The following is a 115343-nucleotide window of genomic DNA, read 5'->3' on the forward strand; positions in this document are numbered from 1 at the left end:
GCCCGCGACCGCGACGACCATCCGGTCGGGGGTGTAGCGGCGCTGATGGAAGGAACGCAGCTGGCTCGCGCGCATCCCCTCGATGGATTCCACCGAGCCGATGATCGGCCGGCCGATCGGGTGATCACCGAACAGCGCGGTGAGGAAAGCGTCCCCGACGAGATCCTCCGGATCGTCGTCGCGCATCGCGATCTCCTCCAGCACGACCTGCCGTTCCACATCGACATCGGCCGCCCGGCACAGGCCGTTGAGCACCACATCGGTGACCAGGTCCACCGCCAGCGGCAGATCCTCGTCCACCACATGGGCGTAGTAGCAGGTCTGCTCCTTGGCGGTGAACGCGTTGAGTTCGCCGCCCACGGCGTCCATGGCCTCGGCGATATCCAGCGCCGAACGGCTCGGCGTGGCCTTGAACAGCAGATGTTCCAGGAAATGCGCGGCACCGGCGACGGTCGGGCCCTCGTCGCGCGAGCCGACCCCCACCCAGACGCCGATGGACGCCGACCGTACGCCGGGTACATGCTCGGTCACCACGCGCAGACCACCGGGCAGGACGGTACGTCGTACTCCGTGGTCGATATCGACCGTTTCGCCGATCCGCCACGCCGATGACGAGCCCCCCTGCCCACTCGGGCGCAGGGGGGCCGTCGATTTCTGCTCCGTCACACGACCAGTACTACTCGGTCGCCGTCGCGTCCGCATCGGCGGGCGCCTCGTCGGCGGTCTCGTCGACGGGGACCAGCGAGATCTTGCCGCGATTGTCGATATCGGCGATCTCCACGCGCAGCTTGTCGCCGACGTTCACCACGTCCTCGACCTTGGCCACGCGTTTGCCGTTGCCCAGCTTCGAGATGTGCACCAGACCGTCACGACCCGGCAGCAGCGAAACGAACGCACCGAAGGCGGTGGTCTTGACCACGGTGCCGAGGAACCGCTCGCCGACCTTGGGCAGCTGCGGATTGGCGATCGCGTTGATCGCGTCGATCGCCGCCTGCGCCGACGGGCCGTCGGTGGCGCCGACGAACACGGTGCCGTCGTCCTCGATGGAGATATTGGCGCCGGTGTCCTCGGTGATCTGGTTGATCATCTTGCCCTTGGGCCCGATCACCTCGCCGATCTTGTCGACCGGGATCTTGATGGCGGTGACCCGCGGGGCGTAGGGACTCATCTCGTCCGGGGTGGCGATGGCCTCGGCCATCACGTCCAGGATGGTGGTGCGAGCGTCGTGCGCCTGGCTCAGCGCACCGGCCAGCACCTGCGAGGGGATCCCGTCCAGCTTCGTGTCGAGCTGCAGGGCGGTGACGAAGCCCGGGGTGCCGGCGACCTTGAAGTCCATATCGCCGAAGGCGTCCTCGGCGCCGAGGATATCGGTCAGCGCCACATAGCGGACCTCCTGCGCACCGGACTCGTTGGTGACGGTGTCCGACACCAGGCCCATGGCGATACCCGCGACCGGCGCCTTCAGCGGCACACCGGCGTTGAGCAGCGACAGGGTCGAGGCGCAGACCGAACCCATCGAGGTCGAACCGTTGGAGCCCAGCGCCTCCGACACCTGCCGGATTGCGTACGGGAACTCCTCCTGGCTGGGCAGCACCGGGATCAGCGCCCGCTCGGCCAGCGCGCCGTGGCCGATCTCGCGGCGCTTGGGCGAACCGACACGACCGGTCTCACCGGTCGAATACGGCAGGAAGTTGTAGTGGTGCATATAGCGCTTGGAGGTTTCCGGGCCGAGTGAATCGACCTGCTGCGCCATCTTGACCATATCGAGGGTGGTCACACCCATGATCTGGGTTTCGCCGCGCTCGAACAGCGCCGAACCGTGTGCCCGTGGCACCACGGCGACCTCGGCCGACAGCGCCCGGATATCGGCCAGACCGCGGCCGTCGATCCGGAAGCCGTCGGTGAGGATGCGCTGCCGGACCAGCTTCTTGGTGACCGAGCGGAACGCGGCCCCCAGCTCCTTCTCCCGGCCCTCGAACGCTTCGCCGAGACGGGACAGCACCTCGAGTTTGATCTCGTCGATCTTCTCGTCGCGCTCCTGCTTGCCGGCAATGCTCAGCGCCTCCGACAGCGGCGCCTTCGCCGCCTCCTCGACGGCGGCGTACGCGTCGTCGGCGTAGGGCGGGAACAGCGGGAATTCCTCGGTGGGCTTGGCCGCGAGCTCGGCCAGGTCCTGCTGCGCCCGGCACAGCCGCGCGATAAACGGCTTGGCGGCCTCGAGCCCCCCGGCGACCACGGCCTCGGTCGGCGCCTGCGCGCCACCGTCGATCAGCGCGATCACATTGTCGGTGGCCTCGGCCTCGACCATCATGATCGCCACATCACCGGTCTCGGTGACCCGGCCGGCCACGACCATATCGAAAACAGCCTTCTCCAGCTGCTCGACGGTCGGGAAGGCGACCCACTGGCCACCCTCGGCGGTACCTACCGCCGGATCGTTGATCAGGGCGACCCGCACGCCGCCGACCGGACCGGAGAACGGCAGGCCCGAGATCTGGGTGGACGCCGACGCCGCGTTGATGGCGACCACGTCGTAGAGATCCTTGGGATCGAGGCTCAGCACGGTCACCACGACCTGGATCTCGTTGCGCAGGCCGTCGACGAACGACGGGCGCAGCGGCCGGTCGATCAGCCGGCAGGTGAGGATCGCGTCGGTGGAGGGACGGCCCTCACGGCGGAAGAACGAACCGGGGATGCGGCCCGCCGCGTACATCCGCTCCTCGACATCGACGGTCAGCGGGAAGAAGTCGAACTGGTCCTTGGGATACTTACCGGCGGTGGTCGCCGACAGCAGCATGGTCTCGTCGTCCAGGTAGGCGACGACCGATCCGGCGGCTTGTTTCGCGAGCCGACCCGTCTCGAAGCGAACCGTACGGGTGCCGAACGCGCCGTTGTCGATCAGCGCGACGGATTCGAAAACACCCGGTTCGACCTCGATGGCCGAGCTCTTCGAGCGTTCAATCGTTTCTGGCATTTCTCTGTTCTCAACCTCTCGTCTCGCCGGATACGGCGCCCGGTGGCGCGATCCGGCTATGTCAGCCGTACCAGGTTCGAACGCGGCGCGTCGGCGGAACCGCGGTGACCGTCGGGGTCAGCGGTGGCCGTATTCGTGCTGCGGCGCGTACACCCGGCCGGGCTCCCCTTGGAGCCGGCGACGCGGAGGCGGTCATCGATCGAAGCTCTCCGGCGCATCTATGTCCGGGCCGAAAAGCCACTACCGAAGACCGACGCCACGAGCGCGGGTGTGCACGGCTGGTTCTGTCGTTCCGTGTCCGGGAACCCCCGATACACGAAAATGCCGACGAGGCGATTGTATGCGCCCCGTCGGCATACGTACCGCCCGGCTCATGGAACCGGGCGTGTTCAGGATCGATCAGCGCCGCAGGCCGAGGCGTTCGATCAGGCTGCGGTAGCGGTTGATGTCATTGCTGGCCAGGTACTTCGACAGCCGCTTACGCCGACCGATCAGCGCCATCAGCCCGTGGCGGGTGTGGTGATCGTGCTTGTGCACCTTCAGGTGCTCGGTGATATCGGAGATACGCTTGGTCAGCAGCGCGATCTGGGCCTCCGGCGAACCGGTGTCCGTCTCGTGCAGACCGTACTCCGCGAGAATGGTCTTCTTCTGCTCGGTGGTCAGCGCCATGGGGCATCCACTCCTGTTTCTCAGTTCCGCGCACAAGGGCCCGGTGACCGCAGCACTCGATATTCGCCGACGGCGCATATCGTGACGATCCGGCCGGATATCCGGGTTGGGCGCCGCCGCGGACCGCAGCAGACCCGACGGGCCACCCTACCCGAGACGTCACCGCCCGCCCGCACCGGGCCGGAATCAGCTTTCGGAGCCGAGGATCTTGCGGGTCGCGGCCACATCCCGGCCCATGACCGCGACCAGTTCGTCGACCGAGTCGAATTTCCGCATCCCGCGTAGATGGTCCACGAAATCCACGGCCACGTGCTGCCCGTAAAGATCGGCCTCACGGTCCAGAACATAGGCCTCGACCGTCCGGGCGCGGCCGGAGAAGGTGGGATTGGTACCGACCGAGATCGCGGCCATCACGGGCTCGCCGGGAGTCACCGTGCCGATACTCGGCCCCGGGCCCAGCACGGTGAACCATCCCGCGTAGACCCCGTCGGCCGGGATGGCGGCGTGCATGGGGGGTGCGATATTGGCCGTGGGGAAACCCAGCGTGCGGCCGCGGCCGTCGCCGCGCACCACCACACCCTCGACCCGGTGCGGGCGGCCCAGCGCGTCGGCGGCGGCGGCCATATCGCCGGCGTCGACACAGGCGCGGATGTAGGTAGAGGAGAAGGTGACGGCATGCTCGCCCAGCAGGGTCACGCCGTCGACCTCGAAACCGAACCGGCCGCCGAGTTCGCGCATCGTGTCCACGGTGCCCGCGGCCTTCTTACCGAAGGTGAAATTGTCGCCGACCACCACTTCGCTCACGTGCAACCGCTCCACCAGCAGGTCGTGCACGTACTCGCCCGGGGTGAGCTTCATGAAGTCGTGGGTGAAGGGCATGACACAGAAGACGTCGACGCCCAACTCCTCGGCGAGTTCGGCGCGCCGGGTGAGCGTGGTGAGCTGCGCGGGATGGGAGCCGGGCCGGATCACCTCCATGGGGTGCGGGTCGAAAGTCATCAGTACCGCCGGGACACCACGCGCGGCAGCGGACTTCACCGCCCGGCTGATCAACTGCGCGTGTCCGCGATGAACACCGTCGAACACGCCGATCGTGAGAACGCACCGCCCCCAGTCCGCGGGTACGTCGTCGAGACTTCGCCACCTCTGCACAGACGCCAAGCCTACGCAAACATGCGGCCGTACCGTATTCGGGTGCGACCGGTGTTCGACTGCGCAACGCCCGGGCGAACACCGGGTTTCCCGGAGACGGCGCAATATGTGTATCGCCCCGGGAATGCTTAAGCTCGTGATTGTGCCCGGAAAACGAGATATCGCCACCCGACGGGACCTCGCCGACGCCGGGGAATCGGCCGCTCCGGGACTGTCGTCGGTGGCCCAGGACTATCTGAAAGTCATCTGGACCGCCCAGGAGTGGTCGCAGGAGCGAGTGAGTACCAAACTGCTCGCCGAGCGGATCGGCGTCTCCGCCTCCACGGTGTCGGAGGCCGTGCGCAAATTATCGGACCAGGGCCTGGTCGAACACGCCCGCTACGGCTCCATCACCCTGACCGAGGACGGCCGCCGGGCCGCCATCGATATGGTGCGCCGGCACCGCCTGATCGAAACCTTCTTGGTGAGCGAGCTGGGTTACGGCTGGGACGAGGTGCATGACGAGGCGGAGATCCTCGAGCACGCGGTCTCGGACCTACTGATGGCCCGGATCGACGCGAAACTCGGGTTCCCCGACCGGGACCCGCACGGCGATCCGATCCCGTCGGTCGACGGGGCGGTGCCCACGCCGCCCGCGCGCCGGTTGAGCGATTTCGAGGCCGGTGAGTCGGGCCGGGTGGCCCGTATCTCCGATTCCGATCCGGAGATGCTGCGGTATTTCGATTCGGTGGGTATCGCCCTGGACACGGCGATCGTCGTGGTGGAACGGCGCGATTTCGCGGGCACCATCGCGGTGCGGATCGGGCGCGAGGATTCCTTGACCGATCTGGGCAGTATCGCCGCCGAGGCCATCTGGCTGCGGGAGTGAGCCCGAACTCGCCACGAACGCGTCGGACCGCCGGGCCACACGGCTAGCGGGTCGCCGCGCGACACCCCGGCCGATCGGATACGCGGCGGACGCGCATCTCGCGAACCATTGCCGCGGGCAGTCCTATCGTGATATTCATATTGTCAACAATCCGACAATTTCCGAGTGGCTTCCACTCGGCCTCGCACACCCGTCGGTCCGGCGCGCCGCACCGACTGTCCCGGGAGGCGGAACACCATGGCCGAACTTTCCCCGATCCTGAAACAGGCCACACCGGTCACCGTCGATCACGGCGCCGGCTGCTATCTCTACGACGTCGACGGCCGCCGATTCCTCGACTTCACCGCCGGTATCGGCGTCACCAGCACCGGCCACTGCCATCCCCGGGTCGTCGCGGCGGCCCAGGAGCAGGTCGGCAAGCTGATCCACGGCCAGTACACCACCGTGATGCACCGGCCGATGCTGGACCTGACCGAACGCCTGGGCACCGTGCTGCCCACGGGACTCGACTCGGTGTTCTACGCCAATTCCGGCAGCGAAGCCGTCGAAGCGGCGCTGCGGCTGGCCCGCCAGGCCACCGGCCGGCCCAATGTAATCGTCTTCCACGGTGGTTTCCACGGCCGGACCGTCGCCGCCGCCACCATGACCACCTCCGGCACGCGCTTCTCTGCCGGTTTCAGCCCGCTGATGCCGGGCGTGCACGTGGCGCCCTTCCCCACCGCCTTCCGATACGGCTGGACCGAGGCCGAGGCCACCGCCTTCGCGCTGCGCGAACTCGATTACATATTCGCCACCCTCACCTCCCCCGCGGAAACCGCCGCGTTCATCGTGGAGCCCGTGCTCGGTGAGGGCGGCTATATTCCCGGCAATCGCGAGTTCTTCCAGGGTCTGCGCGAACGCGCCGACCGCTACGGCATCCTGCTGATCTTCGACGAGATCCAGACCGGATTCGGCCGCACCGGAAAGTTCTTCGGCCATCAGCACTTCGACGTCCGCCCCGATGTGATCACCATGGCGAAGGGGCTGGCCAGCGGCTTCCCCATCTCCGGTATCGCCGCTTCGGCAGAGCTCATGGGCAAGGCCTGGCCCGGATCACAGGGTGGCACCTACGGTGGAAACGCCGTCGCCTGCGCGGCCGCCCTGGCCACCCTGGAGGTGATCGAATCGGAAGGGCTGGTCGAGAACGCGGCGGTCCGCGGCGAACAACTGCTCGCCGGGGTGCGCGCGGCCGAGACCAAGGCCGTAGGCGACGTCCGTGGCCTCGGCCTGCTGGTGGGCTCGGAGTTCACCACTCCCGACGGAGCCCCGGACCGGGAAACCGCCACCGCGGCCCAGCAATCGGCCGCCGCCAAAGGCCTGTTGCTACTGACCTGCGGCGCCCATATGAACGTGGTGCGGATGATCCCCCCGCTCATCGTGTCCGAAGCCCAGATCGCCGACGCCTTGACCATCTGGTCCGAGGTCCTCACCGAACTGGGCGGCTGACCGCACGAAATCTCCGGCAACGTCGCCGCCCTCACCCGACGCCCAGGACGGATCCATGGCCCGCTACCTCACGATCACGCTCACCAAGACCGGACTCACCTGCCGTGCCCGTTTGCTCGACGACGAGGCGCCGCGCACCTGCGCCGCGGTGTGGGAGGCCCTTCCCCAGGAAGGGGACGCTTTCCACGCCAAATACGCGCGCAACGAGCTGTACACACTGGTGCCCCGGATTCCCGGTGCCCCGCACCGGGAGAACCCGACGGTCACCCCGATCCCGGGTGATGTCTGCCTGTTCGATTTCGAACCCTGGGAGATCGGCAATCCCGCCTACGGGTACGAACCGGGGTCGGCCGCCCACCACGAGCAGGGCGCCACCGATCTCGCGCTGTTCTACGGCCGCAACAACCTGCTCATCAACGGCGACCTGGGTTGGGTGCCCGGTAATGTCTTCGCCACCATCGAGGAGGGCCTGCCGGAACTGGCCGCCGCCTGCAACACGCTGTGGCTGCACGGCGTATCCGGCGAAACGCTCGCCTTCGCCCGGGCCTGAGAACAGCACACACGGTCGGCGCAAGTGGGCCGACCCGCGACAGCGAAACGCGAGCCGGCTCACGACGGCGGAGACGCGGTCCGGTCCCTATGAGGTGGGTACACGACACCAGCACGCGATAGCCGAGATGCGGGCCTGCTCGTGAAGGTGATGTGTTTTTGGCGGCGCCTTCGGCGCCGCCGGGGTTGAGGCCCCCTTGGTCTCGCACTACTCGACACATGCGGTTGCGTCGGCATTCGACGGCCTGGCGGATGCCGACCCGACCGCCCGGGTGACGCTGGCGTCTGACCGCCTTCACGTAGAGAATTACCCGCTCGGCGCCGAGTCTTACGAGGCCCTGAAAGGGGCGAGGCCCGTCCCGCCCCTTGGCCGAAAGCGCTCAATGGTCGCCCTCTATGGACGGCCCGCCGCGCATCGCATGCGGCGCAGCCGCGAGTCTCGAGACCTGAACGGTGGGACCGAAGGGGCCTCGGCCCCGGGCGCCGAAGGCGCGCCGATAAACACAGCTCAGCGTCCGGCCAGCACGGCCTCCGCGTACCGCCCGATCGCCAACACCAGGTCATCGGAGTGCCGGGGCCCCACGATCTGCAACCCCACCGGCAGGCCGTTACTCGTCCGCCCGGCCGGAATGCTGAGTGCGGGCTGCTGGGTCAGATTGAACGGATAGGTGTAGGGCGTCCAATCCGGCCAGTCCGACATATCGCTGCCGGGCGGTACATCGTGGCCCGCTTCGAACGCCGTGATCGGGACCGTCGGAGTGAGCAGGATGTCGTAGGCGGTGTGGAACGTCCCCATGGTGATCGCCACCTGGGCGGCGACCGCGCGGGCGTCGAGATAATCGGTCGCGGTGAGGGTTTCACCGTGTTCCCAGACCCGCCGCAGGCCGGGGTCGGCCTTCTCGCGCGCGCCCGCCGGGAAGTTCGCCAGCATGGCCGCGGCGCCCGCCGCCCACATCACATCGAAGGCCTCACGAGGATCGGCGAAGCCCGGGTCGGCAGCCGAGACGCGCAACCCGGCGGCCGCGAGCGCCTCCACGGCCCCGGACACGATCGCCTCGACCTCCGGATCGGGCCGCACATACCCCAGCGTCGGCGAATAGGCGGCGGTCACGCCGCGGACATCGCGCTGGATCTGCCCGCGGAAGGTGGTCAGCGTGGGCGCGAGCGCGGTGGGGTCGCGCGGGTCCGCGAGGGCGAGAATATCGAGCAGCAGTGCCGCGTCCTCGACCGTGCGCGTCAGCGGTCCGCCGTGGGCCAGCGGGCCGAACGGGCTGGCCGGGTACAGCGGGATGCGGCCGTGGGTGGGTTTGAATCCGACGATGCCGCAGAAGGCGGCCGGGATCCGCACGCTGCCGCCACCGTCGGTGCCGACCGAGACCGGGCCCATGCCGGCCGCGACCGCCGCGGCGCTGCCGCCGGAGGACCCTCCCGCAGTGCGGGTGGGGTCGACGGGGTTGCGGGTGATTCCGGTGAGCGGGCTGTCTGTCACGCCCTTCCAGGCGATCTCGGGGGTGGTCGTCTTACCGACGATCACCATGCCGTCCTCCCGCACCCGGGCGGCGACGGGACTGTCCACCGGCCACGGCCCCTCCGGGCCGATACTGAGGGAGCCGCGCCGGGTGGGCCAGCCCTCGGTGAGGAAGATGTCCTTGATCGAGATCGGTACCCCGTCGAGCAGGCCGCGGACGTGCCCGGACTGCCAGCGGGCCTCGGAATCCTTGGCCTGCACCAGCGCCCGGTCGGGGTCGACGAGGCAGTAGGCGTTGATATCGGTATCGCGGGCGGAGATAGCGGCCAGCACGGCCTCGGTCGCTTCGACCGGGGACAGGGTCCCGGCGGCATAGGCCGAGACCAGTTCCACCGCGGTCATCTCGACAGGGTCGGTCGGTCGCGGGGTCTCGGGTCGGCTCATCTGGGCCCTCCTTCAGCCGGGCACGTACCCGAGCGTTTTGTCGACGACATTGTCCAGCGGACGGCCGGCCGACCAGCGGTCGAAATTGGCGGCGAACGCGGAGACCATCTCGGCACGCCAGCCGATGAAATCACCGGAATTATGCGGCGTGATGCGCGCGGTGGGCAGGGTCCACAGTGGATGGCCGGACGGTAGCGGTTCCGGGTCCACCACGTCCAGTGCGGCGCCGGCTATTGCTCCCGACCGCAGGGCGGCGACGAGATCGTCGGTCACCACGAGTTCACCGCGGCCAACATTGACGAAGCGGGCGTGGGGTTTCATGGCACCGAACGCACGGGCGTCGAACATATGCCGGGTGCGGTCGGTGAGCGGGGCGATGGCGATCACGTAGTCGGCGCAGGGAAGTTCGGCGTACAGGTCGGTGCTCACGACACCGAAATCCGGGTCGTCGTGGCGGGCCCGGCGGCCCACGGCCCGCACCCGCATCCCCGCGGCACGCAGCAGTCCGGCGACGGCTCGGCCGATCGCCCCGGTGCCGACGACGAGCGCGGTGGCGCCCGCGATACGCTCGGATTCGCGGTGCCGCCAGACCTGTTGCTGTTGCAGCCGGTTGGAGCCGGTGAGGTCCTTGGCGAAATCGAGGATCTGCCCGAGGACGTATTCGGCGATGGCGGTGTCGAAAACGCCCCGGGTGTTGGTAACGACGACGTCGCTGTCGCACAGTTCGGGGAAGAGCACGGTATCGACACCGGTCGCGGCGATATGCACCCACTGCAGCCGGTCGGCCGCCGGCCAGGCGTCGGGTAGCGCACGCGTCTGGAAGTCGTAGACGAAGAGCACCCGCGCACCGGGCAGCGCGTCCGCCAATCCGGCAGAGTCGGTGTACCGCACCGTGGCCCGCGCACTCACCGGCGCCATCAGGGCCGGATCGGGCGGACGGCCACTGTGCACAACGGTGACAATCGGTCCCGATTCCATATTGACACGGTATGGTCACATCGTATGATTGTCAACAATCCGATCGTTCTCGGAGGTCTTCCCGGCTGAGTGCGAGAGGGGCCGCAGTGGAGTTCGATTTTCCCGATATGGAGGGCCCGGTCGCGCAGCGGGGCATCGGTGTGATCGCGCCGTTCGACCTGGCGCTCGAACGCGAACTCTGGCGCTGGGCACCGCTGGAGGTCAGCCTGCACCTGGCGCGGACACCGTACGAACCGGTACCGGTCTCACTGGCCATGGCCGAACTGGTTTCCGACGCGGTGCACCTTACCGCCGCGACACGTAATGTGCTGCACGTCGAACCCGAGGTCGTCGCCTATCTGTGCACCTCGGGTAGTTTCATCAAGGGCATCGACTACGAACGCTCGCTGCGCGACACCATCTGCCGCGCCGGGGCCGCGAACGCCGTCACCACCTCCGGCGCGCTGCTCGAGGCCATCCGCCATCTCGGTATCGGCCGGATATCGATCATGACCCCCTACGACGAACTGCTCACCGGCAAACTGCGCGATTTCCTCGACGAGGCCGGTTGCACGGTGGTCCGTTCCGAACATCTGGGCCTGGGCGGCGGTATCTGGAAGGTCAACTACCGCACCATCGCCGAACGGATCATCGGCGCCGACGACCCGCGGGCCGAGGCCATTTTCGTCAGCTGCACCAACCTGCCCACCTACGACATCATCGAGCCGCTGGAAAAGGCCCTGGGCAAGCCGATTCTCACCGCCAACCAGCTCACCATGTGGGCCTGCCTCGGCCGGATGAAACTTCCCATGATGGGTCCCGGCCGCTGGCTGCTGGAGGTGTTCTGAGATATGCCGTCCCCCGAGACGACCCGATTCAGGAACGGAGAGCCCATGACGGCACCCACGATCGGTTTCATCTACCCCGACCACGCCGCCGAGGACGACTACCCGCGCGCGGAAACGCTGCTCGGAGTGCGCCTGCCGGTGGCCCATATCTACGGCACCGATCTGCACGCGATTCCCGAACTGCTGGATTTGGGCAGTCCGGACAAACTGCGGCACGGGGCGGAGCAGCTCGCCGCACTGCAACCCGACGCGGTCGTCTGGGCCTGCACCTCCGGCAGTTTCGTCTTCGGCCCGGGCGGGGCCCGCGAACAGGTCCGGGGCCTGGCGGACGCCGCGGGCGTCCCCGCCTCCAGCACCAGTTTCGCGTTCGTCTCGGCGGCCCGGGCGCTCGGTGTGCGCCGGGTGGCGGTGGCGGCGAGCTATCCCGACGAGGTCGCCCGGCTGTTCGCCGAGTTCCTGGCCGACGCCGGGATCACCGTCGTCGCGTTCCGGAGCGCGGGTATCGACACCGCGGCCGAGGTCGGCACCCTCACCACCGAGCAGGTACTCGAACTCGCTGTCGCAGGCGACCACCCCGACGCACAGGCGCTACTGATCCCCGATACCGCCATGCACACCCTCGAGGTACTGCCGCGGCTGGAAGAAGCGCTGGGCAAACCGGTGCTCACCGCGAACCAGGTCACCATCTGGGAGGGATTGCGGCTCGTCGGCGCAAGCCCGATATCGTCCTCGTTGGGCGCATTGTTCGCGGAAGGGTCTGTTCATGGCGGTGATTGATTTCGAACCGGTGGATCAGCGGTCCACCGCCGAGGTGATCGCGGACAAACTGCGCGAGGCGATTGTGCGCGGCAGCCTGGAATCTGGCGCCCAGCTGGGCGAAGCCGATCTGGCCGCACAGTTCGGGGTCTCCCGGGGGCCGGTCCGGGAAGCCATGCAGCGCCTGGTGTCGGAGGGATTGCTGCACAGTATCCGCAATCGTGGCATCTTCGTCATCGAGCTGACCCTCGCCGATGTCGTCGATATCTACCGCGCGCGCACCGCCATCGAGGGCGGAGCGCTCACCCTGATCCTCGACGGCCGCCGAGAGATCGCCTACGAGGCACTGGCTCCCAGCGTGCAGGCCATGCTCGACCGGGCCGGGGCCGGGGACGCCGCGGGCGTCTCCGACGCGGACCGGCAGTTCCACGAGGCGCTGGTGGCGGCCGCCGGGAGCCCGCGGCTGGTGCGGGCGGCGCGCACGCTGCTGATCGAGACCCGGATGTGCCTGGGCGCCCTGCAGACCACCTACCCGGACCTGGGCGTCCAGGCCCAGGAGCATGTGACATTGCGCGAGGCGATCGGAGCCGCCGCGGCGCCCCGGGTACACCGGCTGCTGCGGGACCATATGGACGACGCGGTCCAGCGGTTACGCGGCCGGTACGCCGCCGAGCCGATCCCCGGCTGACTCCGAACGATCAGTCGATCAGGCCCCGCGGGCGTACCACCAGCACCGGCGAGGCACGATTGCCCTTCTCCTGGAGCAACGCGATCACCTTCTCGTCCGCGGTGCGGGCGGCGTAAACGCCCGCTGTTCCGTCCGGCTCCAGCCAGCGTCCGTCGCGCAGTTTCTCCGCCTCGGCGGCGTCGATCGTGCGCTGCGGGAAGCACAGGGCCACCGCGGCATCGATACTCAGACCGGGCGCCGGATCCGCGGCCAGTTCCTCCAGCGTGCGCGCGTGCTCCAGGGTGAATGGGCCGACCCGGGTCCGCCGCAACGCGGTCAGATGGCCGCCCACCCCGAGCGCCGCACCCAGATCGCGGGCCAGCGCGCGCACATAGGTGCCCGACGAGCAATCGACCACCACATCCAGATCGACCAGGCCCTCGTTCGGAAGGTCGCGACGCGCCAGCACCTCGAAGCGGGAGACGGTGACCGGACGCGCCGCGAGTTTCACCTCTTCGCCGGCCCGGTGCCGGGCGTAGGCACGCTCCCCACCGACCTTGATCGCGCTCACGGTGGCGGGCACCTGCTGGATCTCACCGGTGAGTGTGGCCACCCCCCGCGCGATCCCGGCGTCGTCGATACCGTCGGCCGCCGTGGTGGTGAGCACCTCACCCTCCGCGTCGTCGGTGGTGGTGGAGCGGCCCAGGCGGATGGTCGCGGTGTAGCTCTTCGTGGTGAGGGTGAGCAGTCCCAGCAGTTTGGTGGCACGTTCCACCCCGAGCACCAGCACCCCGGTGGCCATGGGATCGAGCGTCCCCGCGTGCCCGACCTTCTTGGTGCGCAGCAGTTTCCGCGCTTTCGCCACGATATCGTGGCTGGTCGGCCCCTCCGGCTTGTCGACGATCAGCAGCCCGCCCAGCAGATCCGCCATCAGCTGTGCGCGATCGCGGTGACGATGAAACCGCCGGTGATCCGCCAACGCCCGTCGAACGAGGTCAGCGGTAATCCGCCGTCATCGGTCTGCCCGGGCACCAGCAGCTGGGACCGGAAGGTCCCCGAACCGGTGCTCTCGGTGGCCTCGTCCACGGTGAAGGTGATGTGCGCGTCCTCGAAACCGAGCCAGCGGGTGGTGAGCGGGAACCACGCCTTGTAGGTGGCCTCTTTGGCGCAGAACAGCAGACGGTCGAGATACAGCGCGCAATCGCTGGTGCGCAGCCATTCCCGTTCGGCGGGCAGGCTCACCGAATCGAGCACTCCCTCGGGGAGGGCGTCGTGTGGTTCGGCGTCGATCCCGATCGACCGGTAGCGCATCCTGTGGGCCAGCGCCGCCCCGCGGAAACCGTCGCAATGTGTGAGGCTGCCCACGATCCCACGCGGCCATACCGGTGCGCCCCGCTCCCCCTTGCCGATCGCGACCGCCGGTTCGCCGAGCTGCGCCAGGGCCTGGCGGGCGCAGTGCCGCGCACCGATGAAGTCACGTCGCCGCTTGTCCACCGATTTCGCGATGAGGTGTTCCTCGGCGGGATGCGGTGTCAGATCCTCCGGATAGTCGAACAACTCGGCGGAGGCGACATCGGCGGGCAGGATTGTCTCGATCATCGTCGCCGAGCCTACTGGGTGCGCGCTCGGGGACGCCGGGCACACCGCCCACCGCCCACCGCCCACCCAGGGCGCTACCGGGAACCGCGAGGTACGGCCGGCCACCTCAGTCGAACCCCCGCCGCCGTTGCGCCTTGGCCCGCATCTCCGCCGCGGCAGCCGCCATCTCGGGGGTCACCCGGAAATGGCCGCCCCATTCGTTCAGGTCGCCGGGGGCGTACTTCGGATCGGGCAGGATCTGGCGCAGCAGATTGTCGGGCTTACCGCGTTTCTGCCATTCCCGCGGATAACCGAGCGACACCTCCTCGAACCGGACCCCGTCGTGGAAGGTGGTGCGCGGGATGTGCAGATGCCCGTAGACGGCGCAGAGCACGTTGTAGCGGATGTGCCAGTCGGCGGTCTGCTCGGTCCCGCACCACAGCGCGAACTCGGGGTACCAGAGCATATCCGTGGGCTCGCGCAGCAGCGGGAAATGGTTGATCAGGACCAGCGGGGTGCCCTCGGGCAGATTGTCGAGCTTGCGCCGGGTCGCGCGCAGCCGGGCCTCGCACCAGGCGTCGCGGGTGAGGTAGGGGTCCGGCGACAGCAGGAATTCATCGGTGGCCACGACATTGCGTTCTCGGGCGATGGCCAGCCCCTCGGCCTTGGTGCGGGCGCCGTCCGGCCGGAACGAGTAGTCGTAGAGCAGGAACAGCGGGGCGATGGTCACGGCGCCGCCATGGGCCTCGGCGCCCGCCCCGGTCCACACCGGGAAGGGGTCCTCGGGGGTGAGCACATCCAGGTCCCGGCACATCGAGACCAGGTAGTCGTAGCGGGCCACCCCGTGCATCTGCACCGGATCCTTGGCGGTGGTCCACAGTTCGTGGTTGCCGGGCACCCATATCACGGTGGCGAACCGCTCCCGCAGCAGCTTCAACGCCCAGCGGATATCGTCGCTGCGTTCGGCGACATCACCGGCGACGATCAGCCAGTCCTCCGGGGAATCGGGACGGATGTCCTCGACCACCGGCTTGTTGCCCTGGTGACCGACATGGATATCGCTCACCGCCATCAACTTGGGTATCACCACACCCACCTTCGCATATCACATGCTTCACCCGGCACCTCTGTACCCGGCCACCCGCTCACGACGGGATTTCGGCACCGACCCGGATCCAACGCCCCGAGAGCGCCCGTGCGCTCACCGCCGCCAGCCGCAACAGCATGAACGCGATCAGGCCGCACCAGATTCCGCCGATCCCCCAATCGAAGGCCAGCGACAGCCAGATCGCCGGCAGAAAACCGATCAGGGCCGCCCCCAGTGTGGTAGTGCGCAGATAAGCGGCGTCCCCCGCGCCCAGCAGCACCCCGTCCAGTGCGAACACCACACCGGCCACCGGGATCATCGCCACGAAGTACCACCACACGACACCGGTCCGGTCCAGCACCGATGCGTCGGTGGTGAACAGCGGTGGGATCAGTGCCGCGCCCGCCGCGAAGGCCACGGCCAGGCCCAGCGCGAACACCTCCGACCACCCGGTCACCCGGCGGGCCACCGCCCGCGCGCCCGCCGCGTTCCGGGCGCCCAGCGCCGACCCCACCAGCGTCTGCGCCGCGATGGCCAGGGAATCCAGGGTGAGGGCCAGGAAGTTCCACAGTTGCAATACCAGCTGATGCGCCGCCACCGACGCCGCCCCGAACCGGGACGCGACGGCGGCGGCCGAGACGAAACACGCCTGGAAGGCGAGACTGCGCACGATCAGGTCACGGCCCAGCACCAGCTGGGCCCGCATCACCGGCAGCCGCGGGCCGAGCGGCACCCGGGCCCGGGCCAGCGCACCCAGGAACAGCCCGGCCGTCACCGCCTGACCCACCACATTCGCCACCGCGGAACCGGGCAGGCCCAGCCGCGGCAACCCGGCGAGGCCGTGCACGAGCAGCGGGCACAGCACCCCCGACAAGCCCAGCCCGACCACCACGTAGGCGAGTGGGCGCCGGGTCTGCTGCACCCCCCGCATCCACCCGTTCCCGGCCATGGAAAGCAGGATCAACGGCACCCCGAACAGGGCGATCCGCAACCAGGCCAGTGCCTCGGCCGCGATCTCCGCGTCCCCCGCGACGGCCCCGGCGATCGGCACCCCGGCCACCTGCACCACCAGGACTATCACCAGTCCGATACCGACGGCCAGCCAGCTCGCCTGCACCCCCTCCTCAACCGCTCCCGGCTCGTCCCCCGCCCCGTGCCGCCGCGCCGAGCGGGCGGTCGTCCCGTAGGCGAGGAAGGTCAGCTGCGAACTGACCTGGGCGAGGAGCAGGCCACCGACGGCCAGTCCGGCGAGCGCCAGTGCCCCCAGCCGGCCCACCACCGCGAGGTCGAACAGCAGGTAGATCGGTTCGGCCACCAGCACACCCAGGGTCGGCAGCGCCAAGCCCAGGATCCGCCGGGGACCGGCCTCCACCGCCGGGGCCGGTGGCCCGGTCGGCTCCGTGTACATCGTCGGCTTCCTGTCCGTACTCGCCCGGCGGCTCCGGGTCGCGCCGCGGGGCGCCTCCTCAACTGTCTCGAGCGGCTCGCCGCTAGCCCAGCGCGGTACGCAACTGCGCCAGGATCTCCGCGGGCTCACCGTAGGTCGTGTACCCGGCCGCGTAACGATGGCCGCCGCCGCCCAGACCCGCGGCCACGGCCGCGACATCGGCGCCGTCGCCGACCCCGGGACCGCTGTCCTTGGACCGCAGCGATACCGTCCAGCGACGTCGTTCATCGGTCGGCCGGGCCTCCTTGAACACTGCCGCGATCCCGGCCTCCGCGGTCGCACGCACGATATCGACCACGCTCTCGGCCTCTTCCTGGCGCACCTCCGCGAGATCGGTGGCCAGTACGAAGGCCGCGACCAGCCCGGTTCCGCCGTGCGCCGCGCGATCGAGCCGCGCCGAGCCGAGCACCGTCGACAACATCCGCAACCAGGCGAAGGGGTGGGTGTCCATCAGGGTGCGGGTGATGGCGGCGCCGTCGATACCGGTGGCCAGCAACCGTTCGGCCAGCGCGTGGGTTCCGGGGGTCACCCAGCGGAAGGACCCGCTGTCGGTGGCCAGTCCGGCGAACAGGCAGTGCGCGATGCCGGCGTCGATCCGCTCCCCCCACGCGTCCAACAGTGCTGTGATGACACTGGCGGTGGACACGGCGTCCGGATCGATCAGGTTGATCTCCCCGAACCGGGTATTGGACCGGTGATGGTCGATCACCAGCGTGCGCGACGCCCCGGACAGCCGGTCGGCGAGGGTGCCGAGCCGGCCCGCGCTGCCGCAGTCCACCGTGACCAGCAGATCCACCTCGGCCGGCACCTCGGCGGGCGGCACCAGGAACCGCATCCCCGGCAGGGTACGCAGTCCGGCCGCCGGTTCGGACGGTTCGGCGAACGACACCCGTACCGGCACACCGCGCCGGTCCAGTACCGCGGCCAGCGCCAAACCGCTGCCGAGGGTGTCGGCATCGGGCTGGATATGGCACAGAACGGTCACCGAACGTGCGCTGTCCAGTGCCCCGACGGCCGCGGTGAAATCGACAGCGGCACCGGTTGTGGTCATAGCGGCCGCGACTCAGTCGTCTTCGCGGGGCGTTTTGTACGGGTCCGCGTCGCCTGCCGGGGTGGCCTCGGCGGCCACCCGCGCGACCTCGTCGTCGGCGGCTCGCGCCCGCGCCAGCAGATTCTCCATCTGGCGCGCCGCGTCCGGCACGGTATCGAGCACGAAGCTGAGCGTGGGAGTGAACTTCACCCCGGTGCCCGCGCCCACCTTCGACCGCAGCACCCCCTTGGCCTTCTCCAGGCCGGCGGCCGCGGCGTCGTAGTCGGGCTCGGCGTCGACGGTTTCACCCATCACCGTGTAGAAGATCGTCGCATCGTGCAGATCGCCGGTCACCCGCGCATCGGTGACGGTGACGAAACGCAGCCGCGGATCCTTGATTTCGTATTCGATTGCCGTGGCCACGATCGCGGAGATCCGCTTGGCGAGCCGGCGTGCCCTGGCTTGATCCACCATGGCCGCTCCTTTCCCTGTTCAGCGACGGTGGGACGGTCCGCGCGAGAACTCGCCGCACGGACCGCGGCCACCGCTGATTTCACTCGCGGCCGGTCAGTCCTCGGGTCCGAAGACACGCCGGCGTACTGCCAGCAACTGTAACTCCGGACGTGCCGCGACATGCCGTTCGCACCGATCCAGCACGGCCGTCAGATGGTCCATTCCGGCCGACACCATCGCCACCCCGAGCAGGGTGCGGCGGTATCGGTCGTGTTCCCCCGCTTCGGCGGTGCTCACCCCGAAGCGCTGGAGTTCGGCCAATATCGGCCGGACCACCGAACGCTTCTCCTTCAACGAGTGCACATCACCCAGCAGGATGTCGAATTCGAGTGCACCGAGGTACACGCAACCTCCCGGTTATGGCGGCTTCCCGGCACGGCGGTACCGCACCGGGCCGGTGCACCGCTGTGCCGATATCGATGACCGGACCGGGCGGTGGAATTCCGCCCGGTCCGTATCAACTCAGTCGCGCGGCTTCTCGCGCAACTCGTAGGCCTCGATGATGTCGCCTTCCTTGATATCGGAGTAGGTCAGCGTCATACCGCATTCGAAGCCCTCGCGGACCTCGGTGGCATCGTCCTTCTCCCGGCGCAACGAGTTGATCGTCGTGGATTCGGCGACCACCACGTTGTCGCGCAGCAGCCGGGCCTTGGCATTGCGCTTGACGCTGCCCGAGGTGACCATGCAACCGGCGATGAGACCGATCTTGGACGACCGGAAGATCGCCCGGATCTCGGCGCGGCCCAGTTCCACCTCTTCGTAGATCGGCTTGAGCATGCCCTTGAGCGCGCTCTCGATCTCGTCGATGGCCTGGTAGATCACCGAGTAGTACCGGATGTCCACGCCTTCGCGGTTGGCCAGCTCGGTGGCCTTGCCCTCGGCCCGGACATTGAACCCGATGATGATCGCGTTCGATGCCGAGGCCAGGTTGACGTTGGTCTCGGTGACACCACCGACACCACGGTCGATAACCCGCAGACGCACCTCGTCGTCGACCTGGATCCCGAGCAGGGCCTCTTCCAGCGCCTCGACGGTACCGGAGTTGTCGCCCTTGAGGATGAGGTTGAGCTCGCTGGTCTCCTTCAGCGCGGCATCCAGATCTTCCAGGCTGATGCGCTTGCGGCTGCGCGCGGCCAGCGCGTTGCGCTTACGCGCGTTGCGCCGGTCGGCGATCTGGCGGGCGATCCGGTCCTCATCCACCACCAGCAGGTTGTCACCGGCGCCGGGCACCGAGGTGAAGCCGACCACCTGCACCGGCCGCGACGGCAGGGCCGCCTCGACATCGGCGCCGTGTTCGTCGACCATCCGGCGAACGCGGCCGTAGGCGTCGCCGGCGACGATGGAATCGCCGACCCGCAGCGTGCCGCGCTGGATGAGCACCGTGGCCACCGGGCCGCGACCGCGGTCCAGGTGCGCTTCGATGGCCACACCCTGGGCGTCCTGTTCCGGGTTCGCCCGCAGGTCGAGCGCGGCGTCCGCGGTGAGCAGCACGGCCTCCAGCAGGGCGTCGATATTGGTGCCCTGTTTGGCGGAGATATCGACGAACATGGTCTCGCCGCCGTACTCCTCGGCCACCAGGCCGTATTCGGTCAGCTGCTGCCGGATCTTCTCCGGGTTCGCGCCTTCCTTGTCGATCTTGTTGACCGCCACCACGATCGGCACGTCGGCCGCCTGCGCGTGGTTGATCGCCTCCACCGTCTGCGGCATGACACCGTCGTCGGCGGCGACCACCAGGATCGCGATATCGGTGGCCTTCGCACCGCGGGCACGCATGGCGGTGAACGCCTCGTGACCCGGGGTGTCGATGAAGGTGATGAGCCGGTCGTCGTCGCCCAGATGGGTGAGCACCTGGTAGGCGCCGATGTGCTGGGTGATACCGCCGGCCTCGCCCTCGCGGACGTTGGCCTTACGGATGGTGTCCAGCAGTCGGGTCTTACCGTGATCGACGTGGCCCATGACGGTGACCACGGGCGGACGCTGCTCGAGGTCCTCTTCGCCGCCCTCGTCCTCACCGTAGGTCAGGTCGAACGATTCCAGCAGTTCGCGGTCCTCGTCCTCGGGGCTGACCACGTGCACGACATAGTTCATCTCGCCGCCGAGCAGCTCGAGGGTCTCGTCGTTGACCGACTGCGTCGCGGTGACCATTTCGCCCAGGTTGAACAGGGCCTGGACCAAGGCGGCCGGGTTCGCGTCGATCTTCTCCGCGAAATCGGACAGTGACGCGCCACGAGCGAGGCGGATCACCTCACCGTTGCCACGGGGCAACCGCACGCCGCCGACCGACGGGGCCTGCATCGAATCATATTCCTGGCGCTTCTGCCGCTTCGACTTGCGACCACGCCGGGGCGCACCGCCGGGACGGCCGAACGCACCGGCCGCACCACCGCGGCCACCGGGGCCGCCCGGACGGCCACCGCCGCCACCGGGACGACCGCGGAAACCGCCACCACCGGCGGGAGCACCGGTACCGGCGGGGGCACCGCCGCCACCACGGTAGCCACCACCACCGCCACCGGGACGGCCGCCGCCACCGGGGCCGCCACCGGGACGACCCGGGCGACCACCCGCGGCCGGACCCGGACGGGCCGAACGCTGGGGCATCGCACCGGGAGTCGGGCGCGGGGGCATGGAGTTGGGGCTCGGACGCGGCCCACCGGGACGGGGACCGCCCTGAGCGGCCGCGGGACGGGCACCACCGGGGCCGGGACGCGGGGCGTTCTGGCCGGGACGGGGACCGCCCTGCGCCGGACCGGGACGCGGGCCGCCCTGGCCCGGGGTCGGGCGGGGGCCCGGCTGCGGACGTGGGGTCGGACGCTCACGCTCGGGAGCCGACGAGAACGGGTTGTTGCCGACGCGCGGGGTCTTGGGGCCGGGTTTCGGGCCCGGACGCACCGGGCTCTGACCAGGGGCGGCGGGACGCGGCTGACCGGGACGCGGGGCGTTGCCCGCCGCCGGGCGGGCGCCGGGGGTGGCCGGTCCGGCCGCGGGAGCTTGGGCCTGCGGGCGCTCGGGCTCCCGGGGCGGCGGCCCCGGTTTCACCGCGGGGCCGGGACGCGGGCCCGCGGGTTTCGGGGCGCTACCGGCGGCCGGAGCCACGGAGGACTCGGCGGTCGGCGCGGTGTCGGCCGGGCTCGAAGCCGCGGGGGTCCGCGGTCCGGGACGGGGGCCGGGCGCCGCGGGTTTCGCCGCACCCGAGGGGCCGGGGCGCGCTGTGGTCTTGGATCCGTTGGATCCGGATTTCGCCGGGGCGGTTTTCGCCGCGAACGATTCGCGCAATCGGCGCGCGACGGGTGCCTCCACCGTCGACGACGCAGACTTCACGAACTCGCCCTGCTCCTTGAGCTTCGCGAGTAGTTCTTTACTCGTGACACCGAGTTCTTTTGCCAACTCGTGCACGCGGGCCTTGCCTGCCACTGCTCTCCTCACTGAGAGGTCGAGCAGTGCCGCCCGCCTGCTGGCGGGGACCCGCACGACCTCGGGTTAACTCCGATGGACGTTCATCGTTGGTACTTCACGGTGTGCTCATGAGTGCTCGTGCCTGTTCTCGAGGTGTTGCTCAACGGCTGAGATATCCAGATGTCCGGACACTCGTAGTGCTCTGCCGATCGCTCGGCGCCGAACCGCAGTGCTCAGACAAGCCGAAAAGGGGTGCAGCCACGCACCCCGCCCGGAAAGTCTGCGCTGTGGATCGGGAACGATCGTCACAGTGTCCGTACCGTCGCCGGTCGAACATCCGCACACCACGATCCTCAGCAGTTCGGGGGCCGGTTCGCGTTTCCGGCAACCGACACACGTTCGCACCGGAGCCACCGGGCGCCGGAGCGCCGCCGACTCGTCGCCGCGTTCGCGGTCGGTAACCGAAGACTCGGACCGAACCTCGTACCACTCTACCGCCGACCGCTGCGTGCCCTCCAACCCCGCCCCCGATGACGTCGCGCGGACCGAGTCGGTCCGGCGTGTTCGCTGGTCGCGGGGGGTCGGCCGCGCGGACGCCGATTCGGGGTGGGCCGTCACCGGCGATGCGCCTCCGTTCGCACCGCGCCGCCGGCGTCCGGGGCCGCGTCGCTGCGGATATCGATCCGCCAGCCGGTGAGCCGGGCCGCGAGACGGGCGTTCTGCCCCTCCTTGCCGATGGCCAGCGAGAGCTGGAAATCCGGGACGATCACCCGGGCGGCTCGCGCATCCGGATCCACAACTGTGACGGAAACCACCTTCGACGGCGACAGCGCATTGCCGACGAAGGTCGCCGGATCGTCGGCGTAATCGATGATGTCGATCTTCTCGCCGGCCAGTTCGCTCATCACATTGCGCACCCGCTGCCCCATCGGACCGATACAGGCGCCCTTGGCGTTCACTCCGGAGACCGTGGAGCGCACCGCGATCTTGGACCGGTGCCCCGCTTCCCGGGCCACCGCCACGATCTCCACCGACCCGTCCGCGATCTCGGGCACCTCCAGCGCGAACAGCCGCCGGACCAGATTGGGATGGGTCCGCGACAGCGTGATCTGCGGACCACGCGGGCCCCGCGACACCCCCACCACATAGCACTTGATCCGGTCACCGTGCTCGTAGTTCTCCCCGGGCACCTGCTCGGCGGACGGGATCAGCCCCTCGGCCCCGTGCAACTCACTGCCGATCCGCACCACCACCGTGCCGCGGGCATTGGCGCGCGCGTCGCGCTGCACCACGCCGCCGACGATATCGCCCTCGTGGGTCGAGAACTCGCCGAAGGATTTCTCGTTCTCGGCGTCCCGCAACCGCTGCAGCACGACCTGGCGCGCGGTGGTGGCGGCGATCCGGCCGAAACCCTCCGGGGTGTCGTCCCATTCGGAGATCACATTGCCGTCGGCGTCGAGTTCGGTGGCGAGCACTCGCACGACCCCGGTGCGCTGATTGATCTCTACCCGGGCGTCGGGTTGATGGCCCTCGGTGTGCTTGTAGGCGGTGAGCAGCGCGGATTCGATCGCGGAGATCACGGTTTCGATCGATATCCCCTTATCCGCCACGATGGCGCGCAGGGCTTCGATTTCGATGTTCATTCCATGGTCCCTTCGGTCGAATCGGACGCGGCGACAGCAGTTCCGGTGAGTTCCGCGGCGTCCACTCCCGCGGGTGGGCGGCCGGCGGCGACGCCCCCGGCGAGTTCGAGTTCGCGCGCGTTCGGTGGGGAGAATTCCACTTCCACCACGGCGCGTGCGATATCGGCCAGACCGACGCTCACCAGGCGTGGTCCGGGTCTACCACTCAGTACCAGCGCGATCCGGTCATCCTCGAGGACACCGATCCGGGCGGTGAAGCGCGTCGGCAGGCCGGGCTCCGGCGGTGCGACGCCCGGCTTCAAGGTGATCTCGGCCTTCCGGCCGCGAGCCCGGCGCCAGTGCCGGGGGGCGGTGAGCGGGCGTTCGATCCCCGGGGTCGTCACCTCGAGCAGGTACCGGGCGGCCTCGAATTCGTCGTCCGCGTCGTCCAGGCAAGCCGACACCCGCGCGCTGAGTTCGGCGATGCTATCCAGGTCGGCGCTGCGGTCACTGTCCACGATAACCCGTACCCGGGTCTGTCCCGCCGCGGTCGAAACCTCGACACCCTCGAGATCGAATCCTCGACCGGCGACGAGTCCGGCGACGAGCCGGCTCACCCTCTCCTCGGTCGGCATGGGCATATGGGCAGCTCCTGGTTCAGTTGTCACGCGGACGGAAATGTTCTGTGCCGGTGATCCAGCGTAACGCGCCCAGGGAAGGGAAAGGACCAGCGGTCTGCGGTAAGTCCACCCGGTGGTGCCCACAGTCGGGTGACTCCTCCGGTCTGGCACGATGGTCCGGTGACCGAGCGCGTTACCGACCGGCCCGCGGCCGGGCCTCCCCGCGGCCCCTTCCCCGACCGGCCGGGCCACGCCCGCCGGATGAATCGCCGTACCGCGCTACGGGTCGCGGGCGGCGGCACGGTCGGGCTGTTCGCCGCCGGCGCCCTGGTCGCCTGCGCGGAGGATCCGATCACCGAGCCGGATGTCCTGGTCGCTCAGGAATTCTCGGCCCGCAGCGATGCCGCGGCGGCCACCGCCGCCATCGCAATCGAACCGCAACGCACGGACGCGCTCACCGTTATCGCCACGGAACGCACCGCGCACGCCACGGCGCTGCGCACCGAGATCGATCGGGCGATCGGTATCTACGGCGACGGCACGACCCCCGCCGTGCGCACGCCGGCGCCCACCACCACCCCGGCCCCGGAGACGCCGCCGAGTATCGCCGCGCTGCGCGATCGGCTGACGTCCTCGCAGCGGGCCGCGGCCGATCTCGCCGTCACCCAGTCCGGCTACCGGGCGGGCCTGCTCGCCTCGATCAGCGCCGCCTGCGCGGTTCAGGTGGGGGTGCTGCTGGTATGAGCGGTACCGAACAGCAGGCGTTGCGGGATGCCCTCGACGCCGAGTACGCGGCCGTCTACGCCTACGGCGTGATCGCCGCCCATACGAGCCCGGAGTTGCGGCGCACGGTCAACGAGCACACCGCCGCGCATCGCGCCCGCCGCGACGGCACGGTCGATCTCCTCATCGCTGACGGGGCCGCCGCGCCGCCTCCCGAGCCCGCTTACACCGTGCCCGTCGAGGTCACCGACCCGGCGTCGGCCGCCCGGCTGGCCGTCGTGGTGGAAACCGATACCGCCGTGGCCTGGCGCGCGGTGATCGAGCACGCCGGTACCGAGCTCATCCGGCGCACCGGTCTGGACGCGCTCACCGAATCGGCCGGGCGGCGTGCCATCTGGCAGGCGGCGGCCGGTATCACGCCGGCGACCACCGCGTTCCCCGGGCAGCGCTGATCCGGTACCGGATCAGGGCGGTGCCCATTCCGTGCGGTTGGTCGAGTGCGGCCGATCGGGCCGGGGCCGGGGGAAGACCGTGCCTTCCTGGCTACCCCGGCCACGCGACCAGGGCGCACTGCCCCGCGGTGGGCGTTCCTGCGGGGTGAGCGAGCCCAGCCCGCCCGGCATGCCGGGGAGGTAGGGCATCGACGAGCCCGTCCCCGAGTTCCACGGCGTGGATCCGGGCGGATGACCGGATGCCTGTTCCGCTCCCGTGGGCGTCCACGGCGTGTGCCCGGCCGCCGCGGCGATCGGGTCGCCCGGCGGCACCGCGGCGTCGGTCCGGGGCGGGTCGTCAGCGGTGGGGACCGGTACCGCCGATTGCTGTCCCGCGGCCGGGGGTGGGCCCGCGACCTGCGGGCCGGGGGTGGGCTCGGGTGGCTCCGGGGTCGCGGGGGTGCCCGGGGCCGGGTGCGCCTCGGCCGGCGCATGCGGTGCCGGGTCCGGCGCATGCGGTGCCGGATCCGGGGGCGGCCGGTCGCCGCCCACCCCTCCACCGATCGCCGCGGGTGCCGTGGAGTCCGGGGATACACCGGCCGCGAGCCGGTCGGCGGATCCCGGGTAGTGATCGGCCGTACGGGTCTCGGTGGGCTCCGCGGCCGGGAGGGGGCGCTCCGCGGAGGGCGTGAGTTCCGTGGAGCCCGGCGCGGCCGCGGCGGCGATATCGGCCGGCCCCACGTGCTGCGCGGCCGCCGCGTCGGCCTCCATCAGCAGGGCGATGGTCTGCGCACCCCCGGCCGCGTCCCGCACGCCGCGGCGCATCACCTCGCCGGCGGACCCCCCGACCGCCCCGAGCCTGGTGGTCAGTTCGCCGGTGACGGAGTCCACGGATGCACCGTCCTCGATCATCGCCACCGCCTCGTTTCACCCTCGGGCCCGGTTGTCACGACCGCGGCCGCTCTACTGTGTACGAAACCGCGGTCGCCGACGACCGATCGACTCGGCCGCTCGACCGTGGCCCGGACGCCACGCGACATCCGACACGTAACCACCGTCACTCACGGCCACTACCACCGGGGGTGGGAAGACATGCTCGGCAAGCGGATTCGGCCACCGGAAGAACCGGCCCCCGGACCGCCGGCGCGGCGGCACCTCGCTACGAATACGACGCGACCCCGACCGGGCCGGTGCCCAGGCACACCACCGATCCGGGGGTCCCGTTCCGGATGATCAGTGCCGAACCACTGCCGACGATCCGCACGTAGACGGTATTCAGACCCGCCCGTACCGGCGCCTGCACCCGGTCGCCACGTTCGAGACCTACGGTGAGAGTCGCGTCGCGGTCGGCGAAATAGTTGAGTTGGGCGGTCCACTCGTGCGCGATCATGGGGCCGTCGAGCGGGACCCGGACCGAGAGATCCCCGCCGATCCGGTAACCACAGCCCGGTTCCGGGCCGGGCGGGATCCCGCGGTTCCACCAGACCCGGGCGTCGGCGAAGGCGCCGGAGTCGGTGATCATTCGCAGGCGGTCGGTGGCCGCGGCGAAAGCGCCGGGCGGGGCGATCGACGAGAGCACTCGGCCCGCCTCGTTCTCGGGATAGGCCGTCGGATTGAGCACGGTCCAGGGCACCTCCTGGGCGAGCAGCGGCGCTCCGTCCCATCGGGCGAACTCAGACTTCACCGTGGTCACATAGGCTTTCGTCGGCCCCTCGGACCAGCTGCGGGTAAAAGTGTAGGTGGACCAGAGACTGCTCAGCGCGAAGACGGTCACCACGACGGCCGCCGGGACGCGTCCGCGCCACCGACTGCCGCGCCTGTCGCCCGCCGGGCCTTCCCGCGCGGCGCCGCCCCTCGCACGGCCATGATCGAAAGCCCGCAGGATCAGCGCGCCCGCGGCGGTGAGAACCACCGCGGCATCGGCCAGATAGCGCAGCGACATCATGAGTTCGTCGACGGTGTTGGGTCCCGCCCGCATCAGGACCACCGGTATCTGCACCGCGGGTACATAGACCGCCGCCGCCACCCATACCGGCCAGACCACGCGCCGCGCCCGGACCGTCAGCAGTATTCCGGCGGCCAACAGCGCCCACGCCGTCCAGACCGCCCAGCCGGGAGCGACCGCCCACGGCGCCGACGGCACCCACCGTTCCCAGCCCCACGGCCCGCCCAGCAGCGCGGTCACCACCGCGGCCCAGGTCGCGCGGGGCAGCATATGGGCCAGGTCGGCGGAGCCGCCCTGGCCGCCCGAGACCCCGGCCGCCGCCAGGTAGACCACCGCCCAGAGCGCGAGCACTGCCGCGGCCCCGCCCCACAGCCCCGCACCGCGGCGCAGCACCTCCGGCACGGCCGGGCCGCGCCCGTCGACGTAGCGCCGCAGCAGGACCACGACGAACGCCACGAACGGCACCACGACCGCTTTCTCGAAGAACAGCAACCCCACCGTCGTGACCAGGACTCCGGAGACCGCGTACCGGCGGCGGCCGGTACGGTCCAGCAGCACCGCGTCGCCCACCACCCAGGCGAGCGCGAATTGCAGGGGTAGCGCGTTCAGCGCCGCCGACCACCAGGCGAAGGCGGGAAGGGTCAGCGGGGAGAACAGATAGAACGCCAGGGGGATCAGCAGTGCCCGGCGCCGCCCGAGTAAGACCAGCAGCATGCGCAGCACCGCGAGCGAGGCCGCCAGCTGGCCGGCCAGCAACATGACCGCGGTCGCCCCCCAGTTCAGCGGCGCGACGGCGGTGACCAGCCAGGACACCGCGAAGGCCAGCGGCATGAAATGACCGTCGTGGTCGTGCAGCAGCAACTCACCGGACAGCAGCGGCAGCGTCCCGGCCCGGCCGGCCAGGATCAGATCGTCCCAGTAGAAATAGCCGTGCGCGGTCACCCACGCCCGGACCGCGAGTTGTGCGGCGATGAGCCCGGCCGCCACCCACAGCACGGTGACGCCGGGGGCACGCAACCGGTTTCCGAGCGCGGCCCGCGCGTGCGCCGGGAATATCGCCGGGCTCCGGATAGACGTGCGCTCCGGGGTGAGTGCCGGAGCGGTTCCCATGTCGACCCACCCTACAAGCGACCCGGCCGGAGCACCGTGTGATCGGTGCTCCGGCCGGGTCGGCGTCGGCTTTCCCCGGATTGGACCTACTCGTCGGCCTCGCCGTCCGGCTCGGTGTCCAGGCCGAGGTCGTACTCGCTCAGATCCACGGCATCGGTGCGTTCGTCCCCGATATCCAGCAGTTGCGCGACGGCGTCGGAATCACCGTGCGCGGCCCGTTCGCGCAATTCGGTCAGGTTCGGCTCGCGATGGCCGGACCGTTCGGGCTCATACATACAGCGCACCTTCCCTGGAGGTTCGGCGCCGAGCCAACAGCTCGTACGCTCCGGCATCCGAGCTTAGGTGGGTTGCCGGATCGTCGCCGAATCCGCAGGAAGATCCTTGCGGTCAGCCGTGGTCCGCGAGACTCGGGCCGGTGTACAACGGCAGGTCACCAGCGGTTCGGATACCCGGTTCGGCGGCCACCACGGCGAGTATGGCGTTGACCACCCGGCCCACTCCGCCCAAGATCACCGCGTAATTGTGATCACCGTGCCGGCCGGACGGACAGATGTCCACCGCGTAGGAGGGTTCGCCGGTGATCTCCACCCGGTAGGAGCCGCCGGGCTGCGCGGGTCGCGCCGGTCCGGTCGCATATCATCGCTCAGCCGGGTGATGTGCTCGACCACGATGGCGAGGCGGCCGGCCACACGGCCGGTCATCTCGAACCGCAGCGCGGCCTGCGTGCCCGCGGGCACCTCACCCACCGGCCGCACCCATGGATCACACTCCGTACGCGGCCAGGAACGTGCGCACCGCGGCGTCGACCGCTCGGTCCAGTTCGCGCTCGGACGGCGACTCGTCGCCGAACCGGTGGCGCGACCGAAGCGAGGCAGTGAGCAACGCGGCCCAATGCGCCGCCGCGATGTCGGGTTCGCCGATCCGCAGCGCGCCCGCGACGGCGAACCGAGCGAGTCGGTCGGCCAATGCCCGGCCGACGTGATCGCTCACGCCGTCGGCGATATCGAGCAGGTCGGGGAACTGCCCGGCTTCGGCACACAGGAGACGGCGTAGCGCCCGGGATTCCGCAGAGCAGTAGCACCGGAGAAGTGCGCCGCCAATGTCGCGCAGCGTTGCCGCGAGATCCGGCCCCGGTTCCGTCAGCCGGTCGAGCACGGCCAGGTTCGCGGCCAGCGCGGCCTCCGACAGCGATCGCACCGCTGCGCGGAAGACCTGCTCCTTATCACCGAAATGGCTGTACACCGTCGCTTTGGCGACTCCCGCTTCGGCGGCGATCCGGTCCATCCGAGTGTGCGCGTAGCCGGTCCGGCCGAACACCACGAAGGCGGCGTCGAGTATCGCCTGCTGTTTGTCGATGCGACCGCGGGCGGGAACGGTAACCGAGTCCATGCGAGAACAACCGTGTCATCGACCATGTGCGCAGCGCTTATCCGGCGATCGATATCCTCACCCTCGGGGCGCGGTATTACCGATCATCGCGTGCGCTGACCGCCGACGGCTTCGAGGCGTCGTTCGCCCTGTTCTACCTCAGCCGCTACCTCCTCACCCACGGCCTGGCCGAGACACTCGGCCGGCCCACCACGCCGATCGTGCTGGACCTTTCCGGCCCGGGTGGCGACCTCGCCCGGATCAACTGGGACGACCTCCAGTTCGCCCGCGGCTACGCCCCGGACGCGGTCATGCACCAATGCGGCAAACTCAGCGATCTGCTCGCGGTTACCTTCGTGCGCGAGCACGCGAACAGTGGCGTTCGCTATCTACTCCTACACCCGGGGCTGACCGCGACCGGATTCACCGGGTCCTATTCCGCCGAGGATGCGGCGACAGTGGCCGATATGTGCCGACGCGGGCAACCCACCGGAGCCGCTGTCGCTCGCATCATGCACCACCTCGACCACCCGCCGGTGACGCCCCTGTCCGCCTTTAGGCAGGACACCCCGGTCGACACGACGGGTACCGCATTCGATATCGCGGCGGCCGAGCGGCTCGCCACTCATACGAGAGAACTACTGACCGGCGCCGGGCCGGGTCCACAGGCCTGAACCTCCCGGCCCCCCGGTTCCGGACGGGAGGCCGGGGTCCACCCCACCACTGCGCGCCCTTCGGCAGCACGACCGCGACGGCGGACGCCACGCTCCGGCACTCCGTGCCGGATGCCGTGGCCGGCATGTACCCCGACGGCGAAATCTCGGGCGAATCGCACCAACACCCGTATCGTGCGCGACATATCGACCTCCACTACACAGATCTGTAAAGTTCGGCGTCCTCTACGATAGGTACACTGACCTGTGAAGGCAAGGAGGTGGGTATGACCGGCACTGTGGGCAGGGAGGAACTGACCCCGGGCGCCCGGCGAATTCTGGACACCGCCGGCGAGCTCTTCTACTCGCGCGGTATCCATGCCGTCGGTGTCGATACCATCGCCGCCGAATCCGGCGTCACCAAACGCACGCTGTACGACCGTTTCGGATCCAAGGACGGCTTGCTCGTCACCTACCTCGAAGATCGGGACCGGCGCTGGCGGGCTCGCATCGATACCCACCTCGCGGCGGAGACCGATTCGATACGGCGACTACTGGCGCCCTTCGACGTCCTCCCGGAATGGCTGCCGACCAACAGCAGAGGGTGCGGGTTCATCAATGCTTTCGCCGAACTACCCGATCCCGATCACCCGGGGCGGCAGGTGATCGTCGAGGAGAAGACCTGGCTACGCGATCTCTTCCGGGAACTGGCCGCGGCGGCCGGGGCCGCGGATCCGGATCTGCTCGCCGTACAGCTGCTCAGCCTGCACGAGGGCGCCATCATCAGCTTCTCCATCACCGGCGAGCAGACCGCCGCGACCGCGACGCGCGCCGCCGCGCTCCAGCTCGCCGAGCAGGCCACCCGTCGGCACCGCTGACGAGCCGCGCGGCGAGCGGAGCGACCGCTAGCCGCGAACCCGGGCGAGCACCGCCTCGACCGCGGATTCGGCGGGCACGTCCTGGGCCTCGCCGGTGAACCGGTCACGCAGCTCGACCTTGCCCTCGGCCCAGCCCCGGCCGATCACCAACACGTAGGGCATACCGAGCAGTTCGGCATCCTTGAACTTCACCCCGGGCGAGGCGGTGCGATCGTCGAAGAGCACGTCGAGACCCTGCGCATGCAGCGCCGCCACCACTTCTTCGGCACCGGCCCGGGCGGCCTCGTCCTTGTTGGCGATCACCACGTGCACGTCGTACGGCGCGACCTCCGACGGCCAGCGCAGTCCCTTGTCGTCGTGCTGCTGTTCGGCGATGACCGCGACCATGCGCGAGACACCGATCCCGTAGGACCCCATCACGAGCCGCACCGGTTTACCGTTCTCCCCCAGCACATCGACCTCGAAGGCGTCGGTGTACTTGTAGCCGAGCTGGAAGATGTGGCCGATCTCGATACCGCGCGCCGCGACCAGCGGGCCACGGCCGTCGGGCGATATATCCCCGTCGCGCACCTGCGCGGCCTCGATGGTGCCGTCCGGGGTGAAATCGCGGCCGGACACCAGGCCGACGATATGCTTGCCGGGCTCGTCGGCACCGGTGATCCAGGAGGTTCCGGTGACCACCCGCGGATCGACCAGGTAGCGGATACCGTTGGCCTGCAATCCCTTCGGGCCGATATAGCCCTTCACCAGGAAGGGGTTGGCGGCGAAATCGGCGTCGGTGAGCAGTTCCACCTCGGCCGGTTCGACCGAGGCGCCGAGACGTTTGTCGTCGACCTCGCGGTCGCCGGGTACGCCGATACCGACGATCTCGGTCTTCCCGTCGGGATGCCGCAGTTTCACCATGACGTTCTTCAGCGTGTCCGCGGCGGTCACCGGGCGGCCGAAGCGCTCGGCGATGCCCGCACCGTTCGCCCAGTCCACCAGGGTCGCGATGGTGGGGGTGTCGGGGGTGTCGTGGACCTGCGCCGCGGGCTGCCCTTCGAGGGGCAGCGGGTCGGGCGCCGGGGTGACCACGGCCTCCACATTCGCGGCGTACCCGGACTCCCGGCACACCACGTAGGTGTCCTCACCGACCGGGCTGTCGGCCAGGAACTCCTCGGAGGCACTGCCGCCCATGGCGCCGGAGGTCGCGGCGACGATCACGTACTGCACGCCGAGCCGGTCGAAGATGCGCTGGTAGGCCTCGCGGTGCGCGGTATAGCTGGCCTTCAGCCCGTCCTCGTCCAGGTCGAAGGAATAGGAGTCCTTCATGATGAACTCGCGGCCGCGCAGGATGCCGGCCCGGGGCCGTTCCTCGTCGCGGTACTTGGCCTGGATCTGGTACAGGGTGACCGGCAGGTCCTTGTAGGAGTTGTACTCGCCCTTGACGGTGAGAGTGAACAGCTCCTCGTGGGTGGGACCGAGCAGATAGTCGGCGCCCTTGCGGTCCTGGAGCCGGAACAGGGCGTCACCGTATTCGGTCCAGCGGTTGGTGGCCTCGTAGGGGTCGCGCGGCAGCAGCGCCGGTAGCGAGATCTCCTGCGCGCCGATGGCGTTCATCTCCTCGCGCACCACCTCCTCCACCTTGTGCAGCACCCGCAGGCCCAGCGGCAGCCACGAGTACACACCCGGCGCGATCCGGCGCACATAGCCGGCGCGCACCAGCAGCTTGTGGCTGGGCACCTCGGCGTCGGCGGGGTCGTCGCGCAACGTACGGAGGAACAGTCGGGAGAGGCGGGTGATCACGGTTGCCCAGCGTAGCCCCTGTGCGTCCGCCGGCCACATTCGATTACCGGTGGTGGGCGCCGTGCGCTCGGGACGGCCGCCGGACCCCGGATCCGTCCCGTCGGGGCCGGCGGGCGGGCGCGGCGGCGACCGGTACCGTAACCGGTCGTGCTGGTGCTGCTCCCCCCTTCCGAAACCAAATCCGACGGCGGTTCCGGCGGCCCGCTGGAGCTGTCGGCGCTGGCCTTCGACTCGCTCACCGAGGTCCGTGCGCAGCTGATCAGCGACCTGGTCGCACTGGCCGGCGACCCGGATGCCGCCCGGGCTGCCCTGGGACTCGGTAAGAACTCCGAGGCCGAGCTGGCCCGCAATGCCGCGGTGCGCACCTCCCCCACCCGGCCCGCGCTGGAACGCTATACCGGCGTTCTGTACGACGCGCTGGACGCGAGTTCCTTCACCCGCGCCCAGCGCGTGAAAGCACTCGCCCGGATCGCGGTCGGCTCGGCGCTTTTCGGCGCGGTCCGCGCCGGTGATCCCATCCCCGCGTACCGGCTGTCGGGCGGCTCGAAACTGCCGGGCCGGCCGACCCTGGCGGCGGTCTGGCGTGATCACCTGGGCCCGGCCCTGCGCGACGCGGCGGGCGACGAACTCGTGGTGGACCTGCGATCGGGCACCTACCAGCAGCTCGGCCGGGTACCGGGCGCGGTCACCGCGACGGTGCTCACCGAGCACGCGGACGGTTCACGCACGGTGGTCAGCCACTTCAACAAGCACCACAAGGGACTGCTGGCCCGGGCCCTGGTACTCACCCGCGCCGAACCCGGGGATATCCGCGCGATCGCCCGGGTCGCGAACAAGGCCGGACTGCGCACCGAGGTCGACTCGGCTACCGAGCTGGTCGTCCTCACCTGATCCAGGGCCCGCGACCTCCGCCGGGCGGCTGCGGACTGTGCTCCACCGGCCCGTAGGCTCGAGCCTTGTGCCGAACACGTCAGCCGATACCGACAACCTGTCCGCCGGGGACTCGAACTACCTGGTGGGGCTCGATCTGAACGGACGCCGGGTCGTCGTCGTGGGCGGAGGCAGCGTGGCACAGCGCCGGTTGGGCCTGCTCATCGCGGCCGGCGCCGCCGTCGAGGTGATCACCCGGGAGGCCACCCCCGCGGTCGAGGCGATGGCCACCGCGGGCCAGATCACCCTCACCCTGCGCGATTACGCCGACGGTGATCTCGACGGCGCCTGGTACGCCATCGCTTGCACCGACGCACCCGAGACCAATGCCGCCGTCGTCGCCGAGGCCACCAAGCGCCGGATCTTCTGCGTCCGCGCCGATCACGCGCAATCCGGGACGGCGGTCACCCCGGCGACCGCCCGCTACGACGGAATGACCCTGGGCGTGCTGGCCGGCGGTCGGCATCGGCGCTCGGCCGCGGTCCGCACGGCGCTACTGGAAGCGCTGCAATCGGGTGTGGTGACCGATGACGAGACCCCCATGACGCCCGGTGTCGCCCTGGTCGGTGGTGGGCCCGGCGACCCGGATCTGATCACCGTGCGCGGCCGCCGGCTGCTGGCCCGGGCCGATCTGGTGGTGGCCGACCGGCTGGCCCCGCCGGAGCTACTGGCCGAGCTGGGGCCCGATGTCGAGGTGGTGGACGCCGCCAAGATCCCGTACGGACGCGCGATGGCGCAGGACGCGATCAATCAGGCGCTGGTGGATGGTGCCCGGGCGGGCAAATTCGTGGTCCGGCTCAAGGGCGGCGACCCCTACGTATTCGGGCGCGGCTACGAGGAACTCGAGGCCTGTGTCGACGCCGGGGTGCCGGTGACGGTGGTGCCGGGAGTCACCAGCCCGATCTCGGTTCCGGCGGCCGCGGGGATTCCGGTCACCCATCGCGGGGTGACCCATGAGTTCGTGGTGGTCAGTGGCCATATCCCGCCGGACCACCCGGATTCGCTGGTCGACTGGCCGGCGCTGGCCCGGCTGCGCGGCACCCTGGTCCTGATGATGGCGGTGGAGCGGATCGAACAGTTCGCGGCGGTCCTGCGCGCGGGTGGCCGCCCCGCCGAGACCCCGGCCACGGTGATCCAGGAGGGCACCCTGCGTGGTCAGCGGGTGCTGCGGACCACACTCGCCGATGTCGCCGAACGCGTCCGCGCCGAAGGGATCCGGCCGCCCGCGATCATTGTGATCGGGCCCACGGCCGGGTTCAGCGCCGTGCCGGTAGCGGCCGGCGACAGTCCGTTACAGTGACCCACTGTGCTCGATAACCCCCCAGCTATCAAATATCCGGTGACGAAACGAGCGTTCGGCCTCGCCATTCTCGTGCTCAGCGGGTTACAGCTGATGGTGGTGCTGGACGGCACCGTGGTGATCCTGGCCCTGCCGCGGTTGCAGGAGGAGATGGGCCTGTCCAGTTCGGGCAGCGCGTGGACCATTACCGCCTACGGGCTGCCGTTCGCCGGCCTCATGCTGCTCGGCGGCCGGATCGGCGACTCGTTCGGCCGCCGGCGCATGTTCGTCCTCGGTGTGGGCCTGTTCACGCTGGCCTCCATGCTGTGCGGGCTGGCGCAGGGTGAGCAGATGCTCGTCGCCGCGCGCGCCTTCCAGGGCACCGGTGCCGCGCTCGCCGCGCCCACCGCGTTCGCGCTGGTCGCCAGTACCTTCGCCCCGGGCAAGGTCCGCAACCAGGCCTTCGCCATCTTCGGCTCGATGGTGGCGCTGGGTTCGGTCGGCGGACTGGTGATCGGCGGGGCGCTCACCGAGGCCAGCTGGCGATGGATCTTCCTGATCAATGTGCCGATCGGTGTGCTCATCGTGATCGGTGCGCTGGTCGCGCTCCGCGATACCCACCATCAGCGGCTCACGCTGGACGTGCGCGGCGCGTTCCTCGGCACCCTGGCGTGTGCCCTGATCGTCTGGGGCGCCACCGAGGGGCCGGAACTCGGCTGGGGTGACCCGCTGGTCTACGGCACGCTGATCGCGGGTGCGGTGCTGCTGCCGGTTTTCGTCTTCGCGGAACGTCACGTGGACAACCCCCTGCTGCCGTGGACCCTGTTCGACAGCCGCGACCGCGTTGCCACCTTCGTGGTGATCCTGCTCGCCAGCGGCGTACTGGGCGCCACCACCTATTTCGCCGGCCTGTTCGTGCAGAACGTGGTGGGTTACAGCCCGCTGGTCGCCGGGATCTCGTTCATCCCGTTCACCGTCGGCGTCGGCCTCGGCAGCGCGGTGGCCACCCGGTTGGCGCTGCACGTCGCGCCCCGGTGGTTGCTGGTCGGCGCGGCGGTGGTGCTCATGGCCGGCCTCGGCTACGGCTCGACGCTGGACGCCGACGTCGGCTACTGGTCCACCCTGCTGCCGCTGTTCTCGGTGATCGGTTTCGGCATCGGTATCGCCATGGTGCTCATCCCGCTGTGTGTGCTGGTCGGGGTGCCGCCGGACGAGATCGGCCCGCTTTCGGCGATCGGGCAGATGTTCCTGAACCTGGGGACCCCCATCGCCATCGGCGTGCTCACCCCGCTGGCCGCCTCCCGGACCCTGTCCGAGGGCGGGACCATCAAGAAACCGGCCGAGATGTCGGCCGCCGAGATCACCGCGCTCGGTGACGGTTACACGCTGGCCCTGTTGGTGGCCGCCATCGGCGGGCTGCTGGTGGGCCTGATCGCGCTGACCCTGCGCTACACCGCGGAAGAGGTCGCCCGGGCCCAGCACGCCCAGGACGAGGCCCAGTCGGCCTGAGCCCGGCGACCACCGGTCACCGCGTCACAACCGCCCGGTGATCTTGGTCGGGGTGATCCGCACCGCCACCCGCGGGCCGTCGTCCACCGAGGCCGGATTGAACTCGGCGTACGGCTTTCCGGTGTACTTGATCGACATCCGGTCACCGACCAGCATGTCGGGGTCCGGGGTGAGGGTGGCGGTACCGCGGATCTCCGCGTAGACGTACGGGTTGTCCGGCGGCGCGATCAGCACCGAGATACGCGGATCGCGGGCCAGGTTCTTGCCCTGGACGCGGTCGGTCGTCGTGGAGTAGAGCAACTCGTCCCCGTCCCGGTCGATCCAGGTGACGGTCAGATGCGGATGCCCGTCGCGGCCGACGGTGGCCACGGTGACGAACAGTTTGGCATCGTCGATGTACTTCTTGACGGTGTCGGGCAACGAGATAGCGCTCATGCACACGAGCAACCCGCTCCGGTGGATGTTTATTCCGGCCCACCCCGGCGGATCCGCTCCCAGCTCCGCCGACAGGCTGCCGAGTTCGGCCTGTGTGGCCAACTCCGGCAACGCGGCCGGGCCGTGGTCGGCGTGGCGGTCGTGGGTCCGCTCGGGCATCCGGCTCATCGGCTCCGCGCCCACCTCGCGTGGTCACGCCGGCGCAGCGTCACCCTCATCGTGGTCCTCCCACCCGGCGGAGCGACTCACCCCGGACATCGAAGGAATTATGGTCGGCCGGCCGCGCCCGGGGAGCGATTCGCGACAGCCACCCGATGATCCGCCGAATCGACACCGCCCGAGACTGAAACACGTTACAGTCTCCCGCACGCGAGCGACCCGGTGCCGTATCGGACCGGGCAGTCGCCGCGTCGAGGCCGGATGGCGTCAGGAGGACGACGATGCCCGACGATGTGAACCCCACCGAACATATGCGGCTCACCACCAGCGAACGCGATCTGGACACGCTGGCGGGTCAACTCTCCGCGTGGTTACAGGACCGGGTCGGCGCCGACGAACCACCGGTCATCAGTGATCTGCAACGGCCGCTGTCCGGGGGCCTGTCCAGCGCCTCGGTACTGTTCGACGCGCACTGGAAGGCCGGCGGCCGCACCGAGGGGGGCGCCTTCGTCGCGCGGATGATCCCAGAGGAGGGCGCATTCCCGGTTTTCGAGAAATACGATCTGGAACTGCAGTACCGGGTCATCACCGAAATCGCCGCCGCCACCGAGGTCCCGGTACCGCGGTTGCGCTGGCTGGAAACCGGTAGCGCGGCCTGCGGTGCGCCGTTCTTCGTGATGGACCGGGTCCCGGGCCGTATCCCGGGCGACAATCCGCCCTACGTGTTCGCGGGCTGGCTCTACGACGCGACCACCGCCGAGCGGGCCGAACTCACCCGCAACACCCTCGACGTCCTGGCCCGGATCCACGCGTTGCCCGAACCGGCGCAACGATTCCCCGAACTCGACGGGCCGGGTACGGCGCTACGCCGCCATATCGAAGCGGACCGGGCCTGGTACCACTGGGCGCTGGCCGGCGACGGCTACGAGATCCCGCTCATCGAGCGCGCTTTCGACTGGCTGGACCAGAACTTTCCCGACGATCCCGGGCCGGATGTGTTGAGCTGGGGTGATGCCCGGCCCGGCAATATCATCTACGAGGGATTCACCCCGGTCGCCGTATTGGACTGGGAGATGGCCACACTGGGTCCGCGCGAACTCGATCTGGCCTGGATGATCTTCCTGCACCGCTTCTTCCAGGACATCGCCACCGGATTCGGCTTCCCCGGCCTCCCCGATTTCCTGCGCCGCGACGAGGTCGTCGCGCACTACGAGAAGGTCAGCGGCCACACCGTTACGAATCTGGACTTCTACCTCACCTATGCCGCGCTGCGGCACGCGATCGTCATGGCCCGGATCAAACGCCGGATGATCCATATGGGCGAGGACACCTCCCCGGTGGAGCGCGACGACTACATCATGCACCGCGCCACCCTGGAAGCCCTGCTCGACGGCACCTACGGATGGGACTGAGATGAGCGAACCCACCGCCCACACCCCGGCCACCGCCCCGGGGCCCCTGGACGAGTACCCGATCCACCAGACACCGCTGCCCATCGCCCGGGCCGCGACCAGCGACCGGAACTTCTACGATCGCAGCTATTTCAACGCGCACAACCGCGACGGCGCGATCATGCTGGTGACCGGATTCGGGGTGTATCCGAACCTCGGTGTCGCCGACGCCTACGCGGCGGTACGCCGCGGCGACGAGATCACCTCCGTGCGGTTCTCCGACGCGCGCAGCGACCGGAGTCTAAATATGGCGGTCGGCGGTTACCGGATCGAAGTGGTCGAACCGCTGCGCCGCATCCGGGTGGTGTGCGAACACGAGGACCTGGGCCTCGACCTCACCTGGACCGGCGCCTTCCCCGCCGTTCAGGAGCAACCGCACATCATGCTTGCCGGTAACCGTCCGACCCTCGACGCCTCCCGCTTCGCCCAGGTCGGCTCGTGGGCGGGCACGCTGGCGATCGGCGGCGAGGACATCACCGTGGCCCCGGCGATCTGGACCGGTACCAGGGACCGCTCCTGGGGTATCCGGCCCGTCGGCGAGGCCGAACCGCCGGGCCGGGCTGCCACCGAGGGCACCGGCGGGTTCTGGTGGCTGTACGTGCCGCTGCGATTCGATGATTTCGCGGTGGTGGTGATCATCCAGGAGAATCCCGACGGCTACCGGACGCTCAACGACGCGGTCCGGGTGTTCCCGGACGGATCGGTGGAACAGCTGGGCTGGCCGCGGATCACCATCGACTACCGATCCGGGACCCGCCATCCCGAGAGCGCGAGCCTGGAATTGCGGACTCCCGACGGAAAACCGCTGACCATCGACATCCGCACCGTCACCGGGATACCGCTGCACATCGGCTGCGGTTACGGCGGCGACCCGGACTGGCAGCACGGACAGTGGAAGGGCCGCGACTGGTCGTGGGCCAACAGCTACGACCTCACCGATCCGGCGATCGCCGGGCGGATCCCGTGGGGCGTCACCGATCACATCGCGCACGCCCGCTGCGGGGACGCCGAAGGCTGGGGACTGTTCGAACACGCCAGCGTAGGCCGGCACGACCCCACCGGTTTCGCGGATCTGCTGTCGGTGGCGCCTTGAAGAGTGTTGTCGCTGCCGCCGAAGCGGTGGTGTGTCGGAATCGGAATGCTCGGCTGCTTCGACTGTTCGATGGAGTCCGGGCTGTCCGATCCCGACATCACGACTCGATCGGCCTCCTCGGTACCGCCCACACCCATGGACATCGTCAACGCGCCGGCAACAGTTATCGCCGCACCGCAGATCGCAACACATGCCGGCCACCCGATCCCGGCGACCGCCGCTGTTCCGAAGCCTGTCCCGAGACTGCCGCCGATGAAGTACACCAACATGTAGGCGCCGTTGAACTGCGCCGGCGCGGCCGGGTTTATCGCCAAGATCGTGGTTTGATTCGCCACTTGTGCGGCAAAGAGGCCGGCATCGAACAGCGCGAGAGCAACGAGTGTTACCGCGACGTCGGACAGTCCGTACGCGAGGATCACGCACGATCCGCCGGCTACGGCCAACCCGACCCGCCCACCGGGCCGCATGCCAGCGCCACGCCCATGGCGGCAACGGTTACCCCGAGCGATGCCACCTCGGCGACGGCCGGCTGAAGCGGGTAGATCGTCGCTGTTCCCAGCGCCGCGGCGATGGACATGAAGGTCACCGTCGCGTTACCGATGGTGTCCTCGTGAGTGGAGGCGAATGTGGTCACGGTTCGACGGTAAGAACCCTCGCCCGGCGCGCGCTGGCAGAAATCGGCCTTCCTCGTCGCCGGATGCGATCTTTCGGCCGCTGTCAACCGTGCGCGGCGGCCGCAGCGACCACCACGCCTCCGACCACCTGTCGCGGCACGAGCACAGGCCCGGTACCGGCCAGCAGCGCCGCGGCCTCGGCTACACCGGGAATTCCCAAGGCGGCGGCCACCCGCTCCGACGGGTTCGGCACCGGCACCCGCGCCAACCGTTCGACGGAGTAGCCGTACAGTGGCACGCCCAGCATGGCGGCGGCATCACGGGGGCCCGGCTCGCCGGCCCGGCGATCCAGGGTCGCCAGGCAGGCTATCCGCTGGCCGGGAAACACTTCCGCCAACACCGCGAGAATCCGCTCGGCCGACAGATCCGGGCGCAGGCCGAGGCCGACCGCGAGCTCTCCACGGTAGGGTTCGGCACCGGCCGCGGACCGCCGGTCTCCGCCGGTCACCGTGCGCGCATGGCGGGGCGGGTGTGCTGATGGGCACGCGCGGCGGCGACGAACCGGCGCACCGCGCCCGGATTTCCGGCGGGGTGGGTGTGCAGGTAGGACGCGTGTACCCGGTCCACGAGCGCACCCTCACGGACCTGCTTCCCGGCGGTACGCCATCCCCAGGCGGGCGGGGCATCGCCGGATGCCACCAGCCGGGTCCGATGGAATTCGTGCCCGTGTACCCGCTCACCGGTCCGCCAGAGCACGGAGTCGGCCAGCGCCACCGCCTCTCGGTAGCCCAGGGTGAGGCGGGGCCCGAACTCGGCGACCGCGTCGATCAGGCCCGCCATCGAATGACCGTCCAAGGATCGGGTGAGGTACAGCAGTCCGGCGCATTCGGCGTGGATGGGCAGCCCCGCCCGGGCCCGCTCCGCCACCGCGGCGCGCAGTCCGGTATTGGCCGCCAACGTCCCCGCGTGCTCTTCCGGGAATCCGCCCGGCAGCACCAGCCCCGCGGCCTCGGCCGGCAGGGTGTCGTGCAGCGGATCGATGACGACGACCCGGGCGCCCGCGGCGGTGAGCAGTTCCCGGTGTTCGGCGTAGCCGAAGGTGAAAGCGGGTCCCCCGGCTACCGCGATCACCGGATCCGGCCCGGCCGGTACCACTACGCCGTCCGCGACCTCCCGGACCGCGTCCCAGCTCGGCCCGGACTCCGGCGCGACGGCCAGCGCCGCGACCGCGGCGAGATCGATATGGCGTGCGGCCAGGTCGGTCATCGCGTCCACCGCGCGCATCGCCGCGAGACCGTGTTCCACCGCCGGGATCAGGCCCAGATGCCGGGACGGGACCTCGAGTTCGGCCAGCCGGGGCAGCGCGCCGAGGACCGGCAGGCCCACCCGGTCGCAGGCCGAGCGCAACACCTGTTCGTGCCGCGCGCTACCGACCCGGTTGAGCACCACTCCGCCCAGCCGTACACCCGAGTCGAAGGTGGCGAACCCGTGCAACAGCGCGGCCAGGCTCTGGCTGTGACCGCGCGCGTCCACGACCAGGACCACCGGTAGACCGAGCAGGCTCGCCACCTGGGCGGTGGAGCCTTCCGCGACGGGATCGGCGGCCTGTTCGTCGATCCGTCCGTCGAACAGGCCCATCACCCCCTCCACCACCGCGATATCGCAGTCGCGGGCACCGTGGCGGTAGAGCGGGGCGATCCGGTCGGACCCCACCAGCACCGGGTCGAGATTGCGACCGGGGCGGCCGGCGGCGAGGCCGTGATAACCGGGGTCGATGTAGTCCGGCCCCACCTTGAAGGGGGCCACCCGGCGGCCCACGCGGCGCAGCGCGCCGATGAGCCCGGTCGCGACAGTGGTCTTCCCGCTGCCGGAAGCCGGGGCGGCGAGCACGATCCCCGGGGCGGCACTCATCACGCGACGGTCCCGGTCGAGCGGCAGGCGACGCGCCGAACCCCGATACCCCGGGGCCGGCTCACCATTCGATACCCCGTTGCCCCTTGCGGCCCGCGTCCATAGGGTGGCGCACCTTGGTCATCTCGGTCACCAGGTCCGCCGCCTCCACCAGTTCCGGCGGCGCGTCCCGGCCGGTGATGACGACATGCTGGTTACCCGGACGCTCGCGCAGGGTCTCCACGACCTCGGCCACATCCACCCACCCCCATTTCAACGGGTAGGTGAATTCGTCGAGCACATAGAACCGGTGCTCTTCGGTACGCAGCCGTCGTGCGATCTCCTGCCAGCCGGCCAGCGCCGCGGCCGCGTGATCGGTTTCGGTGCCCTGTTTACGAGTCCACGACCAGCCCTCGCCCATCTTGTGCCATTGCACCGGCCCGCCCACCCCGGTCTCGTCGTGCAGCCGGCCGAGTTCGCGGAACGCCGCTTCCTCGCCGACCTTCCACTTGGCGCTCTTGACGAACTGGAACACGGCCACATCGAAACCCTGGTTCCACGCGCGCAACGCCATCCCGAAGGCCGCGGTGGACTTTCCCTTGCCCGGACCGGTGTGCACGGCGAGCACCGGCTGATTGCGACGCTGCCGGGTGGTCAGTCCGTCTTCGGGTACGTGCTCGGGCACCCCTTTGGGCATGGGAACTCCTGATCTGATTCGGGTTTCGTGCTCGTCCGGTGCGACCCGGTCCTACGCGGCGCGCGCGCCGCCCCAGGCGCCCGCGCGGACCACCTCGGCCACCGAGGCGCCGGTCAGTTCGGTGAGCCGGACGGCCGTACCGCCCAGCGCGGACGCCAGTTCGGCGGCCAGACCCAGCCGGACCATGCCGCGTTCGCAGTCGACAACAACGGAGGTGACATTGTCGCGAGCGAGCTGTGCGGCCGCCGCGCGGGCCCGCGGCACCGGATCGGTGCCGCCGGTGGCACGGCCGTCCGTGAGCAGCACCAGCATGGGCCGGCGCTGCGGGTCGCGGACGCGTTCCCGGTAGACCACCTCACGCGCGGTGCGCAACCCCGCGGCGAGCGGAGTCTTCCCGCCGGTTCGCAACCCGGCCAGGCGGCGGACGGCGATATCGATCGAGGAGGTGGGCGGCAGCACCAGTTCTGCCTCGCTGCCGCGCACCGAGATCACCGCGACCTTGTCGCGCCGCTGATAGGCGTCGCGCAACAGGGTCACCACTGCGCCGGTCACCGCCGACAGCCGGTCGCGGGCGGCCATGGAACCGGAGGTGTCGACCACGAAGAGCACCAGATTGCCCTCACGCCCTTCGCGGTATGCCCCGCGCAGATCACCGGGCGCGAGCACCAGGGGCCCGGTGCGCCGGCCGCGCGCCCGCTGATGCGGTGCCGCGGCCCGCAGCGTGCCGAGCAGATGTAGGCCGCCGGTGGGCTCGGGTGTGGTGTTCACCACCCGGCCCTGCCGGGTCTGCGCCCGGGACCGCCGGCCCGGCGCGCCCTCGCCCACACCCGGCACCTCCCACCGCGGCGGCCGGGCCGGCGCCGCGACCGGCGCCCCCACCTGTCCGGTCCCGCCGGCGCCACCAGGGTCGCCGGAGTTCTCGCCCGGCTCGGTGTCCGCGCCGGGTGCCTCGGCGCCGCCACCGGGACCGTCCGGGTCGTCGTCGGGATCGACGGGGCCCCGCGACCCCGGCGCCTCGTCGTCGGCCGGTGCGGGCTGCTGGTCACCGGCCTGTTCGGCCGCATCGCGCATGGCGTCGTCGAGCTGTTCGGGGGTGATGCCGGGTTCGTCGAACGGGTCGCGCCGCCGCCGGTGCGGCAACGCGAGTTCGGCGGCGACGCGGACATCGTCGGCGGTGACACTGTCGCGCCCGCACCAGGCGGCATGGGCGGCGGCGGTGCGGGCCACCACCAGATCCGCCCGCATACCGTCGACGTCGAAGGAGGCGCAGACCGCGGCGATACGCCGCAGTTCCACATCGTCGAGCGCGACCTCGGCCAGCCGGTCGCGGGCGATGAGGACGCGGTCGGCGATCACGCCGTCCGCGGCGGCGTAGGCGGCCGCGAAGCCGTTCGGATCGGCCTCGTAATCGAGACGGCGCCGGACCACGGCCATCCGGACGTCCACGTCCCGGGAGGCGGTCACATCCACGGTCAGGCCGAATCGGTCGAGCAGCTGCGGGCGCAGCTCACCCTCCTCCGGGTTCATGGTGCCGACCAGGACGAACCGGGCCGGATGGGAATGCGAGACGCCGTCGCGTTCGATGTGTACCCGGCCCATGGCCGCCGCGTCCAGCAGCACATCCACCAGGTGGTCGTGCAGCAGGTTGACCTCGTCCACGTACAGCACACCGTGATGGGCGGCGGCGAGTAGTCCGGGCCGGAACGCCTGTTCGCCGTCACGCAGGACCCGCTCCAGATCGAGCGAGCCGACGACCCTGTCCTCGGTGGCGCCGACCGGCAGTTCCACCAGCCGCGCCGGGCGGGCGCCCGATTCGTCGACCACCGGCGGCAGCAGTCGTGCCAGTGCCCGCACCACCGTGGACTTCGCGGTCCCCTTCTCGCCGCGCACGAGTACGCCGCCGATACCGGGATGCACGGCGCACAGGATCAGCGCCAGCTGCAATTGCTCCTGTCCGACCACCGCGGAGAACGGGAACCCGGCCTCACCGCCGTCCGCGGCGGAGACAATCGGTCGGGATGCGGGCCGGGCGGTTTCGGTGGAGGACACGGCCCCACTCTAAAACGTGCCCTCACCCGGCCCGGCCCTCCCCTGCCCGAGACGGGTGACGGCGCCCGGCGGCTAACCCTTGCGCATCGGTACGTGCGCGACGCCGTCCTCGATGAACTCCGCGCCGTCCACCTCGAAACCGTGTTTGGTGTAGAGATCGATCAGGTAGGTCTGGGCGTTGAGCCGGACGGTATGCGATCCGGTCTCGGCGAGGGCGGCCTGCAGCAGGCGGGTGGTGTATCCGTGCCCGCGGGCCTCGACCGCGGTACACAACCGCCCGATCCGGAAGGATTTGACGCCGTCCTCATGCTCTTCGAGCAGGCGCAGGGTGGCGATGACCTCGCCCTCGTCGTCGAGCCACAGATGCCGGGTCTCCGGCAGCAGGTCCAGTCCGTCCAGCTCGGGGTACGCGCACTTCTGCTCGACCACGAATACTTCGACGCGCAGCTTCAACAACTCGTACAGGGTGGGGGTATCGAGATCCTGCGCCCATGACCGGCGGAGTGCAACCGTTGACATCATCGCGCCTTGCTATCACACCTCGGCGCCGGATGCACGCGAATGCCCCCGGGCACACCACCGCGGCGGCCGCGACGCAGCGCGGCCCGCGGGGTGCCACCCCGCGGGCCGTCGAGCGCGAATTCTCCCGGATCAGACCCCGGCGGCGACCCCCGCGCGCGTATCGGACCGGTTGAGCTGCAACGCCTTACTCGTCCAATCCCATACCTCGCCGAACAGGCGCTGGTTCTCCGACAGCTTCACCCCCAGCGAGGGGATCATTTCCTGCAGCTTGGGCGTCCACTGCGCGTACTCGGCCGGGAAGCAGCGTTCCAGGACGTCCAGCATGGCGGTGACACAGGTGGAGGCGCCGGGCGAGGCGCCCAGCAGACCGGCGATGGAGCCGTCCTGCGCCGCGATGACGGCGGTACCCAGTTCGAGGACACCACCGGCGCCCTTACGGCGGATCACCTGCACCCGCTGTCCGGCGGTGATGAGTTCCCAGTCCCGGCCCTCGGCGCGCGGAATGAACTCCTCCATGGTGTACACCCGGCCGGACTGCGATTTCATCAGCTCGGTGATCAGGTATTTGACCAGGCTCAGCTCGGTGACGCCGACCCCGAGCATCGGGACCAGGTTGCCGGGTTTGATCGATTTGAACAGGTCGGCATTGCTGCCGTCCTTGAGGAACTTGGGGGTCCAACCGGCGTAGGGCCCGAACAGCAGGCCGGGCCTGCCCTTGATGACCCGGGTGTCCAGATGCGGTACCGACATGGGCGGCGCGCCGACCGCCGCCTTGCCGTACACCTTGGCGGCGTGCTTCTCGATCAGCTCGGGGTTGGTGCACCGCAGGAACTGACCCGAGACCGGGAATCCCGCGAAACCGCGGATCTCCCTGATTCCCGCCTTCTGCAGCAGCGGCAGTGCCCCGCCACCGGCCCCGACGAAGACGAATTTGCTGATCAGCGTGCGAGTGCGGCCGGTGCGGGTGTTGCGCACCGTGACCTTCCAGCTGCCGTCCTTCTGCTTGGACAGGTTACGCACCTCGTTACCGAAGCCGATCTCCCCGCCACTGGCACCGATATGGGCGAGCAGTTCCTTGGTGAGCGAACCGAAATCGATATCCGTACCGCCGTCGGACCAGTTGAGGGCGATGGGGTCGGCGAAATCACGGCCGCGCGCCATCAGCGGCAGCCGACGGGCGAACTCGTCGGGGCTGTCGATGTACTCCATCCCGGCGAACAACGGATGCCGGGACAGCGCCTCGTACCGCTTGCGCAGGTACTCCACATCGGCGGCGCCGTGCACGAAGCTCACGTGCGGGATGGGGTTGATGAAGCGGGAGGGATCGCCCAGGATCCCGTTCTCCACCGCGTAGGCCCAGAACTGGCGGGAGACCTGGAACCGCTCGTTGATATCGACGGCCTTGCCGATATCGACCGAACCGTCCGGCTTCTGCGGACTGTAATTGAGTTCACACAGGGCCGAATGCCCGGTACCGGCGTTGTTCCACGGATCACTGCTCTCGGCCGCGGCGGCGTCGAGCCGTTCGAACACCGAGATCGACCAGTCCGGCTGCAGCTGACGCAGCAGCGCGCCGAGCGTGGCGCTCATGATGCCGGCACCGATGAGGACTACATCGGTCTTTTCAGTCTGGGCAGCGTTCGGCACGGGTGTTCGACTTCCTTGTCCTGATGCGCGGGGCGCACATCCGTGGATGCGGCCCGCTGGGGCACGGGCACTTGTGCAGTTGTGTACGGGTCGCGATGGCGAGCCCTCCGGGCTCGGCCGAATGTAGGTTACCCGTCGTTCACTATTGCCAATTGTGCACCTCGACACGCGCGGAATCCGCAGCCAGGGCGGCGATTGTGACGTAGATTCCTCCTCCCCGTCACCTTCTGGCCTGCCTTTGCTACCGATCGGTCGCCTAGATTGGAGGCCGTGACGAACGATTCCGCGGCCGGTACCGGTGCTCTCGGCCGAACCGCCGACTGGCAGCCGGATGTCCTCGGTGACGGGTACGAATATCGCACCCTGGAACTCGGACCCGACCCCGACGGCGAGGGCGATATCGTCGCCACCCTGGTCCGGCATCTGGCCGCGGTCGACGCGGTGGCCACCGCCGACGCGGTGCTGTACGTGCACGGCTTCACCGACTACTTCTTCCAGCGGCACGTCGCCGAGCACTTCACCGCCCGCGGACACCGGTTCTATGCGCTGGACCTGCGCAAATGCGGCCGATCGTTACAGCCGGGGCAGACCCCCCACTTCATCAGCGATCTCGCCCTCTACGACCGGGAACTCGACGCCTCGCTCCGGCTGATCACCGCCGAGACCGAGGCGAAGGTGCTGGTGGTGGCGCATTCGACCGGTGGTCTGGTGACCTCGCTGTGGCTGGACCGGCTGCAGCAAGCCGGAGGCACGGCGGCCGCCGGTATCAGCGGGCTGGTGCTGAACAGCCCGTGGTTCGACCTGCAAGGCCCGGCCTATGTGCGCACTGTGGGTACGCAACTCATCAATACGGTGGGCCGTTTCCGGGCGAAGTCGGCGCTGCCGCTGGGCAAATCCAGCGCCTACGGCGACAGCCTGCACCACAGCGTGGCCGGGGAATGGGACTACGACCTGGACTGGAAGCCGCGGCACGGTTTCCCGGTGCGGGCCGGTTGGTTGCGCGCGATTCGGCTGGGTCAGGCACGGCTGCACCGCGGCCTGGATATCGGCGTGCCCGCGCTGCTGCTGCGCTCCAAGCTCACCAGGTTCGCCCGTGAGTACGGGCCCGCGGTGGATGTCGCGGACGCGGTCCTCGATGTGGCGCAGATCCAGCGCTGGGCAGGCTGTCTGGGCGACCGCACCAATATCGTCCCGATCGACGGCGCCCGTCACGACGTGTTCCTGTCCGCCGAGGGCCCGCGGACCGAGGCCTTCCGGGAACTCGACAACTGGCTCGACTGGCTGGCCGCCCGGCCGGCCTGAATCACCACATGCTGGTGCGCAGCACGATCTCGGTCGCGAACTCCTGATCGGCTTCGGTGGCGACATTGTCGACGTCGACACCCACCACCCGGAACTCGCCGTACACGTGGCGGCCGGAACTGTCGGCCACCGGCCGCGGCAGCCGTTTGGTCACCAGCACGGTGGTGGGCAGTTCGACCGCCGGACATCCGGCGTCGAGCACCGCCCCGTCGCCGTCGGGTACGGCCGGATGCCCGCGATCGGCGACCACCAGGCTCACGAAGCGACCGAAACCCTTCGCGCAGACCTCCCATGCCACGCTCGCGCCGGCACCCCGGCCCGCCACATTGACCCAGGGCACGCCGATCTCATCGAGGGCCGCGTACACCCCGCCGGTGTCGAGTCCCTCGGCCGTTTCGAACACGATGGTCCGCAGATCGGAACTGTGCAGACGTGCGCACACCCGGTCGTAGACGTCCGGGGGATCACCGGAATCGGGGAGCAGCAGCACGCTGTGCTGGGTCACCGGCCCGTCCACCCGCACCGTCCAGTCCCGGTCACCGACCGCGATGCGCCGAGATTCCATGCCGGTTGACGCTACACCGCTCGCCCCCGCCGTGGGGTCGCCCGGGTCGACCGCGCCGAGATCGTGACGCCGGCCCCGCGGCGGCGCTCAACCCGCTCCCGACAGCGCGTCCAGCGTGGCACCGATACTCGGCAGCCCGGCGGGGACACCCTCGGCGAGGAGCCGGTCCAGCCCGGCGACATCCAGATGCCCGGACACCAGATCGGCCAGCAGGTCCAGTTGTGCGGCCCGCACCGCCGCCACCCGGGTTCCGGGGGCCACCGTGAACCCGGCGCGCCCGGCGCACCGGGCGACCTCGGTGAGCCAGCCCCGCCGGAATTCGTCGGATTTTAGGAGCCCGTGCAGATGGGTGCCCCAGACCGCGCCGCGCACCCCACCCTCCGGGACGCGCTCTCCGGTCACCGGGCCGGCGCCGCCCGCCGCCTCCGCCCAGCCGGTGAGGTACAGCCACGGCCGTTCGGCGGTACGCCGGACCAGACCGTGATGGATCTCGTATCCGGCCGCGGTCGTATCCCCCGCGTCGGCCGCGGCCGTCCGGCGCAGCACCTTCTGCCGGCCGAACTCGATATCCATATCGAGCAGTCCCAGACCGGCGACCTCCCCCACACCCGATTCCACGGTGTCCACGATCCGGCGGCCCAGCATCTGATACCCCCCGCAGATGCCGAGGATCGGTCCGCCCGCCGCGGCCCGGCGGATCAGCGCCTCGGCGATACCGGTACGCCGCAACCAGGCCAGATCGTCCACGGTCGCCTTGCTCCCGGGCAGGACGACCAGATCGGCGTCCACCAGCGCGGACGGGTCGCTCACCCAGCGCACCGAGACGCCGGGCTCGCAGGCCAGCGCCTCCACATCGGTCGAATTCGATATCCGCGGCAAGCGCACGGCGGCGACGGTGAGCCATTCGCTACCGATCGGGGCGGCGGGGCGGCCCACCGCGGCGCCGGCCACGGTGCCCAGCGAATCCTCGGCATCGATCCACAGCTCGTCGCAGTACGGCAGCACCCCGAGTGTCGGCCGTCCGGTGCGCGCGGTCAGTTCGTCCAGGCCCGGCCGTAGCAGCTCCACATCGCCGCGGAACTTGTTGATCACGAATCCGGCGATCAGCCGTTGATCCTCGGGTTCGAGTACCGCGAGCGTGCCGAAGAGATGCGCCAGCACCCCGCCCCGATCGATATCGCCGACCACGAGCACCGGTAACTCCGCGGCGCGGGCCAGACCCATATTCGCCAGATCTGTGGCGCGCAGGTTGATCTCGGCCGGCGAGCCCGCCCCCTCACAGATCACCACATCGAACTCCGCGCGCAGCGCGGCGAGTTCGGCGGCCACCACCTCGCGCAACCGGGTGCGATGGGTGAAATAGTCCGCGGCGCCCACCGTGTCCACCACCCGGCCGCGCACCACCAGTTGGGACCGCCGGTCGCTGCCCGGTTTCAGCAGGATCGGGTTGAACCGCACGCTCGGTTCCAGCCCACACGCCCTGGCCTGCAGTGCCTGGGCCCGACCGATCTCCCCGCCGTCCAGGGTGACCACGGAGTTGTTCGACATGTTCTGCGCCTTGAACGGCGCCACCCGCACCCCACGCCGCCGCAGCATCCGGCAGATACCGGCGACCACCACGCTCTTGCCCGCGTCGGAGGTCGTTCCGGCGATCAACAGCGCCCCGCCGGGCCGGCTCACGGCAGCGTGAGGATTTCGGCGCCGGTCTCGGTGACCACCAGGGTGTGCTCGAACTGGGCCGTCCACTTGCGGTCCTTGGTGACCACGGTCCAGCCGTCGTCCCAAATCTCGTAGTCGATACCGCCCAGGTTGATCATGGGTTCGATGGTGAACGTCATTCCCGGTTCGATCACCGATTCGACCGCGGGCTGATCGTAGTGCAGGATCACCAGGCCACTGTGGAAAGTCGGCCCGACCCCGTGGCCGGTGAAATCCCGGACGACGCCGTAACCGAAACGGTTCGCGTAGGACTCGATCACCCGGCCGATCACATTCAGCGCCCGCCCGGGACGGACCGCCCTGATGGCCCGCGCGGTCGCCTCTTCGGTGCGTTCCACCAGCAGTTTCACCTCTTCGTCGACCTCACCGGCGAGGAAGGTGGCATTGGTGTCGCCGTGCACACCGTGGATGTAGGCGGTGACATCGATATTGACGATGTCACCGTCCTGGACCACGGTACTGTCGGGGATACCGTGGCAGATCACCTCGTTGAGCGAGGTGCAGCACGATTTGGGGAAACCCTTGTATCCGAGCGTCGAGGGGTAGGCCCCGTGGTCGCACATGTATTCGTGCGCGATCCGGTCGAGTTCGTCGGTGGTGACGCCGGGGGCGACCGCCTTACCCGCCTCGGCCAGCGCCCGGGCGGCGATCCGCCCGGCGATCCGCATCTTCTCTATGGTCTCCAAGGTCTGTACCCAGGGTTCGGAACCCTCCTTGGCCGTTTTCTTCCAGACGTACTCCGGCCGTTCGATCCCACGGGGGACCTCGCGGATCGGAGTGGGGGTTCCGGGAAGCAGCGGCTGGCGGGTACGCACGGACATGCGCTCCAGAGTAGTCGGCGCAGGCCGGGCGGTCGCCGGGAACGGTCCCACCGGTGCCGCACGCCCCGCGCCGGCTCCGCCTCAGCGGACGCGGCCGCCCGTACGGACCTCGAACGCGACCCGATCGCCCCGGTAGAGCGCGGCAACCCGTTCGATCGGACGACCCTGGGTGTCCATTCCGCGGCGCACCACCCGGATCAGCGGGACCGCGGGCCGACAGCCGAGCAGACCGGCTTCCCGGGGCGCGGCGAGCACCGTCTCGATACGTTCGGTGGCGCCGCCGTATTCGACACCGGATCTGCCGATCGTCGCCGACAGCGAACCGAGCGGATCGAAACCCGCGCGCAGCCAGCCGAAACGGTCCAGCGAGAGATCGATACGTTCCAGCGCGATCGGTTCGCCGTCGGCGTGCAGCAGACGTTCCAGCGTCATGATCGGGGTGGCGAGCGGAAGTTCCAGGTCGCGGGCGATTTCGGTATCGGCCTCGGTGTCCTCCCACGAGAGCAGACTGCGCACGACCCCGGATCCGTCCTCGACGGTGGGTTCGGGCGCCAGCGGTCTTACCACCTTCGGGCGGGCCAGCACGGTCCCGCGGCCCTGTCGGCGAATACGGCCCTCCACCGCGAGATCCCGCAGGGCGTGCCGGACGGTTTCCCGGGCGACTCCGAAACGCCCGGCCAGTTCCCGTTCCGCGGGTACCCGGTCGCCGGGGCGTAGCTCACCGAGCATCGTGTCCAGTTCGGCCCGGACCCGGTAAACCTTCGACAGGGCGGCGATTCCCGGCACCGCGGCTGCCTCTGTGTCGAGCTCTTCGCGCGCCGTCACGGCGCTTACGACCCCTTCGGTCTGCCTCATGGCAGAAACTACCTCCAATTGGCCTGTACCGATACGGTAACCGAACGTTCGCCGTCTGGTCACCTCAGGTCTAGGCCATTCGACAATCTATGGTCTTTCGCGTGCCCAACTCAGAGGTTCGACGACGTTCAGCGGACTGAACGTGGCGGTGATCCGCCGAACCTCTACTGCACCGGCAGCCGCCGGCGCCCGCCCGCCACCTCGGCGATCAAATCGGTGTAACCGTCGACGAGTTCGGCGAGGTGGTACCAGTGCCGGTGCGTGCTGTCGCTGCGCACCCCGTCGGCCTCGATCGCTTGATTCGCGGCCACCCAGCTGAGCGCCATCCGGTCGATCACCGCACCCAGACTTTCGGTGTGCAGGGAGGCGCCGTTGCGGTGCTGCGGCATCCTGCGGGTGATCCAGTCGTTGATGTCGTCCACGAGTTCTGTTCTACGACAATCAATTTCCGCTATCTGCGCCATATCTCGAACTTGCGCGCGGCGCTTGTGCAGTTCGACCAGCGCGTGCGCGAAGCGCAACAGCACACGCTCCTGGACCCGCCTGCCTTGGAAGGCGCACAGCAGCTGTGGCGCAGTCGGCAGGGTCCCCAGAGTGGGTGCGCTCATCCGCACCCCTCGAACTCACCCGGCACCATCACACTCTGTACCAACATGATCGGCTCTCGATTCGGTAATCCCGGACATCGGATCGTTGTTCACAACAAGGCTAGCTGGATCATGCTCTTACATATGCAAGAACACAAGACTTCGGTATGCAATGTTGCGAACAGCGTCGTGCGCGAGCCTAGCGATCCCTTCCACGGAACCTGAAAGCGGTCCCGCCGAAAACGCGTACCCGCCAAGATCCTTCCCGTCGGCGGTCCGAATCCCCGCCGCTGCGAACCATACCCGGCCCGAACCCCGGACCAGGCGCGACGGCGCGTTATGCGACCACATCGCAACCGTGCCGAGATCTGGGCGCGGCTCACACCAGGAACCATACCGACCCCTATGGTGCTGCGACACAACGCCCCCCGGACGTATCGCCCGCCGTTACGGGCCTTCCGCGGGGCGCCGGCACACGGCCGGACCGGAACCCGCGGTGGTCATCTGGTCTTACACCGGGGATGCACGCGCGACCGCGCAGCATCGATTGCCAATCGTTTGCCGATTCGTCCGGATGCGCTGGATCATGGCTCATTCGCCGAGACGAGGCGAGCTCCCCGTGCGCCCGTCCATGACGGCCGGTCACCACTGCGCCCGCGCTGTGCGGTATGGATTCTGGGGACAGTCGCCGACAAGGATGTGGACATGAACAGCGACCCCGACCCACGAGCCGCGCAGGCGGCCGCCGAGCTCACCGGCCCCGGTGGACCGTTCGAGCTGTCCACCGAGACGGTGCTCGGCGCACCACTCGCCGTCCGGCGACACCGCCACCGCTCGCTGCGCGAACTGCTCGACCACTCGGAAGCTTGGGGCGGACGCGACTATCTGGTCACCGCCGACCGGCGGATCTCGTTCGCCGAGCATGCCGCCGACGCACAGGCACTGGCCCGCGCGCTGGCCGACCGGTACGGGGTCGGCCGCGGCGACCGGATCGGCATCCTGGCCGCCAACGGCCCCGACTGGGTGATCGCCTTCTGGGCGGCGCAGTGCCTGGGCGCGGTCGCGGTCGCGTACAACGCGTGGTGGGCGGCGCCGGAGGTCGAATTCGGTATCCGGCACACGGAACCGGCGGTCGTCGTCGCCGACGACCCCCGTGCCGCCCTCGCCGCGGGCCACGGCGTGCCCGTGCTCGGCACTACCGCGGACCTACCCCGGCTGATCGCCGAATTCCGGGGCCGGGCCCCGGTGATACCGGTCGACGAGGACGATCCGGCCGTCATCCTCTACACCAGCGGAACCACCGGCCGCCCCAAAGGGGTGGTACACACCCACCGCAACCTCATCGCGATCGCCGACTACCACCGCTACACCGACGCGCTCGGCGCGGCACTGGCCGGCCGCGCCCACCACGAGCCGAGCGATAAGCGCTTCCTGCTCACCTCCCCCCTGTTCCATATCGCCAGCCTGCACAATCTGATAGTCCCCCGGCTCGCCACCGGCGCGGCGGTGATCGTGCACACCGGGGCCTTCGCGGCCGAACGGGTGCTGTCGCTGATGGCGCGGGAGCGCGTGACCAACTGGGGCGCCGTACCGACTCTGGCCGCCCGGCTGCTGGAACACGATCCGGCCGGTTACGACCTGTCGGCGCTCACCGCGCTGTCCCTCAATGCCGCCCCCTCCTCACCGGCCTTCCAGCAGCGCCTGCGCGCCCGGCTGCCCGGCACCGGAATCGCACTCACCACCAGTTACGGCCTCACCGAGGGCGGTACCGCCGCCACCGTGGCCACACCCGCCGAACTCGCCGCCGACCCGGAGACCGTCGGGCGGCCGATTCTCGGTGTCTCCGTGGAGATCCGCGATCCCACGGGGGCCCCGGTGACCGAGGGCAGCGAAGGCGAGATCTGGGTGCGCAGCCCATACGTCATGCTCGGCTACTGGCGGGACGAGGTCGCCACCGCCGCGGCGATCGACGGTGAACGCTGGTTGCGGACCGGTGATTTCGGCACCCTGGTCGACGGCCGGCTCCGAATGTCGGGGCGCCGTATGGATCTCATTCTGCGCGGCGGAGAGAACGTGTATCCCACCGAGATCGAGAACGCCCTCGACGAACATCCCGCGGTCCGGGAATCGGCGGTCCTCGGTGTGCCCGACGACGATCTGGGACATCGGGTCGCGGCGGTGGTGGTGGCCGACGATCCGGACACCCTGGACGCCGGCGAACTGCGCGCGTTCGTCGCCGAGCGGCTGGCGTACTTCAAGGTCCCCGAGCGCTGGACCATCACCGCGACACCACTCCCGCGCAACGCGACCGGCAAGGTGCTGCGCCGGGAGATCACGCCATGAGCACCGGTTCGTGACCACTGCTCACCCCACTACCGGTCTTTCCTCGTTATTGTTGCTCGACAGGAGGCGCGGCGGGCGAGGATCGTGGTAGGCGGACCGCGCCGGGCGCGAGGGAAAGGGATGACATGGCAGGCAAACGCACCGTCCTCACGGCGGGTCTGCGCCGGCTCTCGGTGCTGCTGCTGGAAATGCGCGACGACGCGAAGCTGAGCAAGGAGGACGTCAGCGCGCGAACCGGCATCAATGTGACCACGCTCTACCGCATCGAGACCGCCCAGGCCCGGCCCCAGCGCCGCACCCTCATGACCATGCTCGACCTCTACGACGTCGACGAGGCGCGGCGCCAGGAGGCGCTGGAATTACTGTCGGACGCACAGAAACCCGGGATGTCGCGGCCCTACGAGGCCAGTCTGTCGGAGGTGTACGCCGCGTACATCAATTTCGAATCGGTGGCGTTGTCGGCCCGGCATTATCAGACCTCCTTCATCCCCGGACTGTTGCAGACCGAGCAGTACGCCATGGCCGTGATCGATACGTGCATGCCGAAATTGGAGGCGTCGGATCTGGAGCGGCGCGCCCGGGCACGGATGGACCGGGCAGCGGTACTGGCCAAGGACGAGCCGCTGGAACTGTGGGTGGTACTCGACGAGGCCGCCATCCGCCGGATAGTGGGGGGCCCGGCGGTCATGAGCGGCCAGCTGCGCCGGCTGGCCGAGGCGACCAAACGCAAGAACGTGATCCTGCAGATCCTGCCCTTCGACGCGGGCGCGCACCCGGGTATGGCCGGGTCTTTCACGATTCTCGACTTCCCCGACCCGACCGACCCCGAACTGGTCTATGTGGAGGGCATCTCCGGAGACGCTCTCATCGAAGGCCACACCGAGATCCGGCGATTCGGTGTCATGTTCGACCAATTGCGAGCGATGGCCCTGAGTCCCCGGGATTCCGGCGTACTGATCGCCGAAGCGGCCGCGGCGGCCGAAGCGCTGGCCTGACCCGTGCACGGCCCGTGAACGAGGAGTTCGGACCATACCGAGTGGGTATCCATCTCTGAACCGTCCGATTCAGGGCTCGCACGGCCACTGCGGAGATGAGGGGTTCTCTTGGCAGACGTCACCGACCGGACCGATCCGGCGCAGCAACCCGAACTGAAACGGGTCATGGGCCCGTGGCTGCTGTTGCTGTTCATCGTCGGCGACATTCTCGGTACCGGTATCTACGCACTCACCGGCCGGGTGGCCGCGGAGGTCGGCGGCGCGGTGTGGATTCCGTTCCTGGTCGCCTTCGCGGTCGCGCTGGTCACCGGGCTCAGCTATCTGGAGCTGGTCACCAAGTACCCCCAGGCCGCCGGCGCCGCGCTCTACACCCACAAGGCGTTCGGGATCCATTTCGTCACCTTCATGGTGACGTTCGCGGTGATGAGTTCCGGTATCACCTCCGCCGCGACCGCGGCCAAGGCCTTCGGGGCGAATTTCGCCGAAGCCTTCGAATTCGACGGCAAGGGCCCCCTGCTCACCGTGATCGCGCTGGCCTTCATGGCGGCGGTCGCTGCGATCAATCTGCGCGGCGTCGGGGAGAGTGTCAAGGCCAATGTCCTGCTCACCTGTGTGGAACTGTCCGGTCTGCTGATCGTGGTGTGTATCGGGCTGTGGGCCCTGGGATTCGGTAACGGCGACTTCGGCCGGATCATCGAATTCGACACCGGTGACCGCACCGCGTTCGGCGGCGTCATCGCGGCGACCACATTGGCCTTCTACGCCATGGTCGGCTTCGAGGATTCGGTGAACATGGCCGAGGAGACCAAGGAGCCCAACAGAATCTTTCCCAAGATCCTGCTCACCGGGTTGCTGATCACCGGAGCGATCTATGTGGTGGTCTCCATCACGGCGGTGGCGCTGGTCCCGCCGGACCAACTCGCCGAGGGCGACACCCCGCTGCTGCAGGTGGTGGAGATCGGGGCACCCGGATTCCCCACCCAGCTCTTCGCCTTCATCACAATGTTCGCGGTGGCCAATTCGGCCCTTATCAATATGCTGATGGCCAGCCGGCTGCTCTACGGTATGGCCAAGCACAAGGTGATCCCCCGGGTGCTGGGCCGGGTCAACCGGAGTCGGCGTACCCCGCATATCGCGATCCTGTTCACCACCCTGCTGGCGTTCGGCCTGCTCGCCTTCGTCGACCAGGTGCCCGAACTCGGTGGCACCACCGCGCTGCTGCTGCTCGCGGTGTTCACCATCGTCAACATCGCGGTCCTCGTCCTCCGGCGCGACCGGGTGGCCCACGAGCATTTCCGCACCCCGACAGCGCTACCGGTGCTCGGCGCGGCGTGCTGTGCGTATCTGGCCACCCCCTTCACCGACCGCAACCCTCAGCAGTACGCCATCGCCGGGGTGCTGCTGCTCATCGGCGTCGTACTCTGGGCGTTCACCACGTTGTGGAACAAACAGCACAATGTCCGGGCCTTGGGCCCGGGAGTCGATATCTAGCCACCTGTCCCATCTTCCGCCCAGGTCGCCGGTTTCCCACCGGTGCTCAGGAATTCGCGGAAGTGACGAGTCGACGCGCGATCGGTAACGTATTCGCCGATGACAAGCATGGACGCCAGGTTCGGCGATGCGGCTGGGTCGGTGCCCCTGCCCAGCCCGTGGGACCTCAATGCCTACCTCGCCGAGGTGGCCGCGCACCGGAAGCGGCCGATCTCGTTGCAGCCGGCCCACCGGTCGGCGCTGGCCGATCTGGGATGCAACGGCAACGGCCTCTGGATAGCCCGTAAGAACGACGACATCATCGTCTACGACGCGTCCGCCTCCGGCCGCAATGCCGACCACATCGTGTTGCACGCGATCGGCCATATGCTGCTGGGGCACGGCGGCCCGGGTGCCGAGGACCCCGACACCACCCGCATCTCGCTGGGTGCGCTCAACGCCTCACTGCTCGACGCTCTGGCCACGATCGCCCCCGGATCGATCACGCAGATCCTGGGCCGCGACGATTTCGGCCCCGACCGGGAACGCGAGGCCGGTGTCTTCGCCGAGATGACCATGGTCTACGCGGCGCTGCCCCGGCGGCGCACCCGCTCCTTCTGGCCCTTCGGCCGCCGCCGCAACAAGTAGCGGCAGATCCGGCGCGCCCACCCGGCACGGGTACTGGAAAGACCGGTCGAGGGTCTACGCTTGTGGGCCGTGGCCGAACCGCAGACACCCGCCCCGCATCCCGATGTCGCCCCGCTGGCCGGATTGCTCGGTACCTGGCGCGGTCGCGGCCAGGGCGACTACCCGACGATCGAACCCTTCGGCTATCTGGAGGAGATCACCTTCGGGCATCTGGGCCGGCCGTTCCTGACCTACCGCCAACGCACCCGGCACGCCGACGACAACCGGCCCCTCCATGTGGAGACCGGATATCTGCGCTGCGCCGGTCCCGACCGGGTGGAGCTCATCCTCGCCCATCCCACCGGGATCACCGAGATCTGCGAGGGGAAACTCACCCTCGGCGACGACGAGCTACGCCTGGAACTGGAGTCGACCGCGATCGGTCTGAGCAGCACGGCCAAATCGGTGACCGCCCTCAGCCGGACCGTGCACATGCACGGCGGCGTCATCGACTACACCCTGCAGATGGGTGCCGTCGGCCTGCCGATACAGGATCATCTGGCGGCGAGTCTGCACAAAATCTGAATGGAACGTAACGAGTGGATCACAGATAACGTGGCCGGGGTCACGATTTGCTCGTCATCGATTTAATCCACCTTTCCTTCTTGTCTCGGTGGGTACTCCCCGCTTAGGTTGGCCTGAGCAGCAAATCAGCAGATAACTCTTCCGCAGAGCCCGGTCGCCAGCAGCAATCCGAGCTCGCTGTCTGTCGAACCTCTGAATCGGAGGGAGCCGGAAATGAAGCGTTTCACCGTTGCGTTCATCACTGCCGGATTGATCCTGGGCGGCGCCGGGGTCGTCGAGATCCTGGGGACCGATACCGCTTCGTCGGCACCGGTCGACGATCGGACCGTATCGGTCGTCGCGCCCGCCCGGGTCAGCGATTCGGTGACAACCGATACCCGCATCACCGATATCGGTCACCGTTATGCGACCGCGTCGGAAACCGGGTCCTTCGGACAGTGACGGGGCCCGCGTAGCGAGCGGTATCAGTATCCCGGGGGCAGCGCCGCCAGCATATCCCGCGTCACCGCTACCGCGTTATCCGAACTTCCACCTCTGACCAGCAGCGTCGCGAAAGCGATATCGCCTCGGTACCCGACGAACCAGGAATGCGAACCTCCTTCCACTTCCGCTTCGCCGGTCTTACCGAAGACCTCCCCTTGATCGGCGATGCGGTCCGCGGTGCCCGCGACGACCACCTGTCGCATCATTGCCCGCAGCCCGCGCACCACATCCGGTGCGAGGGCGGGTCGTGGACGGTCGACCACCGTCTCCCGGCCCGCGATCAAGTAGGGGGTCGGCGCCGATCCCGAGGCGACGGCCGCGGCCAGGAGCGCCATACCGAACGGGCTCACCACCACCCGCCCCTGACCGATCCCGTCCTCGGTGCGCTGGGTGCGGTCGTCGGTCGCGGGCACCGATCCGGAGAAGGTCGGCAATCCCACCACCGCATAATCCGGTCCGATACCGAAAGCCGCCGCACTGTCGGTGAGCGCGGATTCCGGCAATTCACTGGCCAATCGGGCGAACGAGGTATTGCATGAGCGCGCGTACGCGGTGGTCATCGGTACATCGCCGACGGAGAAGCCGTTGTAATTCGGAATCATCCGCTCGCCGATCGTGACCGCGCTGGGGCAGGAGACCACGGTGTCGGGCGTCGCGATACCCTCGTTCATCGCGGCCGCTGCGGTCACCGTCTTGAACACCGACCCGGGCGGGTACTGGCCGATGGTGGCCACCGGCCCGTCCCGGTCGGCGGACGCGTTCTGTGCCACCGCGAGAATGCCGCCGGTCGAAGGCTCGATCACCACCATCATGGTCTGTTCCCGGCGCCCGTCGACCGCGCGCTGCGCCGCGTTCTGGATGCGGCGGTCCACACTCAGCGCGAAGGACGGCGCCGGCTGCGCCGCCACCTCGTACAGCACTCCGGTCTCGGCACCGCCGGCATTGCGGGCCACCACCCGCCAACCCGACCGGCCGTCGACCTCGTCGATCACCGCCTGCCGGACCTGGGTCATCAGATCGGGGGCGAATTTCCGGTCGGTGGCCGCCATATCCCACTCCTGGGTCACCCGCACGCCCGGCAGCCCGATGAGCCGGGGACCGGCCCGGCCGAACTCGACCTCGTTCAGCACGATCACCGTGTACACGCCGTCGGCGGCGCGCGCGGAATCCAGGATGCGCTCCGGGGTGAGCCGCTCGTCGATATCGGCCAGGACCTCGGATAGAGCCGCCGCCACCCGATGCGGGTCGGCACTGTCGGCGGCATCGAAGGTCACCCGCGAGACGGTGCCCGGAACCAGGACATCGCTACCGGACTGTTCGTTGACCCGGGCCCGCGGCGCGGGCTGTATCGACAGCGCCATGGTCTGGGTATCGCCGAGTCGCGGATGCACGGCCACGCCGCTCCAGCGCACCGTCCAGGCACCCCCGGTGCGCACCATCGGTAACTGCCCCGCATAAGTCCACGTGCGGCTGCCCGGCAGCCGCCATTCGTAGGTGTAGTCGACGGTGGCGGTGTCACCGGTGATGTGGGCGGCGCCGGTATCGGCGTGCAACTCTTCGGCGCCCAGTTCTTCCCACGCCGAAGACAGTGCGGCGAAAGCCTTTTCGGGCCGGGTGGTCCGATCGGCGGCCGCCTCGATATCGCGCGCGGCGAATGCCCCGAGAAAACCGTCCGCGGCGGTGATCGGCCCGGAGGAGCCCGCCGCACAACCGGTCACGGCGAGCGCGAGCGCCGCGACCGCGATCACGAGTACCGATCGGATCGTCATCGGAGCCGATGGTAGGCGACCGGAGCCGGTGATCACCTGCGGCACACCGGATCCGCCCGGGATCAGTCGAGCAGGACCGTGGCGAAGGTGGCGATCTGCCGGAACCCGACCGCCCGATAGGCCCGCCGGGCCACCTCGTTGTAGTCGTTGACGTACAGGCTGGCCGTACGCCCCGACGCGACGACCGCATTGGCCACCGCCGCCGTACCCGCCGTGCCCAGGCCCTGCCCCCGGTGTTCCGGATGCACCCAGACGCCCTGGATCTGCCCGGTGCGCCGGGACTGCGCGCCCACCTCCGCCTTGAATACGACCTCGCCGTCGGCGAACCGTGCCCAGGCCCGGCCGGCCTCGATCAGTCCGGCCACCCGGCGCCGATAGCCGCGCCCCCCGTCGCCGGCCCGGGGATCGATCCCGACCTCCTCTATGAACATCGCGATCGCGGCCGCGAGATACCGGTCGAGTTCTTCGGGACGGACCTGGCGTACCTGTGGGTCGGCGGCCGATACGGCGGTATCGGTCAGGGCCAGCAGCGGCTGTGCGCCCCGAACCTCCCGTTCCGGACCCCAGTGGTCGGCGAGCATCTCCCACAGCGGCAGCGCGAGTTCCTGCCGGCCGACCACCGATGAGCACATCCGGGGCCACCGGATGGCCCGGTCGGCGAAGGCGCGCAGCGCCTCACGGCCGCCGCGCAGCGGGATGAGATTCACCCCGGAGAAGCACAATGATTCCGACGGACCGCCATGACTCCACAGCTCACCCTGACCGCACCGGTTGTCCAGACCGTATTCCTGTAACCGGGCGGCGACCATGCAGGTGGCCACCGGATCATCATCGAGGACCCGGAGTACCTGGGCAAGGTCCCGCTTGGCGAGCTGACGCGCGGGAACGTATTTCGCGCGCCGGGTCGGCTCCAGCAGACTCCGCACCTACAACAGCCTGCCATGAACCGCACCGCGACGGTACGAATATCCGGAAAGCGTCAGCGCGCCGTGCACGGAGTGGGTAGCCCCGACCGGCTCGCCGGCGCGGCGAGCCGGGGGCGCGGGGAACTCAGCCCACGCTGATGACCGGCTGACCGGTCTCGGCGTCCTCACCCATCTCCTCGGCGATCCGCATGGCCTCTTCGATGAGGGTCTCCACGATCTGCGCCTCGGGCACCGTTTTCACGACTTCGCCCTTGACGAAGATCTGTCCCTTGCCGTTCCCGGAGGCGACCCCGAGATCGGCCTCCCGGGCCTCGCCCGGTCCGTTCACCACACAGCCCATGACCGCGACTCGCAGCGGCACTTCCAGGCCGTCCAGACCCGCGGTGACCTCGTCGGCCAGGGTGTACACGTCCACCTGCGCGCGACCGCAGGAGGGGCAGGACACAATCTCGAGTTTGCGGGGCCGCAGATTCAGCGACTGCAGGATCTGCCCGCCGACCTTCACTTCCTCGGCCGGCGGCGCGGACAGCGAGACCCGGATGGTGTCGCCGATACCCTCACTCAGCAGCGCGCCGAACGCGACCGCGGATTTCACGGTCCCCTGGAAGGCCGGACCCGCCTCGGTGACCCCGAGGTGCAGCGGATAGTCGCACTGCGCGGCCAGCTGCCGGTACGCCTCGACCATCACCACCGGGTCGTTGTGCTTGACCGAGATCTTGATATCGCCGAAGCCGTGCTCCTCGAACAGACTCGCCTCCCACAACGCCGACTCCACCAGCGCTTCCGGGGTGGCCTTGCCGTACTTGGCCATCATCCGCTTGTCGAGGGAACCGGCGTTCACCCCGATCCGGATCGGGATACCGGCGGCACCGGCCGCCTTGGCGACCTCCGCGACCCGACCGTCGAACTCTTTGATGTTGCCGGGGTTGACCCGCACCGCCGCACAGCCCGCGTCGATAGCGGCGAAGATGTAGCGCGGTTGGAAATGGATATCGGCGATCACCGGGATCTGCGATTTCTTCGCGATCACGGGTAGCGCGTCGGCATCCTCCTGCCGCGGGCACGCCACCCGCACGATATCGCAGCCCGATGCTGTGAGCTCCGCGATCTGCTGCAATGTCGCGTTCACATCGTGCGTTTTGGTCGTCGTCATCGACTGCACCGAGATCGGGTGGTCGCTGCCCACACCGACACCGCCCACCATCAACTGGCGGGTTCTGCGCCGCGGTGCGAGCACCGCGGCCGGTGCGGTCGGCATCCCCAATCCGATTGTGCTGGTCACTTTCGGCTGCCTACTTTCGTACTGGTCCGGCCGGTCGGTGCCGAGTGTAGTCCCGCCCCGACCGGGGGCCGCCGAGACATGGACAACAGTCGCGACCGGCACCAGCACGTCACCGGCACGTCACCTCGCCGTAGCCGGCCGTACCTCGCGCCGCAGGGCGGCCTGCGGCGCAGACGCCGATTACCGGGGCTTGCGACGCAGCACGATATCGCGGACCACGAGCACCGCCAGGGCGGCGGCAAATCCGACGAGGTAGAGATCCTCGACCTTGCCGTGGTGATTGCCCTTCAGCATGCCCAGCAGGATGATGATCACCACGACCGCGGCCACCTGGAACGTCCGGCGGGATTCCCCGCTCCAGCCCCAGGCCGCCGACGGAACCTCTGCGGGGTCCACCTTGGTGACGGCGACAGCCTTGTCGCTGGTGGGTTCGACTTCCGTGGCGGCCACGATCGCTCCTCCTCGAGAGAACGGATACTGCCCGATATCGTGGCATACGACCGCCCGTCGTAGCCAGCAGGGGCATGGTCGGTGACAATGAACAGGTGTCAGATCTCCGCAGAGTCCTCCTGCTCGGCAGCACCGGTTCCATCGGCACCCAGGCGCTCGAGGTGATCGCCGCGAATCCGGACAGATTCGAAGTCGTCGGCCTGGCCGCGGGTGGCGGGAACACCGAATTGCTCGCCGCGCAGATGGCCGCGACCGGCACGACCGCCGTGGCCGTGGCCGACCCGGCCGCGGGGGCCGAACTGGGAGTCGCCTTGACCGGGGCGGGCGCGGTGACCGAACTGGTCCGCCGTACCGAGGCCGATGTCGTGCTCAACGCGCTGGTCGGATCACTGGGCCTGGAGCCGACGCTGGCCGCGCTGGAAAGCGGCGCGACACTGGCGCTGGCGAACAAGGAGTCGCTGGTGGCCGGCGGCTCGCTGGTCACCCGGGCGGCGCGACCGGGCCAGCTGGTGCCGGTCGATTCGGAACATTCGGCGCTGGCCCAGTGCCTGCGCGGCGGGCGGGCCGAAGAGGTCGCCACACTGGTTCTCACTGCCTCCGGTGGGCCGTTCCGCGGCTGGACCACCGAGATGCTGGACGGGGTGAACCCCGCCGAGGCGAAAACCCATCCGACCTGGTCCATGGGTCCGATGAACACCCTGAACTCGGCCTCGCTGGTCAACAAGGGCCTGGAGCTGATCGAAACGCATCTGCTGTTCGGTGTCCCCTATGACCGCATCGAGGTCACCGTGCACCCGCAATCGATCGTGCACTCGATGGTCACCTTCACCGACGGCTCCACCCTCGCCCAGGCGAGCCCGCCCGATATGAAGCTGCCGATCGCCCTGGCGCTGGGCTGGCCGGACCGCGTGCCCGGAGCCGCCACGCCGTGCGATTTCGGCACCGCCGCCACCTGGACCTTCGAACCCGTGGACAACGAGGTGTTCCCGGCCGTGGAACTGGCCCGGGAAGCCGGTACCGCGGGCGGCTGCGTCACCGCCGTGTACAACGCCGCCAACGAGGTCGCGGTGCAGGCCTTCCTGGACGGCCGGATCCGCTTCCCGGAAATCGTGCGCACCGTGGCACAGGTTGTACACGACGCCGACCGGTGGCGCGCCGAACCCACCGAACTCGCCGAGGTACTCGCCGCCGACGAGTGGGCACGCGACCGTGCCCGTACCCTCGTACAGCGGTAACCGATGTCGCGAATGGTCGAGGCACCGCTCGCGGGCGGTTACTGTGGACACGTGCTCGCGGCCGCTCCGGTCTCTGTGCGGGCCGGGAGTAATGATCTGCGCACCGCAGGAGGGCTGTAGACCACATGCTGTTCGTGTTGGGGTTCGTGCTGTTCGCCCTCGGCATCACGATTTCGATCGCGCTGCACGAATGCGGGCACATGTGGACCGCTCAGGCCACCGGTATGAAAGTGCGCCGGTACTTCATCGGGTTCGGCCCGAAGGTGTTCTCCTTCCGGCGCGGCGAAACCGAATACGGCGTCAAATGGCTGCCGCTCGGCGGGTTCTGCGATATCGCCGGAATGACCGCGCTCGACGAACTCGAACCCGAAGAGGTCGACCGGGCCATGTACCGGCAGGCCACCTGGAAACGCCTCGTGGTGATGTCCGGCGGTATCGGAATGAATTTCCTGCTCGGCTTCCTCCTGATCGTCGTGCTGGCGGTCGGCTGGGGTCTGCCCAACCTCAACCAGCCGCCGGAGACCACGATCGGCGATATGAGCTGCGTCGCGCCGCAGAACCCCGACCGTACCCTCGGCACCTGTACCGGCCCCGGGCCCGCCCAGCGCGCCGGCCTCCAGCGCGGCGATGTGGTCACCGCGATCAACGGCGAGAGCGTGGACACCTGGGAGGAGTTCCAGACCCGCACCCAGCAGCAGAACGGACCGTTCACCTACACCGTCGACCGCGACGGGCAGACGCTGACCCTCGAGGTGGTCCCGGAGCAGGCCATGCGCTACCCCCGGGACGGCGGCCCCGGCCGGGAGGTGAGTGTCGTCGGCGTCGGCCAGGAGTTCCTCGAACCGGTCCAGTACAGCGTCCTCGGCGCGATTCCCGCTTCGGCCGCTTTCACCGGCGAGATGTTCATCCGTACTTTTCAGTCGCTGGCGCAGATGCCGGCCAAGGTGGCGTCGCTGTGGGACGCGGTCACCGGAGGCGAGCGCGACCGGGAGACCCCGGTCAGCGTGTACGGTGCCAGCAAGATCGGTGGTGAGACCGCCGAACGCGGTTACTGGAACGCCTTCATCCTCATCCTGGCCAGCTTGAACTTCTTCCTGGGCGCGTTCAACATCCTGCCGCTACTGCCGCTGGATGGTGGCCATATCGCGGTGGTGCTCTACGAGAAGATCCGCAACACCATCCGCGGGTGGAAGGGACTGGCCCCCGGTGCCCCGGTGGACTACCTCAAGCTGCTCCCGCTCACCTACGTCGCGGTCGTCGTCGGTGGTGCCTACATGTTACTCACTCTCGCCGCCGACATCGTCAATCCCATCCAGCTCTTCCCCTGATCGCGCATGAGTGTCGACGCGACCGAATGAGTGGTCGCGCGCGTGATCAATCCGCGGCGTCGATGAGGTCCGGCACCGGAAAGGCGGCCGAGCCGAGTCGTGGGTCGCGAAAATTCGGTGGGATGTGCGCACCCGAAGACCTGGACTGGGTAGATCGAACAAAGGGAGGGGAAACCCATGCGTCAGTTCATGTCTCGGCTCGTACTGGTGACATTCACGGCAGCCTCTGATCACCCATGACGACGTCGCGCCGCTGTAGTGGCCACGCCCCCGACGGGCCCGATTACAGCCGCATGTACACCGGCTCGGACGGGCAGACGAAGCCACTGGATCACGGCATCTTGCACAGCGATCTACGAGGCGAAACCGAGCCGTTGACCTTCGACCGGTACCGCGAGCTGGTGCTGAACTGGGTCCCGGGTCCGACGCCGGACGAACCGGGCCCTGCGTCCCCGGCCACGGTCACCTACGAACTCGCCGGCCCACACGCCGACGACTTCCGAAGAATGATCGAGCGGCGGTAGACGTATCGAGAGATCGGCCCCGGACAGCGCAGTCGGTTGGGCCGGGTCGATCGCTTCGGATCCATTCTGGTCACACGGAGGCGGAGAAGGCCCCACCCACCTATGCTTCCGCGCCACCTCCTAGCACGCTGTGGGGCCCTTGCCCTCGATCACGTCGACAACGTATCCGGCGATCGCGAGCGAGGAGGTCGCCGCGGGTGACGGGGCATTGCGAACAGCCGTGACCGGGCCGAGCCGGTCGATCCGGAAATCGTCGACGAGACTGCCGTCCGCATCGAGGGCCTGGGCCCGGACCCCGGATCCACCACGCACCACATCCGCGGCACCTATGGCCGGAATATAGCGCCGCGCCCTGCGCATGTACGCGGCCACCGACAGCGAGCCGTACATTTCCCCGATCCCGGTCCGCCAGTGCTGCCGCGCCATCCGGCGGAACCCCGGCCAACGCATGGTTTCCGCGAGGTCGCGCACCGAGAAGTCCCGGCGCCGGTACCCTTCCCGGGCGAAGGCCAGTACCGCGTTGGGGCCGACCTCCACGGTCCCGGACACCCGCCGCGTGAAATGCACCCCCAGGAACGGGTACCGCGGGTCCGGCACCGGATACACCAGCCCGCGCACCATATTCGCCTTGTCGGCGACCACATTCATGTATTCGCCTCGGAATGGCACGATCCGCGGGCCTGGGTCGGCGCCCGCCAGCCCGGCCACGGTATCGGCGTGCAACCCCGCGCACACGATCACCCGATCCGCGCGTAGCACCTCGTCGCCCATCGTGATATCGATTCCCGTTGCGGCCGCGGCGATCCCGTCCACCGCGCACGACAACCGAACCTCGCCACCGGATTCCGCCAAGTCCGCGGCGAAGGACTCCGCGATCCGGCGGAAATCGGTGATGGCGGTCCGCGGCGAATACAGTGCCGCGATCCCCTCGGCGAAGGGCTCGATATCGCCGATCTCCGCCCGGTCCACTCGTCTCAGCCCGGGTACCGCGTTGTCACCGGCCCGAGCCTGCAGGGCCGCGAGCCGGGGCATTTCGTCATCGTCCACCGCGACGACGAGTTTGCCGCATTCGTCGTAGGGCAGGTTTCGTTCGGCGCAGTACTCGCGCAGCAGGGAACGGCCCCGCGCGCACAGCACCGCCTTCAAACTTCCCGGCTGATAGTAAATCCCAGCGTGTACCACTCCCGAATTGTGGCCGGTCTGGTGCGCCGCGACGCGATCTTCCTTCTCCAGCACCACGATTCGGTCGTCGGGACGCCGACGGGCGAGTTCCCGCCCGATCGCCAGTCCCACGATCCCGGCCCCGACGATCGCGACGACCTGCTCACCCATGTTCCGTTCCCCTCACACCACGTTCGCCGGCATCCGGTCAGGATGCGGCGCCTAGGGCTGTTCCAGCGAATCGAAGGGGATTGTCACCTCGACCGGCTCGTCCAGCAGCAGCACCCGGCGGTGCACGGTATGCACCAAGTACCGTCGCCCGGACCAATCCAAGCGGTATTCCTCGATCTCCTCGATCGTGTCTTCCTTCTGGTCGAGCCGGATGATCAGGTAACGGAGGATACCCGCAGCCGCATATTGGATTCGCTTGTCGGTGATATCGACATCAATGGTGGATCCGGAGGTGACCTCGACGATCAGCAATATGTGATCCCGTACCGTATTGACGTCGTACGGTTCGCAGTCACGGATCCGGATATCCGGATACCGGATGTTCAGCCGGCGATCCGAGGCAGGCGCATCCGAGTCGGCGAACCGCGCGGCGATATCGGAATCGACGACCATGCACGGACCGCCCTCCCGGCGTCCGCTTTCGAGCAGGCCGGCCAGACGCCGGATAACTCTGCTGTGCAGCGGGCTCTGGGGGATGAGCCGTATGACACGGCCGTCGACGATCTCGATATCACCGAGTTCGGCCGCGGCACCGTCGGCGAACTCTTCGGCGGTGAGGCGAAGCTCGTCGTGCTCGTCGGGGGCGCTCATGCAGGCATGATGTCAGGTCGGGTGGTAACGGGCCACAACGAAGCCCCCTACCCGGCTGGCCTACAGCGCAGGCTCCCGTCCCGACCGGAACTCAGCCCTCCGCCGCCAGCTGACCGCAGGCCGCGGCGATCTCCTGACCCCGGGTGTCGCGGACCGTGCACGGCACCCCCTGCGCCTCGACCCGGCGCACGAACTCCCGTTCCACCGGCTTGGGGCTGGCATCCCATTTGCTGCCGGGGGTGGGATTCAGCGGGATGACATTCACGTGCACGCGGGAGCCCAGCGCCTTGTGCAGTTTCTGGCCCAGCATGTCCGCGCGCCACGGCTGGTCGTTGATATCGCGAATCAGCGCATACTCGATGGATACCCGCCGGCCGGATTTGTCGGCGTAGTAGCGCGCGGCGTCGAGCACCTCCGCCACCGGCCAGCGGTTGTTCACCGGAACCAGGGTGTCGCGGAGTTCGTCGTCGGGGGTGTGCAGGGATACCGCGAGCGTCACCGAGAGGTCCTCATCGGCGAGTTTGCGGATCGCGGGAGCCAGACCGACCGTCGACACCACCACATTGCGCTGCGAGATACCGAGACCGTCGGGGGCGGGCGAGGTGATGCGGTGTACCGCGTTCACCACCCGCTTGTAGTTCGCCAGCGGCTCGCCCATTCCCATGAACACAATGTTCGACAGGCGCCCGGGACCGCCGGAGACAGCGCCGTCCCGCAGATCGGCCGCCGCGGCGCGGACCTGATCGACGATTTCGGCGGTCGAAAGGTTCCGGTTCAGGCCGGCCTGCCCCGTCGCGCAGAAGGGGCAGGCCATACCGCAGCCGGCCTGGCTGGAAATGCACAGCGTGGCCCGATCCGGGTAACGCATGAGCACGCTTTCCAGCAGGGTCCCGTCTCCGGCACGCCACAGCGTCTTCCGGGTCTCCCCGCCATCACAGGCGATCTGCCGGATCGGCGTGAGTAGCGGGGGGAACAACGCCTCCGCCACTTTCTCGCGGACCGTGGCCGGTAGATCGGTCATTTCCGCCGGATCGGCCTGCAACCGCCCGTAGTACTGGCGCGCGACCTGGTCGGCGCGGAACTTCGGCAGGCCCAGCTCGGCCATGGCGGCCCGGCGGCCGTCGGCATCGAGGTCGGCCAGATGGCGCGGCGGCATACCGCGGCGCGGGGCGTCGAAAACCAGGGGCAAAGAGGCGGTCATAGTCCTACCAGTGTGTCATCTCGATGAATGTGACCCGTGCCGCGCCGCGAATGTGACCCGCGCCGAGCCCGTGCGCCGAGATCCGGGCCGATATCGACCGGCGGGCCGGAAATCCGTGCACAGTCGATAGCTGTCGGCAATCATCGACATATGGCGACTCCTGATGAACCGACACCCGAAACCCGCTCGCTACCGAAAGAACCACCCACGAGCCCACCGGGCACGCCCACCGGACGGAAACCCGCACCGGATGCTACCGGCCGCAAACCGGCGGTCGACACCCATCGGCGCAAGGACGTGGAGAAGTCCCGGGTGGGCAATGCGTGGGTCGCGCTGATCGTGGCAGCGCTGCTCGGCATCGTCCTGCTGATCTTCATCCTGCAGAATTCCGAGAGTACCGAGGTGGAGCTGCTCTTCTGGAACTTCTCGCTCCCACTGGGCGTGACGATCCTGCTTTCGGTGATCGCCGGAGCCCTGGTGATGGCGCTGGTGGGCGGGGTCCGCATCGTCCAACTGCGCCGTGCGGTACACCGCGACTGACCTCAGAGCAGGGTACTGAGCACCAGCCACGAGACGAACGCCGAGGGCAGCATCGAATCGAGCCGGTCCATGATGCCGCCGTGCCCGGGCAGCATGGTGCCCATATCCTTGATGCCCAGCTCGCGTTTGATCTGCGATTCGACCAGATCTCCCAGCGTCGCGACGACGACCAGACCGATACCGAGCACCACGCCGATCATGGAATTGGCTTCGAGCAGCAGGGTGACCGTGAGCAGACCGCCGATGATCGCGAAAAGCAGCGAACCGCCGAAGCCCTCCCAGGACTTCTTCGGGCTGATCGACGGCACCATGGAATGGCGGCCGAACAGCACCCCGGCGACATAACCGCCGACGTCGGAGCACACCACCAGGATCATGAAGGTCAGCACCCGCAGGTTGCCCTCCGGATCCTCGAGCAGGAGCAGCACCGCGAACGACGCCAGCAGCGGAATCCACGCCAGGGTGAACACCGTGATGGCGGTATCGCGCAGGAAATTGCGCGGGGCGGTGCGCAGACCGTGGTCGAACAGCCGCCACACCATGCAGACCAACGCCGTCGCCGCGAACGCCCCGGTCACCCCGCCCGGGCCGAACGGCCAGCCCAACCAGAACACCGCCTGACCGCCGACGATCAGCGGCGTACGCGGCACCAGCACATCGGCTTCCCGCAGTCGCTTGGCGACCTCCCAGGTGGCGATACCGACCGCGACCCCGGCGACACCGATGAACACCTTGGGCACGAACAGCAGGACGGCGATACACAACACCCCGAGGGTCGTGCCGACGGCCAGGGCCGCGGGTAAGTTCCGGCCGGCGCGCGACCCCCGGGGCTCGGCGCCCCCGGAGGCTCCGGTCGCTGCCGGTGTCGGTTCGGATATGCCCTCGGCCGGCGGATGCGGTCGGGCCGCACCGGTCGCGGCGGCTTTCTCGGCCACGATTGTCCCGTCGCTCAACTCGTCGTCGTTCCGTTCGTTCCCACCCGTCGCGGGCGACGCTCGCTCCGCTGTTTCCCATTGTGCGGCAGTTCACCGGCCAGGGGGCCGGGTGACCACCGGTCCGGTGCCCGTTCACCACGAACACCGCATTCCGCGCGGCACCTACCGCTCGTGCCGCTCTCGGACATCCCGCGCGCCGGGCCGGCACGACCGGCGCGCCTGCGCAAGGTACCACCGCGGAGACGACGGGCTCACCGCCCGGCCACCGCTCAGACCTCGAGCAGTTCGGCTTCCTTGTGCTTCACCAGCTCGTCGATCTGGCCGACGTATCTGGCGGTGGTCTTGTCCAGTTCCTTCTCGGCGCGCCCGACCTCGTCCTCGCCGGCTTCGCCGTCCTTCTGGATCCGGCCCAGCTCCTCCATGGCCTTGCGGCGCACATTGCGAATCGAGACCTTGGCGTCCTCGCCCTTCTGCTTGGCCTGTTTGACCAGCTCCCGGCGGCGCTCCTCGGTGAGCTGCGGAATGCTGATGCGCAGGATGTCACCGTTGTTGGTCGGGTTCACGCCGAGGTCGGAGTTGCGGATCGCGGTTTCGATCGGCCCCAGCTGCGCCTGCTCATAGGGTTTCACCACCACCATCCGCGGCTCCGGCACGGTGATACTCGACATCTGGGTGATCGGGGTCGGCGCTCCGTAATAGTCGACCACCACCCGGGCGAACATCCCCGGATTCGCGCGCCCGGTACGGATTCTGCCGAGATCGTCCTTCGCCACCGAGACGGCCTTCTCCATCTTCTCCTCGGCGTCGAAGAGCGCTTCTTCAATCACGACCGTTCCTCCACTGCGTCGTCATCGTCATGACCCGCGGGCCCGCGGTATCAGGATCGAACCAATGTGCCGATCTTCTCACCGGCCACCGCCCGGGCGATATTGCCCTTGGTCAACAAATTGAACACCAGCATCGGCATCTGGTTGTCCATGCACAAACTGAACGCCGTCGCGTCGGCGACCTTCAGATCGCGTTCGATCACTTCCTTGTGGGTGATCTCGTGGTACATGGTGGCATCGGGATCCAGTCGTGGATCGGCGTTGAACACACCGTCGACCGCCTTGGCCATGAGTACCACCTCCGCACCGATCTCCAGCGCGCGCTGTGCGGCGGTGGTGTCGGTGGAGAAATACGGCATCCCCATACCGGCGCCGAAGATCACCACACGCCCCTTCTCCAGATGTCGCTTGGCGCGCAGCGGCAGGTAGGGCTCGGCGACCTGGCCCATGGTGATGGCGGTCTGCACCCGGGTGTCCACACCCTGCTGCTGGAGGAAATCCTGCAGCGCCAGGCTGTTCATCACGGTTCCCAGCATGCCCATGTAATCGGACCGGGCCCGCTCCATCCCGCGTTCTTCGAGTTCGGCGCCGCGGAAGAAGTTCCCACCGCCGATCACGACCGCGACCTGGACGCCGGAGCCGACGATTTCGGCGATCTGCTCCGCCACGGTCTCCACCACGTCGGGATCCAGGCCCACCGCGCCGCCCCCGAACATCTCACCACCGAGTTTCAGCAGTACCCGGCGATATCCTGGGCGGTCGGTCCCCGGGTACGTCATCGGCTGGCGTCTCCTTCGGCAATCGGTGTGTTCACGGTCGATCGTGTTCATGGTGTCGGCGAACGCGGCGGCCGCCGAGGTCCGGGGCCGCCCGCCGCCCCGGCCGGGCCGACCCGAGCGCGACTGGCACAGTGGGCGCGGCACCAACGGAAAGCGGCTTCTATCCTGCCCTACCCGCCCACAACCCCCGATACTCGGGCCCCCGGGCGGCCGAACTCAGACGAAACCCCCGCCGCGTCCAACCGCGACGGGGGTTTCCTCCGGAATCGGGGATCGGCTCAGGCCTGGCCGACCTCGAAGCGGGCGAACTTGGTGATCGTGACGCCGGCCTCGTCCAGCAGCGCCTGGACGGTCTTCTTGTTGTCGGTGACCGACGGCTGCTCCAGCAGGACGACGTCCTTGAAGAAGCCGTTGACGCGGCCCTCGGTGATCTTCGGGAGCGCGGCCTCGGGCTTACCCTCTTCGCGAGCGGTCTGCTCGGCGATACGGCGCTCGTTCTCGACGATATCGGCGGGCACCTCGTCACGGGTGACGTACTTCGCCTTGAGCGCGGCGACCTGCATGGCGGCCCCACGGGCGGCCTCGGCGGCGGCCTCACCGGAGCCGCTGTACTCGACCAGCACGCCGACGGCCGGCGGCAGATCCGACGCACGCTTGTGCAGGTAGGTGGCGACCGGGCCGTCCAGAGAGACGACGCGCCGCAGCTCCAGCTTCTCGCCGATCTTGGCGGCCAGCGCCTGCAGGGCCTCGTCGACGGTCTGGCCGTCGAGGGCCACGGCCTTCAGCGCATCCACATCGGCGGGCTTCGCGGCCGCCGCGGCGGCGGCGATCTTATCGGCCAGCGCCTGGAATTCCGCGTTCTTGGCGACGAAGTCGGTTTCGGAATTGATCTCGACCATCACGCCGTCCTTGGCGATGACCAGGCCTTCGGCGGTGGTGCGCTCGGCGCGCTTGCCGACATCCTTGGCGCCCTTGATGCGCAGCAGCTCGACGGCCTTGTCGAAATCGCCCTCGGTCTCGACCAGCGCGTTCTTACAATCCATCATTCCGGAGCCGGTGAGCTCCCGCAGCCGCTTCACGTCAGCGGCGGTGTAGTTCGCCATCGGGGGCGAGCCTCCTTCGAGAAAGTCTGGTACCGGGCAGTGGTGGTCACGACTCGGTGAGCCGTGACCACCACTGTGGGAAGTGCGGTCCGGCGGTGCTCACCCATGGCACGGGCCGGTGAGCGGCCGCCGAACGCGAGGTGACGACTCAGGCGTCGGCCGGAGTCTCCGCGGGCGCCTCGGCCGGGGCTTCCGCCGGGGCCTCGGCGCTCGGGGTGGCCTGCGCCAGCAGCTCCTGCTCCCACTCCGGCAGCGGCTCGGCGGCGCTCGCCTCGGGCTTGTCGTCGCCGCCGGAACGGCCGGCCCGGGCCTGCACGCCCTCGGCCACCGCGGACGCGACGACCTTGGTGAGCAGCGCGGCCGAACGGATCGCGTCGTCGTTACCCGGGATCGGGTAGTCGACCAGGTCGGGATCGCAGTTGGTGTCCAGGATCGCGATGACCGGGATATTCAGCTTGCGCGCCTCGCCGACGGCGATGTGCTCCTTGTTGGTGTCGACGACCCAGATGGCCGAAGGCACCTTCTGCATGTCCCGGATACCGCCGAGGGTGCGGTCCAGTTTGTTCATCTCACGCGTGAGCATGAGGATTTCCTTCTTGGTGCGACCCTCGAAACCGCCGGTCTGCTCCATGGCCTCGAGTTCCTTGAGACGCTGCAGACGCTTGTGCACGGTGGAGAAGTTGGTGAGCATGCCGCCGAGCCAGCGCTGGTTCACATACGGCATCCCGACCCGGGTGGCCTCGGCCGCGATGGACTCCTGCGCCTGCTTCTTGGTGCCGACGAACAGGACGGTGCCGCCGTGGGCGACCGTCTCCTTGACGAATTCGTAGGCCTTGTCGATGTAGGTCAGCGTCTGCTGCAGATCGATGATGTAGATGCCGTTGCGGTCGGTGAAGATGAACCGCTTCATCTTCGGGTTCCAGCGACGGGTCTGGTGCCCGAAATGCGCGCCGCTGTCGAGCAGCTGCTTCATTGTTACGACAGCCATGGCTCCCGTATCTCTCTTTCGTTGCCGGTTGACGCAGCGGGCCGGCGGCCTGCTGCCCTGGCACCACAGAACGCTCGGACCCGATCGGTGATCGGGACCAGCCGAGACGTCCCCTGTTCCGGAATGCGCCGGCTTCGCCGGTTCCGGCAGGAACTCGGTGGGGCAGCGCGATGAACAAGCACGGTGGTGCGCGAAGTCGGTCGGTGCGAACACGGACCGCCCGGCCAGTTTACGGCGTGGGCTGCGCGAACTGGAAATCGCCCGGTCGGATCGTCCCAGGACCACGCGAACCGGACCTCATATGAAACATCAATTGTTCACAGAAGGCGAGTTGTCCACAGGCGCCGGAATTGCGGGTTCCGTGCAGCTCAGAGCCCGAGCAGGCTGAGCATATGACCTGGAAACCCACTCCCACCGAGGCCGGCGGCGCGACCACGAGGGACCCGGACCTCCCGCCCGCACCGCGGAGCTGGCCCCATATCGCGCGGCGCGGCAGATCGTCGACCGCCACCGACCACCCGGCCCGGCCCCTACCGGCATGGCCGCGGCGCCCCACGGCGCAACCGCCCCGGGACATCCATCGAGGTCACGGTGCCGGCCGATGCGCCGGTCGAGAACGCGGCACGGCCACGGTGGCGGTGGCGGTGGACGACTCCGGCGCACGGAAAGATCGTGAACCTGGGCGGACGGCGGGCCGGCACCGGGCATCGCCCCCGGCGCGCTCCGGGGAACACGCGGCATCCGGGACCTGCCCGGGCCCGAGTGATCTGGCCCGCCGGGCCAGGCGGTACGAGCGCAGGATGACCCACCGGCCCGCCGGATCCCGCGCGGCCGACCACACGGAGACCGGCTCATGGCAACTCGACGGTGCGCACGGATCGCAGCGGACCACACCGATTCCCACGACCCGCTTCCCCCCGATCCGCCCGGATTCGATACCTTTTCCCGGGAGCGCGCCGGCGCCGCACGCACCGGACCGCCACCTCCGGCGGTCGCCCGGGCGGAATCCGATACGCCGGCCCGATCCGGACGGCCGTCGCCTGTTCTCCGACACACCACGCCGACCACCGGACCGCCGTGGGCCGACGGTCCGGCGCCGGAGACCGGCCGACCTGATCGGCGCCGCACTCACCACGGTGTTCATCGCGGTTCCGCTCGGCCCGGGGCCCACAGCCACCGCGTATTCGGGTGGTGCCACCGTGGTCGCGCATCCCGGCTCCGAGGGCGGCCCGACGATCGCTGTCCGCGCGATCAGCGGGTCGGTCACCCCGCAGGCCGAGGACGGTCCTGCGCCGGTGCGGGGACGTAACTCTTCGCTCTCCGCCGAAGTTTCCGACGCACACTTCCTTGCTGCCAGAACAGCCGGTGGTGCAGCGGAATCGGCCGCGGTTTCCCCGACCGCGACGCCGGTCCACGTCCTGTCCGGGCCGCCCGTCGATGCCACGACCGGGCCCGCCGAACCGGCTACGGGGCAGTCGAACGAGGTGGCCCGCCGGTCACCGGCCGGGTCGAGCCGGGCCGGTAGCTGCGGGACGGGCTCGAATTCGGGCTCGACCACCGGCTCGGGCGTGGTGTGCCGGGCCCTTCCCCTACTGGAGGATCTTGTGCACGAACTCCTCCGGCGCGCACCACGACCGGTATCACCCGCCTGCCCGTGCCCCGACCGCGGGCGGTAAGGCCGAGCACTGCCGGACCGAGCGGCCCACGCAGGTCCGCCCGGTCCGGCGAGGTGCTTCGCGGGGTGGCGGCGGTGGTTCTCGCGGTCGCCGCCCTGCTGTCCTGCGGTTCCGCGGCGGGAGCCCCGGACGCGGGATTCGACTGGCCGCTGCGTCCGCGCCCGGTGATCGGACGGCCGTTCGATCCGCCGGACCAGGACTGGCTGCCGGGCCATCGCGGTGTGGACCTGGCCGGGACGGCGGGGCAGGCGGTCTATGCGGCCGGGCCGGGAATTGTGGTCTTCGCCGGGAAGGTGGCGAGCAAACCGGTGGTGGCGATACTGCACGAAGGTGGGTTGCGCACCACGTACGAACCGGTGGAAGCCGGCATCGCGGTGGGTCGGCGAGTCACCCGAGGCACCCGGATCGGTGAACTGGCCCCGGGCCACGTCGGCTGTCCCACCCCGGCCTGCCTGCACTGGGGCCTGCGCCGAGAGGGCACCGCACACTCGTCCCGCGAATACCTCGACCCACTCGGACTGCTACGCAGGACGCCGATCAGGCTGAAGCCGGTGGAGCACGGCACACCCGGAGCCGGCGGGTGAGGGTCCGTACTCGATCACCGGATTTCCGGTACCGCCCCCGGTTCGTCAGCCGGGCGGGCCGGGATGCACCAGTGCGTAACCGACGATGACCAGCGCCGCCACCATCATGGCGACGGTGACCGAGCCGATGGTGGCCGCCGCGCTACCGGTCGCACCGAGGCGGAGGCGGCGACTACGCCGGTAGCCCAGAGCGGCGACCGACAGCAGGGCCAGACCGGCGATACCCGGCAGGAGAGCGGCCGGATCCCATCCCTCCTCGACAACGAGCCGTAGGAGTAGGAGATCGACTATCAGACATCCCAGACAGGTGCGCCGCCACGACAGCGCGGTCCGCTCTGCGGCCAGGCCGACCTCGCTCGGTTCGGTCACGGCACCGTCCTCAGTGCAGTAGTACGGCTACGCAGGCGAGAATCGCCACGAACGCGGTGCCGGCGGCCAGCACCGGCACCAGTACCGTGCCCGGTAGCGGCCGCCCTTCGTCCATCGCGACGCGAATCCGCCGCCAGTGCAGATACGCGCCGACCGCGAGGACCAGCGACAGCAGCAGACAGCTGACGGCCAGCGCGGTGCGGATATCCACATTCCACTGCTCTTGCACCACCGCCTGCACCGCGACCCCACCGGCCAGCAACCCGAGCGCGGTGCGGATCCAGGCCAGAAAGGTTCGTTCGTTGGCGAGCGTGAATCGGTAGTCGACCGGCTCCGCCGCCCGGTCTGTGTCCTGTCGCGCGGCACTCATCCGGCGGCCGTGCCGATCGTGGTCTGCACGCTCACCTCCCGAAATGCCGGTCGGCCGCGGTAGCGGCTCCGCTGGACAGCGTAAGCGCCGTATCGCGGCGAATCCAGCCACCGAGGGTCGAGGGCCGCCGGATCGGCTCCCGGGCCGGTTCGGGGTCCGGTCGCGCGGCCGGTGCGATCCGGACCTTTCACTCGGCCCACCGACGGCGGTTCAGGCGCGAGGATGGGCCTGATCGTGGGCTTTTCGCAGACGGTCGATGGAGACGTGGGTGTAGAGCTGCGTGGTGGCGAGGCTGGCGTGGCCCAGCAGTTCCTGTACTACCCGCAGGTCCGCGCCACCTTCGAGCAGGTGCGTGGCCGCCGTATGTCGGAGACCGTGCGGCCCCAGATCGGCAGTGCCCGGGACGGCGGATACCACCGCGTGCACCACCGTCCGGGCCTGCCGCTGATCGAGGCGCCGGCCCCGCCGGCCCAGGAGCAGCGCACGGCCGGAATCGGGTGTGGCCAGGACTGGCCGCCCGTAGCGCAGCCATTCGCCGACGGCGTGATCGGCGGGGCCGCCGAACGGTGCGGATCGCTCCCGGTTGCCCTTGCCCAGGACACGTACCAGCCGCCGTTCCCGGTCGATATCGTCGATATCGAGTCCGCACAGTTCGCCTACGCGGATTCCGGTGGCATACAGCAGTTCCACGATGAGCCGGTCCCGCAACGCCATCGGATCGTGCTGTTCGGCACCCGATTCCGCGGCGTTCATCACCCGGCCCGCCTGCTCCTGACCGAGGACCGCGGGCAGGCTGCGGTGTGCTTTGGGCGCGGCGAGCCGGAGCCCGGGATCCACGGTCAACCGGCCGGTCCGCGTCAGCCACGCGGTGAAGGCCCGCGCGGCCGAAGCCCGTCGAGCCATACTGGTGCGGGCCGCGCGGCGCTCCGCATGGGCCGCCAGCCACGCGCGCATGGCCGGTAGGTCCAGCTCGCGCACCGAGGCGTCGGCGGCATGGTCGACCAGATGTGCCAGCAACGATCGGATATCGCCGAGGTAGGCGCGCACCGTATGTGCCGACCGGTTGCGACCGAGCCGCAGATGCCGCCCGTATTCGGTCAGCAGGGCCTCCAGATCCTCCGGCAACTCACGCACCATCCCACCGTCGTCCGCCCGCCCCCGAACCGCAAGCCCACGCGCCGAATCCCTTTGTAGTTCGCACACTCCAGTCACGCACAACCGCCGAAGCCCACCCCCTCGCGACCGCGGCCACATCCGCCGGACCGCGCCGAGCGACAGCGGCGAAACCGGCCGCGCGCTCGACGCCGCGACCACGCCGCGGTCCTCAACCTCGGCCGCACCCACGGGGTCACCGCGAACACCACCATCCGGGTGGCGTGGGCGCTCCTGCTCACGACCCGCACCGGCCGCGTGCACTCGCACCCACCGCGCCGAGCAATGCACGCCGCCCTGACCGGATTCGCACATCACCCGGCCGTCTCGCCCCGGTACGGCCATCACCGACTGGTGTGGGCGCAGTTCCTGGCTCGACCGAGGTTCACCCGCCTCGCTCCGGTGCCCGATCCAGCCGGTACCAGCCCGCCTCGCCGCGCGCGGCCGCGCCCGCGAAATCGAGCGCTACGAGCGCCGCGCGGACCTCGGCCGGCGCTATGCCGGTCGCGGCAGCGATATCGTGCGGCCACCGTCCGCCGGCAGCGGATAGGGCCGCCAGCACCTGGGCCTCGGTACCGCTGAGCCGATCGGCACCGGCCGCACCGGTGATCAGCGGTAGGTGCAGGGGCGCTATTTCGGCGAGCACCTCCTCCGGATCGGTGACGAGGGTCGCTTCCCCGTCGCGGATCATCCGGTGACAACCCACCGAGGCAGCCGAAGCCACCGATCCCGGGACCGCCAGCGCCGGACGACCGATCCGTCGTGCCCATTTCACCGTGTTCCGAGCGCCGCTGCGCAATCCGGCCTCCACCACCAGCACACCGTCGGCCAGTGCGGCGATCAGCCGATTCCGGGCCAGGAAATGGTGTTTGCGCGCGACCGTACCGGGCGGATATTCACTGACCACGAGGCCGGTTTCGGCGATGCGGGCGATCAGGCGGTCGTGCTGGGCCGGGTAGGGCCGGTCGGCGCCGCAGGCCAGCACGGCGATGGTGGCGCCGCCGACATCTAGCGCGGCCCGGTGGGCCGTACCGTCGATACCGAAGGCGGCACCGGATACGACCGTCCATCCGCGAGCGGCCAGCTCTCCGGCGATCTCACCGGTCACCCGGTCGCCGTACCCGGTGCTGCACCGGGCCCCGACCACCGCCACCGCCCGCTCGGTGAGTTCGCCCAGATCCCGGCTGCCTCGGACCCAGAACACCAGCGGCACCGCACCATCAGGGTCACGGCCCGGGGTGAGCTGAGACAGCCCGAGCATCCGCCAGGCCGGCCATTCGGCATCGTCGGGGGTCACAAGCCGCCCGCCGCTGTCACGGATGATCTCCAGATCGCGCGCGGCAGTGTCCAACTCCCGCCGCCGCTCGGTCGCGGCGCGCAACACCGGCGGGAGCGCACGTTCCCGGACCGCCCGCGCCGCCTCACACACCCCGACCGAGTCGATCAGGGCCGTGAGCGCCGGGCACGGCCCGAGCACCACTCGGGACAGATACGCCCAGGCCAGCTGCCGCTTCTCCTGCTCTCCGACGGCCCCCCGCCGGGCCGGCGAGCCGATACCGGCCGTGTTCACTGTGGACTCCGCTGCCGGAAGTCGAGCGCCTGCATCACATCGTGCGCGGTGGGCATATCGCCGCCGCGCAGATCGCAGACGGTCCACGCGACCCGCAGCGCCCGGTCGGCACCCCGCGCCGAGATCCGGCCCAGCCGCAGCGCCGCCTCGACCGGAGCCGTCGTCTCCGCCGGCAGTGGAAACCGGCGGCGCAGTGCGTACCCGGGGACCTCGGCGTTGCTACGCCACCCCTCGTCACGCCACCGGGCGACGGCGGCGGCGCGGGCGGCGATCACCCGGCCGCGTACGGTCGCGCTGTCCTCCGATTCCGTCGCCGCCAGACCTGCCCCCGACATCGGATGCATCTCCAACCAGATATCGATGCGGTCCATCAGCGGACCGGACAGTTTGCCGAGGTACCGGCGCCGGGCCAGCGGGGCACAGATGCAGTCCACCTCGCGGGCCGGGGCACAGGGGCAGGGATTGGCGGCGAGTACGAGCTGGAATCGCGCCGGATAGCGGGCCACCCCGTCGCGCCGCGCGATCCGTACCTCGCCCTCCTCCAGTGGTGTCCGCATCGCCTCGAGCACCTTGGCACCGATCTCGGCGCATTCGTCCAGGAACAGCACCCCGCGATGCGCGCGGCTCACCGCCCCGGGCCGCGCCGACCCGGAACCACCACCCACCATGGCGCTCACCGACGTCGAATGGTGCGGCGCGACGAACGGCGGGTCGGTGATCAGCGGTTGTTCGTCGGAGAGCGTGCCGGCCACCGAATGGACGGCAGTGACCTCGAGCGCCTCGTCCTCCGACAGCGGCGGCAGCACTCCGGGTAGGCGCTGGGCCAGCATGGTCTTCCCGATTCCGGGCGCTCCGGTGAGCAGCAGATGGTGCCCACCGGCCGCGGCGACCTCGAGCGCCCAGCGCGCTTCGTGCTGCCCGGCGACATCTCGCAGGTCGCCGCTCGGGATGCTCGGTTGTGGTGGGTGCCCCCCCGGCGACTCCGCCAGGCCGCCTTCACCCCGCAACCAGTCGACGGCGGCACGTAGCGTCGGTGCGCCGAGTACCCGGATCCCGGCGACGAGGCCCGCTTCCGGGAGGGCGGCTTCGGGGACCACCACCGTCTTGCGGCCGGCCCGGCGCGCCGCGAGCACGGCGGGCAAAATGCCCCGGACCCGGCGCAACCGCCCGTCGAGGGCGAGTTCGCCCAGCAGCACGGTGCCGGTGAGCCGCTCGGAGGGCACGATATCGGCCGCATGCAGTACCGCGACGGCCAGTGCGAGATCGTAGACGGATCCCACCTTCGGCAGCGTCGCCGGCGACAGGGCCAGGATCACCCGGCCGTCCGGCCATTTCTCGCCGGTATTGGCGACGGCGGCCCGGACCCGGTCCCGGGATTCCTGAAGTGAAGTATCGGGCAAACCCACCAGATGCACCGACGGCAGCCCCTGGCCGATATCGGCCTCGATCTCGACGACCTGCCCGTCGATCCCGCGCACCGCGATCGAGCAGGCCCGGCCCAGCGGCATCAGAACACCGCCCGCAGGTGCTCGATCACCGGCTCGCCGGTCCGCGGGAGCAGGATCGAGACGACGTCGAAACGGATCCGCTGCCAGGGGCCGTCCTGTTCGGTGAGCCAGAGCAACGCCAGACGGCGGATCCGCTGCTGTTTGTCGTAGGTGACGGCCTCCGCCGGTGTCCCGTATCCGAGCCCCGACCTGGTCTTCACCTCGACGAAGGCGGTCACTCCGGCGTCGCGGACCACCAGGTCCAGCTCGCCGTACCGGCACCGCCAGTTACGGCAGACGATCTCCATACCGGCGGCCTGCAGATATCGGGCCGCCAGTTCCTCCCCTTGGGCGCCGAGCGCCGTGTTGTGTCCCACGTGCCCAGCATCTGCTGCCGGCTCACCCTGTCCACGGCACCGACCTGCGAAAACAATCGATCTGTGGACAAATTATGGCCTGTGGACAACTCCCTGCGGGCCGCGGCCCGGGGATACTCACCGGCCGCGGCGGCTCATTCGGGCAGCCGCAGGTCCGGCTTCTCCAGCTCTTCGATATTCACATCCTTGAAGGTGATCACCCGGACGTGTTTGACGAAGCGCGCGGGCCGGTACATATCCCAGACCCAGGCATCGCTCATCCGTACTTCGAAGTACACCTCACCGTCGGCGTTCTGCGGTCGTAGCTCCACCGAGTTGGCCAGATAGAAGCGGCGTTCGGTTTCCACCACGTACGAGAACTGGCCGACGATGTCCTTGTACTCCCGGTAGAGCGAGAGCTCCATCTCGGTTTCGTATTTCTCGAGGTCCTCGGCACTCATCTGGTGGAATGTCCTCCTTCTCGCCGCCTTGCGTCTGTTCACATCATCGCTCATCAGGCCCGGGCATGTCACCGTGGGCCGGACCGCACGGCATCGTCGGGCGCCGCGGCGCGCCGGGCCGGGCCGCGCGGCCCCCGGTCAGGCGGCGCCGCCGGCCTCCGCCAGCGCGATCACCGAGGATTCGGCCGCCACGGGCATCGGCGCGCCGCATTCGCGCACCGTGCGCCACGACCGCCGATGTTCCGGGCAGGGGCCGAGCCGGCGCAGCGCCTCGAGATGCTGCGCGGTGTTGTAACCCTTGTGCTCGGCGAATCCGTAGCCCGGCCGATGCCGGTCGAGTTCGACCATCATCCGGTCCCGGGTGACCTTGGCCAGCACACTGGCCGCCGCGATACACGCGGCACTGGCGTCCCCACCGATCACCGGCAGCGACGGCGCCGCGAGCCCCGGCACCCGGAACCCGTCGGTGAGCACATAGCCGGGCGCGCAGTCCAGCCCGGCCACCGCCCGGCGCATTCCCTCGATATTGGCGACGTGGATTCCGATGGCATCGATCTCCGCGGCGGGGATCACGACCACCTTCCATGCCAGGGCCACCTTCTTGATCACCGGGAACAGCGCTTCCCGGGTCACCTCGGTCAGCTTCTTGGAGTCGTTGAGCCCGGCGAGCGCCGTGGACGCTTTCGGCGCCAGGACGCACGCGGCGACCACGAGCGGTCCGGCGCTCGGACCGCGACCCGCCTCGTCGACACCCGCGACCGGTCCGAGACCGCTGCGTATCAACGCCGAATCGAGCGTCCGCAGACCCGCGGTCTTGCGTACCACCACCCGCGGCGGCCAACTGGGGCCTCGTCCCGTGCCGGCGGCACGGCTGCTACGTGTCACTGGCCACCTCGCGACAGCTGATCGGAACCACGGCCCGATTATCGCGCACCGGATCGGAAGCGGTACCGGTAGGTCCGGCCCGGGACCGGTCGAACGGGTTGTCCGGCAAAGCGATCGACCCCGTGACCGCCTCCCGGGCACCCGGCACGAGACGACCGCGGAGTCCGCTTATCGCCTATTGCGGGTTCTGCGATGTCACCGGGCCGATCCGGCCGGGCGGCCAGATCTTGAAGACGGCCTTGCCGCGAACGTTCTCGATCGGCACCGCGCCCTGGAGGTCGTCGCCGACATGCGCCCGGGAATCACGCGACTCGTTGCGGTTGTCGCCCATCACCCACAGGTGGCCCGGCGGTACCAGTACCGGCCCGAAGACCCGGCCCACCGGGTAGGCGGCGTTCTGCTGGCCCGGCACCCACGGGTAGTCGTCGGCGACGTAGGGCTCGTCCAGCGGTTTCCCGTCGACCATGATCCGGCCCTGTTCGTCACAGCATTCCACGGTCTGGCCGCCGACCGCGATCACACGTTTCACCAGATCGTTCTCGTCCGGCGGGACGAGTCCGAAGAACGCGAAGAAGTTCTGGATACCGCGCACCGCGGGATTGTCGGAGCGGATCGAGACGTAGTGGTCGTTCCAGGACGGCGGGCCCACGAAGACGACCACATCACCGGGCTGGGGGTCGCTCCAGTAGTAGCTCACCTTCTGCACGTAGATCCGGTCGCCGGTGCAGCCGGCGCAACCGTGCAGGGTGGGTTCCATGGATTGGGAGGGAATGACATAGGGGCGGCCGACGAAGGTGACCATGAGGGCGGCGATGATCGCCGCGATGACCAGCAGGATGGGAAGTTCCTGCCAGAACGGCCGCTGCCGCTTCGCTTTGACCTGCTTTCGCGCACGACGCCTTCTCGGCGGTTCGTTCCTGGAATCGGATCCCGAAACCGACCAACTCTCATCTGCCACGCGAACAGCGTAGCCCGGTGCCACAACGGATTCGTGGCACCGGGCTACATATGCCGTTCGCCGAGGTCACCGTGGTGCGGCGCGGCGCACGGGTGTCGGCGGTCAGCGACGGGTCAGCGCTTTTCCTTGATCTTGGCGGCCTTACCGCGCAGCTCCCGCAGGTAGTACAGCTTGGCCCGGCGGACATCACCGCGGGTCACCACATCGATGTGATCGATGGTGGGGCTGTGCACCGGGAAGGTGCGCTCCACACCGACACCGAACGACACCTTGCGCACGGTGAAGGTCTCGCGGATACCGCCGCCCTGGCGCCGGATGACGGCGCCCTTGAAGACCTGGATACGTTCCTTGGAGCCCTCGATGACCTTCACGTGCACATTGAGGGTGTCGCCCGGACGGAAGTCGGGGACGTCGCTGCGCAGCGAGCTCTCGTCGACGAAATCAAGGGTGTTCATGATCATCCTTCTGATGGTCGCGCGAACAGAGGAACCTGGCGGCGCAAATGCTCGACCGGTTCGTGCTCCGAATGTGGGATGCGCCCGGGTCGTGCCCAGGGCAACCTGTGCATTGTGCCAGATCAGCGGTCGCTTTCGGAAACCGGCCCGGCCGGGGGCCCCGCTTCCCCGGCGTCGTCGCCCCGATCGGGCGGCCACAGGTGCAGATCCTGGAGCAGTGGATGCGGCCGCGGCGGGGCCGGCGGGGCCGGTACCACCGTACGCGTCAGTTCCACCTCGGCCGCCGACCGGGCGTGATCGACATCCGGGCTGCCGGCGATCAGGTCCTGGACGAAGATCTTGGCCCGGATCACTGGGCGCCGATACCGGCGTTCTCGCACGATGGCGCGGTACATGAGCCGGCGCCGGCTGCCGTAACGCCAGCGCGCCCACGGAGCCCCCGGCCGGCTGAGCCGCAGCGCGCCCACCACCAGCAGCGGCAGGAAGAACATGCCGAACAGCCCGGTCCAGATCTTGCCCTTGGCGATGACCACGGCGGCCAGCGCCAGGTTCACCACCGCGAAGCCGGCGACGAGTAGCCGTGTGCCGAGACCGGGCTGATGTCGCACACCGTTTATTTCCAGCAGCCACAGCGGATGGAAACCCAGCAGCAGCAGGCCGGTGACGGCGAGGGCGACGAACACCGCGTCCACCGAGGTCCGGCCCTGCTCCTCCCAGTACACATCGCGCAGGTAGTACAACAGCGCGAATTCGTCGAGCACGAGCGCGGCCCCGACCCCGAAGGTGGCCGCCAGTACCGATGCCGTACCGGTGCTGTTCCCCGCGGCTCCGGCGATCATCCCGATACCGGAGACCAGCACCAGCACCACACCGAACACCATGTGGTGGATATGCACACCGCCGGACTTCAGGTTGCCGGGCCACCAGCGCACCCGGGCCCGGATGAGCCGGACGCTGACCCGGATCACCAGGAACCCGGTGATGAAGCCGAACAGAAAGCAGAGCAGCGGGAGCCGGCCCGCGGCGATCACGTCCTCGGACAGCCACTGCCGCATACCGGCCCCCGATTCAGCTCGTGGTCACTTCCCGAAACCCGCCCGGCGCAACGCGTCGGCCATGGCACCGTTCACAGGTGCATTATCGCGCCGGCCGTCCCGGCCCTGCCCGCGATTACGTCCCTGACCGCCACCGTTACCACCACCGTGGCCACCGGCGCTCTGACCGTTACCCTGCGCGCCGCGCTTCTTCTCGTTACGGCCGTCCTGACCGCGGGCACCGCCGTCGCGGCCACCGGTCCGGGCGCCGCCGTCCCGGCCGCCCCGGCCGCGGCCCCGGTCGCCGGGGCCTTGGCCGCGTTCGGGCTTACCCGCCCCGGGTTCGTCGTCGAGCCGCAGCGACAATCCGATGCGCTGGCGTGCGACATCGACCTCGAGCACCTTCACCTTGACGACATCGCCGGATTTGACCACCTCCCGGGGGTCGCGCACGAAATTGCGCGACATCGCCGAGACGTGGACCAGACCGTCCTGGTGCACCCCGACGTCGACGAAGGCACCGAACGCGGCGACATTGGTGACGACCCCCTCCAGCACCATGCCCGGCTCCAGATCGGCGACCTTCTCGATTCCCACCGCGAATTCCGCGGTCTTGAACTCCGGGCGTGGATCGCGGCCGGGTTTCTCCAGTTCGCTGATGATATCGGTCACCGTGGGGACACCGAATTTCTCATCGGTGAAATCGGCCGGCCGCAGCGTGCGCAGGACCGCGCCGTTACCGATGACCTCGGCGATTCCGGTACCGGTGGAATCGAGGATCCGGCGCACCACCGGATAGGACTCCGGGTGCACGGCCGAGGTGTCGAGCGGATCGTCACCACCGCGGATCCGCAGGAAGCCCGCGCACTGTTCGAAGGCCTTGGGGCCCAGCCGCGGAACGTCGAGCAGGGCGGTGCGGCTGCGGAAGGGACCGTTCTGATCGCGGTGCGCGACAATGCTCTCGGCCACCGAGCCGGTAACACCGGAGACCCGGGACAGCAGCGGCACCGAGGCGGTGTTCACGTCGACACCGACCGCGTTCACCGCGTCTTCCACCACCGCGCCCAGCGACCGGGCCAGCAGGGTTTCCGAGACATCGTGCTGGTACTGGCCGACACCGATCGATTTCGGCTCGATCTTGACCAGTTCGGCCAGCGGATCCTGCAATCGGCGGGCGATGGAGACCGCGCCACGCAACGAGACGTCCATATCGGGCAGTTCCTGGGTGGCGTACGCAGATGCGGAGTACACCGACGCCCCGGCCTCGGAGACCACGATCTTCGTCGGCTTGTTCTCCGGGATCTGTTCGATGAGTTGCGCGGCCAGCGCGTCGGTCTCCCGGGAGGCCGTGCCGTTGCCGATGGCGATGAGTTCGACGCCGAACCGCGCCACCAGGGCGCCGAGAACCGCCAGCGATTTCTCGGTCTGGTTCTGCGGTTTGTGCGGGTACACGACCTCGGTCGCGAGGACCTTACCGGTGCCGTCGACGACGGCGACCTTGACCCCGGTGCGGTAACCGGGATCCAGACCCATGGTGGTGCGCGTACCGGCCGGCGCGGCCAGCAGCAGATCGCGCAGGTTGGCGGCGAAGACATCCACCGCGTCGCGTTCGGCGGCCTGCCGCAGCCGCATCCTGGTGTCGATCCCCAGGCTCACCTGGAGTTTGGTCCGCCAGGCCCAGCGCACGGTGTCGAGCAGCCAGCCATCGGCGGCGCGCCCGGCATCGGCGATGGAGAACCGCTGGGCGATCCGCGCCTCGTAGGTGCTGCGTTCGCCGGGTGCGAGCTCGGAATCGGCGGGTTCGGGGTCGAGGTGCAGGCTGAGCACCTCTTCCTTTTCCCCACGCAGCAGCGCCAGGATGCGATGGGAGGGCAGGCCGGCGAATTCCTCACCGAATTCGAAGTAGTCGGCGAATTTCGCCCCGGCCTCTTCCTTACCGGGACGCACCGTGGCGGTGAGCCGGCCCCGGTTCCACATGAGTTCGCGGAGTTCACCCACCAGATCGGCGTCTTCGGCGAACCGCTCGACGAGGATGGCGCGCGCGCCCTCGAGCTGTTCGGCGGAGTAACCGGCCGGGTCGGTGTCCGGGTTCTCCAGCAGTGCGTCGGCCACGGGTTCGTGTCCGGCCTCGCGCGCGATCTGGGCCTTGGTGCGGCGCTTGGGCTTATAGGGCAGGTAGATATCCTCGAGCCGGGCCTTGGTCTCGGCCAGCAGCAGCTGCCGGTGCAGCACTTCGTCGAGTTTGCCCTGGCCGCGGATGGATTCGATGATGGTGGCCCGGCGCTCGTCGAGTTCGCGCAGATAGTGCAGGCGTTCCTCGAGCGTCCGCAGCTGGGCGTCGTCCAGACCGCCGGTGACCTCCTTGCGGTACCGGGCGATGAACGGCACCGTCGACCCGGCGTCCAGTAGCTCGACGGCCGCCCGGACCTGGTTCTCCCGCACCGAGAGCTCGTCGGCGATGCGCCGGCTGACGGGGCCGGACACCACCGGGCCGGTACCGGGGTCTGCAGGCGAGTCGGTGGGGATGGTCTCGGGGTCCGAGGTCTGCGGCACTGTCGTCACCACCCGCACACTACATTCGCCCGGTGACAGCCGGACCGCGCCCGGCCCCGGCCTGCCCGGGGCCCGGCACAGCGTGCACTGTCATCCGGCGGCGCGCCCCTGCTGCCGCAACAGGAACCGCTGCACCTTGCCGCTGGGGGTCTTGGGCAGCGTGTCGACGAAATGCACCCGGCGCGGGTAGGCGTGCGCGGCGAACTTCTGTTTCACCAGTGTCTGCAGTTCTGCTTCCAGCTCCGGGGAACCGGCGGTGTCACCGCGCAGCACCACGAACGCCTCGAGCACTTCGCCGCGCAACTCGTCGGGCAGACCGACGACAGCGGCCTCGGCGACCTCCTCGTGCAGCACCAGCACACTCTCGACGTCGAACGGGCCGATCCGGTACCCGGACATGATGATCACATCGTCGTCGCGGGCGGAGAAGTGGAAGTATCCGTCGGCGTCGCGAGAACCGGCGTCGCCGGTGAGATACCAGCGACCGTCGGCGGTGAAACGCTGCGCGGTCTGTTCGGGCGCGTCCAGATAACCGAGGAACCACAGCAGCGCACTGCGTTCGGCGTCGATGGCGATCCGGCCCAGCTCCCCCTCTGGTGCTTCGGTATCCGCGTCGTCGGCCAGAACGGCACAGGCCCAGCCCGGGAGCGGGCGGCCCATGGAACCCGCGGGCGCGGCCGTGTCCAGATCATCGTGCCAGGCGTTGCAGATGACCATGCCGTGCTCGGTTTGGCCGTAGTGGTCGCGGACCGCCACCCCGAGGTGTTCCGCCGACCAGGCCACTACCTCGGGTGTCAGCGGTTCGCCCGCGGAGGAGGCCCGGCGCAGGCGGACCGGGTTGCCCGGCTCGGCGGCGCGCAGGGCCCGGTAGACGGTGGGCGCGGCCGCGAAATTGGTGACCCCGAAGCGTTCCAGCACCTGCCGGGTCAACGCCGGAGAGAATCCGGCGTGCAGCAGCAGACTGCGGGTTCCGGACACCAGCGGACCGAGAATCGCGTAGTAGAGACCGTAGGCCCAGCCCGGATCGGCGGCGTTCCAGAAGACATCGTCGGGGCGGACGTCCAGGGCGAACTCCTGATAGGCGTGGAACGACGCCAGGGCGCGCACCGGAATCGGGACACCCTTGGGGGGACCGGTGGTACCGCTGGTGAACAGCTGGACGAGCAGTCCGTCCCCACCCACCACGGCCGGTGATTCGGTTTCGGCGCCGGCGGCCCGCAATTCGTTCATCCGCAGGGCGCCCGGGACATCACCGTCGCCGGTGACAATGGTCCGCCAGGGCGGATCCGCCGGCATATCGCCACCCGGCGCCAGCTTGCCGGCCTGATCCGGATCGGCGATCACCACCGAAGCGCCGGAGGCCTGGAGGCGGAACGCGATGGCGGGCGGGGCGAACGCGGTGAACAGCGGGACGTGTACCGCTCCGCGCCGCCAGATGCCGAGCAGCACCACCACCAGGTCGACCGATTTCGCCATCAGCGTCGCCACCTGGTCGCCGGGGCCGACACCGAGCCCGGCCAGGGCCGCGGCGAAACGTTCGGACCGTGCGCGCAGCTCGCCGTAGGTGAGATCGATCGCCGACAGATCGCTGTCGATCACCGTGAACGCGACGGCGTCGGCCGGATGCCGGTCACACAGCAACTCCGCCGCACAGGCGTCGGGCCCGTCGTAGGCGTCCAGCAGTTCGCGTACCCGCGCATTCGGGTCGGCAGCCATCTCACATCTCCTCGGTCGTCCGGCCGGTGCGTTGCCATAGGATGTAGGTCACACCAGGTCCGGCACTACCCCCGAAAAGGGGTGACAACCCCATGTCCACTCCCCCGCCGCTGCTGCGCCCGCGCGACGGCGACGCCCTGCGCGCCGAGATCCGCCGGCTCGCGGCTGCCACCGGGGTGCCGGTGATCTTCGGCGGCGAGGTCAGCGCCGACACTCTGCGGCTGACCGAGTTCGCCGGGGTCCGCACCAACGGTCTGCGCGGCCTGTCGGTGACGCGCGCGTCCGGGCTGGGTGGCCGGGTGGTGGATTCGTGCCGGCCCGCCGCGGTCTCCGACTACGGCAACGCGCTCTCGATCACGCACCACTACGACGGACCGGTACTCGGCGAGGGCCTGCGGTCGGTGGTCGCGGTGCCGGTGGTGGTGTCGGGTCGTTCGCGGGCGGTGCTGTACGCGGCCACCCGGGGCCCCGGTCACCTCGGCGACCGGACCACCGATGTGCTGGTGCAGGCCGGGCGCCGGCTCGCCACCGAGATCGGCGTCCGCGACGAGGTGGACCGGCGGTTGCGCCTGCTGCACACGACCGCTCCCGCCCCCGCCACCGACGGCGTGGTGACCGAGGAGTTGCGCGCGGTCCAGGCCGAATTGCGCGCCATCGCGGACGCGGCCGGCGACGACCGTATGCGGGACAAATTGCGGGAGGTCGGTGTCCGCCTCACCCGCGCACTCGCCGGCGAGCCCGTCCGCGATGCGCCGCGGCTCGCGCGCCGCGAAATCGATGTACTCTCGCAGATCGGGCTGGGTTGCTCCAACCAGGCTGTCGCGCAACGCCTTTCACTGGGGCCGGAAACGGTCAAGAGTTATCTGCGCAGTGCGATGCGCAAACTCGACGCCCACTCCCGGCACGAAGCCGTGGCCACCGCCCGCCGCCTCGGCATCATTCCCTGACCGACCGTCACGTGAACTCGGCCGCCCCGGTACCGCACGCCCCGTGCGCCGGCCCACGGTGGAACGCCGGGCGCCCGTCATGCCCGAGCGGTCCAGCTACCCGGCGGCACCACCGGCCCGGTAGGTCACCCGTTCGGTACCACCACCGCGCCCGATCAGCACGACTCAGTCCGTCTCGGGCAGCAGATCCGGTCGCCGTTCCCGCGTACGGATCAGCGACTGTTCCCGCCGCCAGGCCGCGATCTTGGCATGGTCTCCGGAGAGCAGGATCGGCGGTACCTCGAATCCCCGCCAGCTCACCGGGCGGGTGTAGCTGGGTCCTTCGAGCAACCCGTCGGAGAACGAATCCTGTTCGTGCGATTGCCGGTTACCGAGCACTCCGGGGATCAACCGGACCACTGCCTCGGTCATTACCAGGGCCGCGGCCTCGCCGCCGATCAGTACGTAGTCCCCGATACTGACCTCTTCCACACGAACCCGGCGGGCGGCGTCGTCGAACACCCGCTGATCGATACCTTCGTAGCGGCCGCAGGCGAACACCAGATGTTCTTCTCCGGCCCACCGCTGCGCGGTCTCCTGGGTGAAGGGGACGCCGGCGGGGGTGGGAACCACGAGCAGGGCGTCGTCCGGGCACACCGCGTCGAGTGCGTCCCCCCAGACGACCGGTTTCATCACCATGCCGGGTCCGCCGCCGTAGGGTGAATCGTCGACGGATTTGTGCACATCGTGGGTCCAGCGCCGCAGATCATGGACATCCACCGATACGACGCCCTTGTCGATGGCCTTGCCCAGCAGCGCGGTACGCAACGGGTCCAGATACTCGGGGAAGATGGTGACCACGTCGATCCTCATGACGCCGGCCACCTCATTCCGGATCCAGCAGACCTTCGGGCGGGTCGATCACGATCAGCGCGTCGGCGATCGACACCGTCGGCACGATGGCGGTGACGAAGGGGACCAGGATCTCCTGCCCATCCGCGGCGGCGCGGATCGAGAGCAGTTCCCCGGCCGCCGAATGCAGTACCTCGGTGACGGTGCCGACTTCGGTCCCGTCGGTGAGTTGGACGCGCAGGCCCTCGAGTTCGTGATCGTAGAACTCGTCCGGGTCCGCCGACGGGCCGAGCTCGTCGCTGTTCACCAGGAACAACATGCCGCGCAGGGCGTCGGCGGCGGACCGATCGGTGACACCCACCAGATTCACCAGGAGCCGGCCCGAATGTTCCCGGGCCGATTCCACGGTGAAGTCACGGACCTGCGCCGAACGCGCCGCGCGCCCGTGCAGAACCGCACCGGGCGCGAACCGCGCCTCCGGTTCGTCGGTGCGCACCTCGACGACCAGCTCGCCCCGCACACCGTGCGAGCGGGCGACCCGGCCCACGACGAGTTCCATCTACTGGTCGGTGTCGACCACGTCGACCCGGATACCCCGGCCGCCGATACCGGCGACGAGGGTGCGCAGGGCGGTCGCGGTGCGTCCGCCCCGACCGATAACCTTGCCCAGGTCGTCGGGATGGACATGCACCTCGACGGTGCGCCCGCGGCGGCCGGTGATCAGCTCGACGCGGACGTCCTCGGGATTGGCGACGATGCCGCGGACCAGATGTTCCACGGCATCGGCGACGACGACGCTCATTACTCGGCGGCCTCAGCGGACTCGGTCGCCTCGGCGGCGCCCTCTTCCTTGTCCTTCTTGGCCTTCTTCTTCGGGGTGACGGCTTCGGCGGCCGGCTCGTTGTCGGCGGCGGCCAGCGCGGCGTTGAAGAGGTCCAGCTTGGACGGCTTGGGCTCGGCGACCTTCAGGGTGCCCTCGGCGCCCGGCAGGCCCTTGAACTTCTGCCAGTCGCCGGTGATCTCCAGGAGCCGCTGCACCGGTTCGGTCGGCTGCGCGCCGACACCCAGCCAGTACTGCGCCCGCTCCGAGTCGATCTCGATCAGCGAGGGCTCTTCCTTGGGGTGATACTTGCCGATGGACTCGATGGCCCGGCCGTCACGACGGGTGCGGGCGTCCGCGACGACGACGCGGTACTGCGGGTTGCGGATCTTGCCCATACGGGTGAGCTTGATGCGAACAGCCATCTGCTGATCTGCCTTTCATAGTGGTCACGGCGCAATTCAGCGACTCACGCGGTCTCGCGAGCCCGGTTTTGCGAATGAAGTGTGTGACCGCCGCGCGGTACGTGACCGGAGACGGGCTGACACTGTCCAGAAGGACGATCGACCATTCTGCCAGACGCCGTGGCCGGGCCGGTAATCGCCTCCGGTCGAAACCGGGGTGCCGAGGTCGCGGGCCAAACGGGAACGGCATCACATCCCGCGGGCGGGAGCATGGAAGTTGTCAACAGGTCTGTGATCTGCGTAGCGTCCGATCAGCGGTATCCGAGCAGGATGCGCCGGAGCCGGACGGGAGTACGACCAAGTGTCATTGTTGAACAGAGTTCTGGCCGCGGCCGTGGCAGGGGTGCTCGGCCTGGTGCCGCTCGCCGCGCCGGCACTCGCCCAGCAGTCCCCGGGGCAGCAGAATCCCGAGTACGCGCCGACGATGCTCGTCCTGGACGCCTCGGGGTCGATGGCGGCGGCCGATCCCGGCGGTAGCACCAAGATGGACGCCGCCAAGAACGCCGTCCGGTCATTCGTCGCCGCGGCCCCGGACAGTTCGAAGGTCGGGCTCACCGCCTACGGCACCGCTACCGGCTCGTCGGATGCCGAGAAGGCCGCAGGCTGCCAGGACGTGAAGGTACTGCACCCGGTCGATACGGTCGACAAACCCGGGCTGACCGCCGCGTCCGACGGGATCGTACCCAGCGGCTACACCCCGATCGGTACCGCGTTGCGGACCGCGGCCGGCGCGCTCCCGCAATCGGGCCCGCGTTCGGTCGTGCTGGTTTCCGACGGTCTGGACACCTGCGCGCCGCCGGACCCCTGCGAGGTGGCCCGCGAGCTCAGCGCCCAGGGCGCCGAGATCGTCGTGCATGCGATCGGCTTCGGCGTCGATGACCCGTCGCGCGCGCAGTTGACCTGTATCGCCCAGACCACCGGCGGTACCTATACCGACGCTGTGGACGGTAAGACCCTCGAACAGGTATTGCCACGGGTGACAGCCACCGCACTGCGCACCTATGCGGCCACCGGTACCCCCATCGCGGGCACAGCGGATCATCGGGACGCGCCGGTCGCCGAACCGGGCCAGTACCTGGACGTTCTCGACCAGAAGAAGCAGCGCTACTACGCGGTGGATGTGCCCGAGAGGGCGACCGCGTATTTCAGCGGTACCGTCTCGTTCCCGCGGGGCCGTGGCAATGCCTCCATGGCGAACAACGTGCTCAATCTGCGGATCTACGGACGCGACGGCCAGGACTGCCACGCCTTCGAGTTCGAACAGGCTACCCGCTCGACCGACGGGGTAGCGCTGACCGTGGCATCGATGTGGAAGGGTGCGGCCGAAGCCCCGAACGGCTATGCCGCACACGATAAATGCACAGGCGGCGGGCGCTACTACTTCATGCTCGAATGGGCGCACGTCGCCGACGACGCCCCGGCCCGGCTGCCGATCGAGTTGGCGGTGGGTATCGAGCCCGCTGTGGCCGATCCGGGTCCCGCGGCCGAACCCACGCCCGTAACCTTCGCCGCACCCGGCGGGTCCACGGCGCCGGTCGTCGGCGGCGGTTCGTTCAATGTGGCCGCGCCGCTACCGGGGACCGGCAGGTACACCGATACGTTGCAACGCGGCGAGTTCGTCTTCTACCGGGTGAAACTCGACTGGGGCCAAGGTCTGGCCTATCGCGTGCGATTCGGTGAGACGCCGGGACGTGGTATCGACAACCTCTCCAACATCAACACCACCCTGTACGCGCCGAGCCGCAAGGAACTCGATGACGATTTCGCCGCCTACACCGGGACCGAGCACATACTCCCGACCAACGAGCCGGCCCTCGCGACCCCACCGATCCGCTACCTGAATCGGGAGGCGTCGGACCTCACGATCGCGGAGCAGGCCGTTGCCGGGGACTACTACATCGCAGTCAAGCTCGGCCCGAACAGCGGTGCGGGGGTTGCTGCACCCGTACCGGTGGAACTGGAGATCGACATCGTGGGCGAGGCGGAATCCGGACCGCGATACCAGGACGGAACCGAGACCACGGGAACCTTCGGCGAGAATGAGAAACGCGCCGCCGGGAACGAGACGGGCCGGGCCGCAGACGAATCGGACACGGCTGTTTCGCCCCTGGTGTGGGGGGCCGCCGTCGCGCTCGGCGTCGGGCTGCTCCTCATTGTGGTTGTCGTCGTGCTACTGGCCCGCCGCCGCAGCGGACGCTGACCGCCGCGGCGGACGGGATCGTGCCGCGAGGCTACACCCCTATCGGCACCTCGTTGCGGACCGCCGCCGCGGCGCTGCCGCAGGAGGGGCCCCGCTCGATCGTGCTCGTTTCCGACGGGCTGGACACCTGCGCACCACCGGACCCGTGTGACGTCGCGCGTGAGCTCAGCGCACAGGGCAACGAGATCGTCGTGCACGCGATCGGCTTCGGCGTCGACGATCCCTCGCGGGCGCAATTGACCTGTATCGCCCAGAGCACCGGGGGCACCTATACCGACGCCGCCGACGGCAAAACCCTGGAGCAGGTACTGCCCCGGGTCAGTGCCGCCGCCCTGCGCACCTATGCCGCGGCCGGTACCCCGATCGCGGGGACGCCGGGGTACCGGGAGGCGCCGGTGGCCGCACCCGGACAGTACCTGGATGTGCTGGGCCGGACGAAGCCGAAGTACTACCGCCGTGGATGTGCCCGAGGGCGCGACCGCGTACTTCACCGGGACGGTCTCGTTCCCGCGTAAGGACGACTCCCTGTCCTCCGTCGACAGGCTCGATCTCCAGGTCTACGGCGCCGACGGCCAGGATTGCCGTACCAGGGAAAGCGAGTTGGCCACCAGGACCGGCGACGGGGTCGCGTTGACGGTCGGAAGTATCTGGAAGGGCGCGGTGGAGCCCGACTCCGGTCGCGCGGGCACCGACGCGTGTACGGGTGGCGGCCGCTACTATTTCGCGCTGGAATGGGCCGTGGTCTCGGACAATGCGCCAGCACAGCTACCGGTCGAGCTGTCCGTGGGCGTGGAACCGGCGGTCACCGATTCCGGTCCCGCGGCCGCGCCCGCCGTGGAGTTCACCGCACCCGGCGGGCCCACCGCGCCGACCGTCGGCGGTGGATCGTTCAATGTCGCCGCGGAGCTGCCCGGGACCGGCCGTTACACCGATACCCTTCAGCGCGGAGAGTTCGTCTTCTACCGGGCGAAACTCGACTGGGGTCAGGGCCTGGCCTACCGGGTGCGGTTCGCCGCGACCCCGGAGCGGGGCAGCGAGTACACCTCGAATATCGCGACCACGCTTTACAACCCGTACCGGGCCGAGCTCGACTTCGACACGATGGCATACACCGGCAGCGAACGGATGCTGCCGTCCCACGACTCGGCGCTCGCCACCGCCCCGATCCGGTATCTCAACAGGAAAGCCGCCGGGGTCGCCGGGCAAGCCGTGCCGGGCTGGTACTACATCGCGATCAAGCTGAGCCCGACAGACAACGTCGCACCGGTGCCCATCGAGCTGGAAGTCGATATCGCCGGCACACCGGAATCCGGGCCGCGTTACGCAGACGATTCCGCGAGTAGCGCTACTTTCGGCGAGGATTCCCGCCCCGTGCCTCCGGCGAGGCGAGCGATCAGCCCGACGGCACCGCCGAAGGGATCTCGACTGTCATCGGAATCGTGGTGGGGATCGTCGCCATCGCTCTGATACTCGCCGTAACAACCTGGGTTGTCCTCATGCGGCGCCGCCGCACGCGCTGACCGTGTCCGGGCACCGACGCCTTCACCGCCCTCGGGTAGTCGGCGCCCGACTACCCGAGGGCGGCGCGGGCCACGGCGGGTTCACTCGCAGACCGGACGGCCGGGCCGCGTAGCCTTCAGCGACCCGGCCGGGCGAATACCTCATGTCGAGCTTCTCCGGCCGCCACGAATACATGGTCGGGGCAGTTCGGTACGATTCGATCCCCCTGGCCAATACTGCCCGTCCCGTGCATACCGGTCGCCTATTTGTCCGGGAATTTGAACTTGGAGATATCGAAGCCCTCCAGGCCGGGGGGCAGCTGATCGAGGCCGGGCGGCATATTCGACAAATCGGGCATTCCGCCGCCCCCCGGCATACCGCCGGGCAGGCCCGGCATACCGGGGAAACCGCCGCGCATCTTCGGCTGGGTGGGGCCGCGCCCGCCCTTCTTCCCCTTCTTGCCCTTCTGTTTCTTGTTGCGACGGTTGGCGCCGGGCATCCCCATCTGCCGGCCCATCATCGTCATCATCTTGCGGGCCTCGAAGAACCGGTCCACCAGCTGGTTGACATCGGAGACCTGGACCCCCGACCCGTTGGCGATCCGCAGCCGGCGGGAGGCGTTGATGATCTTCGGATTCTCCCGCTCGGCGGGGGTCATACCGCGGATGATCGCCTGGACCCGGTCGAGCTGTTTATCGTCGACCTGGGCGAGAACATCTTTCATCTGGCCGGCGCCCGGCAGCATCCCGAGCAGATTGCCGATGGGCCCCATCTTGCGGATGGCCAGCATCTGGTCGAGGAAATCCTCGAGGGTGAGCTCGCCGCTGCCGATCTTGCGCGCCGCCTCCTCGGCCTGCTGCGCGTCGTAGACCTGTTCGGCCTGTTCGATGAGGGTGAGCACATCGCCCATACCGAGGATGCGGCTGGCCATCCGGTCGGGATGGAAGACGTCGAAATCCTCGAGTTTCTCGCCGGTGGAGGCGAACATGATCGGCGCGCCAGTGACATTGCGCACGCTCAGCGCCGCGCCACCGCGGGCGTCGCCGTCGAGTTTGGTGAGTACGACACCGGTGAAGCCGACACCGTCACGGAACGCCTCGGCGGTGGACACCGCGTCCTGGCCGATCATGGCGTCGAGGACGAACAGGGTCTCGTCGGGTTTCACCGCGTCGCGGATACCGGCGGCCTGCGCCATGAGTTCGGCGTCGATACCGAGCCGGCCGGCGGTGTCGACGATCACCACGTCGTACTGCTTGGCGCGCGCCTCGGTGATACCGGACTCGGCCACCGCGACCGGATCGGCCGCGGTGATCCCGAGGGCGTTCTCGCCGCCACCGATCGAGGTGCCGGGATGCGGCGCGAACACCGGCACACCGGCGCGTTCGCCGACCACCTGCAACTGGGTCACCGCGCCCGGACGCTGCAGATCACAGGCCACGAGCAGCGGCTGATGCCCCTGGTCGCGCAGCCATTTGGCGAGCTTGCCGGCGAGCGTGGTCTTACCGGCGCCCTGCAGGCCGGCCAGCATGATGACCGTCGGCGGAGTCTTGGCCAGCGTCAGGCGCCGGGTCTCACCACCGAGGATCCCGACGAGTTCCTCGTTGACGATCTTGACGACCTGCTGGGCCGGGTTCAACGCGGCCGAGACCTCCGCGCCCTTGGCCCGCTCCTTGATCCGGGTGACGAAACCGCGGACCACGGGCAGCGCGACGTCGGCCTCCAGCAGCGCCAGACGGATCTCCCGGCAGGTGGCGTCGATATCGGCCGGCGACAGACGTCCCTTACCGCGAAGATCCTTCAGGGCACCGGTCAACCGGTCGGATAGGGATTCGAACACCTGGCGCGCTCCTGATCTCGAGTGACGTCACTGAGTCCCAGGGTAATGGGCGTCCCAGAGTAGCGGGCGGCCCGCCGGGGCCTGGGCCCGCACCGGTCTGCTCGCGCACATCACCGGAGATCGTCACCGGACGGAGCACAGAACCGGGGTCGCGAGGGCCCCGGCTGGTGAACACCGCTCAGGAGGGCCCCGACCCGGCGGCGCCGGAGGCGTCACCGATGTACTCGGTGGAGAACCCGCGGCGGTAGTCGTGCTGTTCGACAGCGACCAGGTAGGCCGCCTCGCGCCCGGTGAGGCCGAGTTCGCGGGACAGGCTGTCCAGCCGCGACCAGTCGTCGTCGGGCGGTAGCCCGTTGGTCGCTACAGCGGCGGCCACATTCATCGCGGCCATCGCCTGGGGCTCGGTGAGTGTGCGCCCCGGCAACCAGGACACCACCCAGTAGGCGTCACCTACACATCGGGCGATGTGCGGTGTCATATCGCTGGTCATGATCGACGAGGTCACCACTTGGATTGCCACCGACCTGCTCCCCTCATGAGCGCGACAGCTGACCACCCGAATGTTAGGGGGCCGATCACCCGCCATCGCCGACTCGCTGGCAAACGGCGAGCAATCGACGCGCAACGGTGACCTTCGTCTCGAACGCTAGTTCTGCTCGGGCTCCGGGGGTTTGCGCGGAGCCGGTCGCGGAACCACCGCCAGGATCGCCGATTCGAGCTCCGCGCGCCGGTCGGGGCCCGATCGTGGCCCCAGATCCACGCAGAACACGTCCACCACGAACGAACCCATCGTCACGACCTTCGCCCAGCGCACATCGGCGCCCGCGCCCGCCAGTACCGCGGCCAACCGGGAGAGCAAACCGATTCGGTCCTCGGCCCGCAACTGCAGGATCAACTGTCCGGGTATCGCGGTCTCCGCCCACAGCAGCCGGGGCTCGGCCTGGGCCCGGCGCGCGGCGCCGAGGGTCTCTCGTTCCCGCGCGTCCAGCGCCGCCCGTACATCCAGTTCCCCGGCCGCGGCCCGTTTGATCTCCTGCCGCAGCAGGCCCGCGTCCGGCGGACCGCCGAAAGTCGGTGTCACCACGAAGGTGTTGATCGCCGAATCCCCTGCCCCGCCGACCGACGCCGAGAGCACCCGCAGCGAATGCAGGGCCAGTACGCCCGCGGTATTCGAGAGCAGTCCGGGGGTGTCCGGAGCGATCACGGTGGCGATATGGGTGTATTTCCCCTCGCCCGGCGTCAATTCGACGTGCACACCGCCGGCGGCGGCGCGGACCAGCAATTCCTCGGGGATGGGTTCGGGTTCGGGCAGGGTCTCCCCCGCCATCACGGTGCGGCAGCGCCGGACCAGTTCCCCGATCAGGGTGGCCTTCCACTCGCCCCATACGCCCGGGCCGGTGGCCAGCGAATCGGCCTCGGCCAGCGCGTGCAGTAGCTCGAGCCGCCGCGGATCGTTGTCCAGCGCGTCGACCACGTACCGCACGGTGTCCGGGTCGTCGATATCCCGATGCGTGGCGACATCGGGCAGCAGCAGATGGTGGCGGACCATAGCGCTGAGGATCTCCACATCCGAGGGCCACAGGCCCAGCCGGCGACCGATATGGGTCGCCAGGTCGGCACCCACCGCGCAGTGGTCCTCCACGCGGCCCTTGCCGATATCGTGCAGCAGCGCACCGAGTGCCAGCAGATCGGGCCGGGCCACCCGGGTACTCAGCGCGCTCGCGTAGGCCACCGTCTCCACCGAGTGCCGGTCCACCGTCCACACGTGCAGCGCGTCACGCGGCGGCAGATCCCGGACCGCACCCCATTCCGGCAGCAGTCTCCCCCACAGACCGGTCCGGTCCAATGCCTCCACCGCGTCGATCACGCCCCGGCCCGCGCCCAGCAGCACCAGCAGATCGTTCAACGCGTCCTTGGGCCACGGCTCACGCAGTTCCGGAGCGTCCTCGGAGAGGCGGTTCAGGGTGGTCGCCGACATCGGCAGCCCGGTCTGCGCGGACGCCGCGGCCACCCGTAGCACCAGCCCCGGGTCACGCTGGGGCCTGGCGTCCCTGGCCAGCACCACTTCTCCGGCGTGTTCGACCACGCCCTCGTCCAGTGGCCGCCGCACCGGCATCCGGCGCAACCGGGCCAGGCCGCGGCGCGGCAGCGCGTTACCCGCGGTGCGCAGGCCCACATCGACCGAATACCCGACGGTGCGCGCCGCATCGCTGAGCGTGCGGGCCAGATCGAACCGGTCCCCGATACGCAGCGCGGCCCCGATCTCGTCGGCGTCCTGGGCGCGCAACTGGTCGCGGGCCCGGCCCGCGACCCGGTGCAGTTCGGTGCGCACATCCAGGAGCCGCCGATGGGCCTGGGCCAGACCACCACCGGGCGTGTCCGGGCCCAACCCGGGCATGGCGTCGGTGAGCTGGGCGATCGCGAGCGCGTCCAACAGCTGGATATCACGCAATCCGCCGCGCCCGTTCTTCAGATCCGGCTCGCTGCGGTGGGCGACCTGACCACTGCGTTCCCAGCGCGCGCGGACCCCGGTGACCAGTTCGTCGAAACGACCCCGTATCCCGCTGCGCCAGTCCTTGCGGATCCCCGCGACGACCCGGTCGCTGAGATCGGAGTTGCCCGCGATGTGGCGGGCGTCGAGCATGCCGAGCGCGGCCACCAGATCGTCGGAGGCCACCTTCAGGGCATGCGGAACCGTGCGCACACTGTGGTCGAGTTTGATATGCGCGTCCCACAGCGGATACCAGAGCCCGTCGGCGATCTCGGCGACCCGTTTCGGGTCCATATCCTCGTGTAACAGCACCAGATCCAGATCGGAGTACGGCAGCATCTCCCGGCGGCCGAGCCCGCCCACGGCCATGATGGCGAGCCCGCTGTCCGGCGTTATCCCCACTTCGGCGCCCTTGCCGGTGAGCCACAGCTCATACAGATCGACCAGGGCCGCGCGCAGCGATTCGGCGTCCAGCCGCGGATGTCGCGGCGCGCCGCCGCCCAGCAGTTGATCCCGGGCCCGCACCAGGTCCGCGGCACCCTGCGACAGTGCGGCCGCTTTTCCTGATCGCCCACCGCCGGCCCGCCCGGGCTCTCGATCCTGCCGGTTGTCTCCCAACGAAACCACCACCCGTTCACGCAGGCGACCCCGCCCCGACCGGTTATCGGTGGGAGCGGGGCCGCATTGTCGTTGTGCACCCGCAGGCGCGCTCTCCGCGCGCGGGCTCTATAGCGCGTCGGTGCCGCGTTCCCCGGTCCGGACCCGGACGATCGTTTCGACCGGGGTCACCCAGACCTTGCCGTCGCCGATCTTGCCGGTGCGCGACGCCTCGACGATCAGATCCACGACCCGGTCCACCGTCGCGTCGTCGACCACGACCTCGACCCGCACCTTCGGCACGAAATCCACCGAGTACTCGGCACCGCGGTAGACCTCGGTGTGCCCCTTCTGCCGTCCGTATCCCTGGACCTCGCTCACGGTCATACCGAATACGCCCGCCTGCTCCAGGCCGGTCTTGACGTCTTCGAGCGTGAACGGTTTGACGATTGCGGTGATCAGTTTCATGGGGTTCATGCCTCCTTGACGGCCGAACGAGCGGTTCCACCCAGTGCAGCGAAATCGTATGCCGTCTCCGCGTGCTCGGAATCATCCATACCGCCCGACTCCGCTTCCGCGTCGGCGCGCAGGCCGATCGTGAACTTGATCGCGTACGCGATCACCAGAGCGACCACGAAGGAGTACACCAGAACCGCGACCGCGCCGAGGGTCTGGCGGCCCAGCAACTCGAGATCACCACCGTAGAACAGACCTTCCGCACCGGCGGGCGCCTCGGGCGCGGCGAACAAGCCGATCAGCACCGTGCCGAGGATACCGCCGACCATGTGGATACCCACGACGTCGAGCGAATCGTCGTACCCGAATTTGAACTTCAGGCTCACCGCCAGGGCGCAGACCACACCGGCGACGACGCCGATGGCCAGCGCGCCGAGGACGTTCACCGAGGAGCAGGAGGGCGTGATGGCCACCAGACCCGCGACGATACCGGAAGCGGCGCCCAGGGAGGTCGGCTTGCCGTCGCGGATCTTCTCCACCACCAGCCAGCCGATCATCGCGGCGGCGGTGGCGACCAGCGTGGTGACGAAGGTGGCCCCGGCGACACCGTCGGCGGCCGCCGCGGAACCGGCGTTGAAGCCGAACCAGCCGAACCACAGCAGCGCGGCACCGAGCATGACGAAGGGCAGGTTGTGCGGACGGAAGGGAGTTTTCGGCCAACCGGCGCGCTTACCGACCACGATGGCCAGCGCCAGCGCCGCAGCACCGGAGTTGATGTGTACGGCGGTACCACCGGCGAAGTCGATGGCCTCGACCTTCTCCATGATCCAGCCGCCGCCCCAGACCCAGTGCGCGACCGGGAAGTACACCACGGTGGCCCAGACGGCGGCGAAGACCAGCCAGGCACCGAACTTCAGGCGGTCGGCCACCGCGCCGGAGATGAGCGCCACGGTGATGATGGCGAACATGGCCTGGAACGCGACGAAGACCGTCGCGGGAATGGTTCCGAACAGCGGGACACCCGCCGATTCGTCACCGAACCCGGCGATCAGCGTCTTCAGACCGAAGAACTGACCCGGGTCCCCGAGCAGTCCGCCTTTGTCGGTGCCGAACGCCGTCGAGAAGCCGTACAGCACCCAGAGCACGGTGACCACGCCCATCGCGCTGATGCTCATCATGATCATATTGAGCACGTTCTTGCCGCGGACCATACCGCCGTAGAAGAACGCCAGCCCGGGTGTCATCAACAGGACGAGCGCAGCGCTCGTCAGCATCCATGCGGTGTCGCCGGCATTGGGCGCGCCGATCACGGTTTCCACCAGTTTCCTCCCTCATCCTCTGGCCCCGCCGCTCACGCGACATCGGGCCCGCTTATGAAGGGTCCTCATTCGGTGTTTCATCCGTGACGCCCAGGTGTTTCACCTAGGTGAATGGATCACGCCCCCATGTTTCGGGTGTGTTGCGCACGCTGTGCGGAGGTTTCCGGACCGCTGTGCGACTCGCCGGACGCAGCCGGACCCGGCCGATTCTGCGCGGGCAGAACAACTAACCGAGCAGCGCGTCGACGAAGGCCGAGGGTTCGAACGGCGCCAGATCGTCGGCACCCTCGCCCAGGCCCACCAGTTTGACCGGTACGCCCAATTCGTGCTGGATCTGGAAGACGATTCCGCCCTTGGCGGTGCCGTCCAGCTTGGTCAGCACGACACCGCTGATATCCACCACCTCGGCGAAGATGCGGGCCTGCGCGAGACCGTTCTGGCCCACTGTGGCGTCGAGTACGAGTAGTACCTCGTCCACCGAGGCCTTCTTCTCGACCACGCGTTTGACCTTGCCCAGCTCGTCCATGAGCCCGGTCTTGGTGTGCAGCCGACCCGCCGTATCGACAAGCACCACGTCCACGCCGGCGGCGATACCGGTGGAGACGGCGTCGAAAGCGACGGCGGCCGGATCGGCGCCCTCTCGCCCGCGCACGGTATCCGCGCCGACCCGCTCACCCCAGGTCTGCAACTGATCGGCCGCCGCGGCCCGGAAGGTGTCCGCGGCACCGAGCAGCACCCGGCGTCCGTCGGCGACCAGCACCCGGGCGAGTTTGCCGGTGGTGGTCGTCTTGCCGGTGCCGTTCACCCCGACCACGAGCAAGATCGACGGATGATCGGCGTGCGGCAGCGCGCGCACCGAACGGTCCAGTTCGGGCCGCAGTGATTCGATCAGTACCTCGCGTAGCACCGACCGCGCGTCCTCGGCGGTGCGGACACTGCGGGCGGCCATCTCCTCGCGCAGCCGTTCCACGATGACGGTGGTGACCGCGGTGCCGATATCGGCCATCACCAGCGTGTCCTCGACCTCTTCCCAGGAATCCTCGTCCAGGTCGCCACCGCCGAGCAGCCCCAGCAGGCTTTTGCCGACCGCGTTCTGCGACCGGGACAACCGGCCGCGCAGCCGGATCAACCGGCCCGAGGTCGGCGCGATCTCCTCGACCTCCGGGACCAGATGGGCTCCGGCGGCGGTATCGGGAGCCACCACCGCGGGCTCCGCGCCCGCTTCGGCGGGTGCGCTCGCCTGCTCGGCCGCGGCAGTGTCCGCGGTCGCGGGACCGGTCTCGGCCACCGGTCCGGCCGTGCCGGGGTCCGCCGGTGCGGTGGCGGGCGGTTCCGTCGTCTCGGGCGAGACGGTATCGGTGCCGTCGGTGGTCGTCGCGCCGGATTCCGTGCCGGTCGCGGTATCGACGGTATCGGCCTCGGGCAGCGGTACATCGGTGATGCCGCGGCGCGGCGCGTCCCGCGGGACGGCGGCGTCGTCGCCGATATGCGGCTGACCCTCCAGATCGGTCCGCTCAGTGGGACTCGGAGCCGCCGGTTCCGCGGGGCTCGGCCCCGGCGGTACGGGGGTCGCGGTGGCACCCCGGCCACCCTGGCTGAACGAGAATCCACCCGCCGCCTGATACCCGCCCGACCGGTCGGTCAGCTGTTCCTTCTGCGCCGGCGCCGTCAGCGAGACCCGGCCGCGCTTGTACCGGACGAAACCGGCCACGAGCGCGACCAGCAGTACGGCGGCGATCACTGCGATCAGAATCCAGGCTTGCGCACTCACGCCGACCATCCTTCCAGAGCGGTACCGAGCGGTAGGTTACCCGGCCCGGCCCGCGCGGCGAAGGCCCGCACCCGCTGCCGCGCACCCGACACATCCCCAGCTCAGCCCCGCGAACACGACCGGTGAGATTTCTTGTCCTGCGGAACTTCTCGCGACAGGCCAATAGGATCGGCGATGTGACCGATCGAAACGTGCTTGGGGGTCCGCTACAAGAGTGCGGCACCGATCCTCTGACCGGGTTCTACCGGGACGGCTGCTGCAGCACCGGCCCGGAGGACCTGGGCAGCCATACCGTGTGCACGGTCGTCACAGCAGAGTTCCTCGAGCATCAGGCGTCCATCGGAAACGATCTGAGCACGCCCCGTCCGGAGAACAATTTCCCCGGACTCCAGCCGGGGGACAGATGGTGTGTCGTGGCGGTGCGCTGGTTACACGCGCACGAGGACGGTGTCGCCGCGCCGGTGGTGCTGGCGGCGACCCATGAGAATGCCCTGGAAGTGATAGCGATGGAGATCCTGCGCAAATACGCGGTCGACGTACCCGACGACGTCAGCGACCTGCTCTGAACACCGGCGTGGGCGCACGGCCGGTGGTACGGCGCGGCGGTTACTCCGCCGCGCTACCGGCCGCCGCGAGATCGTGCCCGCGCAGTCGCTGCGAGATGACCTGGGTGATGCCGTCGCCACGCATGCTCACGCCGTAGAGCGCGTCGGCGATCTCCATGGTCGGTTTCTGGTGGGTGATGACGATCAGCTGACTCTTCTCCCGCAACTGCTCGAACAGTCCGATGAGCCGGCGCAGGTTGGTGTCGTCGAGTGCCGCCTCCACCTCGTCCATCACATAGAACGGTGAGGGGCGGGCGCGGAAGATGGCGACCAGCAGCGCCACCGCCGTGAGCGATTTCTCCCCACCGGACAGCAGTGACAGCCGCTTGACCTTCTTCCCGGGCGGCCGCGCTTCCACTTCGATACCGGTGGTGAGCATATCGGTGGGGTCGGTGAGCAGCAGCCGGCCGTCGCCGCCGGGGAACAGCGCGGCGAAGACCTGGACGAACTCCCGTTCCACATCGGCGTAGGCGTCGGTGAAGACCTGCAAAATCCGGGCGTCGACCTCGGCCACCACATCCAGCAGGTCCTGGCGGGCCTTCTTGACGTCCTCGAGCTGGGTGGCCAGGAAGTTGTAGCGCTCCTCGAGCGCCGCGAACTCCTCGAGGGCCAGCGGGTTGACCTTGCCGAGAGTGGCCAGATCCTTCTCGGCGCGTTTGGCCCGCCGCTCCTGCGACGCGCGGTCGAACGGCATCGGGGCCGGTGCGCTGACCTGCTCACCGCGCTCCTTGGCCTGCTCGTACTCCCGCATCTCCAGTTCGCTGGGTGGCAGGGCCACCGCGGGACCGTATTCGGCGATGAGATCGTCGAGCGCGATCCCGAACTGTTCGGCGATGGTGGCTTCCAGCTGTTCGATCCGCAGCGCCGCCTGCGCTTTGGCGACCTCGTCGCGATGCACCGCGTCGGTGAGCTGTTCGAGCTGGGCGTTCAGGGCCCGCACCCGCTCTTTGATCCGGTCCACCTCGGTGGCGCATTCGGTACGCCGCCGGACCAGTTCGTCGCGGCGAGCGGCGGCGACCGCCACCACCTTCTCGAGTTGGGCCGCCAGGTCCGCACCGGATCCGGCGACCGCGGCGGCGACACCGGCGGCCCGGCGCCGGGCGGCCTGCGCCCGTTCGGCCCGGGCGCGGGTCTCGCGTTCGGCACGGGCGGCGCGCCGGAGCGTTTCCGCCTTGCCGCGGACCGATTCGGCGCGCTCCTCGGCCGTGCGCACCGCCAGCCGCGCCTCCACCTCCATGGCCCGGGCCTCGGCGAGCGCGGCGGCGGCCTCCTCCCGGGCCAGTGCGGCGGCCTCCGTTCCGGCGGCGCCGGCGGCATCGCTGTCGGAATCGGCCTGTTCACGCTCGGCGTGCCGCAGCCGGTCCTCGAGTTCGGCCAGCTCGCCGACCGCCTTCTCGTGCGCGGTCTCGGCATCGGCCCGCTGGCCGGTCAGCCGCTCCGATTCGGCGTCGGCCGCGCGGACGGCCGCCCCGAGGCGGCCGAGCCGCTCGTAGACGGCATTGAGGGCCTGGTCGGATTCGTGCAGGGCCAGCAGGGCGTGGTCGACCGCTTCCTTACGGTCGGCCTGTTCCTCCAGCGCCCCGGCCAGGCTCGCCTCCAGTCCTTCGGCGTGCCGGCGCGCGGCGACCAGGTCGGCCTCGGCGGCATCGATATTCGCCTGGATCTCCAACCGGCTCGGCGACCGGTCCGAACCACCGACCAGCCATCCGGTCCCGGCGAGATCGCCCTCGCGGGTGACGACCCGCAGTTCCGGGCGCGCACTCAGCAGCGCGGCTGCCGCGTCCAGATCGTCGACCACCGCGACCCGGCGGGTCAGCGCGACCACGGCCGCGCGGACCGGACCGGGGCAGTCCACCACATCCAGCAACCAGCGCGCCGGCCCGGGCAGCGACGGTTCTTCGAGATCCGCCGCCGCCGGACCCTCGTACACCAGCGCGGCCCGCCCACCGTCGGCCTTCCCCAGCGCGCGCAGTGCGCTGAGCGCCGTCTCGCCGGTATCGGCCACCACCGCTTCGGCCACCGGCCCCAGTACCGCCGCGACCGCGGCCTCGTACCCGGTGTGTACCCGCAACCGTCCCGACAGCGGGCCCAGCAGTCCGGCCGGATGGTTCTCGGTGAGCCAGGCCGCACCGTCGCGGCTGGCCAGGTTCATACCGAGCGCTTCGATCCGCGCGGTCAGCGAGGCCACCAGCCGACCGGCCTCCCGATCCTCGGCGCGCAGCTCGGTGACCCGGCGGTCGGCCAGGCCGAGCGCCTCCACGGCGTGCTCGTGCTGGGCGTCGAGCCCGGCCTCACCGGCCTCCAACTCGGCCAGTTCGTCCTGCACCGCATCGAATTCCGACCGTGCCGCGGTACCCCGGGCCCGGGCCTCGGTGATGGCGGTGGACAACCGCATGGTCTCGGCGTCGATCGATTGCGCGCGGGTGCGCAGGTTCTCGACCTGCCCGGACAATCGGACCAGCCCCTCGCGCCGGTCGGCGATGGCGCGTACCGCGGCCAGATGCGCCTGTTCGGCGGCCTTGGCGGCGTGCTCGCGATCCCCCAGGCTCTCACGCGCGGCCTCCAGCGTCTCGGTGGCCATTTCGACGGCCTCGCGCAGTTCGGCTTCCTCGGCCTCCACCCGGTCGGCTTCGGCCTCGAGCTGATCGGGGTCGCGGCCGGTGTTCGCGGGGGCGGCCGTATCGAGGTGGCGGGCGCGATCACCGGCGATCCGGATGGTCGCGTTCACCCGTTCGGAGAGGGCGGAGAGCTGGAACCACAGCTGTCCGGCGGCCTCGGCGCCGGGAGTGAGCCGAGAGAGTTGGTATTCCTGCTGGGCGAGCGCGGCATTCGCGGCATCGAGTTCGCTGCGCACGGTGATCTGCTGTTCCCGCGCGTAGGCCTCTTTGCTCTGCTGGCTCTCCAGTTCGCTGCGCCGGGTGACCAGATCGTCGGCGGCCAACCGCAACCGGGCGTCGCGCAGATCCGCCTGCACCGTCTGGGCCCGGCGCGCAACCTCGGCCTGCCTGCCCAGGGGTTTGAGCTGGCGGCGCAGTTCGGTGGTGAGGTCGGTGAGCCGGGCCAGGTTCGCCTGCATCGCATCCAGTTTGCGAACGGCCTTTTCCTTGCGTTTGCGGTGTTTGAGCACACCGGCGGCTTCCTCGATGAACGCGCGCCGGTCCTCGGGGCGCGATTCGAGGATCGCCGAGAGCTGGCCCTGGCCGACAATGACGTGCATTTCCCGGCCGATACCGGAATCGCTGAGCAGTTCCTGGACATCCATGAGCCGGCAGGAGTTGCCGTTGATCTCGTATTCTCCGGCGCCGTCGCGGAACATGCGGCGGGTGATGGAAACTTCGGCGTAGTCGATGGGCAGGGCCCCGTCGGAATTGTCGATGGTCAGCGTCACCTCGGCGCGGCCCAGCGCGGCCCGCCCGGAGGTACCGGCGAAGATGACGTCCTGCATCTTCCCGCCGCGTAGCGCCTTGGCACCCTGTTCGCCCATCACCCAGGTGAGCGCGTCGACGACATTGGATTTGCCGGATCCGTTCGGTCCCACTACACAGGTGATCCCGGGCTCGAAGCGCAGGGTCGTCGCGGACGCGAAGGATTTGAAACCCTTCAACGTCAAACTCTTCAGATGCAACGCCGACGACCCTTTCGCCTCCGTGACTCTCCGCCTCGCCCAGGCCGATCAGCCATGGTAAAGGCCTGTGGCGCCGTGACCCCAACCGGCGCACCGACCGTGGCCGATCGATTGCCGGGCACCCCGGCGACCGCGACCGGGCGTACCCGGCGGCCGGATGTCAGGAAGGCTACCGGGTGTTATACCTTTCGGCGATGGCGGTGGCCGCTCTCGATACCGGTTGCCGCCCGCACCGCCAGCACCGCGCCCCACGGGCCGATGACCCACATGGGCCAGAAATAGGTGAACTCACCGACCCCCAGCGAGATCGCACCCCAGATCACCAGCACGAGCACGCTGACCGTGAGCCACGCGCCGGCCTCGATCCGCTGCCAGATCGGGAAGCGCGAACGCGATGTCGCCGGACGCACCGGCGCCAGGGTGGGCAGGTCCGCGAGGACGCCGGTGAGCTCCTCCCGGGTGGTGGTGCGATATACCTGCGCGACCCGCTGATCGTATTCGGACAGGTCGATGCGGCCGTCACCGAGATGGCGGCTCAGATCGCGCACGATTCGATCGCGTTCGACATCCGAGGCCCGGGTTCCCGTCGTGATCTCCATTACCGCTCCCCTTACAGGTAGGACCACATTCCACAGTGGATGCACTCAGAGTGGACCTTCCACTGTGTTATGTCAAGGGTGCGCGGTGCTTCGCCGGATCACCGTTCGGCGAAACCTTCCAGCCCGCCCCGCGCCGGCTCCCACGACTCGACCACCAGATCCACCCGGCCGGGCGTATCCCCCGACCGCAACAGCGCCAGCAACCGGTCGGCCGCGGTCCGAGGCCCCTCCGCCACCACGTGTACCCGGCCGTCGGCGGCATTCGTGGCATACCCGGTGAGGCCGAGTTCCAGTGCGCGTGCCCGCGTCCACCAGCGGAAGCCCACGCCCTGCACGTATCCGTGCACCCAGGCGCTCAAGCGCACCGGGCCGGTTCCGTCCGTCGCCGCGGCCACGATCAGTCGACCGTGCCGATATCGAACGACAGCGTCACCTTGCTGCCGGCCTTCAGCGTGCGGCCGACCGTGCAGACCTTGTCGATGGCCCGCTGCACCGTCACCAGCAACCGGTCCCGAGCCGCCGCGTCGAGTTCGCTGAGATCGAGCTCGAAGACCTCGTCGAGCTGGGGGTACACCTCGTTCTCCCGGTCGGCGGCACCGGACACCCGGATGGTGGCGTCGTAGTCGTCGCCGAGCCGCCGCGACAGCGGGAAATCCGAGCTCATCCCCGAGCAGGCCGCCAGCGCAATCTTCAGCAGCTCACCGGGGGTGAATACGCCGGGTACACCCTCGGAACCGATGAGCACCTCGGCGCCGCGCGAATTATGACCGGTGTAATGGCGGGTACCCGTCCGTTCCACCCACAGGGTGGTCGGCCCGGCCTGCGCCGCGGGCGCCGTCTCGCCCGCTGCCGGGGCGGATGCCGCAGAGGTGTTGTCAACCATGCTCGCGATCCTGCCACCCGCCGTCGCCGCACCGCGCACCCGGACCTCGGCCGATCAGCGTCGGTGCGGCCGACGACGGCTGCGCACCGGCACCCGGACCCGGTGCTCGTCGCGCGCCCGGAGAAACATCGCCACGGCCCGCAGCATGAGCAGTCCGAGGACGAATCCGGCGATCAACACGCACGCCGCCAGGGACATGGTCGTCTCCCGTCCGGTTCCCGGCACCGGAGACCCTCCGGCACCGTACCGCGCCCGTGGTTCCGGGAAGTTCCGGTCGTTTCAGGGCGGTACATCCAGAAACTACCCCGCAGATCGGGCCGGACACTCGATACTTGCGCTTTGTTCACGCAGGCGTGCGCGGGGTCACGACGCCGAGCATCGCGCCGCCGACCGGCCGCGCGACGAACCGGCCCCCGAGACATCCCGCGGGTCGCCGAGCCTTCTTTCCCGGGATTCGAAGGTCCAGCGCGAGCCCGAGCCGGCACAGCGGTTGACCGCCGGCTCACATCCGCCCCTGGAAAAGCGCGGATCTGCCCGGCCGTCAGATTCCCGCACCCCCGTACTCGCATGCACGACCACCGAGAGCAGCGATACCGCCGGCGGCCGCTGCACCAGAGCCGGATAGTCCGCACCCTTGGGTGCGTCACCGACCGCGAGCAGCCCCCGTGGCCCACCGGCCTCTTCTTCGAGCCGCGCCGTACCGCGTTCGCTGCCCTCGAAGCCAAAGGTGACACCGGCCCCGGGACAGGTCTGCTCGTAGAGCCGGGCCGCCCCGGAGCACCGGTTCGAAGGCGGCGGAACCGACCACGGTCGGCTCACCGGTGGCGCGGCCCAGCGGCCGCGGGATCGGGTTCGGCGATATCGATGGTGGTGGCGCCGTTGTTCTCGATCCGCACCAGCGCCACCGACAGTCCCTGCAGGTTGCGCGCGGTGCCGTCGGAGATCCGGCGGAGTTGCCGCAGCGCTCCCGCGTGCCCGGATTCGGCCGCACCGGCGACCGGGGTGTCCATCTGCACCCGCCACCCGAGCCGTTTCCGGCCGACGAACACGAACTCCTACAGGAACGCGCCCACCGGGATCGCGATACCGACCAGCGGGAGAACACGATTGAGCAACAGTTCGCTCACCAGGGCTACCGTCCCCCGGATCGACCGAGTTCTCCCCATCTTCGGCCACGGAGCACGACACCGGCTGCGCACGTGGACTGTTCGACCGGTGATCACCCACAGTCACCGACGGCCGGGCGAGGTGATCACCTCATCCGGTCGCGACGGTTCCCGCCGGTCACCCGTCGGAGGTGCGCGTCCACTCCAGCAGCTCATCCACCGGGCGGGTGTTCACGATCCGGTCCGGCGGGACCTCGGCGGCCACCGCGCGGGCACAGCCGTAGCCCTGCCAGTCCAGCTGCCCCGGTGCGTGCGCGTCGGTGTCGATGGAGAACTCGCACCCCATCTCCACGGCGAGCCGGATCAGCCGCGACGGCGGGTCCCGTCGTTCGGGGCGGCTGTTGATCTCGACCGCCGTACCGTAGCGGCGGCAGGCCTCGAATACGATCCGGGCGTCGAAGTTCGATTCCGGCCGGGTTCCACGCGCGCCCTCGACCAACCGGCCGGTGCAGTGGCCGAGTACATCGACATTCGGATTCGCCACGGCATACACCATCCGCCGGGTCATGGTGTCGCGGTCGTCGCGCAACCGCGAATGCACACTGGCGACGACGATATCGAGTTCGGCGAGCAGTTCGGCCTCCTGATCGAGCGAGCCGTCGTCGAGGATATCGACCTCGATCCCGGTCAGTACCCGCAGCGGCGCCAGTTCCGCGTTGAGCGCGGCCACCACGTCGAGCTGGCGGCGCAGCCGGTCGGCCGAGAGCCCGCCTGCCACGGTGAGCCGCGGCGAATGGTCGGTGAGGGCGCAGTACTCGTGCCCGATCGCGGCCGCACAGCCCATCATCTCGGCGATCGGGCTGCCGCCGTCGGACCAGTCCGAATGGGTGTGCAGATCACCGCGCAGCAGTTCCCGCAGCGCCGCGCCCCCGGCGCCGATCGGTGGCGCGGTGGCGCGCAGTTCGGCCAGGTAGCGCGGCACGGTCCCCGCGTACGCCTCCTCGATCACCGCGGCGGTTTTCGGGCCGATCCCCGCCAGCTCCTGCCAGCTGCGATCGCGGCGGTGTCGCTCGGCCGCGGCGTCGTCGAGGCCGGCGAGGACATCGGCGGCCCGGCGGTAGGCCTTCACCCGATGCGTCTGCGCCCGATCGCGTTCCAGCCAGAACCCGATCTCGCGTAATGCCGCGACGGGACCCGGAGCGGGCCGGCCGCCCTGTTCCGTCCCCTGCGGCTCGTCCGCCACCGCCTACCCCACCCGGCCGTACTTCACGAAGGCCACACCGTCCTCGAACACCTGACTGGTGATCACCCGGAAACACGCCGGATCCGGCAGTTGCGGACCGGTGCCGAACAGCGGCCGCCCCCGGCCCAGCACCATTGGATACAGCTTCAGGAAAACCTGATCTATCTCCGGCAGCAGCGCCCGGGCCAGTTCACCGCCCCCGCACAACCAGATACCGAGACCCTGCTCCCGTTTGAGTGCGGCGACCGCGGCGACCGGATCGGCGCCGATCAAGGCCACCGCCGGATCCGGTGGCTCGGTGAGCGTGGTGGACACGACATACTGCCGCAGATGCGCGTACGGGCTCGCGGTACCGGTCCGGACCCCGAAATCGTGGGTTCTGCGACCCATGATCACGGTGTCGAAATTCTCGTTACGCTTGGTGATGCCGAGCGATTCGCGTACCCGCGACGGCAGCGTTTCCGGATACTGGGCGGTGATGGCGGGGCCGTGATCACCGCCGACCGGGAAGAAGTCCACCGAACCGTCCTCCGTGGCGATGAACCCATCAATGGTGGCCGCGACGTAGTAGGTGAGCTTGCGCATGGCCTGCCTCCCAGCCGGACCGGGTCGGTGATCTTGCCGAGGCCCACCGTAACCCGCCGCCGGGCCGGGCGCGAGAGGGTCGTCAGGAGGAAATCCGCCGCCCGCGTGGTGGCGGCTGACAGCGCGGACAGGAATAGGACGAGCGGTTCATGAACTTCTCCCGCACGATCATCGCCCCGCAGCGCGGGCACGGCCGGTCACCACGCCCGTACACCGCGAGCGCCCGCTCGAAGTAGCCGGATTCGCCGTTCACATTCACATAGAGCGCGTCGAAGGAGGTGCCACCGGCGGCAAGCGCGTCGGTCATCACCGCGCGGG

General features: G+C 69.3%; 111 protein-coding genes and 1 pseudogene (2 of these 112 running past the window's edge). 32 read left to right on the forward strand and 80 right to left on the reverse strand.

From position 1 onward, the window contains the following. From ACQPYS_RS20625 to ACQPYS_RS20640, 4 genes are all read right to left on the reverse strand, one after another. Positions 1-702: the 5' end (the start) of a M16 family metallopeptidase gene (locus ACQPYS_RS20625; RefSeq protein WP_433490507.1), read on the reverse strand. The gene continues 714 nt to the left of window position 1, outside the view; 702 of the gene's 1416 nt are visible here — the first part of the coding sequence; the start codon lies at positions 700-702; the stop codon falls past the left edge of the window. After that, the gene (locus ACQPYS_RS20630) at positions 677-2974 is read right to left on the reverse strand and encodes a polyribonucleotide nucleotidyltransferase (protein WP_433490508.1); all 2298 of its coding nucleotides are present in this window, start codon (positions 2972-2974) and stop codon (positions 677-679) included. The genes ACQPYS_RS20625 and ACQPYS_RS20630 overlap by 26 nt, the downstream gene beginning before the upstream one ends. 399 nt (positions 2975-3373) lie before the next feature. After that, positions 3374-3643: a 30S ribosomal protein S15 gene (rpsO, locus tag ACQPYS_RS20635; RefSeq protein WP_063040293.1), complete on the reverse strand. Its 270-nt coding sequence runs from the start codon at positions 3641-3643 to the stop codon at positions 3374-3376. 186 nt (positions 3644-3829) lie between these two features. Next, entirely contained in the window at positions 3830-4795 is a 966-nt protein-coding gene (locus ACQPYS_RS20640; RefSeq protein ID WP_433490509.1) for a bifunctional riboflavin kinase/FAD synthetase, read from the reverse strand. Between the two features lie 124 nt (positions 4796-4919). Here ACQPYS_RS20640 and ACQPYS_RS20645 point away from each other — a divergent pair, with 124 nt between their 5' ends. The 3 genes from ACQPYS_RS20645 (at position 4920) to ACQPYS_RS20655 (ending at position 7698) form a co-directional block, all read left to right on the forward strand. Next, entirely contained in the window at positions 4920-5663 is a 744-nt protein-coding gene (locus tag ACQPYS_RS20645) for a metal-dependent transcriptional regulator (protein WP_433490510.1), read from the forward strand. A gap of 237 nt (positions 5664-5900) precedes the next feature. Continuing rightward, positions 5901-7148 carry an aspartate aminotransferase family protein gene (locus ACQPYS_RS20650; RefSeq protein WP_063040297.1) on the forward strand — a complete coding sequence of 416 codons (1248 nt, stop codon included), beginning with the start codon at positions 5901-5903 and terminating at the stop codon, positions 7146-7148. Positions 7149-7203: 55 nt separating this feature from the next. After that, a complete protein-coding gene (locus tag ACQPYS_RS20655; RefSeq protein ID WP_063040299.1) occupies positions 7204-7698 on the forward strand; it encodes a DUF3830 family protein in 495 nt (164 codons plus the stop codon). A gap of 507 nt (positions 7699-8205) precedes the next feature. Here ACQPYS_RS20655 and ACQPYS_RS20660 read toward each other — a convergent pair. Continuing rightward, a complete protein-coding gene (locus tag ACQPYS_RS20660; protein WP_433490511.1) occupies positions 8206-9609 on the reverse strand; it encodes an amidase in 1404 nt (467 codons plus the stop codon). 12 nt (positions 9610-9621) lie between these two features. Further along, positions 9622-10587 carry a D-2-hydroxyacid dehydrogenase gene (locus tag ACQPYS_RS20665; protein ID WP_063041576.1) on the reverse strand — a complete coding sequence of 322 codons (966 nt, stop codon included), beginning with the start codon at positions 10585-10587 and terminating at the stop codon, positions 9622-9624. A gap of 107 nt (positions 10588-10694) precedes the next feature. On the opposite strand from ACQPYS_RS20665, the gene ACQPYS_RS20670 reads away from it, so the two are divergent. Genes ACQPYS_RS20670 through ACQPYS_RS20680 form a run of 3 tightly spaced genes read left to right on the forward strand, consistent with a single transcriptional unit; the run spans position 10695 to position 12858 of the window. Beyond that, a complete protein-coding gene (locus tag ACQPYS_RS20670; RefSeq protein ID WP_218020837.1) occupies positions 10695-11414 on the forward strand; it encodes a maleate cis-trans isomerase family protein in 720 nt (239 codons plus the stop codon). Positions 11415-11459: 45 nt separating this feature from the next. Further along, positions 11460-12191, forward strand: a complete 732-nt coding sequence (locus ACQPYS_RS20675; RefSeq protein ID WP_433490512.1) for a maleate cis-trans isomerase family protein — start codon at positions 11460-11462, stop codon at positions 12189-12191. Then, on the forward strand, positions 12178-12858 hold the full coding sequence (locus ACQPYS_RS20680; protein WP_063041751.1) for a GntR family transcriptional regulator: 681 nt from the start codon (positions 12178-12180) through the stop codon (positions 12856-12858). Before ACQPYS_RS20675 ends, ACQPYS_RS20680 begins: the two co-directional genes overlap by 14 nt. A gap of 10 nt (positions 12859-12868) precedes the next feature. On the opposite strand, the gene truB is transcribed toward ACQPYS_RS20680, so the two are convergent. The 11 genes from truB to rimP all read right to left on the reverse strand — a co-directional run bounded on the left by truB (position 12869) and on the right by rimP (position 24151). Then, positions 12869-13768: a tRNA pseudouridine(55) synthase TruB gene (truB, locus tag ACQPYS_RS20685; protein ID WP_433490513.1), complete on the reverse strand. Its 900-nt coding sequence runs from the start codon at positions 13766-13768 to the stop codon at positions 12869-12871. Continuing rightward, complete coding sequence (gene npt, locus ACQPYS_RS20690) at positions 13768-14436, reverse strand: 4'-phosphopantetheinyl transferase Npt (RefSeq protein ID WP_433490514.1); 669 nt, start codon at positions 14434-14436, stop codon at positions 13768-13770. Before npt ends, truB begins: the two co-directional genes overlap by 1 nt. Before the next feature lie 106 nt (positions 14437-14542). Further along, positions 14543-15502: a metallophosphoesterase family protein gene (locus tag ACQPYS_RS20695; RefSeq protein ID WP_433493091.1), complete on the reverse strand. Its 960-nt coding sequence runs from the start codon at positions 15500-15502 to the stop codon at positions 14543-14545. 58 nt (positions 15503-15560) lie between these two features. Then, positions 15561-16910 (reverse strand): MATE family efflux transporter, encoded by a 1350-nt coding sequence (locus tag ACQPYS_RS20700; protein ID WP_431939758.1) that lies wholly within the window; start codon positions 16908-16910, stop codon positions 15561-15563. Between the two features lie 82 nt (positions 16911-16992). Further along, entirely contained in the window at positions 16993-18000 is a 1008-nt protein-coding gene (locus ACQPYS_RS20705; protein ID WP_431939759.1) for a DHH family phosphoesterase, read from the reverse strand. A gap of 12 nt (positions 18001-18012) precedes the next feature. Beyond that, positions 18013-18453, reverse strand: a complete 441-nt coding sequence (gene rbfA / locus ACQPYS_RS20710; protein WP_063041593.1) for a 30S ribosome-binding factor RbfA — start codon at positions 18451-18453, stop codon at positions 18013-18015. A gap of 93 nt (positions 18454-18546) precedes the next feature. Beyond that, positions 18547-18837, reverse strand: a complete 291-nt coding sequence (locus ACQPYS_RS20715) for a DUF503 domain-containing protein (protein WP_063041595.1) — start codon at positions 18835-18837, stop codon at positions 18547-18549. Positions 18838-18954: 117 nt separating this feature from the next. Beyond that, positions 18955-21906, reverse strand: coding sequence for a translation initiation factor IF-2 (infB, locus tag ACQPYS_RS20720; protein WP_433490515.1), 2952 nt, complete (start codon positions 21904-21906; stop codon positions 18955-18957). 108 nt (positions 21907-22014) lie between these two features. Then, complete coding sequence (locus ACQPYS_RS20725) at positions 22015-22506, reverse strand: YlxR family protein (protein ID WP_433490516.1); 492 nt, start codon at positions 22504-22506, stop codon at positions 22015-22017. Further along, positions 22503-23531 carry a transcription termination factor NusA gene (gene nusA, locus ACQPYS_RS20730; protein ID WP_063041602.1) on the reverse strand — a complete coding sequence of 343 codons (1029 nt, stop codon included), beginning with the start codon at positions 23529-23531 and terminating at the stop codon, positions 22503-22505. The genes ACQPYS_RS20725 and nusA overlap by 4 nt, the downstream gene beginning before the upstream one ends. Further along, entirely contained in the window at positions 23528-24151 is a 624-nt protein-coding gene (gene rimP / locus ACQPYS_RS20735) for a ribosome maturation factor RimP (protein WP_433490517.1), read from the reverse strand. The genes nusA and rimP overlap by 4 nt, the downstream gene beginning before the upstream one ends. Before the next feature lie 159 nt (positions 24152-24310). Here rimP and ACQPYS_RS20740 point away from each other — a divergent pair, with 159 nt between their 5' ends. Together ACQPYS_RS20740 and ACQPYS_RS20745 are read left to right on the forward strand one after the other, a co-directional pair. Next, positions 24311-24874 carry a hypothetical protein gene (locus ACQPYS_RS20740; protein ID WP_433490518.1) on the forward strand — a complete coding sequence of 188 codons (564 nt, stop codon included), beginning with the start codon at positions 24311-24313 and terminating at the stop codon, positions 24872-24874. Then, positions 24871-25305 (forward strand): ferritin-like domain-containing protein, encoded by a 435-nt coding sequence (locus ACQPYS_RS20745; RefSeq protein ID WP_433490519.1) that lies wholly within the window; start codon positions 24871-24873, stop codon positions 25303-25305. Before ACQPYS_RS20740 ends, ACQPYS_RS20745 begins: the two co-directional genes overlap by 4 nt. 12 nt (positions 25306-25317) lie before the next feature. Here ACQPYS_RS20745 and ACQPYS_RS20750 read toward each other — a convergent pair whose 3' ends face one another. From ACQPYS_RS20750 to ACQPYS_RS20770, 5 genes and pseudogenes are all read right to left on the reverse strand, one after another. After that, entirely contained in the window at positions 25318-26196 is an 879-nt protein-coding gene (locus tag ACQPYS_RS20750; RefSeq protein ID WP_433490520.1) for a hypothetical protein, read from the reverse strand. Between the two features lie 247 nt (positions 26197-26443). Continuing rightward, positions 26444-28339, reverse strand: a complete 1896-nt coding sequence (locus tag ACQPYS_RS20755) for a hypothetical protein (RefSeq protein ID WP_433490521.1) — start codon at positions 28337-28339, stop codon at positions 26444-26446. A gap of 86 nt (positions 28340-28425) precedes the next feature. Next, a complete protein-coding gene (locus ACQPYS_RS20760; protein WP_431939767.1) occupies positions 28426-28614 on the reverse strand; it encodes a hypothetical protein in 189 nt (62 codons plus the stop codon). A gap of 112 nt (positions 28615-28726) precedes the next feature. Beyond that, positions 28727-29085 (reverse strand): annotated as a pseudogene (locus ACQPYS_RS20765) (diacylglycerol kinase); the annotation flags it as partial. A gap of 16 nt (positions 29086-29101) precedes the next feature. Then, entirely contained in the window at positions 29102-29728 is a 627-nt protein-coding gene (locus ACQPYS_RS20770) for a TetR/AcrR family transcriptional regulator (protein WP_433490522.1), read from the reverse strand. Between the two features lie 26 nt (positions 29729-29754). Between ACQPYS_RS20770 and ACQPYS_RS20775 the strand changes: the two genes are divergently transcribed. Next, entirely contained in the window at positions 29755-30381 is a 627-nt protein-coding gene (locus ACQPYS_RS20775) for an oxidoreductase (protein WP_433490523.1), read from the forward strand. A gap of 266 nt (positions 30382-30647) precedes the next feature. After that, a complete protein-coding gene (locus ACQPYS_RS20780) occupies positions 30648-31238 on the forward strand; it encodes a TetR/AcrR family transcriptional regulator (protein WP_431939771.1) in 591 nt (196 codons plus the stop codon). 27 nt (positions 31239-31265) lie between these two features. Here the strand turns inward: ACQPYS_RS20780 and ACQPYS_RS20785 are convergent, their stop codons facing one another. Continuing rightward, positions 31266-33023 carry a proline--tRNA ligase gene (locus tag ACQPYS_RS20785; RefSeq protein ID WP_063041757.1) on the reverse strand — a complete coding sequence of 586 codons (1758 nt, stop codon included), beginning with the start codon at positions 33021-33023 and terminating at the stop codon, positions 31266-31268. A gap of 147 nt (positions 33024-33170) precedes the next feature. On the opposite strand from ACQPYS_RS20785, the gene yaaA reads away from it, so the two are divergent. The 3 genes from yaaA to ACQPYS_RS20800 all read left to right on the forward strand — a co-directional run bounded on the left by yaaA (position 33171) and on the right by ACQPYS_RS20800 (position 36741). Further along, positions 33171-33914, forward strand: a complete 744-nt coding sequence (gene yaaA / locus ACQPYS_RS20790) for a peroxide stress protein YaaA (protein ID WP_433490524.1) — start codon at positions 33171-33173, stop codon at positions 33912-33914. A gap of 67 nt (positions 33915-33981) precedes the next feature. Then, positions 33982-35253, forward strand: a complete 1272-nt coding sequence (gene cobA, locus ACQPYS_RS20795) for a uroporphyrinogen-III C-methyltransferase (protein WP_433490525.1) — start codon at positions 33982-33984, stop codon at positions 35251-35253. Between the two features lie 6 nt (positions 35254-35259). Beyond that, the gene (locus ACQPYS_RS20800; RefSeq protein ID WP_063041632.1) at positions 35260-36741 is read left to right on the forward strand and encodes an MFS transporter; all 1482 of its coding nucleotides are present in this window, start codon (positions 35260-35262) and stop codon (positions 36739-36741) included. Positions 36742-36765: 24 nt separating this feature from the next. Here the strand turns inward: ACQPYS_RS20800 and ACQPYS_RS20805 are convergent, their stop codons facing one another. Next, a complete protein-coding gene (locus ACQPYS_RS20805; protein ID WP_433490526.1) occupies positions 36766-37335 on the reverse strand; it encodes a PPOX class F420-dependent oxidoreductase in 570 nt (189 codons plus the stop codon). A gap of 281 nt (positions 37336-37616) precedes the next feature. Here ACQPYS_RS20805 and ACQPYS_RS20810 point away from each other — a divergent pair, with 281 nt between their 5' ends. After that, positions 37617-38747 (forward strand): phosphotransferase family protein, encoded by a 1131-nt coding sequence (locus tag ACQPYS_RS20810; protein WP_433490527.1) that lies wholly within the window; start codon positions 37617-37619, stop codon positions 38745-38747. 1 nt (position 38748) lies between these two features. Next, positions 38749-39879: a hypothetical protein gene (locus ACQPYS_RS20815; protein WP_433490528.1), complete on the forward strand. Its 1131-nt coding sequence runs from the start codon at positions 38749-38751 to the stop codon at positions 39877-39879. Between the two features lie 433 nt (positions 39880-40312). Here ACQPYS_RS20815 and ACQPYS_RS20820 read toward each other — a convergent pair whose 3' ends face one another. The 7 genes from ACQPYS_RS20820 to mqo form a co-directional block, all read right to left on the reverse strand. Further along, positions 40313-40513 carry a hypothetical protein gene (locus ACQPYS_RS20820; protein ID WP_433490529.1) on the reverse strand — a complete coding sequence of 67 codons (201 nt, stop codon included), beginning with the start codon at positions 40511-40513 and terminating at the stop codon, positions 40313-40315. Between the two features lie 83 nt (positions 40514-40596). After that, positions 40597-41001, reverse strand: coding sequence for a cobalamin biosynthesis protein (locus ACQPYS_RS20825; RefSeq protein ID WP_063041642.1), 405 nt, complete (start codon positions 40999-41001; stop codon positions 40597-40599). Continuing rightward, positions 40998-42404 (reverse strand): cobyrinate a,c-diamide synthase, encoded by a 1407-nt coding sequence (locus ACQPYS_RS20830; RefSeq protein WP_433490530.1) that lies wholly within the window; start codon positions 42402-42404, stop codon positions 40998-41000. The genes ACQPYS_RS20825 and ACQPYS_RS20830 overlap by 4 nt, the downstream gene beginning before the upstream one ends. A gap of 61 nt (positions 42405-42465) precedes the next feature. Continuing rightward, entirely contained in the window at positions 42466-43080 is a 615-nt protein-coding gene (gene cobO, locus ACQPYS_RS20835; protein ID WP_063041646.1) for a cob(I)yrinic acid a,c-diamide adenosyltransferase, read from the reverse strand. 51 nt (positions 43081-43131) lie between these two features. Beyond that, complete coding sequence (locus tag ACQPYS_RS20840; protein ID WP_433493092.1) at positions 43132-45090, reverse strand: VWA domain-containing protein; 1959 nt, start codon at positions 45088-45090, stop codon at positions 43132-43134. Between the two features lie 111 nt (positions 45091-45201). Further along, positions 45202-45651: a GNAT family N-acetyltransferase gene (locus ACQPYS_RS20845; protein WP_063041647.1), complete on the reverse strand. Its 450-nt coding sequence runs from the start codon at positions 45649-45651 to the stop codon at positions 45202-45204. Positions 45652-45780: 129 nt separating this feature from the next. Beyond that, complete coding sequence (mqo, locus tag ACQPYS_RS20850; RefSeq protein WP_433490531.1) at positions 45781-47241, reverse strand: malate dehydrogenase (quinone); 1461 nt, start codon at positions 47239-47241, stop codon at positions 45781-45783. 327 nt (positions 47242-47568) lie between these two features. Between mqo and ACQPYS_RS20855 the strand changes: the two genes are divergently transcribed. Beyond that, complete coding sequence (locus tag ACQPYS_RS20855; RefSeq protein WP_433490532.1) at positions 47569-48600, forward strand: alpha/beta hydrolase; 1032 nt, start codon at positions 47569-47571, stop codon at positions 48598-48600. 1 nt (position 48601) lies between these two features. On the opposite strand, the gene ACQPYS_RS20860 is transcribed toward ACQPYS_RS20855, so the two are convergent. From ACQPYS_RS20860 to ACQPYS_RS20880, 5 genes are all read right to left on the reverse strand, one after another. Next, positions 48602-49165 (reverse strand): hypothetical protein, encoded by a 564-nt coding sequence (locus ACQPYS_RS20860; RefSeq protein WP_063041649.1) that lies wholly within the window; start codon positions 49163-49165, stop codon positions 48602-48604. A gap of 87 nt (positions 49166-49252) precedes the next feature. Then, the gene (locus ACQPYS_RS20865) at positions 49253-50845 is read right to left on the reverse strand and encodes a cobyric acid synthase (protein ID WP_433490533.1); all 1593 of its coding nucleotides are present in this window, start codon (positions 50843-50845) and stop codon (positions 49253-49255) included. Further along, positions 50842-51705 (reverse strand): type I methionyl aminopeptidase, encoded by an 864-nt coding sequence (gene map / locus ACQPYS_RS20870; protein ID WP_433490534.1) that lies wholly within the window; start codon positions 51703-51705, stop codon positions 50842-50844. The genes ACQPYS_RS20865 and map overlap by 4 nt, the downstream gene beginning before the upstream one ends. Before the next feature lie 81 nt (positions 51706-51786). Continuing rightward, complete coding sequence (locus tag ACQPYS_RS20875) at positions 51787-52560, reverse strand: GntR family transcriptional regulator (RefSeq protein ID WP_084481751.1); 774 nt, start codon at positions 52558-52560, stop codon at positions 51787-51789. 164 nt (positions 52561-52724) lie between these two features. Further along, entirely contained in the window at positions 52725-53084 is a 360-nt protein-coding gene (locus ACQPYS_RS20880) for a DUF4254 domain-containing protein (RefSeq protein ID WP_063041769.1), read from the reverse strand. A gap of 768 nt (positions 53085-53852) precedes the next feature. Between ACQPYS_RS20880 and ACQPYS_RS20885 the strand changes: the two genes are divergently transcribed. The 6 genes from ACQPYS_RS20885 (at position 53853) to ACQPYS_RS20910 (ending at position 59608) form a co-directional block, all read left to right on the forward strand. Beyond that, complete coding sequence (locus ACQPYS_RS20885) at positions 53853-55490, forward strand: class I adenylate-forming enzyme family protein (protein ID WP_433490535.1); 1638 nt, start codon at positions 53853-53855, stop codon at positions 55488-55490. Positions 55491-55615: 125 nt separating this feature from the next. Next, complete coding sequence (locus ACQPYS_RS20890; RefSeq protein WP_433490536.1) at positions 55616-56485, forward strand: helix-turn-helix domain-containing protein; 870 nt, start codon at positions 55616-55618, stop codon at positions 56483-56485. A gap of 165 nt (positions 56486-56650) precedes the next feature. Next, positions 56651-57976 carry an APC family permease gene (locus ACQPYS_RS20895; RefSeq protein ID WP_433493093.1) on the forward strand — a complete coding sequence of 442 codons (1326 nt, stop codon included), beginning with the start codon at positions 56651-56653 and terminating at the stop codon, positions 57974-57976. A 99-nt stretch (positions 57977-58075) separates the two neighbouring features. Next, positions 58076-58603, forward strand: a complete 528-nt coding sequence (locus tag ACQPYS_RS20900) for a hypothetical protein (RefSeq protein WP_063126668.1) — start codon at positions 58076-58078, stop codon at positions 58601-58603. Between the two features lie 69 nt (positions 58604-58672). Next, positions 58673-59167 (forward strand): peroxynitrite isomerase, encoded by a 495-nt coding sequence (locus ACQPYS_RS20905; RefSeq protein ID WP_431939790.1) that lies wholly within the window; start codon positions 58673-58675, stop codon positions 59165-59167. 213 nt (positions 59168-59380) lie between these two features. After that, positions 59381-59608: a hypothetical protein gene (locus ACQPYS_RS20910; RefSeq protein ID WP_063041664.1), complete on the forward strand. Its 228-nt coding sequence runs from the start codon at positions 59381-59383 to the stop codon at positions 59606-59608. A 23-nt stretch (positions 59609-59631) separates the two neighbouring features. Here ACQPYS_RS20910 and ACQPYS_RS20915 read toward each other — a convergent pair whose 3' ends face one another. From ACQPYS_RS20915 to ACQPYS_RS20930, 4 genes are all read right to left on the reverse strand, one after another. Beyond that, entirely contained in the window at positions 59632-61419 is a 1788-nt protein-coding gene (locus ACQPYS_RS20915; RefSeq protein ID WP_433490537.1) for a penicillin-binding transpeptidase domain-containing protein, read from the reverse strand. Positions 61420-61481: 62 nt separating this feature from the next. Then, positions 61482-62345 (reverse strand): GNAT family N-acetyltransferase, encoded by an 864-nt coding sequence (locus ACQPYS_RS20920; RefSeq protein ID WP_431939792.1) that lies wholly within the window; start codon positions 62343-62345, stop codon positions 61482-61484. Positions 62346-62469: 124 nt separating this feature from the next. Then, complete coding sequence (gene ispG / locus ACQPYS_RS20925; RefSeq protein WP_433490538.1) at positions 62470-63627, reverse strand: flavodoxin-dependent (E)-4-hydroxy-3-methylbut-2-enyl-diphosphate synthase; 1158 nt, start codon at positions 63625-63627, stop codon at positions 62470-62472. A gap of 180 nt (positions 63628-63807) precedes the next feature. Further along, entirely contained in the window at positions 63808-64077 is a 270-nt protein-coding gene (locus ACQPYS_RS20930) for a DUF2631 domain-containing protein (RefSeq protein WP_063041667.1), read from the reverse strand. 74 nt (positions 64078-64151) lie between these two features. On the opposite strand from ACQPYS_RS20930, the gene dxr reads away from it, so the two are divergent. The 3 genes from dxr (at position 64152) to ACQPYS_RS20945 (ending at position 67164) form a co-directional block, all read left to right on the forward strand. Next, complete coding sequence (dxr, locus tag ACQPYS_RS20935; protein WP_157107447.1) at positions 64152-65312, forward strand: 1-deoxy-D-xylulose-5-phosphate reductoisomerase; 1161 nt, start codon at positions 64152-64154, stop codon at positions 65310-65312. Between the two features lie 125 nt (positions 65313-65437). Further along, positions 65438-66640 carry a M50 family metallopeptidase gene (locus ACQPYS_RS20940; protein WP_063041669.1) on the forward strand — a complete coding sequence of 401 codons (1203 nt, stop codon included), beginning with the start codon at positions 65438-65440 and terminating at the stop codon, positions 66638-66640. A 236-nt stretch (positions 66641-66876) separates the two neighbouring features. Continuing rightward, the gene (locus ACQPYS_RS20945) at positions 66877-67164 is read left to right on the forward strand and encodes a hypothetical protein (protein WP_433490539.1); all 288 of its coding nucleotides are present in this window, start codon (positions 66877-66879) and stop codon (positions 67162-67164) included. Positions 67165-67284: 120 nt separating this feature from the next. Here ACQPYS_RS20945 and lhgO read toward each other — a convergent pair whose 3' ends face one another. The 3 genes from lhgO to rlmN form a co-directional block, all read right to left on the reverse strand. Further along, complete coding sequence (lhgO, locus tag ACQPYS_RS20950; RefSeq protein ID WP_433490540.1) at positions 67285-68496, reverse strand: L-2-hydroxyglutarate oxidase; 1212 nt, start codon at positions 68494-68496, stop codon at positions 67285-67287. Positions 68497-68547: 51 nt separating this feature from the next. Next, positions 68548-69147: a Uma2 family endonuclease gene (locus tag ACQPYS_RS20955; protein WP_433490541.1), complete on the reverse strand. Its 600-nt coding sequence runs from the start codon at positions 69145-69147 to the stop codon at positions 68548-68550. Between the two features lie 91 nt (positions 69148-69238). Next, positions 69239-70348 carry a 23S rRNA (adenine(2503)-C(2))-methyltransferase RlmN gene (rlmN, locus tag ACQPYS_RS20960; protein WP_063041675.1) on the reverse strand — a complete coding sequence of 370 codons (1110 nt, stop codon included), beginning with the start codon at positions 70346-70348 and terminating at the stop codon, positions 69239-69241. A gap of 150 nt (positions 70349-70498) precedes the next feature. On the opposite strand from rlmN, the gene ACQPYS_RS20965 reads away from it, so the two are divergent. Continuing rightward, on the forward strand, positions 70499-70888 hold the full coding sequence (locus ACQPYS_RS20965; RefSeq protein WP_063041677.1) for a LapA family protein: 390 nt from the start codon (positions 70499-70501) through the stop codon (positions 70886-70888). 2 nt (positions 70889-70890) lie between these two features. On the opposite strand, the gene ACQPYS_RS20970 is transcribed toward ACQPYS_RS20965, so the two are convergent. The 5 genes from ACQPYS_RS20970 to rpsB all read right to left on the reverse strand — a co-directional run bounded on the left by ACQPYS_RS20970 (position 70891) and on the right by rpsB (position 75520). Then, the gene (locus tag ACQPYS_RS20970; RefSeq protein WP_433490542.1) at positions 70891-71841 is read right to left on the reverse strand and encodes a phosphatidate cytidylyltransferase; all 951 of its coding nucleotides are present in this window, start codon (positions 71839-71841) and stop codon (positions 70891-70893) included. A 251-nt stretch (positions 71842-72092) separates the two neighbouring features. Continuing rightward, positions 72093-72650, reverse strand: coding sequence for a ribosome recycling factor (gene frr / locus ACQPYS_RS20975; RefSeq protein WP_063041679.1), 558 nt, complete (start codon positions 72648-72650; stop codon positions 72093-72095). Positions 72651-72700: 50 nt separating this feature from the next. Then, on the reverse strand, positions 72701-73429 hold the full coding sequence (gene pyrH, locus ACQPYS_RS20980) for a UMP kinase (RefSeq protein ID WP_030521770.1): 729 nt from the start codon (positions 73427-73429) through the stop codon (positions 72701-72703). 278 nt (positions 73430-73707) lie between these two features. Next, a complete protein-coding gene (gene tsf, locus ACQPYS_RS20985; protein WP_063041688.1) occupies positions 73708-74532 on the reverse strand; it encodes a translation elongation factor Ts in 825 nt (274 codons plus the stop codon). A 148-nt stretch (positions 74533-74680) separates the two neighbouring features. Further along, positions 74681-75520: a 30S ribosomal protein S2 gene (gene rpsB, locus ACQPYS_RS20990; protein WP_063041690.1), complete on the reverse strand. Its 840-nt coding sequence runs from the start codon at positions 75518-75520 to the stop codon at positions 74681-74683. 1750 nt (positions 75521-77270) lie between these two features. Between rpsB and ACQPYS_RS20995 the strand changes: the two genes are divergently transcribed. Further along, positions 77271-77780, forward strand: coding sequence for a M23 family metallopeptidase (locus ACQPYS_RS20995; protein ID WP_433493094.1), 510 nt, complete (start codon positions 77271-77273; stop codon positions 77778-77780). Between the two features lie 45 nt (positions 77781-77825). Here ACQPYS_RS20995 and ACQPYS_RS21000 read toward each other — a convergent pair whose 3' ends face one another. The 13 genes from ACQPYS_RS21000 to ACQPYS_RS21060 form a co-directional block, all read right to left on the reverse strand. Beyond that, entirely contained in the window at positions 77826-78149 is a 324-nt protein-coding gene (locus ACQPYS_RS21000) for a DUF202 domain-containing protein (RefSeq protein WP_433490543.1), read from the reverse strand. Between the two features lie 10 nt (positions 78150-78159). Next, positions 78160-78519 (reverse strand): YidH family protein, encoded by a 360-nt coding sequence (locus ACQPYS_RS21005; protein WP_431940366.1) that lies wholly within the window; start codon positions 78517-78519, stop codon positions 78160-78162. 210 nt (positions 78520-78729) lie between these two features. After that, a complete protein-coding gene (locus ACQPYS_RS21010; protein WP_433490544.1) occupies positions 78730-79656 on the reverse strand; it encodes a tyrosine recombinase XerC in 927 nt (308 codons plus the stop codon). 400 nt (positions 79657-80056) lie between these two features. Continuing rightward, on the reverse strand, positions 80057-81241 hold the full coding sequence (gene dprA, locus ACQPYS_RS21015) for a DNA-processing protein DprA (RefSeq protein ID WP_433490545.1): 1185 nt from the start codon (positions 81239-81241) through the stop codon (positions 80057-80059). Beyond that, complete coding sequence (locus ACQPYS_RS21020) at positions 81238-82749, reverse strand: YifB family Mg chelatase-like AAA ATPase (protein WP_433490546.1); 1512 nt, start codon at positions 82747-82749, stop codon at positions 81238-81240. Before ACQPYS_RS21020 ends, dprA begins: the two co-directional genes overlap by 4 nt. Beyond that, positions 82749-83105, reverse strand: coding sequence for a YraN family protein (locus tag ACQPYS_RS21025; protein WP_063041706.1), 357 nt, complete (start codon positions 83103-83105; stop codon positions 82749-82751). Before ACQPYS_RS21025 ends, ACQPYS_RS21020 begins: the two co-directional genes overlap by 1 nt. A gap of 134 nt (positions 83106-83239) precedes the next feature. Further along, positions 83240-83545, reverse strand: coding sequence for a DUF2469 domain-containing protein (locus tag ACQPYS_RS21030; RefSeq protein WP_011210678.1), 306 nt, complete (start codon positions 83543-83545; stop codon positions 83240-83242). A gap of 138 nt (positions 83546-83683) precedes the next feature. Further along, positions 83684-84430, reverse strand: a complete 747-nt coding sequence (locus ACQPYS_RS21035; RefSeq protein WP_084481754.1) for a ribonuclease HII — start codon at positions 84428-84430, stop codon at positions 83684-83686. Positions 84431-84605: 175 nt separating this feature from the next. Then, positions 84606-85388: a signal peptidase I gene (gene lepB, locus ACQPYS_RS21040; protein ID WP_433490547.1), complete on the reverse strand. Its 783-nt coding sequence runs from the start codon at positions 85386-85388 to the stop codon at positions 84606-84608. Between the two features lie 113 nt (positions 85389-85501). Then, a complete protein-coding gene (rplS, locus tag ACQPYS_RS21045) occupies positions 85502-85843 on the reverse strand; it encodes a 50S ribosomal protein L19 (RefSeq protein WP_062996305.1) in 342 nt (113 codons plus the stop codon). 122 nt (positions 85844-85965) lie between these two features. Then, positions 85966-86898, reverse strand: a complete 933-nt coding sequence (locus ACQPYS_RS21050) for a hypothetical protein (RefSeq protein WP_431940371.1) — start codon at positions 86896-86898, stop codon at positions 85966-85968. A 24-nt stretch (positions 86899-86922) separates the two neighbouring features. Then, a complete protein-coding gene (locus tag ACQPYS_RS21055) occupies positions 86923-89403 on the reverse strand; it encodes a Tex family protein (RefSeq protein WP_281179809.1) in 2481 nt (826 codons plus the stop codon). A gap of 117 nt (positions 89404-89520) precedes the next feature. Then, the gene (locus tag ACQPYS_RS21060; protein ID WP_433490548.1) at positions 89521-91146 is read right to left on the reverse strand and encodes an AMP-binding protein; all 1626 of its coding nucleotides are present in this window, start codon (positions 91144-91146) and stop codon (positions 89521-89523) included. Between the two features lie 92 nt (positions 91147-91238). Here ACQPYS_RS21060 and ACQPYS_RS21065 point away from each other — a divergent pair, with 92 nt between their 5' ends. Further along, positions 91239-92093, forward strand: a complete 855-nt coding sequence (locus ACQPYS_RS21065; protein ID WP_433490549.1) for a response regulator transcription factor — start codon at positions 91239-91241, stop codon at positions 92091-92093. Positions 92094-92258: 165 nt separating this feature from the next. On the opposite strand, the gene trmD is transcribed toward ACQPYS_RS21065, so the two are convergent. Genes trmD through rpsP form a run of 4 tightly spaced genes read right to left on the reverse strand, consistent with a single transcriptional unit; the run spans position 92259 to position 94169 of the window. After that, the gene (gene trmD / locus ACQPYS_RS21070) at positions 92259-92945 is read right to left on the reverse strand and encodes a tRNA (guanosine(37)-N1)-methyltransferase TrmD (RefSeq protein ID WP_433490550.1); all 687 of its coding nucleotides are present in this window, start codon (positions 92943-92945) and stop codon (positions 92259-92261) included. Between the two features lie 13 nt (positions 92946-92958). Further along, positions 92959-93483: a ribosome maturation factor RimM gene (rimM, locus tag ACQPYS_RS21075; protein WP_433490551.1), complete on the reverse strand. Its 525-nt coding sequence runs from the start codon at positions 93481-93483 to the stop codon at positions 92959-92961. Then, the gene (locus ACQPYS_RS21080; RefSeq protein WP_063041718.1) at positions 93484-93726 is read right to left on the reverse strand and encodes an RNA-binding protein; all 243 of its coding nucleotides are present in this window, start codon (positions 93724-93726) and stop codon (positions 93484-93486) included. Further along, entirely contained in the window at positions 93726-94169 is a 444-nt protein-coding gene (gene rpsP / locus ACQPYS_RS21085; protein WP_063041720.1) for a 30S ribosomal protein S16, read from the reverse strand. Before rpsP ends, ACQPYS_RS21080 begins: the two co-directional genes overlap by 1 nt. 340 nt (positions 94170-94509) lie before the next feature. Here rpsP and ACQPYS_RS21090 point away from each other — a divergent pair, with 340 nt between their 5' ends. From ACQPYS_RS21090 to ACQPYS_RS21100, 3 genes are read left to right on the forward strand one after another with little or no spacing between them, the layout of a single operon-like run. Next, entirely contained in the window at positions 94510-96408 is a 1899-nt protein-coding gene (locus ACQPYS_RS21090) for a vWA domain-containing protein (protein WP_433490552.1), read from the forward strand. Between the two features lie 20 nt (positions 96409-96428). Beyond that, positions 96429-96923: a vWA domain-containing protein gene (locus tag ACQPYS_RS21095; protein ID WP_433490553.1), complete on the forward strand. Its 495-nt coding sequence runs from the start codon at positions 96429-96431 to the stop codon at positions 96921-96923. Beyond that, positions 96865-97875 carry a hypothetical protein gene (locus tag ACQPYS_RS21100; protein ID WP_433490554.1) on the forward strand — a complete coding sequence of 337 codons (1011 nt, stop codon included), beginning with the start codon at positions 96865-96867 and terminating at the stop codon, positions 97873-97875. The genes ACQPYS_RS21095 and ACQPYS_RS21100 overlap by 59 nt, the downstream gene beginning before the upstream one ends. A gap of 295 nt (positions 97876-98170) precedes the next feature. On the opposite strand, the gene ffh is transcribed toward ACQPYS_RS21100, so the two are convergent. The 6 genes from ffh to ftsY all read right to left on the reverse strand — a co-directional run bounded on the left by ffh (position 98171) and on the right by ftsY (position 106388). After that, a complete protein-coding gene (ffh, locus tag ACQPYS_RS21105; protein ID WP_433490555.1) occupies positions 98171-99745 on the reverse strand; it encodes a signal recognition particle protein in 1575 nt (524 codons plus the stop codon). Between the two features lie 178 nt (positions 99746-99923). Next, the gene (locus ACQPYS_RS21110; RefSeq protein WP_081876871.1) at positions 99924-100265 is read right to left on the reverse strand and encodes a hypothetical protein; all 342 of its coding nucleotides are present in this window, start codon (positions 100263-100265) and stop codon (positions 99924-99926) included. 126 nt (positions 100266-100391) lie between these two features. Then, the gene (locus ACQPYS_RS21115; RefSeq protein ID WP_433490556.1) at positions 100392-102863 is read right to left on the reverse strand and encodes a [protein-PII] uridylyltransferase; all 2472 of its coding nucleotides are present in this window, start codon (positions 102861-102863) and stop codon (positions 100392-100394) included. A gap of 99 nt (positions 102864-102962) precedes the next feature. Beyond that, positions 102963-103301, reverse strand: a complete 339-nt coding sequence (locus ACQPYS_RS21120; protein ID WP_030521796.1) for a P-II family nitrogen regulator — start codon at positions 103299-103301, stop codon at positions 102963-102965. Positions 103302-103306: 5 nt separating this feature from the next. Continuing rightward, complete coding sequence (locus tag ACQPYS_RS21125; protein ID WP_433493095.1) at positions 103307-104563, reverse strand: ammonium transporter; 1257 nt, start codon at positions 104561-104563, stop codon at positions 103307-103309. 271 nt (positions 104564-104834) lie between these two features. After that, a complete protein-coding gene (gene ftsY, locus ACQPYS_RS21130) occupies positions 104835-106388 on the reverse strand; it encodes a signal recognition particle-docking protein FtsY (RefSeq protein ID WP_433490557.1) in 1554 nt (517 codons plus the stop codon). 167 nt (positions 106389-106555) lie between these two features. Between ftsY and ACQPYS_RS21135 the strand changes: the two genes are divergently transcribed. Next, positions 106556-106945 (forward strand): DUF2237 family protein, encoded by a 390-nt coding sequence (locus ACQPYS_RS21135; protein WP_030521801.1) that lies wholly within the window; start codon positions 106556-106558, stop codon positions 106943-106945. A 40-nt stretch (positions 106946-106985) separates the two neighbouring features. Here the strand turns inward: ACQPYS_RS21135 and smc are convergent, their stop codons facing one another. The 9 genes from smc to mutM all read right to left on the reverse strand — a co-directional run. Next, entirely contained in the window at positions 106986-110609 is a 3624-nt protein-coding gene (smc, locus tag ACQPYS_RS21140) for a chromosome segregation protein SMC (protein ID WP_433490558.1), read from the reverse strand. Between the two features lie 179 nt (positions 110610-110788). Then, positions 110789-111208 (reverse strand): DUF1707 SHOCT-like domain-containing protein, encoded by a 420-nt coding sequence (locus ACQPYS_RS21145; protein ID WP_433490559.1) that lies wholly within the window; start codon positions 111206-111208, stop codon positions 110789-110791. 98 nt (positions 111209-111306) lie between these two features. Further along, positions 111307-111603, reverse strand: a complete 297-nt coding sequence (locus ACQPYS_RS21150) for an acylphosphatase (protein WP_433490560.1) — start codon at positions 111601-111603, stop codon at positions 111307-111309. Between the two features lie 2 nt (positions 111604-111605). Beyond that, entirely contained in the window at positions 111606-112091 is a 486-nt protein-coding gene (locus ACQPYS_RS21155; protein ID WP_433490561.1) for an OsmC family protein, read from the reverse strand. A gap of 54 nt (positions 112092-112145) precedes the next feature. Beyond that, positions 112146-112316: a hypothetical protein gene (locus tag ACQPYS_RS21160; protein ID WP_433490562.1), complete on the reverse strand. Its 171-nt coding sequence runs from the start codon at positions 112314-112316 to the stop codon at positions 112146-112148. A 590-nt stretch (positions 112317-112906) separates the two neighbouring features. Further along, positions 112907-113140, reverse strand: a complete 234-nt coding sequence (locus ACQPYS_RS21165; protein WP_433490563.1) for a hypothetical protein — start codon at positions 113138-113140, stop codon at positions 112907-112909. A gap of 235 nt (positions 113141-113375) precedes the next feature. Further along, entirely contained in the window at positions 113376-114440 is a 1065-nt protein-coding gene (locus tag ACQPYS_RS21170; protein ID WP_063041734.1) for a PHP domain-containing protein, read from the reverse strand. Between the two features lie 3 nt (positions 114441-114443). Beyond that, positions 114444-115025, reverse strand: coding sequence for a dihydrofolate reductase family protein (locus ACQPYS_RS21175; protein ID WP_063041736.1), 582 nt, complete (start codon positions 115023-115025; stop codon positions 114444-114446). An 82-nt stretch (positions 115026-115107) separates the two neighbouring features. Next, positions 115108-115343, reverse strand: partial view of a bifunctional DNA-formamidopyrimidine glycosylase/DNA-(apurinic or apyrimidinic site) lyase gene (gene mutM / locus ACQPYS_RS21180; protein WP_433490564.1) — the 3' end only. It continues 652 nt past the right edge of the window; only the last 236 of its 888 coding nucleotides appear in the window; the start codon falls outside the window, past its right edge — the gene reads right to left on this strand; the stop codon is at positions 115108-115110.

Source organism: Nocardia grenadensis, from assembly GCF_050942415.1.
In the GTDB taxonomy this organism is placed as follows: Bacteria; Actinomycetota; Actinomycetes; order Mycobacteriales; family Mycobacteriaceae; genus Nocardia; species Nocardia grenadensis.

What these genes read in the sequence shown, in the direction of transcription:
- ACQPYS_RS21065 (WP_433490549.1), top strand. Translation starts at nt 91,239, where the DNA reads ATGTCCACTCCCCCGCCGCTGCTGCGCCCGCGCGACGGCGACGCCCTG.
- ACQPYS_RS20955 (WP_433490541.1), bottom strand. Translation starts at nt 69,147, where the DNA reads ATGAGCGCCCCCGACGAGCACGACGAGCTTCGCCTCACCGCCGAAGAG.
- ACQPYS_RS21125 (WP_433493095.1), bottom strand. Translation starts at nt 104,563, where the DNA reads ATGCTGACGAGCGCTGCGCTCGTCCTGTTGATGACACCCGGGCTGGCG.
- ftsY (WP_433490557.1), bottom strand. Translation starts at nt 106,388, where the DNA reads ATGGTCGGCGTGAGTGCGCAAGCCTGGATTCTGATCGCAGTGATCGCC.
- rplS (WP_062996305.1), bottom strand. Translation starts at nt 85,843, where the DNA reads ATGAACACCCTTGATTTCGTCGACGAGAGCTCGCTGCGCAGCGACGTC.
- ACQPYS_RS20745 (WP_433490519.1), top strand. Translation starts at nt 24,871, where the DNA reads ATGAGCGGTACCGAACAGCAGGCGTTGCGGGATGCCCTCGACGCCGAG.
- ACQPYS_RS20890 (WP_433490536.1), top strand. Translation starts at nt 55,616, where the DNA reads ATGGCAGGCAAACGCACCGTCCTCACGGCGGGTCTGCGCCGGCTCTCG.
- ACQPYS_RS20650 (WP_063040297.1), top strand. Translation starts at nt 5,901, where the DNA reads ATGGCCGAACTTTCCCCGATCCTGAAACAGGCCACACCGGTCACCGTC.
- ACQPYS_RS21120 (WP_030521796.1), bottom strand. Translation starts at nt 103,301, where the DNA reads ATGAAACTGATCACCGCAATCGTCAAACCGTTCACGCTCGAAGACGTC.
- mqo (WP_433490531.1), bottom strand. Translation starts at nt 47,241, where the DNA reads ATGAGCGCCACGCTCGGCGCGCTGCTGCGTCAGCTGCAGCCGGACTGG.
- lhgO (WP_433490540.1), bottom strand. Translation starts at nt 68,496, where the DNA reads ATGGGTGAGCAGGTCGTCGCGATCGTCGGGGCCGGGATCGTGGGACTG.
- cobO (WP_063041646.1), bottom strand. Translation starts at nt 43,080, where the DNA reads ATGCCCAAAGGGGTGCCCGAGCACGTACCCGAAGACGGACTGACCACC.
- ACQPYS_RS21010 (WP_433490544.1), bottom strand. Translation starts at nt 79,656, where the DNA reads ATGGTGCGTGAGTTGCCGGAGGATCTGGAGGCCCTGCTGACCGAATAC.
- ACQPYS_RS20670 (WP_218020837.1), top strand. Translation starts at nt 10,695, where the DNA reads ATGGAGGGCCCGGTCGCGCAGCGGGGCATCGGTGTGATCGCGCCGTTC.
- ACQPYS_RS21020 (WP_433490546.1), bottom strand. Translation starts at nt 82,749, where the DNA reads ATGCCGCTGGGCCGGGCCTGCTCGATCGCGGTGCGCGGGATCGACGGG.
- ACQPYS_RS20755 (WP_433490521.1), bottom strand. Translation starts at nt 28,339, where the DNA reads ATGGGAACCGCTCCGGCACTCACCCCGGAGCGCACGTCTATCCGGAGC.
- truB (WP_433490513.1), bottom strand. Translation starts at nt 13,768, where the DNA reads ATGGCGGATCTGCTGGGCGGGCTGCTGATCGTCGACAAGCCGGAGGGG.
- ACQPYS_RS21005 (WP_431940366.1), bottom strand. Translation starts at nt 78,519, where the DNA reads ATGAGTGCCGCGCGACAGGACACAGACCGGGCGGCGGAGCCGGTCGAC.
- ACQPYS_RS20665 (WP_063041576.1), bottom strand. Translation starts at nt 10,587, where the DNA reads ATGGAATCGGGACCGATTGTCACCGTTGTGCACAGTGGCCGTCCGCCC.
- tsf (WP_063041688.1), bottom strand. Translation starts at nt 74,532, where the DNA reads ATGGCGAACTACACCGCCGCTGACGTGAAGCGGCTGCGGGAGCTCACC.
- dxr (WP_157107447.1), top strand. Translation starts at nt 64,152, where the DNA reads ATGGTCGGTGACAATGAACAGGTGTCAGATCTCCGCAGAGTCCTCCTG.
- ACQPYS_RS20940 (WP_063041669.1), top strand. Translation starts at nt 65,438, where the DNA reads ATGCTGTTCGTGTTGGGGTTCGTGCTGTTCGCCCTCGGCATCACGATT.
- ACQPYS_RS21060 (WP_433490548.1), bottom strand. Translation starts at nt 91,146, where the DNA reads ATGGCTGCCGACCCGAATGCGCGGGTACGCGAACTGCTGGACGCCTAC.
- ACQPYS_RS20885 (WP_433490535.1), top strand. Translation starts at nt 53,853, where the DNA reads ATGAACAGCGACCCCGACCCACGAGCCGCGCAGGCGGCCGCCGAGCTC.
- ACQPYS_RS20815 (WP_433490528.1), top strand. Translation starts at nt 38,749, where the DNA reads ATGAGCGAACCCACCGCCCACACCCCGGCCACCGCCCCGGGGCCCCTG.
- ACQPYS_RS20810 (WP_433490527.1), top strand. Translation starts at nt 37,617, where the DNA reads ATGCCCGACGATGTGAACCCCACCGAACATATGCGGCTCACCACCAGC.
- rimP (WP_433490517.1), bottom strand. Translation starts at nt 24,151, where the DNA reads ATGCCCATGCCGACCGAGGAGAGGGTGAGCCGGCTCGTCGCCGGACTC.
- ACQPYS_RS20700 (WP_431939758.1), bottom strand. Translation starts at nt 16,910, where the DNA reads ATGTACACGGAGCCGACCGGGCCACCGGCCCCGGCGGTGGAGGCCGGT.
- nusA (WP_063041602.1), bottom strand. Translation starts at nt 23,531, where the DNA reads ATGAACATCGAAATCGAAGCCCTGCGCGCCATCGTGGCGGATAAGGGG.
- rpsB (WP_063041690.1), bottom strand. Translation starts at nt 75,520, where the DNA reads ATGGCTGTCGTAACAATGAAGCAGCTGCTCGACAGCGGCGCGCATTTC.
- ACQPYS_RS20910 (WP_063041664.1), top strand. Translation starts at nt 59,381, where the DNA reads ATGAAGCGTTTCACCGTTGCGTTCATCACTGCCGGATTGATCCTGGGC.
- ACQPYS_RS20945 (WP_433490539.1), top strand. Translation starts at nt 66,877, where the DNA reads ATGACGACGTCGCGCCGCTGTAGTGGCCACGCCCCCGACGGGCCCGAT.
- pyrH (WP_030521770.1), bottom strand. Translation starts at nt 73,429, where the DNA reads ATGACGTACCCGGGGACCGACCGCCCAGGATATCGCCGGGTACTGCTG.
- ACQPYS_RS21155 (WP_433490561.1), bottom strand. Translation starts at nt 112,091, where the DNA reads ATGGTTGACAACACCTCTGCGGCATCCGCCCCGGCAGCGGGCGAGACG.
- ACQPYS_RS20760 (WP_431939767.1), bottom strand. Translation starts at nt 28,614, where the DNA reads ATGTATGAGCCCGAACGGTCCGGCCATCGCGAGCCGAACCTGACCGAA.
- rbfA (WP_063041593.1), bottom strand. Translation starts at nt 18,453, where the DNA reads ATGGTGGATCAAGCCAGGGCACGCCGGCTCGCCAAGCGGATCTCCGCG.
- ACQPYS_RS21050 (WP_431940371.1), bottom strand. Translation starts at nt 86,898, where the DNA reads ATGCGGCAGTGGCTGTCCGAGGACGTGATCGCCGCGGGCCGGCTCCCG.
- ACQPYS_RS20645 (WP_433490510.1), top strand. Translation starts at nt 4,920, where the DNA reads ATGCTTAAGCTCGTGATTGTGCCCGGAAAACGAGATATCGCCACCCGA.
- ACQPYS_RS20750 (WP_433490520.1), bottom strand. Translation starts at nt 26,196, where the DNA reads ATGATCGAGGACGGTGCATCCGTGGACTCCGTCACCGGCGAACTGACC.
- rpsO (WP_063040293.1), bottom strand. Translation starts at nt 3,643, where the DNA reads ATGGCGCTGACCACCGAGCAGAAGAAGACCATTCTCGCGGAGTACGGT.
- ACQPYS_RS20805 (WP_433490526.1), bottom strand. Translation starts at nt 37,335, where the DNA reads ATGCCCGAGCGGACCCACGACCGCCACGCCGACCACGGCCCGGCCGCG.
- ACQPYS_RS21175 (WP_063041736.1), bottom strand. Translation starts at nt 115,025, where the DNA reads ATGCGCAAGCTCACCTACTACGTCGCGGCCACCATTGATGGGTTCATC.
- ACQPYS_RS20780 (WP_431939771.1), top strand. Translation starts at nt 30,648, where the DNA reads ATGACCGGCACTGTGGGCAGGGAGGAACTGACCCCGGGCGCCCGGCGA.
- rlmN (WP_063041675.1), bottom strand. Translation starts at nt 70,348, where the DNA reads ATGACCGCCTCTTTGCCCCTGGTTTTCGACGCCCCGCGCCGCGGTATG.
- ACQPYS_RS20630 (WP_433490508.1), bottom strand. Translation starts at nt 2,974, where the DNA reads ATGCCAGAAACGATTGAACGCTCGAAGAGCTCGGCCATCGAGGTCGAA.
- ACQPYS_RS21030 (WP_011210678.1), bottom strand. Translation starts at nt 83,545, where the DNA reads ATGAGTGCCGAGGACCTCGAGAAATACGAAACCGAGATGGAGCTCTCG.
- ACQPYS_RS21080 (WP_063041718.1), bottom strand. Translation starts at nt 93,726, where the DNA reads ATGAGCGTCGTCGTCGCCGATGCCGTGGAACATCTGGTCCGCGGCATC.
- ACQPYS_RS20770 (WP_433490522.1), bottom strand. Translation starts at nt 29,728, where the DNA reads ATGGACTCGGTTACCGTTCCCGCCCGCGGTCGCATCGACAAACAGCAG.
- ACQPYS_RS20660 (WP_433490511.1), bottom strand. Translation starts at nt 9,609, where the DNA reads ATGAGCCGACCCGAGACCCCGCGACCGACCGACCCTGTCGAGATGACC.
- ACQPYS_RS20845 (WP_063041647.1), bottom strand. Translation starts at nt 45,651, where the DNA reads ATGATGTCAACGGTTGCACTCCGCCGGTCATGGGCGCAGGATCTCGAT.
- ACQPYS_RS20860 (WP_063041649.1), bottom strand. Translation starts at nt 49,165, where the DNA reads ATGGAATCTCGGCGCATCGCGGTCGGTGACCGGGACTGGACGGTGCGG.
- map (WP_433490534.1), bottom strand. Translation starts at nt 51,705, where the DNA reads ATGTCCGTGCGTACCCGCCAGCCGCTGCTTCCCGGAACCCCCACTCCG.
- ACQPYS_RS20675 (WP_433490512.1), top strand. Translation starts at nt 11,460, where the DNA reads ATGACGGCACCCACGATCGGTTTCATCTACCCCGACCACGCCGCCGAG.
- rimM (WP_433490551.1), bottom strand. Translation starts at nt 93,483, where the DNA reads ATGGAACTCGTCGTGGGCCGGGTCGCCCGCTCGCACGGTGTGCGGGGC.
- ACQPYS_RS20915 (WP_433490537.1), bottom strand. Translation starts at nt 61,419, where the DNA reads ATGACGATCCGATCGGTACTCGTGATCGCGGTCGCGGCGCTCGCGCTC.
- ACQPYS_RS20965 (WP_063041677.1), top strand. Translation starts at nt 70,499, where the DNA reads ATGGCGACTCCTGATGAACCGACACCCGAAACCCGCTCGCTACCGAAA.
- npt (WP_433490514.1), bottom strand. Translation starts at nt 14,436, where the DNA reads ATGATCGAGACAATCCTGCCCGCCGATGTCGCCTCCGCCGAGTTGTTC.
- ACQPYS_RS20830 (WP_433490530.1), bottom strand. Translation starts at nt 42,404, where the DNA reads ATGAGTGCCGCCCCGGGGATCGTGCTCGCCGCCCCGGCTTCCGGCAGC.
- ACQPYS_RS20895 (WP_433493093.1), top strand. Translation starts at nt 56,651, where the DNA reads ATGGGCCCGTGGCTGCTGTTGCTGTTCATCGTCGGCGACATTCTCGGT.
- ACQPYS_RS20680 (WP_063041751.1), top strand. Translation starts at nt 12,178, where the DNA reads ATGGCGGTGATTGATTTCGAACCGGTGGATCAGCGGTCCACCGCCGAG.
- trmD (WP_433490550.1), bottom strand. Translation starts at nt 92,945, where the DNA reads ATGAGGATCGACGTGGTCACCATCTTCCCCGAGTATCTGGACCCGTTG.
- ACQPYS_RS20705 (WP_431939759.1), bottom strand. Translation starts at nt 18,000, where the DNA reads ATGACCACAACCGGTGCCGCTGTCGATTTCACCGCGGCCGTCGGGGCA.
- rpsP (WP_063041720.1), bottom strand. Translation starts at nt 94,169, where the DNA reads ATGGCTGTTCGCATCAAGCTCACCCGTATGGGCAAGATCCGCAACCCG.
- ACQPYS_RS21145 (WP_433490559.1), bottom strand. Translation starts at nt 111,208, where the DNA reads ATGGAGATCACGACGGGAACCCGGGCCTCGGATGTCGAACGCGATCGA.
- ACQPYS_RS20900 (WP_063126668.1), top strand. Translation starts at nt 58,076, where the DNA reads ATGACAAGCATGGACGCCAGGTTCGGCGATGCGGCTGGGTCGGTGCCC.
- ACQPYS_RS20875 (WP_084481751.1), bottom strand. Translation starts at nt 52,560, where the DNA reads ATGAGGCAGACCGAAGGGGTCGTAAGCGCCGTGACGGCGCGCGAAGAG.
- ACQPYS_RS20655 (WP_063040299.1), top strand. Translation starts at nt 7,204, where the DNA reads ATGGCCCGCTACCTCACGATCACGCTCACCAAGACCGGACTCACCTGC.